The organism is Psychrobacter sp. UBA3068 (assembly GCF_002366815.1).
Classification (GTDB): domain Bacteria; phylum Pseudomonadota; class Gammaproteobacteria; order Pseudomonadales; family Moraxellaceae; genus Psychrobacter; species Psychrobacter namhaensis.
Window position 1 is genome coordinate 1 of sequence record NZ_DFBY01000048.1, and the last position, 88,475, is coordinate 88,475.

69 protein-coding genes and 1 tRNA gene are annotated in these 88,475 nt (G+C 44.8%); 37 read left to right on the top strand and 33 right to left on the bottom strand.

Translation table 11 applies throughout. The annotated features are described in order from the left end of the window. The first annotated feature begins 519 nt into the window (after positions 1 to 519). The 4 genes from thrS to rnr all read left to right on the top strand — a co-directional run bounded on the left by thrS (position 520) and on the right by rnr (position 7,003). Complete coding sequence (gene thrS, locus B2P60_RS11415) at positions 520 to 2,454, top strand: threonine--tRNA ligase (protein ID WP_193006221.1); 1,935 nt, start codon at positions 520 to 522, stop codon at positions 2,452 to 2,454. Positions 2,455 to 2,477: 23 nt separating this feature from the next. Next, positions 2,478 to 2,981: a translation initiation factor IF-3 gene (infC, locus tag B2P60_RS11420; RefSeq protein WP_062845719.1), complete on the top strand. Its 504-nt coding sequence runs from the start codon at positions 2,478 to 2,480 to the stop codon at positions 2,979 to 2,981. Between the two features lie 358 nt (positions 2,982 to 3,339). Continuing rightward, entirely contained in the window at positions 3,340 to 4,584 is a 1,245-nt protein-coding gene (locus B2P60_RS11425) for a toxic anion resistance protein (RefSeq protein WP_286741439.1), read from the top strand. Positions 4,585 to 4,726: 142 nt separating this feature from the next. Next, positions 4,727 to 7,003, top strand: coding sequence for a ribonuclease R (rnr, locus tag B2P60_RS11430; RefSeq protein WP_286741441.1), 2,277 nt, complete (start codon positions 4,727 to 4,729; stop codon positions 7,001 to 7,003). Positions 7,004 to 7,071: 68 nt separating this feature from the next. On the opposite strand, the gene B2P60_RS11435 is transcribed toward rnr, so the two are convergent. From B2P60_RS11435 to hisA, 3 genes are all read right to left on the bottom strand, one after another. Beyond that, entirely contained in the window at positions 7,072 to 7,359 is a 288-nt protein-coding gene (locus B2P60_RS11435) for a hypothetical protein (RefSeq protein WP_198335178.1), read from the bottom strand. 83 nt (positions 7,360 to 7,442) lie between these two features. Continuing rightward, positions 7,443 to 9,068, bottom strand: coding sequence for a mechanosensitive ion channel family protein (locus tag B2P60_RS11440; RefSeq protein WP_286741442.1), 1,626 nt, complete (start codon positions 9,066 to 9,068; stop codon positions 7,443 to 7,445). Between the two features lie 63 nt (positions 9,069 to 9,131). Beyond that, the gene (gene hisA, locus B2P60_RS11445; RefSeq protein WP_286741444.1) at positions 9,132 to 9,869 is read right to left on the bottom strand and encodes a 1-(5-phosphoribosyl)-5-[(5-phosphoribosylamino)methylideneamino]imidazole-4-carboxamide isomerase; all 738 of its coding nucleotides are present in this window, start codon (positions 9,867 to 9,869) and stop codon (positions 9,132 to 9,134) included. Between the two features lie 1,085 nt (positions 9,870 to 10,954). Between hisA and B2P60_RS11450 the strand changes: the two genes are divergently transcribed. From B2P60_RS11450 to B2P60_RS11525, 16 genes are all read left to right on the top strand, one after another. After that, positions 10,955 to 12,307, top strand: a complete 1,353-nt coding sequence (locus B2P60_RS11450) for a Na(+)-translocating NADH-quinone reductase subunit A (RefSeq protein ID WP_286741446.1) — start codon at positions 10,955 to 10,957, stop codon at positions 12,305 to 12,307. 5 nt (positions 12,308 to 12,312) lie between these two features. Next, complete coding sequence (locus tag B2P60_RS11455) at positions 12,313 to 13,548, top strand: NADH:ubiquinone reductase (Na(+)-transporting) subunit B (RefSeq protein ID WP_286741448.1); 1,236 nt, start codon at positions 12,313 to 12,315, stop codon at positions 13,546 to 13,548. Continuing rightward, positions 13,529 to 14,431: a Na(+)-translocating NADH-quinone reductase subunit C gene (locus B2P60_RS11460; RefSeq protein WP_230710960.1), complete on the top strand. Its 903-nt coding sequence runs from the start codon at positions 13,529 to 13,531 to the stop codon at positions 14,429 to 14,431. Before B2P60_RS11455 ends, B2P60_RS11460 begins: the two co-directional genes overlap by 20 nt. Position 14,432: 1 nt before the next feature. Next, on the top strand, positions 14,433 to 15,104 hold the full coding sequence (locus B2P60_RS11465; RefSeq protein WP_193006212.1) for an NADH:ubiquinone reductase (Na(+)-transporting) subunit D: 672 nt from the start codon (positions 14,433 to 14,435) through the stop codon (positions 15,102 to 15,104). After that, positions 15,104 to 15,712, top strand: a complete 609-nt coding sequence (nqrE, locus tag B2P60_RS11470; protein ID WP_193006211.1) for an NADH:ubiquinone reductase (Na(+)-transporting) subunit E — start codon at positions 15,104 to 15,106, stop codon at positions 15,710 to 15,712. The genes B2P60_RS11465 and nqrE overlap by 1 nt, the downstream gene beginning before the upstream one ends. A 124-nt stretch (positions 15,713 to 15,836) precedes the next feature. Then, positions 15,837 to 17,072: an NADH:ubiquinone reductase (Na(+)-transporting) subunit F gene (nqrF, locus tag B2P60_RS11475; protein WP_286741450.1), complete on the top strand. Its 1,236-nt coding sequence runs from the start codon at positions 15,837 to 15,839 to the stop codon at positions 17,070 to 17,072. A 230-nt stretch (positions 17,073 to 17,302) separates the two neighbouring features. After that, positions 17,303 to 18,103, top strand: coding sequence for an SDR family NAD(P)-dependent oxidoreductase (locus B2P60_RS11480; protein WP_286741452.1), 801 nt, complete (start codon positions 17,303 to 17,305; stop codon positions 18,101 to 18,103). Between the two features lie 136 nt (positions 18,104 to 18,239). Further along, positions 18,240 to 19,385, top strand: coding sequence for an FAD:protein FMN transferase (locus B2P60_RS11485; protein ID WP_286741454.1), 1,146 nt, complete (start codon positions 18,240 to 18,242; stop codon positions 19,383 to 19,385). 123 nt (positions 19,386 to 19,508) lie between these two features. Further along, positions 19,509 to 19,754, top strand: a complete 246-nt coding sequence (gene nqrM / locus B2P60_RS11490; protein WP_193006207.1) for a (Na+)-NQR maturation NqrM — start codon at positions 19,509 to 19,511, stop codon at positions 19,752 to 19,754. Between the two features lie 507 nt (positions 19,755 to 20,261). Next, a complete protein-coding gene (locus B2P60_RS11495) occupies positions 20,262 to 21,518 on the top strand; it encodes a CynX/NimT family MFS transporter (RefSeq protein WP_286741457.1) in 1,257 nt (418 codons plus the stop codon). Between the two features lie 101 nt (positions 21,519 to 21,619). After that, positions 21,620 to 22,459 carry an arylesterase gene (locus B2P60_RS11500; RefSeq protein WP_286741459.1) on the top strand — a complete coding sequence of 280 codons (840 nt, stop codon included), beginning with the start codon at positions 21,620 to 21,622 and terminating at the stop codon, positions 22,457 to 22,459. Further along, positions 22,459 to 23,175: an ABC transporter ATP-binding protein gene (locus B2P60_RS11505; protein ID WP_230710971.1), complete on the top strand. Its 717-nt coding sequence runs from the start codon at positions 22,459 to 22,461 to the stop codon at positions 23,173 to 23,175. The genes B2P60_RS11500 and B2P60_RS11505 overlap by 1 nt, the downstream gene beginning before the upstream one ends. Then, positions 23,175 to 25,808 (top strand): ABC transporter permease, encoded by a 2,634-nt coding sequence (locus B2P60_RS11510; RefSeq protein ID WP_286741461.1) that lies wholly within the window; start codon positions 23,175 to 23,177, stop codon positions 25,806 to 25,808. Before B2P60_RS11505 ends, B2P60_RS11510 begins: the two co-directional genes overlap by 1 nt. A 208-nt stretch (positions 25,809 to 26,016) precedes the next feature. Continuing rightward, complete coding sequence (locus B2P60_RS11515; protein ID WP_286741463.1) at positions 26,017 to 27,492, top strand: AAA family ATPase; 1,476 nt, start codon at positions 26,017 to 26,019, stop codon at positions 27,490 to 27,492. After that, positions 27,485 to 28,036: a hypothetical protein gene (locus tag B2P60_RS11520; protein ID WP_286741465.1), complete on the top strand. Its 552-nt coding sequence runs from the start codon at positions 27,485 to 27,487 to the stop codon at positions 28,034 to 28,036. The genes B2P60_RS11515 and B2P60_RS11520 overlap by 8 nt, the downstream gene beginning before the upstream one ends. 319 nt (positions 28,037 to 28,355) lie before the next feature. After that, complete coding sequence (locus B2P60_RS11525) at positions 28,356 to 29,675, top strand: valine--pyruvate transaminase (protein ID WP_286741467.1); 1,320 nt, start codon at positions 28,356 to 28,358, stop codon at positions 29,673 to 29,675. 76 nt (positions 29,676 to 29,751) lie between these two features. On the opposite strand, the gene B2P60_RS11530 is transcribed toward B2P60_RS11525, so the two are convergent. The 4 genes from B2P60_RS11530 to hisB form a co-directional block, all read right to left on the bottom strand. Then, positions 29,752 to 30,663 carry a DJ-1/PfpI family protein gene (locus B2P60_RS11530; protein ID WP_230710353.1) on the bottom strand — a complete coding sequence of 304 codons (912 nt, stop codon included), beginning with the start codon at positions 30,661 to 30,663 and terminating at the stop codon, positions 29,752 to 29,754. Positions 30,664 to 31,014: 351 nt separating this feature from the next. Then, complete coding sequence (locus B2P60_RS11535) at positions 31,015 to 31,362, bottom strand: hypothetical protein (RefSeq protein WP_286741468.1); 348 nt, start codon at positions 31,360 to 31,362, stop codon at positions 31,015 to 31,017. 194 nt (positions 31,363 to 31,556) lie between these two features. Then, on the bottom strand, positions 31,557 to 32,201 hold the full coding sequence (gene hisH, locus B2P60_RS11540) for an imidazole glycerol phosphate synthase subunit HisH (protein WP_230710356.1): 645 nt from the start codon (positions 32,199 to 32,201) through the stop codon (positions 31,557 to 31,559). Then, positions 32,201 to 32,848 carry an imidazoleglycerol-phosphate dehydratase HisB gene (gene hisB / locus B2P60_RS11545; protein WP_226949526.1) on the bottom strand — a complete coding sequence of 216 codons (648 nt, stop codon included), beginning with the start codon at positions 32,846 to 32,848 and terminating at the stop codon, positions 32,201 to 32,203. Before hisB ends, hisH begins: the two co-directional genes overlap by 1 nt. A gap of 341 nt (positions 32,849 to 33,189) precedes the next feature. Here hisB and B2P60_RS11550 point away from each other — a divergent pair, with 341 nt between their 5' ends. The 4 genes from B2P60_RS11550 (at position 33,190) to B2P60_RS11565 (ending at position 35,335) form a co-directional block, all read left to right on the top strand. Beyond that, positions 33,190 to 33,612, top strand: a complete 423-nt coding sequence (locus tag B2P60_RS11550; protein ID WP_230710358.1) for a hypothetical protein — start codon at positions 33,190 to 33,192, stop codon at positions 33,610 to 33,612. A gap of 123 nt (positions 33,613 to 33,735) precedes the next feature. Further along, a tRNA-Phe gene (locus tag B2P60_RS11555) sits at positions 33,736 to 33,811 on the top strand. Positions 33,812 to 34,000: 189 nt separating this feature from the next. Further along, positions 34,001 to 34,501, top strand: coding sequence for a DUF4385 domain-containing protein (locus B2P60_RS11560; protein WP_286741471.1), 501 nt, complete (start codon positions 34,001 to 34,003; stop codon positions 34,499 to 34,501). A gap of 153 nt (positions 34,502 to 34,654) precedes the next feature. After that, positions 34,655 to 35,335, top strand: coding sequence for a phosphoglycolate phosphatase (locus B2P60_RS11565; protein WP_286741473.1), 681 nt, complete (start codon positions 34,655 to 34,657; stop codon positions 35,333 to 35,335). A 51-nt stretch (positions 35,336 to 35,386) separates the two neighbouring features. Here the strand turns inward: B2P60_RS11565 and B2P60_RS11570 are convergent, their stop codons facing one another. Then, entirely contained in the window at positions 35,387 to 36,967 is a 1,581-nt protein-coding gene (locus tag B2P60_RS11570; RefSeq protein WP_286741475.1) for a YifB family Mg chelatase-like AAA ATPase, read from the bottom strand. A 358-nt stretch (positions 36,968 to 37,325) separates the two neighbouring features. Between B2P60_RS11570 and B2P60_RS11575 the strand changes: the two genes are divergently transcribed. Then, positions 37,326 to 39,770 (top strand): penicillin acylase family protein, encoded by a 2,445-nt coding sequence (locus B2P60_RS11575; protein ID WP_286741477.1) that lies wholly within the window; start codon positions 37,326 to 37,328, stop codon positions 39,768 to 39,770. Between the two features lie 281 nt (positions 39,771 to 40,051). Then, on the top strand, positions 40,052 to 41,515 hold the full coding sequence (gene hemN, locus B2P60_RS11580) for an oxygen-independent coproporphyrinogen III oxidase (protein ID WP_414706670.1): 1,464 nt from the start codon (positions 40,052 to 40,054) through the stop codon (positions 41,513 to 41,515). Between the two features lie 105 nt (positions 41,516 to 41,620). Here the strand turns inward: hemN and B2P60_RS11585 are convergent, their stop codons facing one another. From B2P60_RS11585 to B2P60_RS11600, 4 genes are all read right to left on the bottom strand, one after another. After that, positions 41,621 to 43,027: an esterase-like activity of phytase family protein gene (locus B2P60_RS11585; protein ID WP_286741481.1), complete on the bottom strand. Its 1,407-nt coding sequence runs from the start codon at positions 43,025 to 43,027 to the stop codon at positions 41,621 to 41,623. Positions 43,028 to 43,333: 306 nt separating this feature from the next. Beyond that, positions 43,334 to 44,194: an SPFH domain-containing protein gene (locus tag B2P60_RS11590; protein WP_193006446.1), complete on the bottom strand. Its 861-nt coding sequence runs from the start codon at positions 44,192 to 44,194 to the stop codon at positions 43,334 to 43,336. Positions 44,195 to 44,206: 12 nt separating this feature from the next. Next, positions 44,207 to 44,704 (bottom strand): NfeD family protein, encoded by a 498-nt coding sequence (locus tag B2P60_RS11595; protein WP_286741483.1) that lies wholly within the window; start codon positions 44,702 to 44,704, stop codon positions 44,207 to 44,209. 200 nt (positions 44,705 to 44,904) lie between these two features. After that, a complete protein-coding gene (locus B2P60_RS11600) occupies positions 44,905 to 45,444 on the bottom strand; it encodes a porin family protein (RefSeq protein WP_286741485.1) in 540 nt (179 codons plus the stop codon). 288 nt (positions 45,445 to 45,732) lie between these two features. Here B2P60_RS11600 and B2P60_RS11605 point away from each other — a divergent pair, with 288 nt between their 5' ends. Both B2P60_RS11605 and B2P60_RS11610 read left to right on the top strand, forming a co-directional pair. Beyond that, positions 45,733 to 46,983: an 8-amino-7-oxononanoate synthase gene (locus B2P60_RS11605; protein WP_286741487.1), complete on the top strand. Its 1,251-nt coding sequence runs from the start codon at positions 45,733 to 45,735 to the stop codon at positions 46,981 to 46,983. Positions 46,984 to 47,041: 58 nt separating this feature from the next. Beyond that, the gene (locus B2P60_RS11610; protein ID WP_286741489.1) at positions 47,042 to 47,866 is read left to right on the top strand and encodes a methyltransferase domain-containing protein; all 825 of its coding nucleotides are present in this window, start codon (positions 47,042 to 47,044) and stop codon (positions 47,864 to 47,866) included. A gap of 58 nt (positions 47,867 to 47,924) precedes the next feature. Here B2P60_RS11610 and dnaK read toward each other — a convergent pair whose 3' ends face one another. Together dnaK and grpE are read right to left on the bottom strand one after the other, a co-directional pair. After that, the gene (gene dnaK, locus B2P60_RS11615) at positions 47,925 to 49,868 is read right to left on the bottom strand and encodes a molecular chaperone DnaK (protein ID WP_286741490.1); all 1,944 of its coding nucleotides are present in this window, start codon (positions 49,866 to 49,868) and stop codon (positions 47,925 to 47,927) included. A gap of 182 nt (positions 49,869 to 50,050) precedes the next feature. Further along, a complete protein-coding gene (gene grpE / locus B2P60_RS11620) occupies positions 50,051 to 50,650 on the bottom strand; it encodes a nucleotide exchange factor GrpE (protein WP_286741492.1) in 600 nt (199 codons plus the stop codon). 454 nt (positions 50,651 to 51,104) lie between these two features. On the opposite strand from grpE, the gene B2P60_RS11625 reads away from it, so the two are divergent. Then, on the top strand, positions 51,105 to 52,523 hold the full coding sequence (locus tag B2P60_RS11625) for an alpha/beta hydrolase (protein ID WP_286741494.1): 1,419 nt from the start codon (positions 51,105 to 51,107) through the stop codon (positions 52,521 to 52,523). A gap of 112 nt (positions 52,524 to 52,635) precedes the next feature. On the opposite strand, the gene B2P60_RS11630 is transcribed toward B2P60_RS11625, so the two are convergent. The 7 genes from B2P60_RS11630 to fmt all read right to left on the bottom strand — a co-directional run bounded on the left by B2P60_RS11630 (position 52,636) and on the right by fmt (position 61,498). After that, entirely contained in the window at positions 52,636 to 53,643 is a 1,008-nt protein-coding gene (locus B2P60_RS11630; RefSeq protein WP_286741496.1) for an epimerase, read from the bottom strand. A 235-nt stretch (positions 53,644 to 53,878) separates the two neighbouring features. After that, positions 53,879 to 54,508, bottom strand: a complete 630-nt coding sequence (locus B2P60_RS11635) for an L-threonylcarbamoyladenylate synthase (RefSeq protein ID WP_230710386.1) — start codon at positions 54,506 to 54,508, stop codon at positions 53,879 to 53,881. Between the two features lie 117 nt (positions 54,509 to 54,625). Beyond that, a complete protein-coding gene (dprA, locus tag B2P60_RS11640; RefSeq protein ID WP_286741498.1) occupies positions 54,626 to 55,891 on the bottom strand; it encodes a DNA-processing protein DprA in 1,266 nt (421 codons plus the stop codon). Positions 55,892 to 55,960: 69 nt separating this feature from the next. Then, positions 55,961 to 57,058 (bottom strand): LysM peptidoglycan-binding domain-containing protein, encoded by a 1,098-nt coding sequence (locus tag B2P60_RS11645; RefSeq protein ID WP_414706669.1) that lies wholly within the window; start codon positions 57,056 to 57,058, stop codon positions 55,961 to 55,963. 207 nt (positions 57,059 to 57,265) lie between these two features. Then, complete coding sequence (gene thrC / locus B2P60_RS11650; protein ID WP_286741502.1) at positions 57,266 to 58,687, bottom strand: threonine synthase; 1,422 nt, start codon at positions 58,685 to 58,687, stop codon at positions 57,266 to 57,268. Positions 58,688 to 58,733: 46 nt separating this feature from the next. Then, positions 58,734 to 60,284: a transcription antitermination factor NusB gene (locus B2P60_RS11655; RefSeq protein ID WP_286741503.1), complete on the bottom strand. Its 1,551-nt coding sequence runs from the start codon at positions 60,282 to 60,284 to the stop codon at positions 58,734 to 58,736. 143 nt (positions 60,285 to 60,427) lie between these two features. Continuing rightward, positions 60,428 to 61,498, bottom strand: coding sequence for a methionyl-tRNA formyltransferase (fmt, locus tag B2P60_RS11660; protein WP_286741505.1), 1,071 nt, complete (start codon positions 61,496 to 61,498; stop codon positions 60,428 to 60,430). A gap of 283 nt (positions 61,499 to 61,781) precedes the next feature. Between fmt and B2P60_RS11665 the strand changes: the two genes are divergently transcribed. Further along, on the top strand, positions 61,782 to 64,631 hold the full coding sequence (locus B2P60_RS11665; RefSeq protein WP_286741507.1) for a response regulator: 2,850 nt from the start codon (positions 61,782 to 61,784) through the stop codon (positions 64,629 to 64,631). Positions 64,632 to 64,731: 100 nt separating this feature from the next. On the opposite strand, the gene B2P60_RS11670 is transcribed toward B2P60_RS11665, so the two are convergent. The 8 genes from B2P60_RS11670 to rpmH all read right to left on the bottom strand — a co-directional run bounded on the left by B2P60_RS11670 (position 64,732) and on the right by rpmH (position 72,144). Continuing rightward, a complete protein-coding gene (locus B2P60_RS11670; protein ID WP_230710396.1) occupies positions 64,732 to 65,406 on the bottom strand; it encodes a riboflavin synthase in 675 nt (224 codons plus the stop codon). Between the two features lie 429 nt (positions 65,407 to 65,835). Beyond that, a complete protein-coding gene (gene ribD, locus B2P60_RS11675) occupies positions 65,836 to 66,891 on the bottom strand; it encodes a bifunctional diaminohydroxyphosphoribosylaminopyrimidine deaminase/5-amino-6-(5-phosphoribosylamino)uracil reductase RibD (RefSeq protein ID WP_286741510.1) in 1,056 nt (351 codons plus the stop codon). 111 nt (positions 66,892 to 67,002) lie between these two features. Continuing rightward, positions 67,003 to 67,461: a transcriptional regulator NrdR gene (gene nrdR / locus B2P60_RS11680; RefSeq protein ID WP_193006427.1), complete on the bottom strand. Its 459-nt coding sequence runs from the start codon at positions 67,459 to 67,461 to the stop codon at positions 67,003 to 67,005. A gap of 62 nt (positions 67,462 to 67,523) precedes the next feature. Then, a complete protein-coding gene (gene mnmE / locus B2P60_RS11685) occupies positions 67,524 to 68,960 on the bottom strand; it encodes a tRNA uridine-5-carboxymethylaminomethyl(34) synthesis GTPase MnmE (protein ID WP_286741525.1) in 1,437 nt (478 codons plus the stop codon). Positions 68,961 to 69,165: 205 nt separating this feature from the next. Next, positions 69,166 to 70,848: a membrane protein insertase YidC gene (gene yidC, locus B2P60_RS11690; protein WP_286741511.1), complete on the bottom strand. Its 1,683-nt coding sequence runs from the start codon at positions 70,846 to 70,848 to the stop codon at positions 69,166 to 69,168. Positions 70,849 to 71,058: 210 nt separating this feature from the next. Continuing rightward, positions 71,059 to 71,439 (bottom strand): membrane protein insertion efficiency factor YidD, encoded by a 381-nt coding sequence (yidD, locus tag B2P60_RS11695; protein ID WP_286741513.1) that lies wholly within the window; start codon positions 71,437 to 71,439, stop codon positions 71,059 to 71,061. Between the two features lie 4 nt (positions 71,440 to 71,443). Further along, the gene (rnpA, locus tag B2P60_RS11700; RefSeq protein WP_414706671.1) at positions 71,444 to 71,812 is read right to left on the bottom strand and encodes a ribonuclease P protein component; all 369 of its coding nucleotides are present in this window, start codon (positions 71,810 to 71,812) and stop codon (positions 71,444 to 71,446) included. 197 nt (positions 71,813 to 72,009) lie between these two features. After that, positions 72,010 to 72,144: a 50S ribosomal protein L34 gene (gene rpmH, locus B2P60_RS11705; RefSeq protein WP_007394757.1), complete on the bottom strand. Its 135-nt coding sequence runs from the start codon at positions 72,142 to 72,144 to the stop codon at positions 72,010 to 72,012. A 592-nt stretch (positions 72,145 to 72,736) separates the two neighbouring features. Between rpmH and dnaA the strand changes: the two genes are divergently transcribed. From dnaA to B2P60_RS11730, 5 genes are all read left to right on the top strand, one after another. Beyond that, complete coding sequence (dnaA, locus tag B2P60_RS11710) at positions 72,737 to 74,182, top strand: chromosomal replication initiator protein DnaA (RefSeq protein WP_286741516.1); 1,446 nt, start codon at positions 72,737 to 72,739, stop codon at positions 74,180 to 74,182. Positions 74,183 to 74,355: 173 nt separating this feature from the next. Further along, positions 74,356 to 75,531 carry a DNA polymerase III subunit beta gene (dnaN, locus tag B2P60_RS11715; protein ID WP_230710402.1) on the top strand — a complete coding sequence of 392 codons (1,176 nt, stop codon included), beginning with the start codon at positions 74,356 to 74,358 and terminating at the stop codon, positions 75,529 to 75,531. A gap of 161 nt (positions 75,532 to 75,692) precedes the next feature. After that, complete coding sequence (gene recF / locus B2P60_RS11720; protein WP_286741518.1) at positions 75,693 to 76,898, top strand: DNA replication/repair protein RecF; 1,206 nt, start codon at positions 75,693 to 75,695, stop codon at positions 76,896 to 76,898. Between the two features lie 576 nt (positions 76,899 to 77,474). Continuing rightward, positions 77,475 to 80,030, top strand: a complete 2,556-nt coding sequence (gene gyrB / locus B2P60_RS11725) for a DNA topoisomerase (ATP-hydrolyzing) subunit B (RefSeq protein WP_404672100.1) — start codon at positions 77,475 to 77,477, stop codon at positions 80,028 to 80,030. Positions 80,031 to 80,157: 127 nt separating this feature from the next. Continuing rightward, positions 80,158 to 80,754 carry a manganese efflux pump MntP family protein gene (locus B2P60_RS11730; protein WP_230710405.1) on the top strand — a complete coding sequence of 199 codons (597 nt, stop codon included), beginning with the start codon at positions 80,158 to 80,160 and terminating at the stop codon, positions 80,752 to 80,754. Positions 80,755 to 80,859: 105 nt separating this feature from the next. On the opposite strand, the gene rlmF is transcribed toward B2P60_RS11730, so the two are convergent. Further along, positions 80,860 to 81,885 (bottom strand): 23S rRNA (adenine(1618)-N(6))-methyltransferase RlmF, encoded by a 1,026-nt coding sequence (gene rlmF / locus B2P60_RS11735; RefSeq protein WP_230710406.1) that lies wholly within the window; start codon positions 81,883 to 81,885, stop codon positions 80,860 to 80,862. Between the two features lie 65 nt (positions 81,886 to 81,950). After that, a complete protein-coding gene (locus B2P60_RS11740) occupies positions 81,951 to 82,745 on the bottom strand; it encodes a LysE family translocator (protein WP_230710408.1) in 795 nt (264 codons plus the stop codon). 189 nt (positions 82,746 to 82,934) lie between these two features. On the opposite strand from B2P60_RS11740, the gene B2P60_RS11745 reads away from it, so the two are divergent. Further along, a complete protein-coding gene (locus B2P60_RS11745) occupies positions 82,935 to 83,738 on the top strand; it encodes a crotonase/enoyl-CoA hydratase family protein (protein WP_230710410.1) in 804 nt (267 codons plus the stop codon). 103 nt (positions 83,739 to 83,841) lie between these two features. Here the strand turns inward: B2P60_RS11745 and B2P60_RS11750 are convergent, their stop codons facing one another. Next, positions 83,842 to 84,339 carry a cupin domain-containing protein gene (locus B2P60_RS11750; protein WP_286741522.1) on the bottom strand — a complete coding sequence of 166 codons (498 nt, stop codon included), beginning with the start codon at positions 84,337 to 84,339 and terminating at the stop codon, positions 83,842 to 83,844. A gap of 261 nt (positions 84,340 to 84,600) precedes the next feature. Between B2P60_RS11750 and guaA the strand changes: the two genes are divergently transcribed. Continuing rightward, positions 84,601 to 86,205, top strand: a complete 1,605-nt coding sequence (guaA, locus tag B2P60_RS11755; protein WP_193006415.1) for a glutamine-hydrolyzing GMP synthase — start codon at positions 84,601 to 84,603, stop codon at positions 86,203 to 86,205. A gap of 1,135 nt (positions 86,206 to 87,340) precedes the next feature. On the opposite strand, the gene B2P60_RS11760 is transcribed toward guaA, so the two are convergent. Next, entirely contained in the window at positions 87,341 to 88,357 is a 1,017-nt protein-coding gene (locus tag B2P60_RS11760; RefSeq protein ID WP_286741523.1) for a YhdH/YhfP family quinone oxidoreductase, read from the bottom strand. Between the last annotated feature and the right edge of the window lie 118 nt (positions 88,358 to 88,475).

Consider the following 88,475-nt stretch of genomic DNA (forward strand, 5'->3'; position numbering starts at 1 on the left):
ATAGATCTGATCTATGTTTCTTAACGCAGCTCCCTTCCGACTGGGTGGCATTATACGCGCTTTTAGTTGGGGGTCAAGGGGTTATTTAATTAATTATTGATTTACTGCTTATTAACCCTATATAGGTACAAGAACAACGAATCCTACTATCTATTTAAGAGCTTTGGTCGGCTTGTTTTTCGTTTTCCGTCTGGCTGGGGTCTACGGCGGGTGAATCCCTTGCTATCTAGTGTTTATAGACAGTTTTTGCTATAATAGCTGCTTCCATAGCGTGGTTTCTCTGCTCTACTATTGAGTTTCTTCTATATAGGTAAAGTACTGCTCCTTATTGTGAGCCAGTCAGGTATTATCCATGCTTGGTTTTTAAGAGAACATGCAAATTATCTTAGAGCAGAATAGGCACGTATGTAGTTTTATCACGTCTTACAATGATTGAATATAAATGATGTGGTCTCACGGTTATATGATTGATGGTTGCAGTCATCACTGCCAACGGACCCAAAAACAGGTGAATAGATTATGGTAGCGATTACTTTACCCGATGGTAGCGTAAAAAACTTCGAAGGCAATACAACAGTCATGGAAGTGGCGCAGAGTATTGGGGCAGGACTTGCTAAAGCAACGGTCGCTGGACGTGTGGACGGTCATTTGGTAGATGCGCATGACCCTATTGTTGCTGATGCTAACGTTGAAATCGTGACACCAAAAGACACTGATGGCGTGGATATCATTCGTCATTCGTGTGCCCATTTGTTGGGGCATGCCGTCAAACAGCTGTATCCTGATGTAAAAATGGTGATTGGCCCTGTCATTGACGACGGCTTTTATTACGATATTTTTAGTGAGACACCTTTTACCCCTGAGCACATGGAAAAAATCGAAAAACGCATGATGGCGCTGATCAAGCAAGATTATGACGTGATTAAAAAAATGACCCCACGCGATGAAGCGATTGAAATATTTCAGTCACGTGGTGAAGACTATAAGCTTAAATTGATTAATGACATGCCTGGCGAAGAAGCCTTTGGCCTTTATCATCATCAAGAATATGTCGATATGTGCCGTGGCCCACACGTACCAAACACACGGTTTTTAAAAGTATTTAAATTGACCAAAATGTCTGGAGCTTATTGGCGCGGCGATGCCAAAAATGAGCAATTACAACGTATCTATGGTACAGCGTGGGCCGATAAAAAAGATTTAAAAGCTTATATTCAGCGTATTGAAGAAGCAGAGAAACGTGACCACCGTAAGATTGGTAAGGCGCTCAATCTGTTTCACATGCAAGAACAAGCGCCAGGTATGGTGTTTTGGCACGCAAACGGTTGGACGATTTATCAAGTGCTTGAGCAGTATATGCGTAAGGTACAATACGATAATGGCTATGAAGAAATCAAAACGCCACAAATCGTGGATCGCAGCTTGTGGGAGCGTTCTGGCCATTGGGGCAACTATGCAACCAACATGTTCACTACTGCCAGCGAAAACCGTGATTATGCGGTAAAACCGATGAACTGCCCTTGCCACGTGCAAGTGTTCAATCAAGGTCTAAAATCTTATCGTGACTTACCGTTGCGTATGGCGGAATTTGGTTCGTGTCATCGTAACGAACCATCAGGCTCCCTACATGGCTTGATGCGAGTGCGCGGATTTACTCAAGATGATGCCCACATTTTTTGTACTCAATCACAAATTCAGCAGGAAGTGGCAGACTTTATTAAGCTCACCCTTGCGGTTTATGAAGATTTTGGCTTTGATAACATTATTATGAAGCTCTCTACACGTCCTGAAAAGCGTGTCGGCAGCGACGAATCTTGGGATTTTGCTGAAAAAGCACTGGCAGATGCGCTTGATAGCTCAGGGCTTGATTGGGAGTACCTTCCAGGAGAAGGCGCGTTCTATGGCCCGAAGATTGAATTTAGTCTAAAAGACTCTTTAGGACGTGTTTGGCAGTGCGGTACCATTCAAGTTGACCCTAATATGCCTGAACGTCTGGATGCCGAATTTGTGAATGAACAAAATGAGCGCGAAGTGCCTATTATGTTGCACCGTGCGATCTTAGGTTCATTCGAGCGCTTCATCGGTATACTCATTGAAAACTATGCAGGTTGGATGCCAGTATGGCTTGCGCCGCAACAAGTGGCAGTCATGAACATCACTGATAAACAAGGCGATGCCTGCGAAAATGTGGTCAGTGAGTTAAAAAATGCAGGTATTCGCGCGGTTAGTGACTTGCGTAACGAAAAGATTGGATTTAAGATACGAGAGAAAACATTAGAACGTATTCCCTATATGCTAGTATTAGGGGATAAAGAAGTCGAATCGGGCAGTGTCAACGTCCGAACCCGTGAAGGTGAAAACCTTGGCGTGATGAGTGTTTCTGAATTTATTACATTAGTACAGACCGCTGTCAGTAAAAAAGGCCGACAGACCCCAAAAACAGATGAGGAGTAATACCTATTAAACAGTCCAACCGTTTGAACATCAACGAAGATATCAATGTCAAAGAAGTCCGTCTCGTTAAAGAAGACGGTGAGCAAATGGGCGTGGTCGATATCGAAACCGCGATGAAAGCGGCACGTGATGAAAATCTAGATTTGGTCGAATTAGTTCCTGAAGCCAAGCCTCCAGTATGCAAAATCATGGATTATAAACATTTCCTCTATGATCAAAAGCAAAAGGCAAAAGAAGCTAAAAAGAACCAAAAGCAGACTCAGCTCAAAGAGATGAAGCTACGCCCTAGTACCGAAGAAGCCGATTATCAGGTAAAACTGAGAAAAATCGTGAGCTTCTTGGAAGATCAAGACAAAGTTAAAATTAGCATTCGCTTCCGTGGACGTGAAATGGCGCACCAAGATATTGGCCGCAAACAACTTGATCGTATCATTGAAGACACCGCTGATATCTCAAACGTCGAACAGTACCCTAAGATGGAAGGTCGTCAAATGGGTATGCTGCTTGGGCCAACTAAGAAAAAGTAATCTATTGACCAGATTACTCATTAGTTGTGGCTGTTAGTGAGTCGATTTAGATATTCTGTACAGATACTTATAATCTTAACCATCAATATGCTGCGGGATATTGATGGTTTTTTACCATTTAGTGCTGTAAATAGTTATTTTTGAACATAATAAGTCCACGCTAATTTACAAAACCCATCTTCTCAACCTTTTTATTACCCGTTAATCTAAAGGTCTGCTCTGTGACTTTTAAATATAATTTTAATAAAAACAATGAAGTCCATCGTAAGTTTCTACCGTCTGCTAACTTATTTTGCGACTTACTTTTTTAGTCATTGATCCTAAATTTCCGCCCTTTTTAGACAATATAGGAATCTTCATGCAAGCATTGACGCCACCAGAAAACACGAATACGCCCAGTATCTCTTTGACCGCTCCTGAACCTGTGAAAGAAGTACAAAAAAGTGAAGCAGATCAAATGGTCAAGTTGGATGAAAGTCAGATTCCAGAGCTTGATGCCAAAGTTGATGCGTTTGTCGATCATGTGATTACCAACTCTGTGCACAGTCCTGAGTTTCAGCAAAACGTCCAATCTATCCATAACTTAGGAACAAAAGAGATTCGCGAATCGGCGCAGGTCTCTAACCGTATGCTCGATTTGCCCACAAAAAGTCTCAATGATAGCCTGTTTGACAACTCCCCTATTGCTAAGTCTTTAACAGAGCTGCGCGGTATCGTCGAAGACTTAGACCCCAGTAAAAAAGAGCTAACCAGCTCACGTAAACTGTTTGGTCTCATCCCTTTTGGGAATAAAGTCCAAGATTATTTTCGCCAGTACGAGTCTGCCCAATCGCATATCAATGCGGTCGTTACCAGTCTTTATAATGGTAAAGATGAGCTCCTAAAAGACAATGCGATGATTGAACAAGAAAAAGTCAATATGTGGGAGCTCATGCAGTCCATACGCCAGTATGTCTATGTGGGCAAAAAAATTGATGAGCAGTTAGAGCAAAAAGTCTATGCCATAGAAGCGACTGATCCTGAAAAAGCGCGTATTATTAAAGAAGAGATGTTGTTTTATGTACGTCAAAAAAACACTGATTTTTTAACTCAGTTGGCAGTGAACGTACAAGGGTATTTGGCATTGGATACCATTCGCCGTAATAACTTAGAGCTGATCAAAGGGGTGGACCGTGCAACCACGACCACTATTTCTGCCCTACGTACGGCGGTCGTCGTAGCACAGGCCATGACCAATCAAAAACTAGTCTTAGATCAGATTACAGCCTTGAATAAAACCACGAGTAGTTTGATTGAATCAACCTCAGCCATGCTCAAACGCCAATCTGGCGAGATTCATGAACAAGCCACCAGTAGCAGTATTGAGCTTGATAAATTACAAAACGCCTTCAATAATGTATATGATACGATGGATATGATTAGCAACTACAAAATTGAAGCGTTAGAAAATATGAAACAAACGGTCAATACTTTGACCACCGAGGTCGATAAAGCACAGAAATACCTCGATAAGTCTAATCAAACGACAGTGCTAGAAGTATCCAAAGAACTAGACAGTAAAAAGATAAACGATAAATCAAACACGGTCGATATCGATATTTAACTTGTTCTAGACAGATTTTACTTGTGAAAGGTAATAACCCCTTGCTACTGAACACACATAAGACAATTGACGCAAGATATTGTAGCGTCGTTCGTGTTAAGATAGCCCTTATTAATAATTTTAAAAATAGATACGGTAATTTATGAGTTGGAATGATCCAAACGCCTCAAGTGAGGCAAAAAGATATGACAATCCCATCCCTAGTCGTGAGCTGATATTGAGCACGATTAATGAGCATGGTGAAGTCACGCATCAACAATTGGCAAAAGTCTTTAATATTGATGACCCAGACCAGTTTGATGCTTTAGGCAATCGCTTAAAAGCGATGGCGCGTGATGGCCAAGTGAACCGTGAAGGTCGTCCTTATCGCTATCGCACGGTAAGCCAGCAAGACGTGGTCACAGGCACAGTGTCTGCCCACCCAAAAGGCTTTGGCTTTGTCCTATTAAGCGATATGCCAGATTTGTTCTTGCACGAAAAACAAATGCGCTGGGTATTCAATGGCGATACGGTAGATGCAATCGGGACGTCAACCGACAATCGTGGTCGTACAGAAGGCCGTATTGTTGACGTTGTAGAACGCCGGCAAAACAACTTTATCGGGACACTGGCTCGCGATGAAGATGGCTATTGTGTCGAGCTTGGTAGTCCGAATAATCATCAGCCGATTACGGTGACTGATGATAATGTGCAAGCGCTAAATGCTAAGCAGGGCTCTCCTGTTAAGGTTGACATCATTGATTGGCCAAACCAACATGAGTTTGCGACTGGTAAGATCACTGAAGTCTTGTCTGATGACAATGATCGCGAACTCATTATCGAAACCACGCTACTTAATTATGATATTCCGTCAGATTTTAGTGAAGCGGCGCTTGAACAGGCCAATAGCTATCAAGAACCGACTGAAAAAGATCTAAAAGGTCGCAAAGATTTACGGGATTTACCGCTTGTTACGATCGATGGTGAAGATGCACGTGACTTTGATGATGCCGTGTTTGCCGAAAAACGCTCTGGTGGTAACTACCGCGTTTTAGTAGCGATTGCTGATGTGAGTTATTATGTGACGCCAAACTCGCCACTGGACCAAGACGCCTTTGAGCGTGGCACCTCAGTCTACTTCCCGCATCGCGTGATTCCAATGCTGCCTGAAGTACTCTCTAACGGTCTGTGTTCTTTAAATCCTGATCGTGACCGTCTGTGTATGGTTGCTGATATTAAAATATCACGAGCAGGCAAGGTAACCGGTTATGAGTTTTATCCTGCCGTCATGCACTCAAAAGCACGCTTAACCTACAATCAAGTAAATGCTTATCTGGATAATCCAAAAGATAACAGCGTGCCCACCTCATTAACGGGCAATAAAGACGTTAAAAAATCTATCGATACCTTGTATCAATTGTACGAGCTGTTGCTCAAAAAACGTGAAGAGCGTCATGCGATGGAGTTTGAAACCGTCGAGACGTACATCAAGTTTAATGAAAAAGGTGGTATTGACGCTATTTTACCGCGAACTCGTGGGGATTCTCAGAAGCTTATTGAAGAGTGTATGCTACTGGCCAATACCTGTGCGGCAAATTTTGCGCTAAAACATGAGCTACCAGTCTTGTATCGTAATCATGATAAACCTGATGGCGAAAAGTCAATGCGTATTCATGAATATGCAAAAAACTTTGGTTTAACTTTCCCAGAAGAAAACCCAACGCAAGCGGATTATCAGCGGATTATTGAAGCAACCAAAGATCGCCCCGACGCGATTAGTATCCATAGCATGCTGCTGCGTTCAATGATGCAAGCAAATTATGCACCTGACAATATCGGTCACTTCGGCTTAGCTTATGACGAGTACAGCCACTTTACCTCGCCTATTCGCCGTTACCCTGATTTAATGCTACATCGTGCTATCAAAGCGAAAGTGACGAATAACAAGCAGCCAGTGATGGACTTTTCGCTCGAAGGCGCCGGTACTCAAACGTCTGATACAGAGCGCCGTGCAGAAAAAGCATCACGCTATGTAGAGTCTTGGCTCAAGTGTCACTATATGAAAGATCATGTCGGCGAAGAATTCGAAGGCGTTGTGACCACCGTCACTAACTTCGGTCTGTTTGTCACATTGACTGACTTATATATTGATGGCTTAGTGCACATCTCAAACGTTGGCGATGACTTCTTTGTTTATGATGAACAGCAACAACAGCTTATCGGTAAAGACAAAGGCACGCTATTCGGACTTGGCGATTTGGTCAAGGTGAAAGTGGCTGGCGTGAATATGGATCTGCTACAAATTGACTTTGATTTAGTAGCTAAGCTGCAATCTAGTGAAATGAATCAAACGAAAAAAGGCCAAACTAAGAAAACACCCGCTAAAAAAAGCGGTGGTCGTAGTAAAAATACTAGTAAAAACGCTAGCAAAAAAAGTTAATTTTAGCTAAAACCTTAGAATAATAAAAAGGCTAACGTCATCGTTAGCCTTTTTTTATAGGTGCATATTCATTGTATGTTACTACTCATTTGTGCCAAGCGTGCTTGGTCTGTCTGCTCAGCTTGATCGATCTTGCTGGTCGCATCGTCTAATATGGCTTTAGGCTGTTCGCCAAGAGGCTTGCTCGCGATATTTTCTGAGCCACTTACCGCCTTATCTGTATCAAGTCCTGCTGTGCTAGTACGACTGTTGACGATTTCTCTATTTTTGTCATGCTGATAGCCGTTAACAAGGTTAAAGCCAAGTAACGCAACTATGCCGACCAAGGCGAATACAATTAGGTGTTTTATTTGCATAAAAAGTGTCTCATATTTGAATAAGAATCAAAGACACATTTTATTGCATTTTTTATGCCCACTTTTTAGTGGGATTTGGCGTATCACTCTTGCGGACTGTTGTTATTTAATAAATCAGTCTCATCTGAGCTTTCGGCGATTTCTTGTTCGACTTTTTCCATCAGCTTATCATCAGGACGGGCGTTCAAGACGTCCTCAGCATCACGTCCTTGTAAAATATGCTTGGCTCGTGCTTTTGCTTGCTGTTTGTCTTTATCGTCAGTACGACTGCCGTCATCTTGATGGTTGTCAAGTGACTCAGGAAGGGTCGTGGTAACGGTCATGTCTGATTTAGCATTGTCAGTGTTAGCCTGCATATGCTCAAAGGCTTTTTCTAGTTTATTGTTGAAACGGAGACGATAAATGGGTTCTGGCAGACTGAACCCCGCATTTTCTAGGGCGTGCTTGGTCTCGCGAATAGCAATACTGCGCGCTTTGGCAAAGTCTGTTTTTGATTGATCCACCCAAATTTGAAACTCTAGGATGATATTAGAGTCGCCAACGTTGGTAATCACCGCAATGGCTTTAGGCTCATCTAAAACAAACTCTAATGTATATATAGTATCCAAGCCAACTTTTATCGCGGCTAATGGGTCATCGTTGGCATCCACGCCAAGCTCAAAGGTAAAGCGCCGTTCTGGGTTTTTGGTGTAATTTAAAATGGTGCCTTTAAAGACCTCCGCATTTGGAATGCGAAGCTGATTGCCATCTAAGGTCATAAGTATTGTCGCGCGTGAGGTCAAACGTACCACGATGCCTTCTTGTCCATTAATCACGATATGGTCACGCGCGCGAAATGGCTGACGAATACTGAGCATTAAGGAAGCAATGTAGTTTTCGATGGTATCTTTCACCGCAAAACCAACGGCAATACCGATGACACCCGCACCACCAAGCAAGGTGCCTAAAACCGTTTCAGCCCCGATTAAGCTCAGCGCCAAAATCAGACCAAAAACAATGAAAATAACTTTCACCGTCTGTGCCAATAATTCAGCGACAAACGGATTGGGCGTTAGCCGTTGCCACATTTTATTACGGTTAGACAGCCAGCTACCAAACCATGTCACCAATGCAAATATGACAATACCGACCAATAATAATGGCAAGGCTTTGACCAGATTTTTGACTTGCGCTTTAAGACCTTCATAGCCAGTCGTAACATTTTCTTGCACATCAAGGGTGCGATCAATCCGATCTTCTACCGTGACCACATCTGTCAGACGATTGGTTAAATTGATCGCTTGTTGCGCCTTTTTCTCGTTCGGCGTCTCACCAGTTAAGGTAACAACCCCTTGGGTAACGCTGACATTGACGGCTTGTAAGCCTTCTATCTCAGAAAAAATACCATTGATACGTTGACGGATGTCGTTGTCTTTTTGCGGGGTGGGCGTGGTTTCAATCTCGGCATTATTGGTGCTTTCACCACTGATTAACGGTGGCGGGGCGGGCTCAGGCAACGGTGCTGCGGGCTCTAAGGCTTCACCGTCTGAGGTCACAGGGTCATCCGCCACCACATTTTCTGCGCTCTCTAACCCTAAGGCAGTGGTTAGACCTGTCGCTTCTTCAGCAGCATGAGCGGTTAATATGCAAATGACGCTTAATAGCAACATCATCTGACCCCACGCCTTTATACACCTGCGTGCCATTGGATGGTCAAAGTAAGTGGCCATAAGCATCCCTTGCTTGTTACGAATTTTATTGCTGATTTCTTGTCACTACATTTTTAATGACGATTAACTGTCTAAATAAATCTGCGCCTCGCCCAAGTCTAACGTGCCCTCATAAATCGCGCGGCCCGTGATGATGCCTTCGATACAGTCGCCGTAAGGTTTGAGTAGCTCAATATCCTTCATATCTGTCACGCCGCCTGAAGCAATCACGGGCAAACCGCCTTCACGAGCTAAGTTGACCGTTTGCTGAACATTAACGCCTTGCATCATGCCATCACGGGCGATATCGGTATAAACGATAGAAGAGACACCCACATCAGCAAAGCGCTTGGCAAGCTCAGTTGCTTTGGTATCGGTAACATTTGCCCAGCCATGCGTCGCAACCATACCATCTTTGGCATCGATACCAACAATAATATGCCCTGCAAACTCGCGGCACGCTTGGGCGACAAATTTAGGGTCCTCGACTGCTTTTGTGCCGATAATGATATACGTCAGACCGGCAGTAATGTATTGCTCAATGGTGTTCATATTGCGGACACCGCCGCCCAATTGGACAGGTAGGCTCGGATACGCTTTGACAATGTCTTGAACCACTTGTCTGTGTACAGGCACCCCATCGAACGCGCCATTCAAATCAACCAGATGCAGCCTGCGTGCGCCTTCATCGACCCAGCGTGCCGCCATGGCGACTGGATCATCAGAAAACACCGTATCATCCTCCATACGGCCTTGTTTTAAACGTACACATTTACCATCTTTTAAATCAATAGCCGGGATAATGACGGGCACAGCACACATATCGCATTCCTTATAAAACAAATATTAAATAAACTGAGACACTCACGCTTGAACGTTGAACCATCAAACAATGATAGAAAAACATCACTCAAAAAGCGACTGAAAATATAAACAGATTCACAATCACCAATAATAGACTAAAAATCCACTTGGATAAGTACAAATGACAATATAAAACGGATAATCATAACCATAAGTTTTAGCAGATTTAAATACTGGCAACATTCGGTAAATTCAATTACTGACTGGCAATTTTAGGTCAATTTAGCGTATAATCCTAGGTAAATTTTAGTTGTTTCTATGTGATAGTAACCATGCGCTGCGCTTTTTATTAAGTCGTTCATGACATAAAGTCGCCTAGCGGTCAGGATGAATCGAGCAATAGCTAACTGCTTTACTACGATGTTGGCTGACGTATTGCTAAGAAGGGTTATATTAGAAATCTCAACTGGTAGCCTTTGAACAGTCTACTCTGCAGCACCAACCTCTAATTAGATGCCTTTCCTAACGTTTTTGTCGCGTCTCTATCATTAGCTAACTACATTAGAACAGTCATTACTGGCCCTATAGCAGCACAGACTAAGTGAGTTTGTCTTTGTTGCTCAGTCAGTTTGTCTTTCAACCAGTTTATTATCTATCTTAATAGATCAAATTTGGCTGCCCTCTTACTCAATTGAGTATCTGTTTTTGTGATACTGAATCAATAAGGGCTGTCAATCGTACTGGTATTACAAGTTTTAATTTTTAATGAAACGTATGATAGGACTGTTTTCTTAGAGTCGTCACTTTTAGCGCACTGCTTGAGCGGCTGATTTTGATTTGATGGTTTTAGCATGCACCTTGGTAGCCAGTCGCCACTTTGGTAATTCGAATAAGACATTAACGTGTTGTTAAGGAGTCTAAGGTCAGCGTTAATACTCTTACTAGTAGTTATGATCATGCGTTATTTTCAGAGACCCTTTATCCCTATCCTACTATAGGAAGAGATGTGTGGGGACTTTATTGAATGACGCAGATGTTCATGCTATCGATATACCAAACAGGATGTCTGGTATCGTTTTAGACTATGGACTAAGTTTTCGCTTATGATTACCATCAAAAAAGGTTTGGATTTGCCCATCACCGGTGAACCCTCCCGCGAGATATCTGAGCACCAACCGACACATGTAGCACTTGTTGGCTATGACTATGTGGGTATGAAGCCCACAATGAATGTCAAAGAAGGTGACGTCGTAGCAAAAGGACAGCCCGTTTTTGAAGACAAAAAACGGGTTGGTGTGATCTACACTGCCCCTGCTGCTGGTAAAGTCGTCGCGGTTAAACGCGGTGAACGTCGTGTGTTCGAGAGCCTTGTGATTGCGGTCGACCCAAACGGTGAAGAAGTAGACTTTGAGCGCTATGACTCCCAGCAACTTGCTGACCTAGATTCTGAAGTCGTTGAAACCCAACTGCTAGCCTCTGGCGAATGGACCGCGTTTCGCACGCGCCCTTACAGCCGTGCGCCAGAAATCGGTGCTCGCCCTCATGCTATTTTTGTCACTGCTATGGATACCAATCCATTAGCGTTTGACCCAATGCTGCTGATTAATGAGCAGCTGCAAGCATTCAATGATGGCCTTGCAGTCTTATCGACACTCAGCCCCAAGACCTTTGTCTGCCATCATGGTAATGCCCAGTTGACGCCAGTGGCTAAAACGGCTGCTAATAATGTCACTGAGTATCATGCTTTTGCTGGTAAACACCCAGCCGGGCTGGCAGGTACACACATTCACTTCTTACATCCAATCATGCGCGGCGTCACCGTGTGGACGATTGGCTATCAAGATGTGATTGCTATTGGTAAATTATTTACCACTGGTCGCTTGTACACACGCCGTATGCTCAGCTTAGCAGGCCCTGCGGTCAACCAACCCCATTTGGTCATGACAGAGCGCGGCGCAGATATCACTGCACTGACAAAAGGCAAGCTGGCTGCTGGTGAGAACCGCGTTATCTCAGGTTCGGTATTGTCTGGTCGCAAAGTGTTTGACAATATCGCTTATCTGGGTCGCTTCCACAATCAGGTGAGTGTGCTGACTGAAGGCCGTGAGCGTCCTGCGTTCCACTTCTTTACTCCAGGTAAAAACCGCTTCTCAAAACTGCCTATCTATATTTCGCAGTTCTTTGGCGGCAAAAAATACAACTTCACTACCACGAGTAATGGCTCACCGCGTGCGATGGTGCCTATCGGGGTTTATGAAGAAGTCATGCCCCAAGACTATCTGCCCACCCAATTATTACGCGCATTGATTGTCGAAGACATCATTAGCGCAGTAGATTTGGGCGTACTCGAATTGGACGAAGAAGATTTAGCATTATGCACCTTCGTATCTCCTGGCAAATATGAATTCGGTGATATTTTGCGTGACAACTTAATACGCATTGAGCTGGAGGGCTAACCACGATGAAATTTTTACACAATATGTTCGATCGTATGGAGCCGTCTTTCACCAAAGGTGGCAAACACGAAAAATACTATGCCATCTTTGAGATGTTTGATACGTTTTTGCGTCAACCAGGCTCAACGACATACGCGTCATCACACGTGCGTGACGGCATTGATCTTAAGCGGATTATGATTACGGTATGGCTATGTACGTTCCCAGCGATGTTTTGGGGTATGTACAATATCGGTCATCAAGCACTGACTGCTATTGCTCAGTTGGGCTTGCAACCTGAAGGCTGGCGTACGGTCATCACCAGCATGGCAGGCTACAACCCAGACAGTATTTGGGCCAGCTTCGTCTATGGTGCCATGCAGTTTTTACCTATATATATCGTGACATTTGCGGTGGGTATTCTCTGTGAGATTATCTTTGCCGTGGTGCGCGGACATGAGGTCAACGAAGGCTTCTTTGTGACGTCAGTACTGTTTGCGCTATGTTTACCACCAGATATCCCGTTGTGGCAAGTGGCCTTAGGGATCATCTTCGGTGTCGTGGTTGCCAAAGAAGTGTTTGGCGGTACAGGTAAAAACTTCCTAAACCCTGCCCTATCAGGTCGTGCCTTCTTATACTTTGCTTATCCAGCGTACATGTCGGGCGACTCCGTATGGACAGCAGTGGATGGCTTCTCAGGTGCAACGCCTCTTGGCCTTGCCGCACTTGGCGTGGTTCCTCAGGATTTCGTCGATGTCTATGGTAATGCCATCACGTGGAGTGACGCATTCTTAGGCAATATGCAAGGCAGTATCGGTGAAGTATCAACGCTTGCGATCTTACTGGGTGCAGTAGTCCTATTGTGGACACGCATCGCTTCATGGCGCATCATGGCCGGTTGTGTGGTTGGTCTGATTGCCACCTCTCTTGTCTTTAATGTGATCGGCTCTGATGACAATATGATGATGAGCTTGCCATTTTATTGGCATTTAGTGATCGGTGGTTTCGCATTCGGCGCGGTATTTATGGCGACCGACCCTGTCTCAGCTGCTCACACCAATAAAGGCCGCTGGGCATACGGTATCTTGATCGGTTTCATGACCGTACTGATTCGTGTCATTAACCCAGCTTTCCCAGAAGGCATCATGCTGGCCATTCTGTTTGCCAACTTATTTGCTCCATTGTTTGATTACTTTGTGACCCAAGCAAACATCAAACGCCAAACCGCTCGGAGGGTTCGCTATGTCCAAGCCCAAAAGTAATAATGCGAAAACCATTAGTGTGGCATTGACGCTATGCTTGGTGTGTTCAGTACTGGTCTCAGCCGTGGCTGTAGGCCTAAAGCCTTCGCAAATTGAAAACGCTCGCTTAGACCGTAACAAAAACATTTTGGTTGCTGCTGGCATGTATGATGCTGAATCTGATACAGCGAGTGATGTGGCCGAACGTTTTAAAGACTTTGAAGTCAAAATCATTGACTTAAACAACGGCAACTACCTAGATGATGATGCGCTAAAAGCTGCTGGCATCCCTGATCGCAATGCTTATGACGCCAGTCAAGCAACCAAAAACCAAGCGTTAAGTGAAGACTTGGGCGATAACGATCCTGCTGGTATTGGCCGCAAGCCCAAATATGCCAAAGTCTATGTCAAAAGTGATGACGCAGGCCAACCAGAAATGGTTGTACTGCCGATTCAAGGCTACGGGCTATGGGGTACGATTTATGGTTTCTTAACGCTTGAAAGTGACTTGAACACCATTAAAGGTATCAGTTTCTATGAGCATAAAGAAACCCCAGGTCTTGGCGCTCGTATCGAAGAGCCAGAGTGGCGTGCACAGTGGAGCGGTATCGAGTCTTATGACGAAAACGGTAACGTCGCCACTGGTGTGACCAAAGCTGGCACGCCAAAAGAAAACTGGGTCGATGGCATCAGCGGTGCAACACTAACTAGCCGCGGCGTCAGCAACATGGTTCAGTTTTGGTTAGGCGAGCAAGGCTACAAGCCTTATCTGGATACGCTACGTGAACAGAGCGGCCAACCGGTTGAAGGTGCAGACACGCAAGCACATCAAACAAAACCAGCGGCTCAATCTAACACCGAATTGGCAGCCACGCTACCAGTAGCTAACGGCAAGGAGGCATAACATGGCTGATACTAAAAGCATTTTAACCACGCCTATCTTTGATAATAACCCCATTGCCTTACAGATCCTAGGTATCTGTTCGGCACTGGCGGTCACGACAAGCATGTCGAATGCCATGGTCATGTGTGTGGCATTGACCTTGGTGACGGCGTTTTCGAGCTTCTTTATCTCCATCATCCGTAAGCAGATTCCATCAAGCATACGTATCATCGTACAGATGACCATTATTGCTTCATTGGTTATCTTGGTTGATCAGGTGCTAAAAGCCGTGGCTTATGATGTCAGTAAAGGCTTATCAGTCTTTGTTGGCTTAATCATCACCAACTGTATTGTCATGGGCCGAGCCGAAGCATTTGCTATGAGCAACCCGCCCGTACCTAGCTTTTTAGATGGTATTGGTAATGGACTTGGTTACTCAGCAGTCTTGCTGTTCGTTGCCACAATTCGTGAATTGTTAGGCGCTGGTACTTGGTTTGGCATGACTATCCTACAGCCAGTCACTGATGGCGGTTGGTACATACCAAATGGTCTACTCCTGTTACCACCGTCAGCATTCTTTATCATTGGTTTATTCATTGCTATTGTGCGTATCTGGAAACCAGAGCAAGTTGAAGAAGCTGAATTTGTAATGAAGCCGCAGTCTAAAGGCATGGCTCATGGAGGCGGTCACTAATGGGACATTATGTTAGTTTATTTATAACCTCAGTCTTTATTGAGAACATGGCGCTTGCCTACTTCTTAGGCATGTGTACTTTTTTGGCCGTGTCCAAAAAAGTCTCAACCGCTATTGGTCTAGGTGTTGCGGTCATCGTCGTCATGGCCATCACTGTGCCACTAAACAATCTGTTGTTCCAGTTCATCCTAAAAGATGGGGCGCTGGCATGGGCAGGATTCCCTGATATAGATTTAAGCTTCTTAGGCTTGCTCAGTTATATTGGTCTGATTGCGGCCACCGTACAGATTCTAGAGATGTTTTTGGACAAGTTTGTGCCAGCGTTGTATAACGCGCTTGGGGTGTTCTTGCCCCTCATCACCGTAAACTGCGCCATCTTGGGTGGTGTGTTGTTTATGGTTGAGCGCGACTATCAATTCGGTGAATCCGTGGTTTATGGTGTGGGCGCAGGTTTTGGTTGGGCACTTGCTATTACGGCATTGGCAGGTATCCGTGAAAAACTAAAATACTCAGACATTCCAGCGCCGCTGCGTGGTCTTGGTATTACTTTTATCACGGTTGGTCTTATGTCGCTCGGCTTTATGTCGTTCGGTGGTATGTCCATTTAAACCGCAAAGCTTAAGGCTTTATTTAGCTATTTGACCTATTTAATTCATTTATTCGGTAAGCGTGCGGGTACAGCATCACATTTATGCCCTCGCACCCCTACCCCATAGATTAAGGATACCTACCATGGATTACGCTACGGCGATTGGTGGCGTTGCTATGTTTACCTTGATCATCATGGGCCTCGTCGCTATTATTTTGGCGGCGCGCTCAAGACTGGTCAGTTCAGGCGATGTTACCATCCATATCAATGATAATCCCGATAATGACGTAGTGACACCAGCAGGCGGTAAGCTACTGCAAACACTCGCGGGCGAAGGTATATTTTTGTCTTCAGCTTGCGGTGGCGGTGGTACTTGTGCGCAGTGTCGTTGCCGCGTTATTGAAGGTGGCGGCTCTATTCTGCCCACCGAAGAAGGCTATTTTACTCAAGGTGAAATTCGCAATCACATGCGCTTAGCTTGTCAGGTGGCTGTTAAGCAAGACATGAAAATCGAGATTGATCCTGAGTTTTTTGATGTACAAAAGTGGGAATGTGAAGTTATCTCTAATGATAACGTGGCCACTTTTATTAAAGAATTGGTTCTTAAAATTCCAGAAGGCGAAGAAGTTAACTTCCGTGCTGGCGGTTATGTGCAGTTAGAAGCGCCACCACATGAAGTGCATTATAAAAACTTCGACATTGCCGAAGAGTATCGAGAAGATTGGGAAAAGTTTGGCATTTTCAAATACGTCTCAAAAGTTGATGAGCCGGTTATCCGTGCTTATTCAATGGCCAACTATCCTGAAGAAAAAGGCCTGATTAAATTTAACATTCGTATCGCCAGTCCTCCACCGCGTGGACCCGACGGTATCCCGCCAGGAAAAATGTCTTCATGGGTGTTTAGCCTAGTACCAGGTGATAAAGTCACCGTTTCAGGTCCGTACGGGGAATTTTTTGCCAAAGACACTGAAGCTGAGATGATCTTTGTCGGTGGCGGTGCTGGTATGGCACCGATGCGCTCACACATCTTTGATCAGCTTAAGCGCTTGAACTCTGATCGTAAGATTAGCTTTTGGTACGGGGCGCGCTCTATTCGTGAGATGTTCTATGTTGAAGACTATGATCAACTAGAAGAAGAGTTTGATAACTTTGAGTGGCATGTGGCGCTGTCTGACCCATTACCAGAAGACAATTGGGAAGGCCCAACTGGCTTTATCCACAATGTCTTGCTTGAAAACTATCTAAAAGACCATCCAAACCCTGAAGACTGTGAGTACTACATGTGTGGGCCACCGATGATGAATGCGGCCGTAATCGACATGTTACATAGCTTGGGTGTGGAAGACGAAAACATCATGCTTGATGACTTCGGCGGTTAAGTCGGTTGGTTCAGTAAAAAAACATCGTTAAGTGAGTAGAAAAAAGAGTCTCAATTGAGGCTCTTTTTTTATTTGTATCGCCAGTTTTAAGCAAAATTATTACATGAGTAGTTACGTGAATCGACTATGGAAAATGTGCTCAACGGTCAGCACTACCAATTGAAATGGTAGGTGGCCTTGTCTATCCTATATTATTGATTACTGGAACATCACATTAAGAAAGGATTCTTATGAAAACCAAATATAAAGATTTAACCATTTGGATAACTGGGGCGTCTAGCGGTATTGGTGAAGCGTTAGCCATTGCTTTTGCCAAACGCGGTGCTACGATTGTCTTGAGTGGTCGTGACAATGACAAGTTAGAAGCGGTCAAAGAACGTTGCAAACACAGCAAAAAGCATGTCGTCATTCCTTTTGATCTTAGTGACGCTAGTCAAACGAAAGACGCTTATGGCGCTGCTAAAAACCAAACGACTAAAATTGACTGGCTGATTAATAACGCTGGCGTCAGTCAACGCTCGCTCATTATGGACACTGCTGAAGATGTGGAACGGCAGATTATGGAGATAGACTATTTTGCGCAAACGCGTCTGACCAGACTGGTGCTGCCAGATATGATTGCGCAAGGTGGCGGTAAAATAGTGATGGTGTCTAGTGTGGCAGGTTTATTAGGGACGCAGTATCGCGGCGCTTATGGTGCCGCCAAAGCCGCTATCCATATGTGGGCAAACAGTTTACGTGCCGAATTGCACGAACAGGGAATAGAAGTAGCGACCATATTTCCAGGATTTATCCAAACCAATGTCTCTATTAATGCCTTGACGGGTGATGGCAGCAAGCAAGGCACAATGGATGAAGCCACCAATAAAGGTCTAACCGCCCCTGCGTTTGCCAAACAGGTCGTAAAAGCACTGACCAAAGGAGAAGAATACATTATTGTCGCAGGCACTAAAGAAAAGCTTGCGGTCAGGGTAAATCGGCTGTCCCCGCCCAAGCTTTATAAGCTTATCCGAGAATCGCAAGTAAAATAAGCAAACGTGGTCAATTTTTATCGACCCAAGGTACGCTTAACGTTACTGTGATTGGCCTTATTAGTGGCAAGGGGTGTAAAATAGGCAGCGCTTATTATCCAAAGCCTCATTCACCCTCCGCTATAGCAACGAGCTTATGAAAACTATAACTTCTTTCTCTTCAGTGTATGTCTTATCTTCTACCAACACTGTACGCGCCACCCTATATGGCGTCGTCAGTCTTGCTAGTGCCTTGAGTCTCAGCGCTTGCCAGCAAACACCAGATTACAATTATCTGAGCGGTGAGACGATGGGTACCAGCTATCACATTAGTTATCAGCTGCCCGCTGACGCAGATGAAACCGCCATTCAAGCATCGATTGATGAGCGCTTACAGCAGATCAATGACAGCATGTCGACCTATCAAGCCGACTCTACCATCTCCCAGTTTAACCGAGTCAGTAAAAACACCCCCATCGCTATCGATGCAGACTTTGATCGCGTGCTTGATATTTCACGAACTGTCTATCAGCAGTCTGGTGGCGCCTTTGATCCTACCGTGATGCCATTGGTAGATACTTGGGGTTTTGGCAGTACCATGACCGTTGAGCGCCTGCAAAGTCCGCCCACCGTCCTCGAGATTGCCCAAGCGAAAGCGTTAGTAGATTTCGAGAGTATCGTACAAAAAGAGCAAACGTTGTATAAAACCAAAGAGGGTGTCGGTCTAGACTTTTCTGCAGTCGCCAAAGGTTATGGTGTCGACGTTATCGCTGATGTGCTCAAAGACAAGTATCAAATTCGCAACTACATGGTGGAAATTGGCGGTGAAGTGGCGACCTCTGGTGTCAATAATCAGCAGCAGCCCTGGCAAATTGCTATTGATGCGCCTATCCAAGACAGCACCGTCAGCGAGCGCCAAACGATATCAGCCATTCGTCAACCCATCAACACGGGCAACCAAATGCACTTGGCAACCTCTGGCAACTATCGAAATTCAGTTATATTTGATGGTAAACGCTATAGCCACACCATTGATCCTACTACGGGCAGGCCTATCGCTGGTGGCGCCCCTTCAGTGACCGTTGCAGCAGACTCAGTCGCACTAGCTGATGCTTGGGCCACTGCGCTTACGGCCATGCCTTATCAAAAGGCGCTCACGCTGGCTGAAGAAAAAAATCTAGCGGTGCTGTTTGTCGTGCTGGGTGATGGCGCAAAACGAGAGGGGTCAGAGGATAGTACGGACAGCTGGCAAGTGGTACAAACACCTGCGATGCAAGCATTACGGGCTGATAAGAGACCTTAAGCAACAGTCGCAGTACGGTAAACGACACGATAAGCATCCACGTGCCGTGCAAAAATTTGCTATACTATTAAGTAGTTAACATTAAAAGTAACTGCCCTATTCTTGAAAAGTGAGGTTTCCTCTATGCTTAGTCAACTGCTTCCTATGCTTGCTATTACCTTTACCGTGTTTGTCCTGTTCTTTGTCTTTATGGGCATCGGTTATATGGTCAAAAAAAAGCCGCTTAGAGGCTCTTGTGGCGGTGTGGCGAAACTTATGGGGGATGAGAACTGCTCGTTTTGCGGTAATGATCCAAATAAATGTGACTCCCTCATTGCTGAACAGCAAGAAAATGCACTCAAAGCGGCTCAATTAGGCAAATCGGTATAAACGCCTCATTTGTTACCATACGCTGGTAGTGTTTACCTCACATTTGTTCCTATAATAGCGTCTAGTCCTTGGAAAGGGACTGGCGCTATTTTTCGTTTTGCCAACCACCTATTTATTGGTCTCCCTTTCTAACTAAGTAACGTCTTATAGTGTCTCTTTTATATTCACTAATCATATATAGTCACTACTTATATTCTGTATTTATCCTGCTAATAGGATAGCAAGTCTTATGTCTTAAGCGCCACAAGCGTTTTTGGCCACCCTCTAGGTGTGTTTTCTTGGTGTTATAGTCAATACTGAATAAAATGGATACACGATACTATGCTGCGTGACTGGTACAAATTTTTCTTGCTTGCTGTGTCTACGCCGACAGAGGCTACAAAAAATTTATCCCAGCCCCACTGTATCTTTCTTATATTGATCTGACTATATTGCAAGCGTCAATGCTCCGGCGCTTTTTAATGACGTGTGCTTTTTCTTATACTAATAAATAATAGTCGTGTTGCTATGTCTACTCCTTCTAATATGCCATCCCAGCCCCACTCTGACCCCTCGTCATCGTCTAAGCTGTCCTCCTCGCGCTTTATTTTTTGGCTCGTATTATGCGCCATGATTTTACTGGCGACCAATATGCGGGCGCCTATTGTTGCGCTTGGCTCTATTGCACCCGTCGTGCAAGAAGCGCTAAACATCTCTGAGACCCAGATTGGCTGGCTGGGAGCGGTGCCGATGCTAACGTTTGCGGTGGGCGCGCTGATCGCGCCAACCATTGGCAAGCGGTTTGGACTTGAGAACACGCTCATTGCGATGATTGCCTTATTAACGCTAGGTATGATTATTCGCACTGTTGTTTCCACTTGGTTTGGATTTTTAAGTGGGACCTTGTTACTGACGCTGGCCATCGGCTTTGCCAATACCTTGGCTGCCCCCGTTATTAAACAGCGTACTCCCAAACAGATTCCTTTGATCACCGGTCTATTTAGTCTCACCATGACGGTGACGGCGGGTATAGTCGCAGGGGTGGTGTTACCGCTGTCTGAGCAGGTAGGCTGGCAGTGGGCGCTGGGTGGGTGGTCACTGCTAGGCATCTTTGCCATCGTCATTTGGATATTTTTACGCTTACGTCTCGGCTCCTCTAGTCACCAAGCCGCTGTTCTACCTACGCCTGGCTCTTCAGAGATTTCGATGTGGCGTACGCCTTTTGCTTGGCAAATCGCGGTCTTTATGGGTTTGCAATCACTACTGTTTTATACGGTCGCCAGTTTCTTACCCTCTATTTGGGTCAGTAAAGGGCTATCAGCGGTGCAAGCAGGACAGATGGGGTCGGTGTTTCAGTTTATGGCACCGATCTCTATCTTAAGCTTAACTTGGCTTGTGAACCGTGGTCGCCCAATTCAGGCACTGGCGGTGTTTGCTGCTGTTTTAAACGTCATTGGCATTTTGGGCATCAGTTATTTATCGACCAATCTAGCATGGTTGTGGTCAGGGCTTATGGGGATTGGCTGCTCAGCGATTTTTACGTTGAGCATGATGCTGTTCTCTTTGCGGACGTATACCACCAATCAATCCAGCGAGCTGTCTGGTATGGCCCAAGCCGTCGGTTATTTGATTGCGTTTTTTGGCCCACTAGGCACAGGTTGGCTCCATGAAGCCACAGGTACTTGGGATTTGCCACTTTTTATCATGTTGATTTTGATGGTTGTAAACGTCTTGATTGCATGGATGGTCAGTCGACCCGTGATGGTTGATGGCAAAAAAATGTAACGCGTCACAGGAGATAACCCTAATATAAAATAACCTTAGGATAATATTGGTGTCTGTCTTATTTTGCTACACTGGTTTGATTGCATATAGGACAGAATATCATGATGAATGTATCCTCTCGCCTCGCTCATTGTTTGCCAGCAGTGGCTATTTTGGCCGTTGTCTTGGGCATTAGCGGTTGTCAACAAGACCCTGAACCCAGCATAACGGATGACAATCCAAACACGGCCAGTCAGACCGCCAGCGCTCAAATCTCTGAGACCCTACCCAAAACCAAGCAAACCACCCCTGCAGCCGAAGAGCAGCCATCCCAGTTAACGATATTAGCACTTGGCGATTCTCTGACGGAAGGGCTGGGCGTCGCTAGTGATGCCAATTATCCGGCGCAGCTAGAAGCAAGCCTACAAGAGCGGGGCTATAAAAATGCCAAAGTGATTAATTCAGGACTAAGCGGCGAGACCAGTACGGGCTTAGTCAATCGCTTAGATTGGGTGTTGCAGACCAAACCCGATGTCACAATTTTGACGATTGGTGCCAATGATGCCATGCGCGGTATTGATGTGGCGACTATTGAAGCCAATATTCGTACTGCTGTACAGCGTCTACAAGACAACGGCAGTACAGTTATATTAGGCGGCATGCAAATTTATGACAACCTTGGCTCTGACTATGTGCAGTCTTTTGCCGCCATATACCCGCGTGTGGCTAAAGACATGAATGTGACACTCATTCCTTTCTTCTTAGAAGGTGTGGGCGGCGATCCTAAGCTGAACCAAGCCGATGCCATTCATCCAACCAAAGAGGGCTACGCGGTTATCGTGAATGATAATATCTTGCCAGTCCTAGCGCCTACCCTTGAAAAGCTAAAATCAGCCGACGCAAATGGTTCAGTAAATGCTAGTGAACCCGCAGCAAAAAACACGCCTACTGAGACTATGTAATGACCTTATTCAATGCGACGACAACATCAGAACCGACATCAAATTCTAAAAATAAAACCTTACTGACCGCCTCAAAACTCACCAAAACGGTACAAGTCGGTGAGCAAACCTTGTCCATCATCAAAGACGTAGACATCTATGTCAATGCAGGCGAGTTTGTGGTCATCATGGGCAAATCAGGCTCCGGTAAATCGACCTTATTGGGGCTGCTTGCCGCGTTAGATTACCCTGATAGCGGCTCTGTTGAATTGGCCGATCAAACGTTAAGCCAACTTGATGAAGATGCGCTCGCTGTCATTCGTCAGCGTGACATGGGCTTTGTGTTTCAATCGTTTCACTTACTGCCGACATTGACCGTGGCAGAAAATATCGCTTTCCCCTTAGATATCGCAAGACGTCCCAATCAAGCACGCGTGGACGAGCTGATTGATGCCGTGGACTTGGGACACAGACGTGACAGCCTGCCCAATCAATTATCAGGCGGTGAACAGCAGCGTACAGCGGTCGCACGCGCCTTGGTCTCACACCCAAAGATTGTGTTTGCTGATGAGCCAACTGGTAACTTAGATGAGCAAAATGCCAACCAAGTCATGCAGCTCCTATTGGACTTACGCCAACAAGTTGGCTCAGCGCTGGTAGTCGTGACCCATGACCCTGCGCTGGCGGAAATGGCCGATCGCGTCATTACCATGCATGATGGACGGATTGTATCTTAATGACCAAAACCTCAACCGATAAGTCGTCCATGAACAGTACTTCGATAAGCAGTACCTCAACTACTCACTCTGAGTCTCTCATCAGCCGAGTGTTCACGCGCAATTTAGGCGCCAAAGCTTTAAGTCGTAGCTGGTGGCAACGCTGGGTCTATCCGGTTTTGTTTTTATTGACGCTTACGTTATCGCTTGCCACTTATCTGACCCTCGACTCTATCCAGCAGTCGGTCGATACCTATGTCAATGACAATCAGCGGGCGCTCGTTGGTGGTGACTTGATATTGAACAGTCAACAAGACTGGCCAAGTGACGTGTTGGCGCAGGTAGATACGATCGCTGATGCGCAAAAAGTGTTTGATTATCAGTTTAGTGCGATGGTCGTGACCGATACGCAAACCTTGCTTGCCCGCGTCAAAGCCGTCTCACCCAACTACCCGCTTTATGGAAAAGTAGAACTGGCCTCAGGCAAACCGCTTTGGCAACAGCTCAACGCCGATAGTGTGGTGGTCGCGCCTGAAGTCCTTAACGGCTTAAACGCGGATGTCGGTGATCGTATTACCATCGGTGACGGTCAATTTACTATCAGTGACGTGCTGACCAAAGAGCCTGATCGTCCATTGACCGCGTTTGGTTTTGGTGGTCGCGTGTTGATGCAACAAGACGCGCTGGCCGCCACCAACTTGTTGAGCCAGCGTAGCCGCGTCAATTATCGTATCGAGCTGGCGGGTAAGCCTGAACTCATGACTCAGCAGCGCGAACAGCTCACGCAAATATTGACCAATTATCCTGACATCGAGCTCTCTGATGCGGAGTCGGCAGATACCTCTGTCTCGCGTATCTCTGACAATGTACTGATGTTTTTAAAGCTATTGGTCATTGCCGTGCTTTTACTATCAGCGGTTGCCATGTATGGCGTCATCACCGCCTTTGTCACTAAGCAGCAATCTAACAATGCGATTCGCTTGGCACTTGGCGAGCCGCTTGGTTCACTCAAACGCAGCTATTATCAGCTATTGACGATCACCGCTGTCATTGCTTGTGTCGCAGCGACTGTCCTAAGCTTTGGCTTACTGCAAGTGGGTCAGCCGTATCTCATGGCGATCTTGCCGCCAGACGTGGGCCTCGCCATCAATCCTATTAGTGCGGTTAAAACCAGCGTTATCGCCTTAGTGCTGACCTTAGTTATTACCCAGCGCGGTTTAAGTACGCTGACAACCAACAAGCCTGCCACCCTACTCAACCAAGGCGTAAGCACGCAGGCGCAAAACCTGCCTTGGTATCGACTCGTGCCACTATTGTGGTACGGGGTAATGCTCGCAGGTCTGTATGCGTTTTTTGCGTATGAAGTTGGCTCTTGGGTACTCGGCGCGCAGCTATTGCTTGGACTAATCGGCTTTGTGGCGATATTTTGGGCGCTGGCGCGCGGTTGGTTGTGGTTGCTTGCTAAGCTCGCCAAACGCTCTACCATGGGCTGGATGCCGCGCATTGCCATTCATAACCTTGCACGTAAAGGCAATCAATCCGCCCTGTTTTTTGTGACTTTGTCGCTATCGGTAGCGGTCTTAACCCTTATCACCACGCTCAATCATAGTATCAATGCCCAGTTCATCAATGCTTATCCTGAAGATGCGCCCAACCTGTTCTTATTAGACATTCAAAGCGATCAACATGACGAGATCGATAACATCATCGGCGCGCCCGTGAGCTACTATCCGGTCATTCGCTCACGCGTGGTCACCGCCAATGATGTACCGGTACAAGATATCGTGCCTGCGGATGGCTTCGATGATCCCACGCGGGTCTTTAATTTAAGCTATGCCGACACAATCATGGACACCGAATTCATTACTGATGCGGTAGCAGACGATCAACTGTATGCGCCTGTCGATACACAAAACGAGCAAAATCCCGACCAAGCTGTCGTACCTATGTCCGTCTTAGACACCGCCGCTGACCTGCTAAATGTCGGTATGGGTGATCAGGTGCGTTTTAATATCCAAGGGATTGAGATCGTCGGGCAGATTACCAGTATTCGCTCGCGGTTTGAGCAAGGGCCCAGTCCTTTTTTCTACTTCTTATTTGAACCATCTGTATTGGCAGCAGCGCCGCAGATTCAGTTTGCCACCGCGCATGTCCCCGCCGATGAGATTCCAGAAATACAAAGCAAACTGGTACGCGAGTTCCCAGCCGTCACGACCATCAATGGCACGGCCATCGCGCAGCAAATCCAAGAGCTGGTGGTACAAATGAGCCGCTTGGTCTATGTCTTTACCCTACTCGCTCTACTGACTGGCGTCATGGTGCTGATCAGCTCGCTACTGTCTACCTCGCAAGATCGTATGAAGGACAGCGCGTCATTTAGACTGCTCGGTATGCAAAAGCGCGACTTATATATGCTCAATATTTTAGAGCTGAGCGTGCTTGGTATTAGCGCAGCGACATTTGCCGTTGTCATCGCCAGCGTTGGCGCATGGGCGGCTATCACGCAGTGGTTTAATCTACAGTTTAGTGTGCCGTGGACGAGCTTGGCTATTGGCGGCGCGGCGTTAGTTGTCTTGCTGTTTGCCATTGCCATTATTTATGTGAGATTGGTGATTGGACGCGGGATTATGGCACGGGTAAGGGCGATGATTTAGTGGTTGTAGCTAACCCTGCTTTTGCTGCTATTTCGACGTACATGGGGCTAAAAGCATTTCTTATTAGCTAGAATTTTGTAATTGAAAAACTTCACTAAAAAACGAATAGTAAGCTGCACAATTGACTAAAATAGCAGATAATATGTATTGGTGATAATATACTCTATATTTTGAAGTGATGCGCTTTACTAAAAGTAGGAAAGCTATAATGAATTATGATGTTTATATTGAGAATTTAGGTGCTATTAGAGAAGCTAATGTTACTATTACGCCTCTAACAATTCTTGCAGGAGAAAATGGCACGGGTAAAAGCTTTGTTACAAAACTCCTTTACTCTATCTTAAATGTCATTAATACTAATATCTACGCCAAACAAATGACTACTACTATTTCTCAAATAACTAAATTGCTTGAGAAAACTATTAAAAATGAAGACTTAAGTCTTAATGATATTGAATTAATAGAATTGAATTCATTTAAAAATACTTTCAATACATTGAAGAGTATCATAAATGAGGAAGATTTTTTGACATTAGATAATGTTGACTACTCTTCTGTGATAGATATTATCGAGCAATCTTCTTTATTTTTTAAAAAGCACGTAATTCCCAAAGTGATAAATGAAGAAAAAAATTCGAAAGAATCTAGTATCTTTTCGGATACCATGAAAGGAAATATAGGACTTAAAGGGGATTTAAGCAATATAATATTTAGAATCGAAGTTAATACAATAGTTTCAAAGTTAGAAGATTTGGTAACCTATCTTCAAAGCCCAATTAATACCTATATAGAACTTACAAAAGAAGCTCTTCAAAATGAGATCAAAGAAAATTTTCAGATATCAGAATTAAAAGATATCATCAATTTTGGGCAAAGTAGGTGTATTTTTAAAATAAAAGAATTGATTGATATTAGAATAGATATTGATAATGATATATATGTGAAATTTGATCAAAAGTACTTTGAAAAAATAATTCAAATTAATAGACTAGTATTTTTCGAATCTCCGGTTTACTGGCGTTTATTAACATTGATTAATGACAATAATAGACCTTATAAAAGATTACTATCAAAAGAGGTTAATGACGAGAAACTCTCTGGGGTACCAAAACACTTTCTTGACTTAAAAGAACTTTTATTTACTAATTTTAAGGATGGTGAGCGTCCAAGCTTTATTGTCGAAAGTGCTAAGAATTTAAGGGAACAATTAAAAGGCAATTTTGATTCTAGTAATAATGATTTGGTATTTCAAAATCTAGAAGGGCATAGTATATCTAAAAGCTTAGTGTCTTTTGGGATGACAAATATAGGAATTATTCAAGCTGTGCTAAGCAAAAACATTATAAACAAGGGTGCTTTTATTTTCATAGATGAGCCTGAATCTAACCTACATCCTTCTTGGCAAAGCATTCTATCTGAAGTTTTGATAAATCTTTCAACAAATGGCGTGTATGTGATTATTACTACTCATAGCTCGGATATGCTTAAAGCATTAGAGTTTAATATAGACAACAAAGTTCACTTTGAAAATGATAATTTAATTTCGACTAGCTATTTTAATGGGGAAGGAACTCTACTAGAATTAGAAGGTAATAGCTCTATTATGAAAATAGCTTCTGCTAGAGCTGAGTTATTAAAACCTTATAACGCCCTTTCAATTAAAAAGAGTCTTTTTGATGATTGATTTAATGCCTTACAAAAGAATAATTCAGCATGATCCTGATAGAGAAGGTAACATAGAATCGTCAACTAAAAGCGCTATACAATTAGACGGTAATTCTGGGTTAGCTTCAGATTTAGGGTTTAATGCTAATATTCTGAAGAAAGTAGACTACTTTAGATCTGTTGATAATAATGTTTATCTTATAGAGTTAACTAACTTACAAGATGATATTAGAGAATGTATAGAGTGCGATGAGCTCCTTAAAAATTCAGCAGAAGTTAGAAGGATTGTTAAAGAGGTTGATAGTAAAGGATTAAAATCTGTACAGAAAAAATTGTGGATGGAGATATTAGAGGAGTTTAAAGGCAAATGGATGGGTTCAATAGCTGCTTATGAAAGATTATTAAGAAAAAACCCAGTAGATGAAGATCCAGTTTATCATCTAGTAGTGATTCTAAAGGATGATACTGATATCAAGGATAGAGATTTACTGCAAACCACCTTAAATAATAAATTAGTCGGGATGACAGCGACAATTGATGTACGTTTGACAAAAGAAGTTTAGTCTAACTGCTTCGATTAATTAACAATAGTAACCATAGCAAGGCTTTTTAACAGTGATTGAAACGGTAGCTTGGTGGGCTATAGCTTTTACAGCAAGCGTAAAGCAGAATTAGCTACCAAACACTTAATCTCTAAAACCTCAAACCAAAACGCCTTCTATTCATGTAGAGGGCTTTTTTTTACTTCATAAGCTGTATAGACATATAAGTCAATATCTACCCCGCACTTTGCTTATTTTATAGCCCTCATTTGCTATACTAGCCCAACTTTATCGGTTCAATACCCACTTATAACACCCTTCCAAACAGCATGGTAGCCTTATGAAATTCTCAAAGTTCGGTCAAAAATTTACCCAGCCCACTGGCATCTCACAATTAATGGATGATCTGGGCGACGCGCTAAAAAGCGATCAGCCAATTAACATGCTGGGCGGTGGTAACCCTGCCAAAATTGATGCCGTCAATGAGCTGTTTTTGGAGACCTATAAGGCGCTGGGCGTTGATAACGACGCAGGCGTACCCAATAGTAGCGCGATTATTAGCATGGCGAACTACTCCAATCCGCAAGGGGATGCTGGCTTTATCGATGCGTTGGTTGGCTTCTTTAACCGTCATTATGATTGGAACCTCACGGCAGAAAACATCGCCCTGACCAATGGCTCACAGAATGCATTTTTCTATCTGTTTAATCTATTTGGCGGGGCGTTCACAGACGAGCAGAGCGAATCTGTCGACAAGTCCATTCTACTGCCATTGACTCCTGAGTATATTGGCTATAGTGATGTGCATGTGGAAGGGCAACATTTCGCGGCGGTATTGCCACATATCGATGAAGTGACGCATGATGGCGAGGAAGGCTTCTTTAAATATCGCGTGGATTTTGAGGCATTAGAGAACTTGCCAGCGCTCAAGGAAGGTCGTATCGGCGCGATTTGCTGCTCACGCCCGACCAACCCGACGGGCAACGTGCTGACGGATGACGAAATGGCGCATTTGGCTGAGATTGCCAAGCGTTATGACATTCCGCTTATTATCGATAATGCTTATGGCATGCCCTTCCCCAATATTATCTATTCTGATGTTAATTTGCATTGGGATAACAATACGATTCTGTGCTTTAGCTTGTCCAAAATTGGCCTGCCCGGTATGCGTACGGGTATCATCGTGGCCGATGCGAAAGTAATCGAAGCAGTCAGCGCGATGAATGCGGTGGTGAACCTAGCACCGACACGTTTTGGGGCGGCGATTGCCACGCCATTGGTTGCAAACGATCGTATCAAGCAACTATCTGATAATGAGATTAAGCCGTTTTATCAAAAGCAGGCGAAACTTGCGGTGAAGCTGCTAAAAGATGCGTTGGGTGATTATCCGCTCATGATTCACAAGCCTGAAGGCGCGATCTTCTTTTGGTTATGGTTTAAAGACTTGCCGATTACGACCCTTGAGCTGTATGAGCGTTTAAAAGACAAAGGCACATTGATTGTGCCAAGCGAGTACTTCTTCCCCGGTGTCGACGTCAGTGATTATCAGCACGCGCACGAGTGCATTCGTATGAGTATCGCAGCGGACGAGCAGACGCTGACTGATGGTATCAAAGTAATTGGGGAAGTGGTACGCCAACTTTATGATGAAGCCAAGTAAAAACCGTTCGTGATAAACACAAAAAACGGACTTATTAATAGTCCGTTTTTTTGTGCTGTAAGCGCATACCAACCTTTTAGTTAAGCGCTTTTAGTAATTCCTTAGCGCTAAGCTTACCAAACTCATTGGCCGCCAAAGGGCCATCCCCTGAGATGAGCTTTCTATCTTGGTGTGTCTGCCCTGATGCCAGTTTATTATCAATCGTGACGCCTAGCTCTTCGAGTTTATCCCCAAAGTACCAAGGCATAGTACCCGGCAAATAGCCGAGTTTTGGCATTTGCTTATCCATTGCAGTTGGGAACGCGACTATCTCATAACCTTTAAAGATAAACTCGCACTCAGACTTAGCGTCTTTATTTGCCGTATCAAGATCGCCTAAGTTAGCCGCTAATAAAGCCGCAGGTCCATGGCAAATCGCTAACACGAATAAGTCGTTGTCATAACCCCACCGTAGCAATTCGCCAAGACTTTCATCTTCCGGCAAGCCAAGCATTGCGCCATGACCACCTGGGATAAATATGGCCGCATAGTCATCGCTATCGGTCATGTCATTTTTGACAAAGTCAGCGATACTTTTAGGTTTCTCAAGCTTTGACTGGTATTCCGCGTATATTTGTTTGACGTCGTCATCGTCTTCTGGCATCGCCCACTGCTCGACTTTGACAGACTCCCCATTTGGCGTAAAGACGTCCACATTGAAGCCCGCTTTTTTAAAGTGCAACAAAGGCACCATCATCTCAACCGGATGATTGCCAGTCTCAAACTTCTTACCGTTTTCCATGGTCATGTATTGCTGCTCGGTACAGACCATCAGGATTTTTTTATTGCCGGTATAAGGCGTGTCGTACTCGGTATGGTCGTAATTGGTTTTGTTTGGTGCTGCCAATTTTAACGATGACTTCGAAGGAATATACACGCCCGCGTTGGTTTCTTGGGGCTGTAAACCCAACGTATCTTTTGCATTGTCTAGTAGGTCTTGAATATTCATAGTGCTTCCTATTTATTATTATAACCATCCCAAAACGGTCGATTAACTTGGTCAAACTTTTGGAAGGTGTTAGTTATAGTGAACGGATAGCGAGTTAAGTAATAAATAAAGACGATAATTTTAAAAGACACGTCAATGTCGCTACCCTTTGAATTTAAGATAACAAACTGAGGAAGCGTTAAATAGTACAGACTTTTTATATTTCGTAAGCTTTGTAAGTGTGAGTTGCTAAGCGTCTACGTTACGGAGTAGCTAATCTGGCAAATTACAGTAATGACTAGTGAGGCGATCAGTAAAAAGTCTTAAAAACGTGAATTGTAAAAATGTGACACACAGCAACTAAAAAACGGACTAGTAGTCCGTTTTTTTATGGCGTTTAACCTGAGTGACTGACTGAAAAATTTTTGTCCATAAGGTGAGAGCATAGAGCACGTACGGCCACAAGCCAGTATTCACAATATCATGAATGCTGGCCTTTAGCTCAGCACGTCCCATCCCTGAAACGCCCAACTCGGTGATGGTATGGCGGTTATCCAAATACTCACCCAAGAGGGCAATACCCGTCACCAGGATTAAAGCCATAAACGCCCTGACACTGTATTTTTTGAAGAGTGGACGCAGCAGAATTAAACTCAATAGATACACGCTCATACCGACGTAAATATGCAGCGCATCTTTTTCTAGCCCTGTGGCATTCATAATGCCTGTCTTAAAGATATAAAAGTCCACTTTGTTTTCCACATATAAAAGAGTAGGAAATAACTAAAAATAAAAAAGAGTTTGCGACAATGCAAACTCTCTTGCGCGAGGCAAAACCGTGCTTTGCGCCCTCCTCGCTCAGGTTACACACTTACTAACTCATCCTACTGCACCAAGTCTTCAACTCATATTGTCTAAATGTCCCACTCCACAAAGTTCTTTAACAATTGTAAGCCCGCGGTATGGCTTTTTTCGGGATGGAACTGAGTGGCAAACAAGTTATCTTGCACGATACTGGCACAAAACGGCTGACCATAATCACAGATAGCAGCCACTTGTGAGCTATCGCTAGGCTCGCAATAATAGCTGTGCACAAAATAAAAATGCGCGTTGTCTTCGATACCATGCCACAACGGATGATCAAGATCCATGCCGCTGATGGTATTCCAGCCCATGTGCGGCACTTTGATGGTCGCGCCTTGCTCATCCCTCCACGTGGGATCGAACGCTTCTACGCTGCCCTTTAAAATACCAAGACAATTTGTCCCACCATTTTCTGCTGACTGCTCAAACAGTGCTTGCATACCGACACAGATGGCCATGACAGGCTTTTTGAATATCGCCTGCTGTATGACTTCATCGATGCCAGCATCTTTCATGCCAGCGATACAGTCTCGCATCGCACCAACGCCCGGAAATACGATCTTATCCGCAGCCGCGACTACTTTTGGGTCATTAGTGATAGCCACTTCGGCACCGACGAGCGCCAGCGCTTTGCTCACAGAATGCAGATTGCCCATACCATAATCTAATAACGCTACTTTGGTCACTTTGGCCATTAAAACGCCTCTTTTGTCGATGGCAGGGTGTTAAGCGCGCGCTCATCATACTCACAAGCCATACGCAGCGCACGGGCAAACGCTTTAAAGGTTGACTCGATTTGATGATGGCTGTTTTTGCCTTTGAGGTTGTCCAGATGCACCGTCATCCATGAGTGATTGACGAAACCATAAAAGAACTCGCTAAACAAATCGACATCAAAGCGGCCCACATGCGAGCGCGTAAAAGGAATGTCCATGTGCAGGCCTGGGCGACCGGATAGATCAACGACTGCACGGGTCAAAGACTCATCTAGAGGCGCGTAAAAATGCCCGTAACGGCGGATGCCTTTTTTATCACCAAGCGCTTTATTAAACGCTTGGCCTAGCGTAATACCCGTGTCTTCAACGCTATGGTGATCATCGATAAACGTGTCGCCTGTACATTTGATGTCTAAGTCAAACAAGCCGTGACGTTTGATTTGATCGATCATATGATCCAAAAATGGCACACCTGTATCCACCACCCCTTGACCTGTACCATCAAGGTTTACGGTACAAGTGATTTGTGTTTCAGCCGTATTGCGTTCCACAGTCGCAGTACGGGCGGGACGACCATATAGGTTTGCATTTGGCGAAGGGTTTTGCTCAGAAGCATTGGCTGTCATGGCGACTCTCTATCAATAAAAAGCGGTCAATAAAATAGGGCAAAAAAACACCCAGTACATTTTGCTAGCATCTAAATTCGTTAACCATAAAGATGTTCTAAAAATATCTCAAAGAAGGCATAGTGTTTATACAAGATACTAAAGTTTGATTTTTAGCATAGGTGACACTGTCTATTCTCATCATAGCAAACCCTAACATTTACTGCCACGACCAAGCCGTAAACCACGCACAAAATTGCCTCATTCTGCTAAAATAGTGACTTCAGTTTAATCAATCATGACCGACGCTATAACGCCACGCTATATCATATTATAGAAACCGTCTGTTTATAGGAACTCCTATGCCTTTAGAAGCGATTGCCATCCACAGCTTGGATACGCCCCTGATTAAAAAGCCTGCCCGTGAGAATGAGCTATCGGAGCGTCTACACGCCTTGTATGATAGCGATGATACACAGCCTGATGGAGCAGAAGTATTAAGTCTCGTTGAGCAAGGCTTTAAACGGGGTCAATGTCTCTATGTCGGCATGTTCAATGACAAACCTATCGCGGCCGTTGCCTGCTTTGATGATGGGCAAACCAATGCCAAGCGTTTGCAATACCTGACGGTACATCCACAAAATCGCGGCCGTGCCATCGATGCAAAATTCATTAAACTGGTCTATGATGCTGAGGTAAAAAAAGGCGTACGTGAATTTGTTCCTGCTGATGCCGATATTCATCGTATCATGAGCGAGTACGAGCTACTGCGCGTCAAGGACTAAACACAGCTTTAAACCCTTTGATTTTATCAAAATTTGCTTATTTTTGGTCTTTTATCACATATAATGCGAAAATAGCTTGACAGCGACGCGTATATTTAGTTTAATAGCGACCTCAACGAAGACGGCTCGATAGCTCAGTAGGTAGAGCAACGGATTGAAAATCCGTGTGTCGGCAGTTCGATCCTGCCTCGAGCCACCATTCGTTACTAGATTCGAAAAACCCTCAAATAGTGATATTTGAGGGTTTTTTTATGCCTGAAAATAGTGCGATTTTATGGCAATAAAGTCTATCACTCTCAGCCTTTCACAGCTGGACAACATTTTTAGACTGTTTTTTAAACGGCTCGGCTCAGTATACTAAAACTCACTGCCCACAACAGGGGACGTTATGAGAGAGTTTGATTACGATTTGGACTATCAAAACTTGGATTTGCGCGCGCAGCCTGAGTTGTATCGGGTTGGCCGCGGTGAGCAAGGCGTGTTATTGGTCGAGCCTTATAAATCTGAGATACTGCCGCATTGGCGCTTTGCGACGCCTGATATTGCCCGCGAGAGCAGCGAGACGATTTATCAGATGTTTTTGGATTATCTGGCGGCTGATGATTTTGTTGGCGCTGATATGGCGCGTAAATTTATCCAGATGGGCTATACCCGCGCCCGCCGCTATGCCAATCATAAAGGCGGTAAAAAGTACAAAGGCCCAGTCCCAGATGATAAAAAAGGCCAAAGCGGGGCGCACGGACGTGAAGAGCTACCACGGCAAGATGAGGACCCAATTAAAGCAGAATCAGCGCGTATTTTTAAACAAAAATGGGATCTGTGCCGCAAAAACGAGCGTTATTTGATGATGAAAGCTGAACATCGTGAGCGTTATAAAGACGTTGAATAAGCATAAAACGCTTTAATAATCATGCCTCGCATGTCAAATAATAATGGTTTTATCATGGCTAGCGGCAAAACAGTGAGGCTTAACGACTTGCTGTGTTAAGGTAATAAACCCTAGCATCCCTCTTCCAAAATATCTATTACGCGGACACCAATAATGACAATAGACAATAAGAAACTTTTGATTTTTGATTTTGATGGCACATTGATCGACAGCGTCCCAGACTTGGCTGACGCCGCCAATATCATGCTTGGCCAGTTAGGAAAGCCGAGCTATCCTATTGACACCATACAAGAGTGGGTAGGCAACGGCTCACGTATGCTGGTTGAGCGCGCACTCTCTGGTAGCATTGAGGTTGATCCCCATCTGTCAGACGCAGAGATAGAAGCGGCTGAGCGTTTGTTTTTCGATGCGTATGCTGCCCACGACACGAGCAAGACCAGCGCTTATCCTGACGTCGAGACAGGTTTAAAACAGTTAACAGACGCTGGTTTTACCCTAGCATTGGTCACCAATAAACCGATACGCTTTGTGCCCGACATATTAGCAAGCCTAGGCTGGACTTCATATTTCGCCATGGTCTTGGGCGGTGATAGCTTATCTGTCAAAAAACCCGATCCTGCACCCTTATTGCATGTTTGTGAGACACTACAGTTTGATCCCACCCAAGCGCTCATGATTGGGGACTCTATCAATGACATCCAAGCTGGCAAGCGTGCCAATATCGATACGGTTGGCTTATCGTATGGTTATAATTATGGCAAAGATATTCGTGATAGCCAGCCTAACCAAGCCTTTGACAGTTTTAAGGCACTGCTAGATTGGGTACTCAAATAAAAAGGGTAGTCAGCTCACCACAATAGAAATGTGGCTGACATTTGACCTCTGTTATTTACTGCGATAACTGAGGGCCTCAGAGACATGGGCACTAGTGATATCAGCACTATCGGCAAGATCTGCAATGGTACGTGCGACTCGCAATACTCGATGATAGCCACGTGCCGATAAATTTAAGCGTTGCTGAGCGAGCTGCAGTAATTGCTGCTCACTCTCCCCTAGGGGCAGATATTTGTCAATCTCGCTAGGGCTAAGCTCGTTGTTTACTTTTTTCTGCCGTTGTAATTGGCGCTTGTGAGCAGCAGCGACTCGAAGCCGAACCTGCTCGGAGGTTTCGCCAGCCTCCGCATTTTGCAAATCAGCAATCGGTAACGCCGGTACCGTGATGTGCAAATCAATACGATCAAGCAGTGGCCCTGATAGTTTGTCTTGATAGCGTCTAATCTGCTCAGGACGGCAGCGACAACGGCCTGATGTGTCACCATCATAACCACACGGACAGGGATTCATGGCAGCAACTAATTGAAAATTGGCTGGAAAAGTCATTTGAGAGTTGGCGCGGCTAATGGTGATTTGCTTGGCTTCTAATGGCTGGCGTAATACCTCCAGCACACTCCGATCAAACTCTGGCAGTTCATCAAGAAACAAAACGCCTTTATTGGCAAGGGTAATCTCGCCAGGTTTGGGGCGCGAGCCACCACCCACCAACGCCACTGCCGATATGGTGTGGTGAACTTGCCTAAATGGCCGTGTACCATAATCATAATCGCTATCTGCGACAGAATACGTACTGGCGACCTCTAACGCATCCTCAGCGCTCAAATCTGGCAAAATAGTCGGTAGCCGCGATGCCATCAACGTCTTGCCTGAGCCGGGCGGCCCTGTAAATAGTAACGAATGGCCGCCTGCTGCTGCAATCTCAAGCGCGCGCCTAGCATGATGCTGTCCTTTCACATCCGCTAGATCCACTTTATAGCCTACCTGCTTTGGTGCGGGGCTAGGCGGTACCACCTCTAAACGCGTATCAAGCTCACCTGAGTCTGATAATGACTGCAAATGATCACAAACGCTCTTTAAACTTGGTGCGGCTAATATCGTCACACCATCCACACGACTGGCCTCAGCACCGTTCTTGATTGGTACGATGAGTTGCGGTGTCGTCTGCACTGAAGGTGATGCTTCACTGCGCTTTTGGCTACTATCTTCTAACACTTGTGCTAATTTTAATGCCAATCCTTCAGCTTTGATCGCACGTGCGACTGCCAGACTACCTGTCACCTGCCGAAGCTCACCATTGAGCGCTAACTCACCAATAAACTCAAATCCTGATAGCACGTCCGGTTCCAACTGCCCACTTGCCGCCAGTATTCCTATGGCAATGGGTAGATCCAGACGGGCACCATCTTTTGGCAAATCAGCAGGTGCCAGATTAATCGTCAGACGCCGATTGGGAAACTGAAAACCAGAGTTAAGAATCGCAGAACGTACGCGATCCTTACTTTCTCGTACCGCCGCTTCAGGCAAACCGACAATGGTCAGGGCTGGCAGTCCTTGCGATAAATGCACCTCAATAATAACCTTAGGCGCATGCAAACCGACGACCGAACGGGTATAAACTTGAGCAAACGACATCAGTGCTTCCTAATATAGGGAATAATTTATCATAAAGTATTATTTATTAGTGCGCAAATGTCGTCTTTTATTACCTAATTTATTTACTAGCGTAGACAACAAAAACTGTTATATGATAAACCAGTGCTCTTACTTTCAGTCTACTTTGGCTACACTGTTTGATAAATTATCTAAAAGGTCACCTACTAGCAATACCATCAGAACGTTAGATAATCTTAATCTCACTACAGCCTCACTACAAGACACTCAAGATCAGCAAGAGTATTGGCAATAAAAGGACTTTATTGATCATACCAAGTTTGCTGGCCGCGTTTTACCGCAAATTTATACAACACAATTAACCATGGATGGATAATTTATGAGCATCAAATTGCTTAATCAGCGCGTGCCCAAGCTCGCACTCCTCTCAATTGCCGTCTCAATTGGGCTGTCTGGTTGTTTTGGAAATGACAACAATAGCTCGGTAACACCGCAACAGACTTACTCAGTTGACATCCAACGTACTGAATTCGGTATACCTCATATCACTGCCAATGATTATAAAAGTCTAGGCTATGGCGTTGGTTATGCTTTTGCAGAAGATAACTTTTGCTCACTGGCGAAAGAAGTTGTCGTCGCTAGCGGTGAGAGTATGCGATATTTGGGTGATCAAGGTAACCTAGCTAATGATGTATTTTATACGTGGTATAACTCTCCTGAGCGACGTGCTGAATTCTTAGCAGCTCAGGACCCTGAAACTATCGATGCAGTGACGGGTTATGCGGCAGGTTATAGCAGGTATTTGCGCGATACAGGTGTCGCTAATATCGACCCAGCTTGTGCCAACGCTGAGTGGGTTCGAGAGATCACTACTGATGATTTATTGACAGTTTATGGCAAAGCCAATTTACGTGGTGGACTCTCTAACTTCGTGGGCGCTATCGTTGCCGCTACGCCACCAGCACAAGACGTGGTTATGGGCAGCTCAAGAATGAGCAGCGCTGAGACAACTTCAGCAGCCGATTCTGCTCCTGAGTTCGATATGACGACGATTAACGTCTTAAATGGCGGTAGTAATGCTTATGCCTTTGGTAGCGAAGTCACAGGTACTGACAAGGGTATTCTCTATGGTAACCCACATGAACCGTGGAACGGTGTTCAGCGCTTCTATGAGTTTCATTTGACAATACCAGGTGAGCTGGATGTTATGGGTGCAGCCCAACAAGGTCAGCCTTTTATCAACATCGGCTTCAATAAAGATGTCGCATGGAGTCACACGGTTTCTACCGCCAAACGCTTTACCCTTTATCAGCTAAGCTTGGTAAACGGTGATCCTATGAAGTATAACTATCTAAATAGCGATGGTGTGCTTGAGCAGCGTGATATCGAAGAAGTCGAGGTGACAGTTAAGTTGCCAGATGGTGGGGAACGCGTTGAATCTTTGTATCTATCTCAATATGGACCGATGTTGAATGCCAAAGCGCTGAACGGTCAACTGCCTAGTTGGGGTGATGCCAGCAACGTGGCCTATACTATTCGTGATGCGGCTTCTGAAAACCCACGCGCACTCAATCAGTGGCGTAGTATGAACATGGCAACTAGCGTTGAAGACCTGAAGGATAGAATGCAAGGGATTCTAGGTCTAGGATTTGTCAATACCATAGCAACCGACCGTTACGGTAAAGCACTTTATGCAGATATATCAACCGTTCCTAATGTGACAGCAGAAAAACTGGCGGCTTGTAGTGCTAATGCTGGTCCAGCTCTTGGCGCTTTAATAGCATCCAACTTACCTGCACTCAATGGTAGTACTGCTGCTTGTGAATGGGGTAATGATGCAGATTCACCGCAAGCAGGTATCTTCGGTGGTTCAAACTTACCATTTTTGATTCGTGATGACTACGTTCTTAACTCAAATGATTCTTACTGGCTTAGTAATGCAGAGCAGCCGCTAACAGGGTTTTCGCCGCTATTGAGACGTGAGTTGTTACCTTTCTCTGAAGATGCTAAACCCCTCTCTCCCCGTACTCGTATGGCCTTTACCCAAATATTTGATCGATTAAGTAATAAAGATGGTTTAGGCGGTCATACCTTTGATCTTGATAGCCTGCAACAGGTTGTCTACAGTAATCGCAGTTATGCCGCTGAATTGGTACTTGATGATATCTTAGAAGACTGTCGAGCCAATCCGACATTACCACTATCGGGTGGTAGTACTATTGATGCTACTCAAGCTTGTGACATCCTAAGCAACTGGGATCGCCGTAATAATCTTGATAGTAAAGGCGCTCATGTCTTTAGAAAATTCTGGAGCAACTTGGGGTTTAACAGCTATGCAGGATTTAGAGTGCCCTTTGATAAAAACGATCCTCTCAATACCCCGCGTGACTTGATCATTAATGACAAAATGCGTACCGCTTTAGGCGATTCTATTAACTATTACAATAGTAAAAATATTGCGCTTGATGCCAAGCTCGCCGACTTACAATTTGTTATTGATGATAGCGAAAACGGTGAGAAGATTCCTATGCACGGGGGCTTCGGAGGCGAAGGCGTTTTTAATGTTGCAAGCTCAAGCCAAAACAGTGATGGCACTTATGGTCCAATCACCAATGGTCCAACTTATATGCAATCAGTCACATTTGATGACAAAGGCCCTGTTGTTGAAGCCTTATTGGCCTTCTCGCAGTCAGCAGATAGCACTCGTCCCTATCATCGTGACCAAACACGGCGCTACTCAGCAAAAGACTGGATTCGTCTGCCCTTTAATAAGACGGACATCAATGAGCAAGCAGTGGGCAATATCATTCAGTTAAGAGAATAGTAACGGTAAATCAAACGTAGAATAAGAAACCTCAGCTCCGAACTGGGGTTTTTTTGGATCATACGAAATAGGACTTTTTTAAGAAAGAAAAGCACGCCCCGACCACCCCACTGCTAATAAGGATTTGCTATAATAGCGACTATACATGCAGCCATGAATAACCTATCAGCAGCAATATCTAGGATTAAAACGAGGAACACCGCATGACAGACCCTTCAGCACAAAACAATCCGCAGCCTTACAACAATGCGGATGCGCAACCGTCGACCACGCGCCCTGTTATGCAGACAGAAAGTCCTTATGCCAGTACGCGTGGCAGTATCACTAGTAAGCAGCTGCCCGCCTTTGATGAAACCATTATCCATAAGTACAATCGTTCAGGGCCTCGCTACACCTCTTATCCAACGGCGCTTGAATTCTCACCAATCCCTGACGATCTTGAGACAAAAATTCTTCAAAACCGTGAAGCCCGTGCGCCTCTGTCCTTATATTTTCATATCCCATTCTGTCGTCACCTTTGTTATTACTGCGCTTGCAATAAAATTATCACCAAAAAAAATAGCGACTCAGGCGATTATTTGCAGTACTTAATTGCTGAGATTAAGCACAAACGCCGCCTGCTATCGGCGCCAGAAGGCAGCAGCAAGCCTCTGGTTAAGCAACTGCACTTAGGCGGTGGCACGCCCACGTTTTTGCGTGATGAGGAAATGGTTCAGTTGTGGGAATTTTTGCAGACCCAGTTTGAGTTTCTACCTGAAGACCAAGGCGACTACTCTATTGAAATTGACCCACGCGAGTTGAGTGGCGAGACGCTGAAAACGCTACGTAATCTTGGTTTTAATCGGATTAGCTTAGGGGTACAAGATTTAGATGAGACGGTACAAATTGCCGTCAATCGTGTGCATTCAGCAGAGTTGATTGAAAATGTGTTGAACGAAGCACGCGAGTTGGGCTTTCACTCTATCAATATCGATCTGATTTACGGTCTACCGCATCAAACGCCTGTCACCTTAGCTAAAACGGTGCAACGCATTATTGAGATGTCACCAGACCGTCTGTCAGTATTCAACTACGCCCATCTGCCAGAACGTTTTAAAGCCCAGCGTCAAATCAAAGATGAGGACTTGCCAAGCCCAGCCGCTAAGCTGACTATGCTGGGTAATACCATCAATACGCTAACAGAAGCGGGCTATCAATATATCGGTATTGATCATTTTGCCAAGCCTGATGACGAGCTGTCAGTGGCCCAGCGCGCAGGCAAGTTACATCGTAACTTCCAAGGTTACACCATCATGGGCGACTGTGATTTATTGGGTTTCGGGGTCTCATCCATCAGTCAGATTGCCAATGCTAACACGCGCTACATCCTACAAAACGATACCGACTTACAAGGCTATCACGCCAACATTGATGCTGCGCAAACCAATCTGATGACTATGCCTGCGGTAAAGTATATTAAAACGTCTATCAAAGATCGCCTGCGTGAATACGTCATTATGAATTTGTTGTGCCACGACTACATTGACTTCAAAGACGTGAATCAAAAATTCGGTATCGATGCCATTACCTATTTTATTGATGAAATTCAACAATTGGGTGCGATGCAAGAAGACCGTTTAATTGACATGGACGCAGCGGGTATTCGAGTATTACCCAAAGGTCGTCTATTAGGCCGCAATGTCGCCATGGTGTTTGACGAATATCTTGAGAAAAAACACAAAAACCGTTTTTCAAAAGTTATTTAAAAAATGGCTCTATAAGACAATTAGCGGCCATAAAAAAGACCTCAAATGAGGTCTTTTTTTATATTACTGCTCTTCGTACTCTTATTTGTTAATAGTCCACTCATTTTATTCAGTGGGCATAACGATATACAGTCTATTAGCATCTTCTATCGTTTTTTCTCGATCCAAATACTTTTTCTCAACAGTACTTGTTGAATGTATTGTCCCTGAATGCATATTTTTTGAATGCATGGTCTCTGAATCTGTCATTGCAAAATCATCATCATTCAGTAAGCCCAATGAACCATCTTGGCGCAACCACAAACCTTCAAGTTTGTCATGTGGATAATCTAGGGTAGCCAAAACATCAACGACCAAGGTTTTTTCCACTGGCATGATGGACATTCCTTTAAGTGTTTGCCAGTTTTCTTCGTCTGTTGCAATAAGCTGTTCAAGTGTTTGGTCATTGATTGTCAAACCAACAGCCTCGTCTTGTTTGACACTGTTGGTGTTTAAAATGGTTGTAATATCTGTTGCCTGAGAGATATCGATTTTATAAATGAGCTTTTGAGCAGACTTATCCTGTAGCGGGAATTTACGGTCATGCTCAATAAGATAAAACTCATGGTCACTAAGCGCTACTATGCCCGACGTCACGTGCTCCGCTTTATCCAAACGATACAGATATTGTGCTATTTTTCCCGATGTTAAATCAATCGTCACAATGCGTACGACATCAGATATACGCCCTGACTCATCAGGATTATCTAATGAAGACTCTATAACACCTACTAGCGTGGTCTGGTCTGGCGTAATCGTTAATGCCTCCATACCGCGATTGGCACGGCGTTTGGTAAGCTCTGTCGGTAATAAAATCGGCTTGTCATTAATCATCACATTATTACGCTCATCACTGGCAAACGCGTTGATACGTGCAATCTCCACACCTTCTGCATTGTAATGGACGAGGTGCGGACCATACTCATCGCCGATCCAAAAACTACCATCTGTAAGTGCCGCCAGCCCTTCAGGATCCAAACCATTAATATCGGTTTTAATAGGATTGGTCACTTCATCAAACGGTAGATGTGGGTTCATCGTCATTGGTTTCCCATCGACATCATAAGGTACTTCATTGGTACCGCCCAAGGCTTTTGGATTTGGCAGTCCAGAGATAGGGTTGCCGTCTCTATCCTTAAGCAGTATCTCTTTTATCTTAATAATTTTACCATCCGCTTGCAGCTCAAATAATCCGATAGACGGCGTATAGTTTGGCACAAGAAATTGCTTACCTTTTCCAGCACACCCGTCAAAGTCGGCATTGGGACCACGATCAGTCAGTACATAGAATTGATTGGCATTGGTAGGATGGGCGGCCACGTCTGAACCATAGCCACCATTGCGGATCTCTAGTTTTTGATTAGGATAGGCAGCGTTGGTATGCGTGGCATCAAGTATGGTATAAGGCAGTGGACTGCCTTGAGAGAACGCCTTCATCTGTCTCATTTCAGCATGTGCATCTTGCTTCGTCATTTCCGCACTCCTTGCATCATTATTTTTATTAAACCAGTAAAATGGTTGCTGGTAAATCACACTCAAAAAAATAGCCAGCGCGTAAAACGCTTACTGACTATTTTTAGAATGCACTTTAACTATTTAATTACTGCTGTGAACGATAGAGGTTGAAATATAGTCGATTCACTTTAAAAGCGAGTCAGAGCAACTGAAATGACTGTTTCGCAGCCTCTTTATTAGCAGCAAGCAAGAAAAACCTATACCAGACGCACGTGGCTATTAACGTATCGATTTTATTTTAAACTGCCTATATAAATACTGCTACTACACTTTCAGCTTATCCCCAACCATCCCTTTCACTGTGCTTAAAATATCAGCTGGTAAGACCACCATTTTTGAGTTGTCAGATTCCGCCAGCTCACGAATCGCTTTGATATACTGTTCACCCAACAAATAAACAATCGGCATCTCTTCAGTCCCCATCGCATTCGTAATCAGACGAATTGACTCTTCAGAACCACGGGCGAGCACCACCTGTGCTTCAGCATCACGACGTGAGGCTTCCAAGCGGCCATCCGCTTCTAAGATAGCCGCTTGTTTTTGGCCATCAGCACGTGTCACTGTCGCACGGCGTTGACGTTCGGCTGCTGCCTGCTCTTCCATGGCTGTTTGCATGGTAGCAGACGGATTGATGTCTTGGATCTCTACCGTCTTAAGGGTGATGCCCCAATCAGAGATGTCTTCTGAGATGGCATGTTTGAGCTTGGCTTTGATTTCATCACGGCTAGACAACGCGCTATCTAGATCCATCTCACCAACGATTGAGCGCAATGACGTTTGTACTAGATTGCGAATACCGTACTCATAATCTTCGATACCATAAACCGCTTTATCAGGGCGTACAATATTAATATACGCAACTGCATTTGCAATAATAACGACGTTGTCTCGCGTAATGACTTCTTGTGAAGGAATATCAAGCACGATATCTTTAGTCGTTACTTTGTAAGCCACATCATCCACATAAGGGATAATCAAGTTTAGCCCCGGCTCTAGGGTTTGGCTGTATTTGCCCAATCGCTGAATGACCCACTTATACCCTTGCGGTACGATTCGCACTCCTTTGAATATAGTAAACACGACCAGTGCGACCAGTACCACCATGACAATGCTAAAGCTTTCCATAACCCCTCCCTATTATTGTATTTGCCTGTTTTTATTGAGCACAGCTTGCGATTTCATACTGCTCACAATGAGCTCATTGCCAACGATATCCGTCACCACAACCCGATCACCGACAGTGACTATCTCTCCCCTCGTACGGCACATCCATTCTGCCGCCCCCACAATTGGGACACTAAAGCGTACGACGCCCGCTCTATCTGGTTGCGGTTGTAGAACGATCATACCTGTCTCGCCAACGATCACACTACCGCCAAGTCCTGCCTTAGTACGATCCACCGATAAAGGTTTAATAAACTTGAACCATACCACCAAAAAAACTGCAGAAAGTACCAACCAAATAACGATCTGCACAGAGAGCTCAATAGGCAGTAACCATGTCAGCGCAGCAACTATGATGGCAGCTGCACCAAACCACAGGCTTGCAAATGTCGGCACAAACATCTCAACAATGAGCAGCACGAAGCCTAATACCAGCCAATGCCACGGTTCAATCATCCAAAGTGTCTCCATTACGGCTACCCTCCCTATATTTTTTCTGAGGTTCTAGCTTTTAATGTAACACACTTTTAGAGAATACAACTTCTTAAAAATCATCAATCTAGAGGGGATGTCTCTCCATAAACTTATGGAAGCATATAGAAATGAAACACATAAAAAAACGACCGCCGAAGCGATCGTTTTTATTTAATAAGCTGCTACCTAAGAAGTTATTAGAACTTCAATTGGGCACCAACAGTCATTAGGTCGGCATCACTACCTAGCATGTCATACTCAGCTTCAACACTGAAGTCAGGGTTTACAGCATAGCCAAGACCTACACCACCAGCGATACTGGTATCATCGTCTGACACAGATACACGATTAAGACCAACTGTGTAATCGCCCTCTACTTCAGTTTTTGCAATACCTAATTTACCTTTGGCATATAAGCCAGTGTTTGGGAAAGCGTAACGATAAGTACCATAAGCACCGTACGTTTTAGCGTCTATGTCCCCGTTATAGTAATCGGCATCGTCTGAACCGACATACTCGACTTCCATACCGAAGTTAGGATCGAAGTTGTAACCACCGTATACACCGTATGCCGTTGGATCATCAGCGCCATCAACATCTATATCGAACTGACCAACTTTTACACCAGCATAAGGCTGTCCTGTGTAGCCGTTGCCATAACCGATGGCTGCTTGTGCACTTACGGTAAGTAAAGAACCCGTTGCTAGGGCAAGTAGAGTTTTTTGTAGAGTTTTCATTATTAGCTCCTTGAAATAAATTTGGACAAACAAGTTATCAGTTTTATATCGGTCTTTTAGACCCCATCGCCTTGTTTGCTAACGATGAATACATAGTAACAAACTATTTCGAGCACTCTGTCAGTGTTTGATGGTATGCGAGTTAAGATTTGCAAGTATTTATCAGTGCCTGGGTAACAAAGCCAGATATATGAAACTTTCTGTTACATTTATCGATTCTGTGCAATACTTCCCTCTTGTGATGACACCTCCTCCCTAGGTTTAACATACGATAAAGGACAATTCAGTATGGCTACCCCAATTCATGAGCGACTACAAGCTGCCCTTACGCAGCTAAAAAGCGCGCAGCAGTACCGCCACCTACCAGATATTGAGCATCAAGGGCGCTACGTAATCAGCCATGGCAAAGCGCTACTAAACATTGCCAGTAATGACTATCTTGGACTGGGTAGCGACATAGCACTGCAAGACGAATTTTTTGAATACATACAGCAGTTTCCCTCATTACACTTGCCTAAAATGAGTGCCACCTCTTCACGCCTTTTAACAGGCAATGATGCACAACTATCAGCGCTGGAGAGCGAACTACAACAATGGTATCAACTGGCCGCGGGCACAAAAAATAGCGCTGGTGTAAAAAATAAAACCGCTACGAAATCGGCGTTGGTAATAAACAGTGGCTATCACGCCAATATTGGTATTTTGCCTGCCCTCACTGCCTTGCCCGTTAAAACTCTTATTCTGGCAGATAAGCTAGTGCATGCCAGCATTATCGACGGTATCCGCCTGAGCCAAAATAAACTATGTACTTATCGGCGTTATCGACACAATGACTACGCGCACTTGGCCACATTATTAGCCCAAGCTGAGGGTGACGTTGAGCGCATTATTATCATCACCGAAAGTATTTTTAGTATGGATGGCGACCGCGCGGACTTACGTGCCTTAGTACGCTTAAAAGCGTTAGACAGTCGTATTGAGCTATATGTGGATGAGGCCCATGCGGTCGGCGTCTTTGGTGACCACGGCTGCGGTTTGGCAGAAGACACGCAAACGCTGACTGATATCGATTATTTAGTGGGAACGTTTGGCAAAGCATTTGCGTCGATCGGCGCGTATATTTTGTGCGATGACACGGTGAAATCATGGCTGATCAATCACATGCGTCCACTGATCTTTAGTACCGCGTTACCACCGATCAATCATGCTTGGACGCGTTTTATTTTGGCAAAAATGCCTGAGCTACAAGCGCGTAGACAACATTTGGCTCAGATATCTCTCCAACTTAGCCAAGCCATCGCACCCGCGCATCGCGCATCATCAGCGCCGCAAGAGGTTATTTATCAGTCCCCTATCGTGCCTTATATATTGGGTGATAACGCCCAAACGCTTGCCAAAGCCGCGCAGTTACAGGCAGCGGGGTTCTACGCCTTACCCATCAGACCGCCGACCGTTCCTGCCAATACCGCACGCATTCGCTTGGTAATGAATGCCCAAGTAAGTCAAGCGGACTGTCAGCGTTTGATCGAGCACTTATAACCAAAAAATTTATTAAGACTGCCCAAGCAAACACTCATGACATTTTGGATGAATAAACATGACAGAACACCCCAGTACCATACGCGAGCTGAGCGCTCGAAAGCAGATCATTGCTCGTCATTTTGCCCAAGCCAATACCTATGATCAGCACGCTCACATCCAGCAGCATGTCTGTCAACACTTACTGTCTGCCATCACCCATACGCATCAAGATAGCGTGCTGGAAGTGGGTGCTGGTACCGGACAGATGACCCAGTTACTGGCAGCAAGCATGCAAAGCAAACGCTGGATCATCAACGAGCTGTGTGCGCAGCAAGCAACAAACTTACAGGCTATACTGCCGGCGGCACAACTGCGTATTGGCGATGCAGAAACGATGGATCTAGAGACAAATCACAGCTTGATTGTCAGTGCCAATGCCATACAGTGGTTTGATGATCCATTAGGTTTTGTATCACAGTTGACCAAACGCCTCAAAGCAGGTGGCCAGCTACTGCTGAGCACTTTTACACCAAATAACTTTCAGCAGATCAAGACCCTCACTGGTCAAGGTCTAAGTTATCCAGCTATTGAAGCCTGGCGTTTAGCATTAAATAAAGCCAACCTCAAACAGATACAGTTATCGACCCAGCGTTTCGATATACCGTTTAGTCGGCCGTATGACGTGCTAAAACATATGAAAATGACTGGTGTCTCGACGAATCAAACCCAACGACAAACTACCGTAGAGCCGCAAAGCATAGAACCGTTTATTTGGACAAAGACAAGCTTGCAGCAGTTTGAGCAAGCTTACTGGCAGCAGTTCTCAGGGCAAGACGAAAACGGCCAGCCCTGTGTGTATCTCACCTATGAAGTGCTCATCATCAACGCTTATCAGCCATAAAAAAACGCACCTCGAAAGGTGCGTTTTTTATCTTAACTCTAGTGGATGTTAAGAGATATTACTTCTTATCATCGTCTACTTCAGTGAACTCTGCATCAACGACATCGTCATTGGCTTGATTGTTGTCTTCAGCACCGTCCGCCCCTTGTTGGAACTGGCTTGGATCCATGCCCTCGCTACCTGCACCACCATCAGCGTAGATCTTCTGACTGATTGGTAAGAAGGCATTGTCTAACGCTTCAAGCTTGGCTTTAATGTCATCATGATCATCTTCTTTCACCGCTGTTTCAAGCTCAGCAATAGCCGTTTCTACTGTTGATTTTTCTTCATCAGTCACTTTGTCTTCTGCTTCTTTTAGTGCTTTTTGTACGGCATGGATACGACCATCCGCTTCGTTACGCACTTGCGCTAGGTTAGCGAACTTCTCATCTTCTGCCGCATTGGCTTCAGCGTCACGAACCATTTGTTCGACTTCTTCATCCGACAAACCAGAGTCTGCTTTGATTTGGATGCTTTGTGCTTTACCAGTCCCTTTGTCTTTCGCTGAGATGTTCATGATGCCATCAGCGTTGATGTCAAAAGTCACTTCGATCTGCGGTAGACCACGTGGTGCTGGTGGAATGTCAGTCAGATCAAAACGGCCAAGCTGTTTGTTTTGGTTGGCGATTTTACGCTCACCTTGATAAACCTGAATGGTAACTGCTGGCTGGTTGTCTTCAGCCGTTGAGAACACTTGTGATTTCTTAGTAGGAATCATGGTGTTTTTCTCAATGATTGGCGTCATGACCCCGCCCATCGTTTCGATACCAAGCGTCAATGGTGTGACATCAAGTAGCAATACGTCAGTTTTGTCGCCAGACAATACCGCCCCTTGGATCGCCGCCCCTGCTGCTACTGCTTCATCAGGGTTGACATCTTTACGTGGTTCTTGACCGAAGAACTCTTGTACTTTCTGCTGTACAAGTGGCATACGCGTCTGACCACCCACTAAAATCACATCATCGACATCACCCACTTTTAGGCCAGCGTCTTCAAGAGCAATTTTACAAGGGCCCATCGTGCGCTGTACTAAGTCTTCGGTGAGACTTTCTAGTTTTGAGCGACTGATCGTCACAACCAAATGCTTAGGACCACTGCTATCAGCGGTGATGTACGGTAAGTTTACTTCGGTGCTTTGGGCACTTGATAGCTCAATTTTGGCTTTTTCTGCCGCTTCTTTTAGACGCTGCATCGCCAATGAGTCACCTTTTAGGTTAACGTCTTGGTCTTTTTTGAATTCATCAACTAGATAGTCAATCAAAGCAGAATCAAAATCTTCACCACCAAGGAAAGTATCCCCATTGGTTGCTAGTACTTCGAACTGTTGCTCACCATCAACGTCAGCAATTTCGATGATTGAGATATCAAAGGTACCACCGCCCAAGTCATAAACTGCAACGGTGCTATCACCTTGCTTTTTGTCCATACCATAGGCAAGAGCGGCGGCAGTTGGTTCGTTGATGATACGTTTTACATCAAGACCTGCAATTTTACCCGCATCTTTTGTGGCTTGACGCTGTGAGTCATTGAAGTAAGCAGGTACCGTTACAACCGCTTCGGTCACGCTCTCACCAAGATAATCTTCTGCTGTTTTTTTCATTTTTTTCAAGATTTCAGCAGAAACCTGTGGTGGCGCTAACTTTTTGCCGTTAACTTCTACCCATGCATCACCGTTATCAGCTTTGGCAATTTTGTAAGGCACCATACCGATGTCTTTTTGCACAACTTTGTCATCAAAACGACGACCAATCAAACGCTTAATCGCAAACAATGTATTGTTTGGATTGGTGACGGCTTGACGCTTGGCTGACTGACCAACCAAAATTTCGTCATTTTTATAGGCGACAATCGATGGTGTGGTACGTGTACCTTCAGCATTTTCGATGACTTTAACTTTGTCACCTTCCATGACTGCGACACATGAGTTGGTTGTACCTAAATCAATACCAATTACTTTACCCATAATGAATTACTCCTAATTGTTTTAAATATAAATCTTTGTATCTTCAGACCATAGTCGGTCACTTGTTGCTTTATATCGGTTTTCTTATGGCGTTTTTCAAGTCAATAATCAAGCAAAAACTGTGTTTCATGTGACTTTTTGTGAAAAACCTTCATATGAGTAGGGTTTTTCACGCTAAAAACCTATTGGCCGACACGAACCATCGCTGGGCGTAATAAACGACCATTTAAGCTATAGCCCTTTTGCAGCACTGTTCCAACCGTGTCCGCTTCTGCGTCTGCATCAATACCGACCGCTTCATGCAAGTCCGCATTGAATTTTTCACCTTGTGGATCAACGGCTTCTACGCCATTTTTGTTTAGTACAGCTACCAGCGCTTTATGCGTCAATTGTACCCCTTCAGCGACTGGGTCATTGGCATCAGCATTTTCAATGGCACGCTCTAAGTTGTCGACGATCTCTAACAACTCTTTCGCAAATTTTTGCAAGGCAAATTTTTTGCTCTTATCGGCTTCTTGCTCCATGCGTTTTTGCGCATTGTACGCTTCTGCATTGGCACGGGCAGTACCTTCTTTGGCCTGCTTAACTTCGCCTTCTAACTCAGCAATGCGGGCCTTAAAGGTGTCGAGATCGATTTCATTTTCGATCGTCATGTCTTCTTCTGATGCATTTTGTGGATCAAACTCTTGCATGGTTTCTTCTAAAATACTGTCATTGTGATCAACATTATCATGCGCCACATTTTGCTTAGGTGATTCGTGGTTGGTGTTATTCTCGCTCATGATAGCTCCTTGGAATCTTAATAATGACCATTAATGTTAGACACAATAAACTCGCTCACCGCTAGTCACGGCGCTCTTATTTATTGGATGCTTAACCGTTATTACTCATTGTTTTTATTAATGCGCTTTACTAGCTGCTTGATAAAGGTGATGGGGACAAATTTCAAGCCTAAAGCGTAGGAATTTTTCCCATTTACTACAAATACGTTTTAAATGGGCAGTAAAACGTTCGTCAGGCGTTTGTTAAGTGTCAATCCATAGAGGTATTCGCTAACCAAATGAACAAAACCTCCTTTCAATTCCAAAACGTTTACGTTTACTTTCCAAACCATTACCAAACCATACGCAGTTTTTTATTCATTACTTTATGATTGCTACAAATATCGTAAAACTCACGTTAAAGCATACGCGACTGTGAGATTGCAGATACTAACTATTATTGATGAGAAGTGTTATGTCTAATTCGACCGTTTTATCAGTCAATACCTTATTGAACAAAGCGTTGTTTACGTTGAAACTTGCATCGATAGACCAAGTCGATAATGTTGCTAATGTTAATAACAATGTAATCAACGAAAACGCTCAACGAAAACGCCTGACCGTGAAAGAAAAAATGCTCGGCTACGCTTCAATACCCAACCGTCACCCGCATACATTGCACCACGCTATGAAAGCCTTGGGCTACCTACCTACCCCTTTATTAGAGCGCATGGTCGGTTATTTAAAAGGGCCAACGTCAAAACAATATCTCCATGCCGATGCGCATTTACGTTTGATTCTCGCGATAAATAGTCAGCTTAAAACCCCACTAGAGCTCACGCCAATGTGTGAGCTGCGCGAAAAATTTGCCGCTGATGCTGTGGCCATGCAAGCACCAAAAGTATGGAAACAAGCGAGTGGGAGTGTGCTCAGCAATATCAAACGCTTTACCCAAAAAGGTGATACGCCTATCTGCTGGGAAGACAAAATCATTGCCAATGCTGATGATGGCGACATGACGATTCGCTGCTATCAAACGGTATCTCGCTCTAATGGTATTGGCTTTAAAAAACGCCCTATACAAAATCCTGATGAAACGGTGATGATGTTTTTTCATGGGGGCGGTTTTTGTATTGGTGATATCGATACTCATCATGAGTTCTGCCACACCGTTTGCGCGCGCACTGGGTGGCCAGTCGTCAGTGTTGACTATCGCTTGGCTCCTGAGAACCCTGCTCCAGCCGCATTGAGAGACTGTATTACTGCTTATGCTTGGCTGGCTAAGCACTGCCATACCCTAAACGCTTCACCGTCGCATATTGTCCTAGCAGGCGATAGTGCGGGTGGCGGACTATGCACCCTGCTTGCTCAGCAGCTTACCGCGCCAACTGAAAGCGCGTGGCTCGACTTAGGAGCGAATGGTCAAAAGACGTTTGACTTATTAGAGCGCCTACCCAAGTCACTGGCGCAAATGCCTTTATATCCTGTTACGGATATTGAAACGGACTACCCAAGCTGGGAGTTGTATGGTGAAGGTCTACTCTTAGATCATGCTGACGTGGCGGTATTTGACGCAGCTTGTTTCAAAAACAGCTCATTACCACGCCAGCATGTGCTGAACGCGCCAATGCTCGGTGATAACCGTAAAGTGTGCCCCACTTATATCGTTGCTTCTGAGTTAGATGTTTTGCGTGATGAAGCATTTGCTTATGCCAAGCAAATAAAAGCGCATGGCATCCCAGTCCAGACAAGTACAGTACTTGGTGCACCGCATGGTTTTATTCATTTTATGAGCGTTCATGAGGGCCTTGCTCAAGAAACAAGCAACATCATTGATGGCTTTGCTCGCTTCGTACGAGACGCCATTAGCGCACAAAGTCAGTTAGCCGCGTAGTAAAGCGCGCCTCTAGTGACCAATAAAAAACCTCTACTATTTTTTTATGGTAGAGGTTTTCACAAGTGTTACATTCACCTATTATGTTTCACATGAAACAATCCTAACTTCCCTAGTCCTGCTCTTCTAATGCCTGTTTGAGCGTTGGTTGTCTAAACGTATAACCTGAGTCAACGAGCGCTTGCGGTAACACCTTTTGTCCGTCAATCAACAAGGTTGCCATCTCACCAAACATAAGCTTGAGTAAAAACGCTGGTAAGGTAAAAAAGGTGGGGCGATGTAGCCACGCTCCCACTGTTTTGGTAAAGGTATGATTGGTCACTGGATTAGGAGCCGTAAGGTTATATACGGCCGCTGGTGTCTCATTTGCAGTCGGTAAGGTATTGTCAACGGTGGCGGCGCGCTCAACGCTCTCCGTATCCATTTTCCCAGTATCGATTAGCCCACCATCAGCTTCATCATTAAGATGCTGCTCAATGACAAATATCGCAGCCCCCACCCAGTCCTCACGGCTGATCCAACTCATGATTTGTTTGCCGTCGCCTAGCTGCCCACCGACACCCATTTTAAAAGGCGTTAAAAGCTTACCAAGCATACCGCCGTCAGGATGAATGACCACACCCGTACGTAAGATAGCCACAGGGACGCCATAATTGGTTGCTTCTAAGGCTAACTGCTCCCACTCATCACACAATCGATGGGCAAAATCTGGCTCAAAACCACTGTTTTCGTTGAGCGGTTTATCGCCTTGGGTACCATACCAGCCAATGGCTGAGCCGCTGACCAGCAACTTAGGTTTAGTACTCGTGCGAGCGATAAATTCGAGTATGGACTCGGTCGGCTTAATACGGCTGGCGAGCAACTGCTCTTTACGCTCATCACTCCATCGCGCATCAGCAATACCCGCACCCGCTAAATTTAAAATAACATCAAAGCCCAGATCAGTCTGTGCAAGCTCGTCATAAGTCATCATTTGGATATCGTTGGGATGCGCCTGACTATTATCACGTGTTAACCAAGTAATATGTAGGTCTGTATCTGCACTCTGATAGCGTTTTAGGATCTCCTTACTGAACGCGCTTCCCAAAAACCCCGAGCCACCGCTGATTAAAATATTCATGCCCTACTCCCTGCATTGGTTGTTTATCACTCAGTAAGCCTTGAGCCTTTATCACCATCGTCTGCTTTTTTGATGGTGATATCAAAAGGACTTTTACATACTTTTGGTAAAGCCCTACCCTATACAACAGTAGGTTAACTATACCAAAGAACGCTAAGACGAGTATAAAAACCAACGGTATCTTAACCGCAAGCTAAGGTTTGTGCGGCCCTACTGGAGAGATCACCCCCATCCTTTAACGAATGATTAAGCCTGTGGTGGCATCACGAATTTGGCTGGGCAACGTGTAACCGAGCGTCTCGGCTTGCAAGTAGCTGATTTGCTCGCTGAAATAAGCATACGCTTCAGAAAAAGTCTTAGCTGGCGGTTGCCCTGATGGGTTACAACTGGTGGAAACCAGCAAACCAAATGGATTATGAGCGCCGGCTAGCTGTTGGCACAGCTCACGGATTAGAGGGTGGGCGATCACCCTAATTGCCACGGTCTGATGTTGGCCAGTTATCCAAGGCGGAATAGTGGTAGCCAGTGTTTGCGGGATAGGTACCAACCAAGTATGCGCTTGCTTATATTGTAATTCTACATGCTCACTATCCGTTTGCCAGCTCTTGAGCATGGGGTGACGTTGCGCCTCACTTAACGGTGCTAGCAGAGGTGACACACGCTCTACACTGTCAGTAATAACAATCATCCCTTTGGACTGTGGGCGCTGTTTGATGGCTAAAATACGCTCAACCGCTTGTTTGTCATAGGGGTCGCAGCCTATCCCCCACACGCTCTCGGTTGGATAAGCAAGCAGCTGTCCTGCTTTTAGACAGTTAGCCGCTTGAATGGTAGAAGACGTAGTGATGGAAGCAGAGTGGTTCATAGTTTGAATAAATCATCATGATATAAAGATAAGCACCAATAATAACACAACAGACGCACGCCTCAGTTAGCGGCAATGATCTGAGCACCATACTGGTAGAAACACAGAGCTGTCATTCTAAACGCGTAAGTAACGCCCACCTTGTACGTGAATAACGCCTAATAGCTCAAGCTCCATTAACTGTCCTATCAGCTGCGGTGCGATGAGTCCAGTGGCAATGATGAGTGCATCCAAATCTTGTCCATGCCAGTCGAGCTGCTCGTAAACTGCCGTTAGGTGCGCAGGTACGGAGATAGCGCTACGCTGAGATTTGATATTAGATGCCAATAGCTGGCTGTTATCTGTGGCAGCGGCTTTATCTCTACCCACAGCATGAGACGGCTGTTGAACTTCCGATCGAGGATCAGTGGTGCTAGATACAGGGGAATTAGAAAGGTTTTCTGCTTGACGTACAAGGCTACCGTAAGCCAACTGATTATTTACATCTTCGATGACTTGCTGAGGGTGATAAATCAAAGTGGCCCCTTCGCGTATCAGATGATGACAGCCCTCGGCATTGCTGTTGTCAATATGGCTTGGTATCGCAAAGACTTGCTTGCCTTGCTCAGAGGTTAAGCGGGCGGTAATAAGTGAACCACTCTGAATCGTCGCCTCTGTCACGATCGTTGCCAAGCTCAGACCAGCCACCAAACGGTTACGACGTGGGAACGTGTGCTTATGCGGCGGGGTATGGGGCAACAGCTCACTGATAATACAGCCACCTTGCTCGACAATCTGTGCAAATAACTGATCATGGTGATTGGGATAATTCACATCAATGCCTGTCCCCATCACCCCAACCGTGCGACCTTGGTACTCAGAATCCACCTGCGCCAAAGCCCCTAAATGGGCGCGCTTATCGACCCCCATAGCGAGACCACTGGTGATAATATAACCTGCTTGGGCTAAATACTGCGCCATATCAAAAGTGGTTTTTTGTGCATGGGCGGTGGGTTTTCGACTACCAACGATAGCAATTTGTGCTTGCTGTAGACGCGTGCTATTACCACGGTAAAACAATAAGGGCGGTGGGTCATAAATCTGTAGGAGCTGGGCGGGATAGTCGGGCTGATCGGCGAATATTAGGCCATACCGACCGGTGACTAACGCCTGCTGGATTTTATCGATATTGGCGCGTGTTTGCTCAGGCTGTTCATGACGTTTAAGGTGGGTATGATGAATACCTAACTGCCGCCACGCGTCTACTTTGGCTTGCCAAGCAAGCTGTGCGTGACCAAAGGCGGTAAGCAGCTTGTGGTAAGCAGATAATGACGCATTCACCTCATACCACAGCGCCAATATGGCACGCTGATCGTCGGTTAACAAAGAGGAGACTGCTGTCATAGTCATTTCTCTCACACAAGCGGGCTTAAATGGGCTTAGATTGGCTCGTCCAATGAACCAGTGATGTGTTTACAGATAAGGCGGCGGTAGTAATTGATCACCAACGTTGAGGGGTAGCTCAGAATCTAACACATACGCATAGCTAATATGGTCAAAAGTATTGAAGATCATGACCATACCGCTTGGCTCATTTGGCAAACGTACCGGCATATCATTGTCTTTGGTATCGCGTACCAAGGGACCTTTTTGATAAACGGTCAGGACATCACCAGGTTTAGCCCCATGGGTGCTCCCTAGGTTGATGGCGACCACACTACCCTTTGCCGCTGAACTGATTGAGTCCATTACGCGTACAATCAACCCACCACGACTGACCGTCGCTGGGGCTGGATAAAACACTGGCGGGATCGAGTTATTTAGCTCAACAAATACGCGATCACCTTCACGCACTTCTTTACCGTAACTGTCCGTCAGCTGTAAGCTGGTGACACCATTGCTTTCTGTAGAGGTGACCAAGCCTGTTGCCACTTGCGTGACTTCTAGACCGATAACTTCTTGTGTTTTAGGCTCGACATATAGCTCACCTTCACGGTAGATACCATAGCGCTGTCCGACGATCAGCGGCACGCCTTTGGCGTAAACCTTATCACCAGCAGCAGTAATTAAGTTACGGTTCTTAGAAGCTAAAACATAGGGGGTGGTGTTGAAATCTTGTGGATCAACGATGACCGTTTTATCCAACCAGTGTTGAATAGCTGACCATGGGATAGGTGGGATACTATTGGCAGTTGAAGTCACGGCTACCGTGCCCGCGACCACATCACCCGTTAACTGTTTTTCTACCCCAGCACAGCCCTCACCTGTGTCCACCCCAACAAGCGTCTTACCTTGAATCACACACAAGATAAGAATGTCATTCGGATAAATAAGATGTGGGTTTTTGATTTGTTTATTGGTCGCCCAAATCTCTTTCCAGCGCCATGGACTGTCTAAGTAGCGTCCTGAGATATCCCACAACGTATCCCCTTTTTTGACAGTGTAGCGATTGGGCGCATCTGCTTTGATGCTGGGTGGCGGATTGTTAGCGTGAGCGGTGGTCATCAGCATTGCACTGCTAAATGTCGTGATCAACAGGGCCTTTGCTATCTTTTTTACGCGCATCTTCATTATTGTACCCACAGTATGTATCGCTGTTTTGGCTGGTGTTATTCCGAAAAAAGCGCTCAGCGTAATGAACATCCGCCGACGCTATTTCTAATATTACAATCATATCTACGATAACACAATCATAAACAAGTTATTACAATAGTGTAACCTTATGTGGATACTTTCTTTAAGACTTTCTTAGACGCTACGCTTATCCACACCCTTTGTTTAAGCGGGGTTTGGTACGACGTACTGACGGATTTGTTCAGCGACTAGCTCAGCTTTATTGTCTAGTACTACGACGTGCTGTGGCAAGCTCTCCAAGCCTTCTGTGTGTTTAGGACGGTCGATATCTATTTGGCCAACCGCTTCCACGATAGTGTCAGCAAACTTAACGGGCAATGCCGTCTCTGCACAAACGATGATTTCACCCTTTAACTGTAATTCTTTTGCGACCTTGATACCGTCAGCGGTGTGTGGATCAACCAGCTCCCCATACTGCTCATAAATCGCTTTAATGGTTCGCAGGCGACCATCATGAGTAGACTTGCCAGCCGCAAAGCCATAACGGGTGTTAACCGCTTCCATCAATTCAGATAAATCGAAACCTTGGCCTGATTTTACGCCTTCAAACAGTTCATGAACGCGCGTACTGTCTTTGTCTAGCAGTAGATAAACAAATCGCTCAAAGTTAGAGGCTTTAGAGATATCCATGGATGGGCTGGAGGTGACATAGGTTTTTTCAGTGGGGCGCGGCTGATACGCACCTTGATTAAAGAAGTCATTGAGCACATCGTTTTCATTGGTGGCAACGATCAAGCGCTCAATTGGCAACCCCATTTCACGGGCGATGTGACCGGCGCAAATGTTACCAAAGTTGCCTGAGGGCACACTAAAACTGACTTTTTCCTCATTGCTCGTCGTGACGGCAAAGTAAGCTTTAAAGTAATAAACAATCTGCGCGAGGATGCGACCCCAGTTAATGGAGTTGACCGTACCCAAGCTATAAGCGGCTTTAAACGACGCGTCTTGTTGCAGCGCTTTGACGATATCCTGACAGTCATCAAACATGCCATCGATAGCGATGTTGTGGATATTGTCATCGGTCAAGCTATACATCTGCGCACGCTGGAATTCACTCATTTTGCCATGTGGCGATAGCATAAAGACTTCGATATTGTCTTTCCCGCGCAGGGCATACTCTGCCGCACTACCCGTATCACCACTGGTGGCGCCAATAATGGTAATACGCGCGTCTTTTTGTTTGAGCACATATTCAAAGGCATTACCCAAAAACTGCATAGCCACGTCTTTAAATGCCAGCGTTGGACCGTTTGATAAACCTAAAATGTATAAATTGTCTTCAAGCTTGCGGACAGGAACAATCTCATCAGAACCAAACACATCAGCGGTGTAAGTACGCTCAATAATGTCCTGCAAATCAGCGGTAGGAATATCAGTGGCAAAGCGCTGCATAATTGCCATCGCAAGTTGCGGATAGCTAAGCGTACGCCATTCCTCTAGCGTAGCACTGTCGATGTTCGGATAGTGCTCAGGCAGCATCAAACCGCCATCAGGGGCAAGCCCCATCAAAAGCACATCACTAAAATCCATCGGCGCTGTCTGACCACGGGTACTGATATATTTCATTAGATTGTCCTGTCTACAATGATGTTATTCAATATTTAAAAACGATTTATTCAGCAGCTTTATGCAGCAACGCATAATAAAAGCCATCGCCACTGATACCATCAATTGGCAAGCACTGGCGACCAATGGTTTGTGCGATGCCCCAATTGCATTCCTCGGTAAATTCAACCGCGACCGCATCATCATGATGGCTGATAAAGTCCTGCATTTGCAGGGCGTTTTCTTGCTTTAAAATAGAGCATGTTACATAGAGCAGATAACCACCTACTTTGAGCTGTGGCCACAGATTGTGCAAAATATCTGCTTGTAAGACAGCCGTTTGCTCAACGTCTTCCTCAGCCCGTAGGATACTGATATCAGGATGGCGACGGATCACACCTGTTGCAGTACAAGGGGAATCAAGCAATATCGCATCAAATACCGGTTCATTGGTAGCCGCTTTTTTATTTTTTCCATGCTGCCATCTGGTGGCATCAGCACAGACGATATCAAGCGCGACGTTTTTCTCCGCTTGCTCTAGGTTCTCCTGCTTTAAATTGAGACGGTCTAAATTATCATAAATACGCTCGATACGCGGTGCTTCATTATCGATGGCGGTTAGCTTGATTTTAGAAATCCCAGACACCGCTTCAGCATCGCTTTGTTTCACGTGAAACAAGGGCGAGTGTTCCGCCGAGTTTATTAACTCTAACCAATGCGCCAATTTACCGCCAGGTGCGGCGCAAGCATCTAAAATATGGAGATCAGTGACGTCGTTATCATTACCAATTTTATTTATTAATGCTTTATGAATGATAGGTGCCGCAAGTTGCGCATGCATGTCTTGCACACTAACAGCCCCTTCAGCAAATTTTGGCAACGCACTGACTGCGGTGCTTTGATGCAGACGTAGCGCTTGAGTCGATAAAGTCGCCGTGTCTGAAGAATGAGGTAAGTTAAAACCACTCGTTAGCTCAACCAAGTCTGTATCAATTTCAGCGCCGTACAGCTCTTTTTGATAGTCATCGACCGATGTAACCGCCGTATTCACTCGTAAAAACATTGGCGCTGATTGGCGTAAGCCTTGGGTGAGCTCGTTATACTGCTCGCTCCAGTCCTGCTTAAGCTGATAAGCAAGCCAATTGGGCAGACTGTGGTTTTTATTGCACTTTTTACGGAATTTATTTGGATTCTTAGCCACTTTGCGCAAAATAGCGTTAATCAAGCCAGTAGCATGAGCAAACTCGATCTCCTTTGCGGCCTCAACCGTTTCATGGATCGCAGCATGGTCAGCCACTTCCAAGTACAATAATTGCACCAACCCTACTTGAATCGTAGTACGCACTTCAACCTCATCAATAGGGTTGTCTGCTAGGGTATCCAGCAACCGCGAAAGCGCATACCACTGGCGTAATGTCGTCAGCAATAGCGCATGGGCAAAGCCTTTATCCCCATCGTGCAGACTATTCAACAATGGATCAAGCACGCTTGAGAGCGACTGACCATTTTGAATCGCCAACAAGGTGCGAATCACACGCACGCGTACGCTGCCGTTCATGATAAGGTTGCTTGATGGCTTGAGCTTATTGTTTCTTGGCGCAGTAGTGGTTTGTCTCATTAAATTGATTTTCCTTGACGCCTCATGGGTCACGTCTTGTGCAAGTTGGGTGGCTTATATTAAGTGACTTATATTAACTGAGTTGGGGTTAAGTAAATTATACTTCAGTGATCTTTTGCTAAGATAAATGAAACAGTGTGATGTTATTTGGAATCGCCCGTGAGCTGATCACCATCGTTTAACTGGTTGCCATGACAGACTTGTTCAGCTGTCATCGGCTTACCCCCTGCAAACTGTAAGTCCGTAATCGCTAAGGTACTGGCCAGTGGGTCGTTGTGATGGTCTTTACCACAGGCGACCAAAATCGCTTTGCGCCCTACACTGATGATAGTGCCCGCTGGTTTATCGGTTTGCTGCGAGGTATTTACTGGTAAGCTGGCTAAAATTTTGACACGTTGCCCATCTAAGAAAGTGTAAGCGCCAGGCCACGGGGTCAAACCGCGAATTTGTCGCTCGATTGCAGTAGCAGGTTGTGTCCAGTCAATTTCGCCTTCGGTTTTGACCAGCTTTTCGGCATAATTGGCTTGACTGTCTTCTTGAGCCTTGGCCTGCGCCTGATAGCTGGGTAGGTCTTTTAATACGGTAGTGATGGCCGTCGCGCCAAGCGCTGCCAGCTTGTCATGGAGACTCGCTGCTGTGTCTTTTGCTTCGATGGCACAGTTGACTTTATAGAGCATATCGCCGGTATCTAGGCCTTTGTCCATCTGCATAATCGTAATGCCCGTCTCACCATCTCCTGCCAATAACGCACGGTGAATCGGCGCCGCCCCGCGCCAGCGTGGCAATAACGAGGCGTGAATGTTTAGACAGCCATAAGTTGGCGTGGTTAAAACACCAATCGGCAAAATCAGCCCGTAAGCGGCCACGATCATGACATCGGGTTGATACGTACGCAGGGTTTGACGCGCTGTCATACCTGCGGCGTCAGACTTTTTGAAGGTAGCTGGTTGCTCAACCGCAATATCATGAGTTAACGCCACTTGTTTGACTGCAGAAGCCGCCAGTTTTTGACCACGCCCAGCCTTACGATCAGGCTGTGTATATACGGCGACGATATCTATATTTAGTGCCTCTTGCTGCTTGATGAGCATCTCAAGACTAGTTGCGGCAAATTCAGGCGTACCCGCAAACACAACCCTTAAGGGCGTGCCAGATGGGTAGTTGTCAGTAGTAGCGGAAGTCGATAAAGTTGGGGCAGAAGCAATTGTCGTCATAATCATGCATTATATAGGGTCGATTTGCCCATTATAGGTGAGTTTGCCATGTTGTGCCATGATTGTAACAGCGGCAATCGGACGTTACTAATGATGCTGTTTATCTTTATAATAAAAAACAAGCAAAGTACTCTTTTATGTAGGTATGCTTATAAAACAGTACTTTATTAAGCAGCGCTCTACCTCTAATAAAACACCAGAATGGCTTATGCAAATCCACGACTTTGCCAAAATTGTTATAAAACTGCCACGTTTACTCAAGTCAATATAGGGCCACGCTTTCATGCAACAGTTTCAGTCCTTACAGCGCTTACTCACGTTTTATGCAATGACGTTGCTGGTCATGTTAGGACTGTATTATTTCAACATGTTCTATGGGATAAAAAAGCATGGCGAACAACACAGTGTCGACACCTTTTATTTGTTACAACATAAAGTCACGAGCGGTGACGAGCTGTTAAATCGTGATATTAAAGAAATTCTAGATAACCCTGCCTTTAAGGACACGAGCTATCAGCTGATTTTTATAACGCCATCTGGACAGACTTACATTCATCGTCATGCTCGTCCTGGTGAGCCGGCTTTTGCGACCGTGACCTTTCCTACCATTACCCCCTCTTCTGCTAACAGCGGTAGCTATAGTGCGCACACGCTCAATAACAACAACGTTACAGGCACTATTAAGCTTAAAAGTGGTCATCAAATTTATCTTATATTGCGCCACGAACCTTTTGCTATCGACTGGATATCTTATCACTACTGGCTACCGTTGATGATAGCGATCATATTTTTGATTACCGCTTTACTGTACATACTCAGTCGTCAAAACAGTTGGAACCAGCTGCTCGCTTATAGTGATAATTTGAGTGGTCATGCAAAGGACGCTTATACGCCGCCCCCGTTTTCGCCCAAAAAATCGGCGACTGAGTTTTTGCGTTTAGGCCATGCGTTGAGCCGTGTCAGCTATCAATTGCACAGTGATTATCACCGTATTAGAACCTTAACACACCGTCTTGAGCGTTTGGTTGAGCAAGCGCCATTACCGATGCTAATGATTATGCGCCATGGTCAGATCAGCTTTTTTAATCAACGCTTTGAGCAGCTATTCGACTCCTCATCGCAACAGGATGATAGCTATGAGTTAACGGATTTTTTTGCTGGTAAAGATGAGTTTACGCAGCTCCTGTTACAAACCTTATCCAACTTGCGTATCACTCGCACCTTAACCGTCTACAGCCTAGAAAATCAGCAGATATACCAGCTCCACATCACCCCATGGTTTGGTGAACATGGGCAAGTTCACAACTTTACTGTCATTCTCAATAACATCAACGAGTTCACCACCCAAATCGCGCAACTACAGCAGCAAAACCAAAAGCTACAGCAAAAACTTGATGAGTTAGCAACGCTCCGATCGCTTGTCGGTTATCAGCTACGGGTACCATTAGAGACTATGATCGACACCCTAGAACCGATCAACCCTAAAACCTTGTCTTACAAGCAGCACGACATACTAAAAACATTGATTAAAAGCAGTCAAAGTATGTTGACGACGCTCAATGACACGCTAGATATCGGCGAGGTAGAGGTAAGAAAGACTCGCCTTAGTAGTGAGCCTGTCGACATTTACAAACTTAGTCGAGGCGTTAATGATTTGATCTTAGACGATATAAGGCAGCAGGGGCTAGAGTTGATCTATTTTTTTGCGCCCGATTGTCCACGTTGTATTGATACTGACGCGGTGCGTCTACGCCAAATACTTTTAAACCTGTTAAACAATGCCTCAAAATTTACACCCTTGGGCTATATCGCGCTCACTATCGATCGCGTCACCCATGAACAAATCACACAAATAAATAGCGATTATTTGCTCCCTACCAACAAAAATATGAGGGCAAGTCAGTCATCTCACTGGGTACGTTTTAGTATAAAAGACACAGGTGGTGGCATCGCCATCGACAAACAAAACCAGCTACGAACTAACGTGCGTCAAAGTAATCGTCAAACTCATAGTAAAATGGCACAAAACATCGATGCGACAGGCATTGGTTTAAATAATGCCAATAGTTTTGCGCAGTTATTAGGCGGTTTTATTGAGCTGCAAAGCACTATCGGTAACGGAAGCACTTTTAACCTGTACCTACCTTGTCGCCATCCAAACTATCAACCGGTGTATCATCGTAGTCAGCATTTAACTCATATCCACCTGATCGCAGTCGTGAACCAAGCATTGGTTGCCAAACATTTGCAATACTTGTGTGAGTATTTATCGATATCAACGACCATTTACACTTCTGTAGATTTGGCCACTGTACAGCAGCTGGTAAGCCAATTAGTACAGGTCGAGCAGACACTCGCTCCTGTGTTGCTGCTCGATTATGAATATTATGACGCCGTTACTTTTGCGCTATCCAGTCCTTTATTGTCAAAGGATGGAGATTTGAGTCATTCAGAAATGAAAGAGTTAAAACCAGAAAATCAAGTGTTTACGCACCATGAGAGACAGCAAGCGTTAGACAAACTACTCGCTCATTCATCACTACCAAAGATACTGTTTAGTATCAAACCTGAGCGCCGCATACCCTCTGTATTATTAGATAAATATGATGGGTTTTTGACCAAGCCGTTGGACGCTAATTTACTGCTATCTGAGTTGCTGCGCTTGACGTTACCAGCAAGAAAAAAACTTATCCAGACAGCAAGCTTTAGAAATAACGGTAGGCATTTAGCAAAAGAAGCAAATAAACTCGCCAGTGAAGCCCCATCTCCATTGGTCTTAGTAGTAGAAGACAGCCCAACCAATCAAAAAATAACCTGCAAAATACTAAGCAAGCTTGGTTATCGTAGTGTGGTCGCAGAAGATGGGCAGCAAGCGTTAGATAAATTACAAGAACAGCGACAAGATATCTCGCTGATTTTAATGGACTGTCGTATGCCAGTGATGGACGGGCTACAGGCTACCCAGGCTATCCGCGCGCAAGGTGATGCCATTCCTATCGTCGCACTGACGGCAAACAATACTAGCGAGGATCGCGAGGCTTGTATGCTAGTAGGAATGGACGAGTTTTTATCCAAACCTATCAATAAAGAAGCGTTAGAGGCAGTTTTACAGCGCCTTATAAAACTCTCATAAAAGCCTGCACAATCTACCAACCTACTGCCTGTCTATATGTGTGCTACCTTTGGTCTTCACCTTCCTAATGACTTTATAGCTACTTATGCCCTCTTAGACATCACTTCATAAAGCCATTATCTGCCAAGAAGGCTTCTGTAATTTGACTTTGCGGACTGGGGGCAGCCATAGCACTGGCTTGCGATTTATTTATCAGACGCTCTAAGTAGCGAGCAACGATATCTACCTCAATATTGACCTTACTACCAACCAGCCAATGCTTAGCAATATTAGTCACTTGGGCAGTATGAGGAATGATGTTTAAAGAGACAATATTATCCTGTACCAGGTTGGTCGTTAAACTAATACCATCGACCGTAATAGATCCTTTAGTCGCTGTGTAATGCGCCAACTCTTGGGGTATCTCAATCTCAATGTAGATAGAGCGCGCGTCCTGTTGCAGCTTACTAACAACGCCTACACCATCTACGTGGCCTGCAACGATATGACCGCCAAAACGAGTGGTTGGGAGCATCGCTTTTTCCAAATTGACAATGTGCCCTGCTTTTAGGGTTTCTAACGCGGTACGAGCAATCGTTTCACGTGAAACATCCACAGAGTAATGATTGCTCCCGAAATCTACCACCGTTAGACAAATGCCATTTGAGGCAATAGAGTCCCCCAATTTAACATCACTGAAATCTAACTCATCAGACTCTATTGTCAAACGTATATCACCACCTGTTGGTTGCATGGATTTAACTTTTCCAACACTTTCTATAATTCCAGTAAACATATAAACCTCATCTCATTATTGGGTAGACGTGATCAACAATGTATTTCAACGTCTTAATTTTTTGCCAGCAGTTGCCTAACTTAACTAAAATTGATGGTGAAACCTACGCTTATTTCAAGCCTTTCGGGGATAACTTGTGGATAAGTAAAGAAAAACCAAGCCTCATTCCTCTAAAAACCTCTCCAAATATAGAGTTATCCACAGCAAACCTGAATTTCATATAGAATCTAAAAAATAGTGAGTTTGAACGCAAGTAATTGATATATATAGCATTATAAAGGATATTAGATAACAACACGTATTTACTGTTTCATGTGAAACGAAGTTATACACAGTTTCATGTGAAACCTTACGTTTAGGTGATACGTTATCCACACTTATCCCCCTTTAATCACAGGTTGCGGATAAACTGTTTATAAATAACACGTTTTATAAAGGTAATAGCGTTAGTTTAAGGTCAACACCAATCTGTTCATGCTTATAAATATCAAAACGTAACTGCTGCGCCAGAGACAGCGGATTAAACTCAACCATTGGCCGTGCTTTAGCGCCCAATAAGCAAGGCGCTTGATAGACGATCAGTTCATCGACCAGTTGTTGACTTAAAAAGCTGCCTGCCACGCTTGCACCAGCCTCTATCAGTACGTCATAACACTGATGCTCACTGACTAACGTTTTTAACAACGAAGGCAGGTCATCATTGTGCCAGTAAAGCGTCTCTGGGCGACGACATAGTTGATAATTAGCGTGCGGATCGTAGTCTAGACGTTGGCGCCTATCAAGCACGACGACCATAGGCGCAGGCACTTGCTCAGGTGGCACAGCTAGTTGGTTAGAGCGTACATTCAATTGTGGATCATCAGCAATAACTGTTTCACTGCCTGTGATAATCACGCCACTTTGTGCGCGTAGTTTTTGGACATCGTCGCGGGCTGCTGTAGACGTGATCCATTTTGATTCTCCCGATGCCATCGCTGTACGGCCATCAAGGCTGGTGGCAACTTTGAGGCGCACGTAGGGCATTTGCGTGCGCATCGCCTTTAAAAAACCACGGTTCAGCGCTTCTGCTTGTGCGGTCAACACCCCCACCTTGACCTCAATACCTGCCTGTTCTAGTAGCCTTACACCGCGCCCCGCCACTTGTGGATTGGGATCAAGACCTGCAATCACAACTCGTTTCACACCAGCGTTAATAAGGGCAAGTGCGCAGGGCGGCGTGCGTCCTGTGTGACTACAGGGCTCTAGGGTTACGTACGCAGTGGCACCGACTGCGCACGCATCTGCCTCTTTGAGCGCAAACACTTCTGCATGCGGCTCACCTGCTTTAGGGTGAAACCCTTGTCCGACCACTTCTCCCGCGTGGACGATCACACAACCGACTGCCGGATTCGGCCGGGTGGTATATAAACCGTGCTTGGCTTGTTCGATAGCCAGCATCATAAAGTAACGGTCTTGTGCATCTTGCGAGTGGTGATGGGTCAACATAAAGGGACACTTAATCAGAGTTGGATAGTCACGTTATAAAAGCGTATCTATTAAATTGAAAATACTAGGACTGAGAGGTAACTAAGGAGTGAGCGGTTTCTCAACTATTTATTATTTTTCATTGGGTCGGATATTGGCAATTTCTTGATGAAAAGCATCTATGTCTTGAAAATCTCGATAAACACTGGCAAAGCGGACGTAGGCGACATCGTCCAACGCTTTGAGCTCGCTCATAATAATCTCACCCAAAACTTTACTACTAACTTCGCGCTCCCCCATCTGTCTGACGCGTTTTTCCACACGGCTAATCATCGCCTCTTGCTCATCAATGGTGATAGGGCGTTTTTGCAGGGGTAATAAAATAGAGCGACGCAATTTTTCATTGTCATAAGGCTCAATTTTGCCACTCGATTTGATAATTCTAGGCATCACCACCTCTACCATCTCAAAGGTAGTGAAACGCTCTTGGCAACTATTACATGAGCGGCGGCGGCGTACTTGGGCACCTTCCGCTGCAAGACGCGAGTCAATCACCTTCGTGTCTGACGCATTACAATACGGACAGTGCATGACTTTTTCCTTGTGATAGTATTAAAAATAAAAGTAGCCACTTAAAGCACAATGCTTATGGACTATTTACCAATACAAAAGCTGCCAAATATTTTACCTAACAAATCATCCGCACTAAACTCACCCGTAATCTCGCCCAAACTAAGCTGGGCTTGGCGCAAGCTTTCAGCCACCAGCTCTCCTGCTTTAAACACTGTGAGCTGCTCGTGTGCTTCTGTTAAATACTCTGCTGTTCTTCGCAACGCATCTAGATGGCGCGTACGGGCAATCAAGCTATTCTCTGGTGGATGAAAACCCACTTTAGCACATAAGGTGTCGACTAAGGTATCGATGCCGCTGCCTGTTTCACATGAAACATTGACTTGTTCATAGCCTCGGTTTTTTATCTCAATTTGCGAGACAGCAGTGGAACTTTCATCACTAGACTCACTTAACAGATCACTTTTATTTGCAATAATTAGTAAGCGTTTGGCCTCTGGGAGTTCACCAAATAGCTGCTCTGCAAGCTGTAGTGGTGTACTCTCCTCTTCAAGATCTCGGGTCACATCGTAGACCATCAGGAGCATATCAGCCTGAGTGATAGCGGTACGCGCACGCTCGATACCAATGCGCTCAACCGTATCCTCAGTTTCGCGCAGACCTGCGGTATCGGTTAAATGTAGCGTTAAACCATTGAGTACTACTGTCTCTTGTAGCGTATCACGAGTGGTGCCAGCTACGTTAGTAACGATCGCACGCTCCTGTCCTGCAAGACGATTCAGTAAGCTTGATTTCCCAGCATTGGGTCTGCCTGCCAACACCACATGTATGCCATCCCGTAAGAGCTGGCCTTGCTTGGCAGTCGCTAGTACTTGTTGAATCTTGGCCTGTGTTTGCTCAAGCTTATTTTGTATCACCCCATCAGACAAAAAGTCCACGTCTTCTTCATCAGGAAAATCAATCGCCGCTTCAACGTGCAAGCGCAGATGGATCAGTTGTTCTAATAATTGATTGATTTTTTGGGAAAACTCACCGCTTAGTGAACGAATGGCACTGCTAGCGGCGGCGGCACTGGTGGCATCAATCGCATCAGCAATGGCTTCTGCTTGGACCAGATCCAATTTATCATTATCAAAAGCCCGATAAGAAAACTCGCCTGCGCTCGCTTGTTTTGCGCCCAACTCAAAAACGCGGGCTAATAGCTGGTTTTGTAAAATCATGCCGCCATGACCCTGTAGCTCAATCACATCTTCGCCAGTGAATGAGTGCGGACCTTCAAAGTACAGTACCAACCCTTCATCAATGACCGTACCATCTGCCTGATAAAAACGACAAAAACTGGCCATTCGCGGTGTAAAGGCAGACTTACCAGTTAGGGTGCAGGCAATGGCATAAGCACATGCGCCTGACAGACGTATCACGCCGACGCCACCACGGCCAAGTGGCGTGGCAATGGCAGCAATAGTCGCCAACCCAGAAGGGCTAGGATTTTCAGATGAATGAGGGGCAATCAACGCCATCTCCAAGGAATCCACAATAACTCTCAATAGCTAAAAGCACCATTATAGACGGCTGAGCGCAGACTGACAAAGCAAACTTTAAATCGCCCTACTTTGATCTTACTTTAGGCTTTATATTGGCGCGCCATTAACCGTTGCACAAAGCTGTCACGCACAAAAAAACCACCGCTTACGCGATGGTTCCTTTCATAATGCTAACTAATGACTAATCGAGTACCTTAACCGTACGACGTTTTTGCTCTTCTTCAACCTTTCTATTAACAATATATTGTTGCGTCATACTAAACAAGTTATTCACTGTCCAGTACAGTACCAGACCTGCTGGGAAGAATAGCATAAACGCTGTAAAGATAATCGGTAAGAACTTCATCACTTTCGCTTGCATCGGATCAGCTGGCTGCGGATTTAGCTGCTGCTGTACAAACATCGATGCACCCATTAGCAATGGCAAAATAAACCACGGATCCATCGCCGATAAATCCTGAATCCATAAGATCCAAGGCGCATGGCGCAGCTCAACACTTTCAACCAATACCCAATACAGCGCTAAGAAAATCGGCATTTGCATCAAAATAGGCAAGCAGCCTGCCATCGGATTGACTTTCTCTTCTTTATAGATGGCCATCATTTCTTGCGACATTTTCATGCGGTCGTCGCCATGCTCTTCTTTGAGAGCTTTTAGTCTTGGGGCGATAGCTCGCATCTTCGCCATTGAGTAGTAACTCTTATTAGAGAACCACATTAAGGCAATTTTGACCAAAATAGTTAGTATGATGATCGACCAACCCCAGTTACCAACAACCTTATGAACGCCATCCAGGATAGCGAACAAGACTTTTGATATTGGCCACAGCAGTCCATAATCCACGGTCTGATTGAGACCTACAGCGACGTCTTTTAGCTCAGATTGTACTTTTGGGCCAGCATACAAGGTGGCGTCCAACGTCACCTGTTTATTTGGTGCCACATTGACAGGCTGACTGTTAAATCCAATAAAGTAATCATCGCCAGTTTCGCGACTAAAAAACTTACCCGTGAAATTGTTAGGCGTCCATGCAGAGACAAAATAATGCTGTACGATTCCCACCCAACCTTTGTCACTGGTTGTGGTTAACTCACCATCATTAAAATCGCCAAACTTTAGCTTATTGTAAGGATCATCGGGTGTACCCCAAGCGCCGCCCAAATAGGTGGCCATACTCAGCGCGCCTTTATCAGACATACCAGGATCTTTACTATCGTCGCGTTTTAGCTGCGCAAACATTTGACCCTGCCACGCGTTCGTAGAGGCATTTTGGATCTGATAGCTAACATCAATGGGGTATTTGTTTTCTGTAAAGGTGAACGTCTTGGTGATGGTGACACCATCTTTTTGATAAGTAAGCGGAACTGATAACGTTTGCTGCCCTGCTTCCATGACGTAATTATTAGCAGTATGACTGTAGTTAGCGCGGCCTTCTGCGGTATCAGTACCATTTGGACCAATGAGACCAGACTGTGCTACATACACACGATTACTATTATTTTCTAACAATACGAAAGGCTTATCGCTATCGAGCGTCGCATCATACTGCTTGAGCGCAGCATAAACTATATCGCCGCCTTCTGGATTGATTTTTATATCATAGCGATCGGTCGTTACCGTGATAAGACCTGTGTCTTTAGCAGGGGTGGCAGTCACAGTACCATTATCAACAGGCTGTGTCTGTACCGGAATATCACCTGCTGCACCAGTCGTAGAAGGAATGTCCGCACCTACTGAAGTGGTCGTTTCTGGCACCGCATCTACAGCTGGCGCATCGGCATAATCGTCTCGCCATGCCAAAATCAGCAGATAAGCGGTGATTAGCATCGCAATGATGATCATCACCCGAAATATCTTTTGCATAAACCTTTCCTAGATTAAAAAATTAGGGAATGAAAAATTAGGGCATGTGTCATGACCGCCCACTCTGTTTGCCCCAATCTCTGACAACAGTATTGACAGTCATTTACATAAAATGTGCATCATTTTACTAAAAAACCACCTCAAATGATACCAAGAGTGTGGATAACTTGTGGGTAACTCAAAAGGTATGATATTAAAGCGGTATCACCGTTATTTTGACTCAGTCATCATTAACTGATTGAGACGTGAAACATAGCTACTACTATCCCGATAAATACCCAATCCTTGCGCACTTATATTTTCCGTACAAATAGCAGGTACGTAATGATAGCTATAAGAAGCCAAAGGGATCGGTACGAAGTCGATGCCATGTCCCCCTAGTGGATGACACCTACTGATACGTTTTAATAGTAACCAACTGCCTGACCGGACCCCATGCCATGCTAAAGCTTGTTTGCCATAATTCGAACAAGTTGGATAGTAGCGACAACGTGCCGGTAGCATAGGGCTAACTATTTTTTGATAAAAACAAATAATAGATAATATAATTTTATTAAAAATATTATTTTTGTTTTTTAATATAAAATTCATATTATTATTTTTCTATTTTTTTAAATATATTATTTATCTCATTTATTAAATCTTTATTATTTAAATCTTTTATAGATTTTTTAACAATAAAAACAATATCTTTGTTTTCTAATTTAAAAGCCTTTGTACGGAACTGCTCACGTATTTGACGTTTAATAAGATTTCGTGCGACCGCAGTGGGGACTTTACGCTTGGTAATCGCCATACCTACTCGTGGCTTATTTTGAGTGTTATCACGTACAAAAGCCATCAAATGACTCTGATGAAGCTTACGCTCAGGTGCGTCAAACACCTCACGGAATGCTGCTGGTGTGAGTAGGCGCTGCTCTTTAGTGAAGCGGGCGGTAGGTGTGGCTGAGACAGTGTTGGGCATATTACAACCTAGTATGAGAGCGAATGGCAAGTTTAGAACAAGTTTAGGAATAGCCACAAAATACAGAGACAAAAAAAGCGCCTATCTGGGCGCTTTTAATATATGGCTACGTGTCAGTTTTGATGATTGACTATCGTGATCTATAGATACCAGCAACGCAATAAGCATTACTAGGTATGCTTAACGCAATCTACTGATTATACAGTAAGACGATGACGTCCTTTAGCGCGGCGACGAGCTAAGACCTGACGGCCTTTTTTAGTTGCCATACGAGCACGGAAACCGTGAGTACGTTTACGCTTGATCACGCTTGGTTGGAATGTACGTTTCATAACTCACCTATCAAAATAATGGACTAAATTCGTAATAACGGAGGATTATATCATTCCATCTGCTTTTGGTCAATAAACTAATTTGAAATACGTTACTATCGGAGCATTTTGTTGTTTGGCTGTCCTGTTAGAAAAACTCCATTATTCCAAACCATTGTGATTGATAAATTTATTACCTAGTGACTAGAACTTACTGTTAACCCGCTCTTAATTTTGGTAGTTATCCACAGTTTGCCTCGAACTCTATAATAACTAATTGATTAATATATATAGATATTGTTGTTATTGGGACCCATATTTTCTGTGGTTAAGTCCTCCTTTCTTTTAATTATCATAATATTACGCTATGGGTAAGCCTGTGGATAACCTGTGGGTTAAATATGGATAACCTAGGTGATAAACTTATCCCCAAAACTATCCACAGTCTTATCCACAAAAAACAAGGTGTTATCCACAGGGGTATTGTGTTAAATTAGCTCCCTGCACGGCAATTGATTTTGGTTTAGGAATTATGGATGGCATCAGAGGTTAACGAGCCTCTTATACCGTTGAGACATGTCTATTATTTTAGATTATAGGGTTAGCACTTTTCATGATTGACACAGCAAATATTTGGGATAAATGTCTAAACGATTTACGATATAACGTCAAAGACAACGTATTTACCATGTGGTTAAGGCCATTATCAGCTCACCAAGAAGCACAAACACTTATCATACTTGCCCCTAATGATTATTTTGTAACTTACATTAAAAAAAACCATTTGCAAGACATTCAGCAATTGGTTACTAAACACAGCCAAGGGAGTATCGAGGAAGTCGTCGTCCGCGTCGATAACGCTGATCGTAATACGGATGGTGCCAATCAGTTGCAGTCAGGGTCTTTGTTTGTGGCGGATACGCCCTCCCCTACCCCGCCAGATCATAAGTTTGAAACCATCCATCATAACAATGCGAAAGCAGATATTGATGCCAATATGCGACATACAGAATCAATCGATTCTGCTGATGCAAAATCGCTAAGCTATCTAAACCCTGATTTCACTTTTGAGACGTTTGTTACCGGTAAATCTAACAATCTAGCCTACAAGGCCTGTTATGAGCTTGGTAAACGTCAATCAAAGAATCGACACAATCCTCTATTTATATATGGTCCTTCTGGTTTGGGAAAAACACATTTAATGCATTCGGTAGCACACCGATATTTAAAAAATAATCAAAGTTTTTATTATTTCACTTCTGAAAAATTTATTAATCAATTGGTTTATTCATTAAGAAATAATAAAATAGAGGATTTTAAAAAGAAAATTAAAAAAGTAGATTTATTAATTGTAGATGATATTCATGTATTAGCAGGTAAGACCAAAAGTAGTAATGAGTTTTTGACACTATTTGCAGATTTTACAAGCGGTGATAAACAGCTGATTTTAGCGTCTGATCGTCATCCGTCACAAATGACGGAGTTTGACGAACGCTTTCGGTCACGATTTTCTTGGGGGTTAACAGTCGCTGTCGATCCCCCTGAGATTGATACTCGTGTACAAATCTTACAGAAAAAAGCGGCCTCATACGGCATGGTTTTACCTAAAGAGTGTGCCCTATTTATTGCTCAAAACGTGGTGTCTAATGTCAGACGCTTAGAAGGGGCTCTTAATCAAGTGTTTGCAAATGCCAACTTAACTGGGGCACAGATTACCCTTGAGATGGTGCAATATGCGCTAAAAGATATCGTTGCGATGCGTGTCCAAGCAGTGAATATGGATAATATTCGTAAGATGGTCGCAGAGTACTATGACGTGACGGTCAAAGACATTATGGGACGCAAACGCACGCGCAGTATTGCAAGACCACGTCAAATCGCAATGGCACTGTCAAGAGAGCTGACTGGTGATAGCTTTCCTGAGATTGGGCAGTCATTTGGTGGACGCGATCACACGACAGTGATGCACGCTTGCGATAAGGTTAATGAGCTAAGAGCCGCAGATCCAGCGTTTGACAAAGACTACAAAACATTAGCCCTTATGTTGCAAGCTGGTTAGAAGGCCGCGGCGTTCCTATGTTGTAGTAAGATGATATGGTTTATAATATTGCAAATATAAGCACACAGATAGCTAATGGATTCTAGGCAGTAGACAAGGTATTATTGAGATAATATTTTAATATTATAAAAAAATCATTTAACAAGAGTAACTAATAATAAGAGTAACTAAGCATGCAATTATCGATTAATCGAGAGTCGTTACTAAAAGCCATTAACTTGATCGCGAAGGCGGCTGATAAGCGCCACAATATGGTTATTTTGGGCAATATCAAGCTACAGCTGTCTGAGTCGGCGCTTATTTTGACTGCCTCAGATCTAGAGGTAGAGTTAACCTCGACGTTAAAACTGCCTGCTGGTGCTTGTATTGAAGCAGGTACCACAACGTTACCAGCAACAAAGTTAAAAGACATCTGCAAATCGTTGCCTGCTCAAGCACAAGTCAACCTTGCTACTCAGCAAAATGAGCGCTGTTTACTGACCAGCGGCAAGAGTCGCTTTACTTTGGGAACCTTGCCTAGTGAAGATTACCCAAGTTTGGGTAACCCAGAAAACATCACGCCATTGACCATCAGTCGTAGTCGTCTTATTGATTTGATTCATAAGACTCAGTTTGCGATGGCAATCCAAGATGTCCGTTACTATCTAACCGGTATGTTGTTTGACGTCTCACAGCAGCAATTGACGACAGTGGCTACCGATGGCCACCGTTTGGCTTTGGCACGCAGTGTTATCGATGTGAGTGCTGATCTAAATATGCAGGCGATTTTGCCGCGTAAGGCTGTGATTGAGCTTGAGCGTTTGGCTACTGAACTTGGTAAAATGCTTGGTGAGCAAGACAATCAGGTCACCTTAAGCTTTGGCCGTGAGTTTTTACAAGTGAGCTTACCTTTTGGCGACGTCGATAGTGCAGGGCAGGTGAACCAAAACTTGATGGTTACGTTCACAGCGCGTCTGATTGATGGCAAGTTCCCTGATTACCGCCGCGTGATGCCGAGTAATACTGATAAGCTCGCGTTGTTCAATCAAGAAAAAATGGCGGATGTGCTACGCCGTGTCGCCATTTTAAGTAATGAAAAATCGCGCGGTGTGGTGTTCAACTTTGCCAGTGACGGCATGGTAGAAGTCCGCGCAAATAACGCCGAGCAAGATGAAGCGGTCGAGATGATACAAGCCAAGTATCAAGGTGAGCCGATGGAGCTGTCTTTTAATGCCGCCTATTTACAGGATGTGCTAAGTGTCATCCAAGGCGACTTACAGATGCATATGAGTCAATCAAATGCCTCGGTATTGGTCAATCAGCTGAACGATGAGTTCCATCAATATGTCATCATGCCGATGCGTATATAGTGTTTTTTAAATAGTACGTTTTGTTTTTTAAAGACAGGGAGTTAGGCTGTAGAGCAGTTTTTGCAATCCAGATTTAACTTCCAATCTTTGTCTGACTTGTTATTTTTATAAATTTTTGTTCGCTAATTTTTCAGCAACATCCATAGGCGGCTGTCGGTATTATGATTGAACGTCTACAAATCTCCCATCTGCGTAATTTGACGCAAACCAACCTCCAGTCTGCTGCTTGCAACGTCATTATTGGGGAAAATGGCAGTGGTAAAACGTCATTGCTTGAAGCGATATTCTTGTTATCTAGAGGTAAGAGTTTTCGTCACCATCAGCCCAAACGCTACATTCAGCACCATCAAAATTCCGCAACCGTGCATGCAAAACTCAATGATAACCGTACCTTGGCTATCCAAAAGCAAACCGATGCTACAACGGTCCTACGTCTTAATCAAAGCACTGTTTATAACCAAAGCATCCTAACGGAACAACTACCCACGTTATTGGTAGACCCCTCGACAATGGATATGTTGGAGCAGGGGAGTGCCAGTCGTCGGCAACTATTAGATTGGCTAGTGTTTCACATGAAACAAGGGTTTCACCCACAGTGGGTAGCCTATCAGCGCCTACTAAAACAGCGCAATAGTCTGTTAAAAAAGACGCGCCACTTGTCCCAAGTGCAGCTTGCTGAGTTAAAGTCATGGGATAAGGGGCTAAGTAACCATGCTGCGCTTATTCATCATTACCGTGAACGTGTGTTTGCAGCATGGCAGCCTTATTTTGCTGACACTGTCGCTGAGCTATTGCCTGCCTACGCTGAACAATTAAGTTTGAGTTACAATCCGGGTTACGACACCAGTATTTCGCTTGATGTGCAGCTTAACGAGCGCTTAGAGCAGGATCTGCAGCTGGGATACACGCGTATCGGCAATCATCGCGCCGATGTTCATGTTCATTGGCGCTCTAGCGATTCCGTACAAACGAATAGCGAGCATGCAAATACCATCATAGAAACCGATGGGAGTAGCCCGTTGCCCACGCTAAAAGAGCAGGCGGCTAATGTGCTGTCTCGCGGTGAAAAAAAATTGTTAATCACCGCGTTGCGCTTGTCACAGCTGCCCTTGCTACTGCATACGGAAGAAGGCAGCGATTTGTCCAATAGTGGCCTTAACTCCCAAGTAACCCCCGTGGTGTTGCTAGATGATATCACTGCCGAGCTGGATGCGAGAGCTATAGAGATCCTGTTATCAGCGCTGTCTCAGTTACCGTGTCAGGTATTTATGACCAGTTTGACTGATGATGTTTTACCTTTGGTCAGAGCATTATGGTCAAATCCGCACGTGTTTCACGTGAAACAAGGTCAAGTCTCTATGGGGTAAATATGCCCTGTTTTTAAACGTGGTGTTTCTTTTTTTCCGCTCTCCAAAATACCTATATTTATCCTAGTCTGTTTTGCCATTTTCTCCTGAATGTTTACTCTCTTTAGACACGGGTTTAATCGCCATAAAACGCTCAGTAAACAGTGACTTAAAGGCAAAAAAATGCTAAAATGAGGCTTTATTTTTGTCCTGTTTTCAGCAAGTTTTTTGATAGCGTTGTACAGACGTTTTTTATTGCCCATGGATTTGCAAGTGCCTGATAAGTATGTGTTTGATTTATTGTATTTGCTTTAATAATCTTTAAAAAAAAGAAGCGAGTACGGGAATGATAAAGCGCTGACTTGATATTTTTTTAAGTCTTTATCACATTTTATAAAGTTTTGGCGAATCGTGTTAGTCAATGAGACGTATCATTGATTTTGATTATAAAATTGAGTCTAAAATAACGTTATAAGGCGTCATCGTAGTGATGGGGCAATAACAAACGGCTGATTATGGCTAGATTAAGGAATGCACATGAGTGATTCATTACCTACCGACCACGAGCAACTGATGTCAGACAGTGCTACTGAAACCATGGCGTCAACTGTGGTGCCTGAAAGTTTACCTTCTGATTATAGCTCCAAAGATATTCGTGTATTGCGCGGATTAGAAGCGGTACGCGTGCGCCCTGGTATGTACATCGGTGACACGGATGATGGTACCGGATTACATCATATGGTCTTTGAGGTGGTGGACAACTCTATCGATGAGGCGCTTGCTGGTCATTGCGATCAGATTGATATCATCATCCACGAAGATGAATCTGTGAGTGTGATGGACAATGGCCGCGGTGTGCCTGTCGACATTCATCCAGAAGAGGGAGTGTCGGCCGCGCAGGTTATCATGACGGTACTGCATGCAGGCGGTAAGTTCGATGACAATAGCTATAAAGTGTCAGGCGGCCTACATGGTGTCGGGGTTTCGGTCGTCAATGCTTTGTCTAAAAAGCTTGAGATGAATATCTGGCGTGAAGGCCATCACTACCACCAAACCTACACCGATGGCGTGCCTGATGCTGACATTCAGCAGATGGAACCAACGGATAAAACAGGCACACAGATTCGTTTTTATCCAAGTGCTGATGTGTTTACAGGGACTATCTTTGAGTACGATATTTTAGCCAAACGTCTACGTGAACTATCGTTTCTTAACTCTGGCGTGCGTATTGTTTTAACCGATGAGCGTATTGATAAGCGTCACGAGTTTGAGCATAAAGGTGGTTTGTCGGAGTTTGTCAGTTATATCAACGCGGGCAAAGATGGCATCAATGACGTGTTCCACTTCACGAGTGACCAAGATGAGGGTATCAGCGTCGAAGTGGCGTTGCAGTGGACGGACACGTACAACGAAAAAGTCCTGTGTTTTACCAATAACATCCCGCAGCGCGATGGTGGTACGCATCTATCAGGCTTCCGCTCAGCATTAACGCGCGGCTTAAATAGCTATATGGATCGCGAAAACTTATTCAAAAAAGAAAAGATCGCTGCGACTGGTGATGATGCCCGTGAAGGCCTAACGGCAATCGTCTCTGTTAAGGTTCCTGATCCAAAGTTTTCAAGTCAAACCAAAGACAAGCTGGTATCAAGCGAAGTAAAATCTGCGGTTGAATCGGCGATGAGTGATAAGTTTAATGACTATCTACTTGAGAACCCAAGTGCGGGTAAAGCGATTGCCAATAAGATTATCGATGCTGCACGAGCGCGTGATGCGGCTCGTAAAGCACGTGAGATGACCCGCCGTAAGACCACGCTAGATATCGCCGGTTTGCCAGGTAAACTGGCTGATTGCCAAGAAAAAGATCCGTCACTGTCAGAGCTGTACATTGTGGAGGGGGACTCTGCAGGTGGCTCAGCAAAACAGGGTCGTAGCCGTAAAACGCAGGCGATTTTGCCCTTAAAAGGTAAAATCCTTAACGTTGAACGCGCCCGCTTTGACAAAATGCTGTCGTCTGCTGAAGTTGGTAACCTAATTACCGCGCTTGGCTGTGGTATTGGTCCTGATGAGTACAACCCTGATAAAGTACGCTATCATAAAATCATTATCATGACCGATGCGGACGTTGATGGCTCCCACATTCGTACGCTGCTGTTGACCTTCTTTTTCCGTCAAACACCTGAGCTTATCGAACGGGGCTATGTTTATATTGCTCAGCCACCCTTGTATAAGGTGAAAAAAGGGCGTCAAGAGCTGTATCTAAAAGATGATGAGGCACTTAAGGCTTATCTGTTGTCGTCGACGATTGATAACACTAAGCTGCATGTCAGTGCTGATGCACCTGCTATCACTGGTCAAGCGCTTGAAACGCTTCTAAATGACTATAACCAAACGCAGCTGATCAAAGCACGTTTGCAGATCCGTTTTCCGGCCACGATTTTGGATGCCTTAACCCATACGCCAAAACTTAGTACCGACATGACTTATGACAAGGCGGCTATGCAAGGTTGGAGAGAGGCCATGCAAACTCAACTTGACCGTTTAGGCAGTGAGCTAAGTCCTGAGATTGAGTTGGTGAACATCCATGCGCCTCAGCCAAAAAACATGGATGCTGCCGCCGCCGATTTATTGGGTATGACGCCAGCATTAGAGGCTGAAGAAAGGACGGAGTCTGATAGCGATGCGTTGTCGACTAAAGCGCAGTGGCTACCGCGGGTGACTGTATACGTGCATCAGCTGGCACATCATTATTTGCTAGACTCTAGTTTTATTAATTCAGGTGAATACAGCAAGTTACTTCGCTTATCGGCTGAGTGGAACACGTTGTTGGCAGATGATGCCTTTATCCGCCGTGAAGCCAGTGCTGGCACTACCAAAGATATCCCAATACGCGACTTTGACTATTTATGGCAGCAAATGATGCTAGATGCCCGTCGTGGTCTGGCGATTCAGCGCTATAAAGGGCTGGGGGAGATGAACGCCGATCAGCTTTGGGATACGACGATGGATCCTGAAAACCGCCGTATGCTACGGGTCAATATTGAAGATGCCATCGCTGCAGATCATATGTTTACCTGCTTAATGGGGGATCATGTTGAGCCGCGCCGTATCTTTATTGAAGAAAACGCATTGACGGTGTCTAATTTAGACATATAAATACCATGATTAGAAATGCGATCCTTTTTAATTAATGACAGAAAATACCGCTTTGGCCTCCAAAGCGGTATTTTTGTTTCACGTGAAACGCTAAAAAATACGCTACTTATGATAAGAGAAAAATAAAATGATAGAAGTCCTGTTACTCGCTATTGCTTTAGCGATGGATGCGTTTGCTGTTGCAATCGGGCTGGGTGCCAAGTCGCAAAAACATTCCTCTCAATACGTGTTGCGTTTGGCGATGTATGCTGCTTTGTATTTTGGTATTGCGCAGGGCATCATGCCACTTATTGGTTATTTATTAGGAGCAGTGTTATTAGGTTGGCTGGCCGCTGCAGCGCCTTGGATTGGCGGAATTATTCTTATCGTACTCGGTGGCAAAATGCTTTATGAAGTGTTTGCTGGTCATAATGAAGAAGAGATTGATGACATTGCTGAGGAGGTATTAGCAAAAAATAGCGGGTATAAAAGTGTGAATCATAAAACCATGTTTACCCTAGCGATCGCCACTAGTATCGATGCCATGGCCGCAGGTTTTACCCTTAATTTGTTGGCGCTTAATGCGTGGCTGGCCTGTTTAATTATCGCCGTGATCACCGCTTTATTTGGTCTGCTGGGGGTTTATTTAGGCTGGCGCTCTGGTACGTGGTTAGAAGATAAAGCGGAAGCATTAGGTGGGTGGGTACTCATTGCTATCGGCTTAAAAGTGATGTTTTTTAGCTGATTGGCCTGACTACAGTCACTTATTTTTACGATAAAAAATCACCGCTTTGCTAGTAAAGCGGTGATTTTTTGTTTCACGTGAAACTTTATTCCACACTGTGGCTGTTTATGCGTCTTCATCAGTATTAAAACGCCATGCTAAAACACGTGTGTTTTTTTGACCTTGACTCATCTCAATAATGCGCATTTGGGCAACATCAAGCTGCTTTAATAGAAGCTGCAAAGGTTTTACGTTCTCAGACTTGGAGACAAGGGTAGTAAACCAACCAACGTGCTCTGCGAAGCTTTGACTCTCTTTTGCCATCTTAGTCAAAAAGGCAATTTCTCCGCCTTCACTCCACAGCTCTTTATGCTGACCGCCAAAGTTTAGGTTTTGTGCGGCATTGCCTTCTTTTGAGGAATGGCGACTGATCTTTTCGTTTTCATTTTTGCCACGATGTCGTTGCAGGTTATGCTGCTTACGACTGTTGGCTTCCATGGCTTCTTCCAACGAGGCGTGAAAGGGAGGGTTGCAAACGACCACATCAAAGTAATCTTGGCGACCGATGATGTTTTTAAAGATAAATTTGGGTTCTGGTTGCAGCTTTACCTTTACCGCGCTTTTGAGCTTTGGATTAGCGTCACAAATAAGCGCTGCCGTATTGACCGAAACGGGATCGATATCGCTTGCCGTAAAACGCCAACCGTAGCTTTGGCTACCGATAATAGGGTAAATGGCACTGGCCCCCGTGCCAATATCGAGAGCATGGAGCTCTTTGCCTGTTGGTGGGGTGTTGTCGTCATTGACGTGGCTGGTTTGGGCAAGCAAGTCAGCGATATAGTGAATATAATCGGCACGCCCAGGGATAGGCGGACACAAGTAGCCTTCGGGAATGTCCCAAAATTTGACGCCATAATAATGGGCGAGCAGCGCCTTGTTAAGCACACGCACCGCTTGATGATCAGAGAAGTTGATCGTCGGCTCGCCATTAGGATTGGTGATGGTATGGTCAGCGAGCTCAGGCAAAGCGCGGGTCAGTACCGCAAAGTCATAGCGACCTTGATGCGGGTTGCGCGGATGCAGCTGGCCGAGTTTTTTGGCCGTAGATGGCGATCGGTTTCTGTGTTTTTGGTTTGAAGGCTTACTTGTCATAGTGTGGGGCTTTGATATCTGAATATAATCAACCAGTTTAGCAGATTTCACAAGGAACGAACGGCTTATCGGCTACGTAAAATAAGATTTAACCCCAATACGATCATCGCTGATCCCAAGACGCGGTCTATCCAATGCTCAAAACGTTGGAAGCGGCGATGGATCGCTGGGATAGAGAGCAGCATGACGACCGTACTAAACCATGCCATCTGCAAGACCATCATCCATACGCCATAGGTGGCCAACTGCCAAAGGGGTATGTCTGGTGAGAGAACGAGGGTAAATATCGCGACGAAATACACGGGCGCTTTTGGATTAAAGACATTACAAAAAAAGCCACGACGCAAAATAGCGGCAGTTGAGTCGGTATTCTCAGATGGTTTTTTGGTAGAGAGGTTTTTATTAGAAATCGTGGTTGGATGGGTAAGCACATCTTGTGAAACGTTAACAGCTGACCTTGCCGAGTCTGCTGAATTTGCTAAATCTGATGGCTTTTTGGGTTTGGCCCCAATCCCTTGCCAACCCAGATAAATCAGATATCCACCGCCCAGCCATTTAATCGCGGTCAATAGCGGCTGCGAATGGGCGATGATGGTCGCCAGACCCAACACCGAGTAGATAATATGAACAGCCAAGCCCAAAGTAATGCCAAAGCTACAAATTAGACCAGTGCGCCGACCTTTTGCCAAGGTTTGCTGCGATACCAAGACAAAATCAGGGCCAGGTGAGGCGGCAGCAAGCAAGTGAACGCTGGTGATAAGCAAAAAGCCGTGCCAAAATTCCATAAGACCGTGATTCCATTGTTCGATGGTGCCAGCAAGTGAGGATGGCAACGCTATAAAGCTCAATAATAGTTGCATTTATCAAGGGCAAGGTCAACTGATAATGAGGTGCGCTGCTATCCATCATGGGTATGGTGCTGCGCGGTGTTAGTGCTTGTGTTCTAGTGTAAGGATGATTATATTAAAAGCACGTTACTAAAAATAAGTTTATAGCAATTGCCCCTCTAATAACGCTCTTACAACGCCAGTTTCGACAAGGATAACGTCATGACCACGGACCACAATCAACACATCGACAATCGCATCACCTATCAAACCGACGGCTATATTTGTCTGATTGGACTTAATCGCGCGGACAAACGCAACGCCTTTGATAGCCATATGATTAAGCAGTTATCCGAGGCGCTCACTGACTACGAAAACGACGATCATCTACGATGTGCGCTCATCTTCGCCCATGGCGAGCACTTCACTGCCGGTCTGGATCTGATGGAGCTACAAGACAAATGGGACAAAGGCGCGTTTGAGTTTGACGATAGCCAAATCGATCCGTGGGGCATCAGCGGTAAATTACGCTGCAAACCTGTGGTCGTCGCGGTGCAAGGCACATGCTTTACCGCTGGGATTGAGCTGATGCTAAATAGCGACGTGGTCATCGCAAGTGACAACTGCACGTTTGGTCAATTAGAAGTGCAGCGCGGTATCATGCCGTTTGGCGGGGCAACCGTCCGATTTGTACAAGCGGCAGGCTGGCAAAAAGCCATGCCGTATCTGCTCACAGGCAAAGCATTTGACGCACAGACGGCAGATCGACTCAATCTGGTCAGTGAAGTGGTAGAAAACGGCACCGAATATGAGCGAGCGCTCACGATTGCCAAAGAAATCTGCCAAGCGGCTCCGCTTGGTGTAAAAAGCCTACTGTCGTCCGCACAAGATGTCAGCCGTAGTGGCGTCGGCGCGGCGCTGGCAAATATTCATAGTTATCTGCCAGATTTGTTTTATTCAGAAGATGCGCGTGAGGGCGCGATGGCGATGGTGGAGAGACGTGAGGCTGAGTTTAAAGGTAAATAATACTTAGTCGTTCATTTGAAAAAGTAAATCACCTAGTTAGCCCATGTTGGTAGTTGTTTAAAACAACCATTAACACGGGCTTATTTAGCAACTAACACTCTTTTCAAACCTCACCCAAATCCTCAAAACCCACATACTCTTTTTTGCCATGAATGTTATACATCTTACGCTTGATGTCCGGATAAAGCGTCATATCAATCGGTGGCCTATTGCCGCCCATCAGGTAGGTGGCGTCGCTATCGCTATCATTACGCATAGAGTGCGGCGCGCCATGCGCAGGGAAGCCCACAAAGTCACCAGCACTTAATTGATATTGCTCATCGCCATAACGCAGTGATAGCTCACCTGACAACATATAGATGAACTCATCTGACTCTTCATGATAGTGATGCGTCGTCGTCTCATCGCCTGCCTCAACCCGCACAAGGTGCAAACCAAATTTAGTAAGACCGACGATGTCACTTAATGAGACGGTATGGCGAATGGCGTTTTCATTGAATTGATGGATATGTTTGGTCTCGGTGGTATTGTCTATGGCGGACTTCGTTAGAACGTAAGCCTGCGTGTCCTTAGGCGGCTTTTGGTCGGGTGTGGACATCATTTATCTCCATGATTTTATGATAAGCTGCTGTTTATACTAGCGAATAATATCTGGTTGTATTTATTGAATTATGTACAAAAAATATTTGGCAGTTTTCCGCCCTCTTATCGTTCATTCTGCTTGATCTTCTTTTTCCGCGCTTATCTTCCTAAAAATGAAATATTTATACATAACTGTGAATAATTGAACATCTAATAGCCAATAGCGTGTCTAAACTTGTTAAAATAGGGCACCAATTTATCTATTGATGGATATCGATCTATGACCACTGCCACGCCTGCAATCAAAGAAGACCGCATTTTAATTCTCGATTTTGGCTCGCAATACAGCCAGCTGATCGCCCGCCGTGTGCGCGACTCTGGGGTGTTTTGTGAAATGTTCCCTTATGATATCGACAGCCAGCGCATCATCGATTTTGGCGCAAAAGGCGTCATCCTATCGGGTGGCCCTGAGAGTGTGCACGCAGACGACAGCCCACGTATCAACGATGCGGTGTTTGACTTGGGCGTGCCAGTCTTGGGTATTTGCTACGGTATGCAAGCGATGGCGGATCGTTTCGGTGGACAGGTTCATGCCAGTGACATTCATGAGTTTGGTGCCGCGACGATCGAAGTAAATGGTCACTCGCAGCTGACTGAAGGCATTGAAGACAGCAAAACTGACGGTCAGTCAGCCAAGCTAAATGTGTGGATGAGTCATGGCGACAAAGTAATAGAAGCCCCTAAAGGCTTCGACATCGTCGCCAGTACGCCAAGCTGTCCAATTGCGATCATGGCCAATGATGACAAGCAATATTACGGTCTACAGTTCCATCCAGAAGTCACGCATACCTTGCAAGGGCAAGCGTTGCTCAGCCGTTTTGTCCATCAGATCTGCGAGTGTGCAGGTGAGTGGACGCCTGACAACATCATTGATATGCGTGTCGAGCAGTTAAAAGAGCAAATCGGTGACAAACAAGTATTACTAGGACTATCAGGCGGTGTCGACAGTTCAGTGGTCGCAGCAATTTTGCATAAAGCCATTGGCGATCAGCTGACTTGTGTGTTCGTTGATAATGGCCTCTTGCGTCTGCATGAAGGCGATCAAGTCATGCAAGTATTTGCCGAAAACATGGGTGTTAAAGTCATTCGTGTCGATGCCGAAGACTTGTTCTTAGATGCGCTGGCGGGCGAGTCTGATCCAGAGAAAAAACGTAAAATCATTGGTAAAACCTTTATCGACGTATTTGCCAACAGTGCGCGTGAAGTGAGTGAGCAAAGCGATGGCAAAGTCGTTGAGTTCTTGGCGCAGGGTACGATCTATCCTGACGTGATTGAATCTGCCAAGTCGCATCAAGGTAAGGCGCACGTCATTAAGAGCCACCACAACGTAGGCGGTCTGCCGGATGACTTGGCGTTTGAGTTGGTGGAGCCGTTACGTGACCTCTTTAAAGACGAAGTACGCAAATTGGGTATCACTTTGGGTCTGCCAGAAAAAATGATCTATCGTCATCCGTTTCCAGGTCCAGGTTTGGGCGTGCGTATCTTGGGCGAAGTGAAAAAAGAATATGCCGATATCCTACGTTTGGCCGACGCCATCTTTATGCAAGAGCTTGAGCGTTCAGGCTGGTATGACAAGACCGCGCAAGCGTTTGCGGTATTCCAACCGATCAAATCGGTCGGCGTGGTCGGCGATGGCCGCCGCTATGCGTGGGTGATTGCGCTACGTGCGGTTGAGACTGTTGACTTTATGACCGCACGCTTTGCCCATCTGCCGTATGATTTGATTGAGACGGTATCAAATCGCATCATGAATGAAATCAAAGACGTCTCACGCGTGACTTATGATGTATCGAGCAAGCCACCTGCTACTATTGAGTGGGAATAGTATCAAACCAAAAATCTGATTAGCATCGTCAAACTCGTTCAGCCTACTTAACGTAGTGCTATCACTCGTTTTCCTTGCTACTCAGATTTTTTGAATTGATATACAGCTTGTCGAAATAAAAAAACACTCAACTTGGTTGGGTGCTTTTTTTTGTTTTTAGAATAATTATTTCTAGGTATTCTTGGCCCGTCTCGGTTTTGCTGTCGCAAAATGTATCTAATCATTTTTTTATTGTAATTGGCATCAACACAGTCGATTTGTTGTTAATGTATTTGTTGAGTATGCAGACGTATAGCTCTTTTGGCCAGACCAGATTTTTTATAGCGTTGGCTGTACTAACAGGACTTTTAGGCAATTTTTTTTACTTTAAGGACAGTGTCAAAAACATAAAAAATAATACAGTATATTCCGATATTACTGAACAAGAGTTAGTATAAAAAAGCGAGGAAGTTGTGGGTTAGCACCATTATGGCTAGCATATTGGTAGTAGCATTATCCGCAGGTCTGTTCTTGTTTGTTTGCAACTGATTAACTTTGGATGAAGTAAATATTTGATAGATATTATACAAATTTTTTTCTATATAAAAGGAGAACACTACTTAAGAAGTATTCTCCAACCGTTGATTTAAAATAGAGTCTCATTTATCAATTACAATTCCCACTTTTTTGTTTAGATTGACATTGATTGCACAGCTCTCCAGATGTAGGTTTGGTTGAGCTTGTAGATCCAACACTACTAGGATAATTTGAACAATTTTTGCACCAATGCCATGTATCGCTGTTAGGAGACTTAACATAATTTGACATACTGTTACCACCTTTGATTTAGGTTTATTAGAGTTATCAAGAGCATATGTTTGATACTCTCAAAAATAGTGAGTTAAAATAAAATTTAGCTCACTATAAATACTAACATAAGTCTATTTAAATTATCGAACAAAAGTTAATTTATTTGAGGTGATTTTAATTTTCAAACGAACTTTTAATAATACAGTGTATAAAGCGAGCAATCGAATCACTTTCGACTCACAACAGTTTACATTTCAAAGAAAAATTGAAGATGTTGCTAAAAAAAGGCAGCACCCCAAAAGAGTGCTGCCTTGATTTATCTGTATCAAAAGCTCTAAACTAAATCCTAACCCTTCACATTCACCACATAACGCCCCACGGTTTTGCCCGCGATAAATCTATCTAAATACTCTGGCGTCTGCTCAAGCGTAATCTCTTCGCCATAGCTGTCCAGATTGGGCAGTTTCATGTCGGTGGCGACACGTTGCCAGATGGCCTTTTTATCCGTCAACGGAATATAGACCGAGTCGATACCGAGCAGGGATACCGCTCTAGTGATAAAAGGTATTACCGTCATCGAGAGCTCAGGTGATGCTGCCAGCCCGCAACTGGTGACCGCGCCGCCAGCTTTGGTTTGCTTGAGTAAGTTGGCTAAGTAGTCGCCGCCTACCGTATCGATGGCATTGGCCCACAGCTCACGGCCGATAGGTTTGCTACCGATCTCATTGATGGTGTCGCGATGACGCACCTCGCTTGCGCCAAGCTCTTTTAGATGCTCGCTTTGTTCAGGTTTACCTGAGAAGGCGATGACGTCATAGCCCAGCTGCTTTAAAATAGCGATACTAATGCTACCGACGCCGCCCGTTGCACCTGTGACAGCGACCTCACCATCACTTGGTTTTGCGCCCATTTTTTCTAATTTTTGCACGCTTAAGGCTGCCGTTAAGCCGCCTGTACCATAGATCATAGCTTCTTTTAGCGTCAAGGACTCTGGGCATTCTATGGCCCAGTCGGCAGGTATAGAAATCATTTGCCCTAGGCCACCCGGCGTATCCATACCCAGATCATAACCAAATACCACCACCTTTTGACCTTCGGCAAAGGTGCCGGATTTGTCGCTGACAACGACACCAGCGGCATCAATACCGGGCGTGTGCGGATAGTGTTTGGTGATTCTTTTATTACCCGAAGCCGACATCGCATCTTTATAGTTGAGTGATGAGTAGTGCACCTCGATTAGCAGGTCATTGTCTGGCAAATCACTGACACTGCGTTCTTTGATGCTTTTTCCAAACTCACCGTCATTGCTCTCTTCGACGACCAAGGCTTTAAACGTGGTGTTTGATGCTGTGTTCTTAGACATGGTTATATCCTTATTAAACATTATTATTGATAGACATTATTGGCGGTCATTGTTAATGACTTACCTATATCATTAAAACAAAAAAAGCCCACTGTAACCCCACTCTCAACTTCGAAAG

Bases quoted from the DNA above. Each gene is read 5' to 3' on its own strand.
- thrS (WP_193006221.1), top strand. From the start codon at position 520: ATGGTAGCGATTACTTTACCCGATGGTAGCGTAAAAAACTTCGAAGGC.
- B2P60_RS11425 (WP_286741439.1), top strand. From the start codon at position 3,340: ATGCAAGCATTGACGCCACCAGAAAACACGAATACGCCCAGTATCTCT.
- rnr (WP_286741441.1), top strand. From the start codon at position 4,727: ATGAGTTGGAATGATCCAAACGCCTCAAGTGAGGCAAAAAGATATGAC.
- B2P60_RS11435 (WP_198335178.1), bottom strand. From the start codon at position 7,359: ATGCAAATAAAACACCTAATTGTATTCGCCTTGGTCGGCATAGTTGCG.
- B2P60_RS11440 (WP_286741442.1), bottom strand. From the start codon at position 9,068: ATGGCCACTTACTTTGACCATCCAATGGCACGCAGGTGTATAAAGGCG.
- hisA (WP_286741444.1), bottom strand. From the start codon at position 9,869: ATGTGTGCTGTGCCCGTCATTATCCCGGCTATTGATTTAAAAGATGGT.
- B2P60_RS11450 (WP_286741446.1), top strand. From the start codon at position 10,955: ATGATTACCATCAAAAAAGGTTTGGATTTGCCCATCACCGGTGAACCC.
- B2P60_RS11455 (WP_286741448.1), top strand. From the start codon at position 12,313: ATGAAATTTTTACACAATATGTTCGATCGTATGGAGCCGTCTTTCACC.
- B2P60_RS11460 (WP_230710960.1), top strand. From the start codon at position 13,529: ATGTCCAAGCCCAAAAGTAATAATGCGAAAACCATTAGTGTGGCATTG.
- B2P60_RS11465 (WP_193006212.1), top strand. From the start codon at position 14,433: ATGGCTGATACTAAAAGCATTTTAACCACGCCTATCTTTGATAATAAC.
- nqrE (WP_193006211.1), top strand. From the start codon at position 15,104: ATGGGACATTATGTTAGTTTATTTATAACCTCAGTCTTTATTGAGAAC.
- nqrF (WP_286741450.1), top strand. From the start codon at position 15,837: ATGGATTACGCTACGGCGATTGGTGGCGTTGCTATGTTTACCTTGATC.
- B2P60_RS11480 (WP_286741452.1), top strand. From the start codon at position 17,303: ATGAAAACCAAATATAAAGATTTAACCATTTGGATAACTGGGGCGTCT.
- B2P60_RS11485 (WP_286741454.1), top strand. From the start codon at position 18,240: ATGAAAACTATAACTTCTTTCTCTTCAGTGTATGTCTTATCTTCTACC.
- nqrM (WP_193006207.1), top strand. From the start codon at position 19,509: ATGCTTAGTCAACTGCTTCCTATGCTTGCTATTACCTTTACCGTGTTT.
- B2P60_RS11495 (WP_286741457.1), top strand. From the start codon at position 20,262: ATGTCTACTCCTTCTAATATGCCATCCCAGCCCCACTCTGACCCCTCG.
- B2P60_RS11500 (WP_286741459.1), top strand. From the start codon at position 21,620: ATGATGAATGTATCCTCTCGCCTCGCTCATTGTTTGCCAGCAGTGGCT.
- B2P60_RS11505 (WP_230710971.1), top strand. From the start codon at position 22,459: ATGACCTTATTCAATGCGACGACAACATCAGAACCGACATCAAATTCT.
- B2P60_RS11510 (WP_286741461.1), top strand. From the start codon at position 23,175: ATGACCAAAACCTCAACCGATAAGTCGTCCATGAACAGTACTTCGATA.
- B2P60_RS11515 (WP_286741463.1), top strand. From the start codon at position 26,017: ATGAATTATGATGTTTATATTGAGAATTTAGGTGCTATTAGAGAAGCT.
- B2P60_RS11520 (WP_286741465.1), top strand. From the start codon at position 27,485: ATGATTGATTTAATGCCTTACAAAAGAATAATTCAGCATGATCCTGAT.
- B2P60_RS11525 (WP_286741467.1), top strand. From the start codon at position 28,356: ATGAAATTCTCAAAGTTCGGTCAAAAATTTACCCAGCCCACTGGCATC.
- B2P60_RS11530 (WP_230710353.1), bottom strand. From the start codon at position 30,663: ATGAATATTCAAGACCTACTAGACAATGCAAAAGATACGTTGGGTTTA.
- B2P60_RS11535 (WP_286741468.1), bottom strand. From the start codon at position 31,362: ATGAATGCCACAGGGCTAGAAAAAGATGCGCTGCATATTTACGTCGGT.
- hisH (WP_230710356.1), bottom strand. From the start codon at position 32,201: ATGGCCAAAGTGACCAAAGTAGCGTTATTAGATTATGGTATGGGCAAT.
- hisB (WP_226949526.1), bottom strand. From the start codon at position 32,848: ATGACAGCCAATGCTTCTGAGCAAAACCCTTCGCCAAATGCAAACCTA.
- B2P60_RS11550 (WP_230710358.1), top strand. From the start codon at position 33,190: ATGCCTTTAGAAGCGATTGCCATCCACAGCTTGGATACGCCCCTGATT.
- B2P60_RS11560 (WP_286741471.1), top strand. From the start codon at position 34,001: ATGAGAGAGTTTGATTACGATTTGGACTATCAAAACTTGGATTTGCGC.
- B2P60_RS11565 (WP_286741473.1), top strand. From the start codon at position 34,655: ATGACAATAGACAATAAGAAACTTTTGATTTTTGATTTTGATGGCACA.
- B2P60_RS11570 (WP_286741475.1), bottom strand. From the start codon at position 36,967: ATGTCGTTTGCTCAAGTTTATACCCGTTCGGTCGTCGGTTTGCATGCG.
- B2P60_RS11575 (WP_286741477.1), top strand. From the start codon at position 37,326: ATGAGCATCAAATTGCTTAATCAGCGCGTGCCCAAGCTCGCACTCCTC.
- hemN (WP_414706670.1), top strand. From the start codon at position 40,052: ATGCAGACAGAAAGTCCTTATGCCAGTACGCGTGGCAGTATCACTAGT.
- B2P60_RS11585 (WP_286741481.1), bottom strand. From the start codon at position 43,027: ATGACGAAGCAAGATGCACATGCTGAAATGAGACAGATGAAGGCGTTC.
- B2P60_RS11590 (WP_193006446.1), bottom strand. From the start codon at position 44,194: ATGGAAAGCTTTAGCATTGTCATGGTGGTACTGGTCGCACTGGTCGTG.
- B2P60_RS11595 (WP_286741483.1), bottom strand. From the start codon at position 44,704: ATGGAGACACTTTGGATGATTGAACCGTGGCATTGGCTGGTATTAGGC.
- B2P60_RS11600 (WP_286741485.1), bottom strand. From the start codon at position 45,444: ATGAAAACTCTACAAAAAACTCTACTTGCCCTAGCAACGGGTTCTTTA.
- B2P60_RS11605 (WP_286741487.1), top strand. From the start codon at position 45,733: ATGGCTACCCCAATTCATGAGCGACTACAAGCTGCCCTTACGCAGCTA.
- B2P60_RS11610 (WP_286741489.1), top strand. From the start codon at position 47,042: ATGACAGAACACCCCAGTACCATACGCGAGCTGAGCGCTCGAAAGCAG.
- dnaK (WP_286741490.1), bottom strand. From the start codon at position 49,868: ATGGGTAAAGTAATTGGTATTGATTTAGGTACAACCAACTCATGTGTC.
- grpE (WP_286741492.1), bottom strand. From the start codon at position 50,650: ATGAGCGAGAATAACACCAACCACGAATCACCTAAGCAAAATGTGGCG.
- B2P60_RS11625 (WP_286741494.1), top strand. From the start codon at position 51,105: ATGTCTAATTCGACCGTTTTATCAGTCAATACCTTATTGAACAAAGCG.
- B2P60_RS11630 (WP_286741496.1), bottom strand. From the start codon at position 53,643: ATGAATATTTTAATCAGCGGTGGCTCGGGGTTTTTGGGAAGCGCGTTC.
- B2P60_RS11635 (WP_230710386.1), bottom strand. From the start codon at position 54,508: ATGAACCACTCTGCTTCCATCACTACGTCTTCTACCATTCAAGCGGCT.
- dprA (WP_286741498.1), bottom strand. From the start codon at position 55,891: ATGACAGCAGTCTCCTCTTTGTTAACCGACGATCAGCGTGCCATATTG.
- B2P60_RS11645 (WP_414706669.1), bottom strand. From the start codon at position 57,058: ATGAAGATGCGCGTAAAAAAGATAGCAAAGGCCCTGTTGATCACGACA.
- thrC (WP_286741502.1), bottom strand. From the start codon at position 58,687: ATGAAATATATCAGTACCCGTGGTCAGACAGCGCCGATGGATTTTAGT.
- B2P60_RS11655 (WP_286741503.1), bottom strand. From the start codon at position 60,284: ATGAGACAAACCACTACTGCGCCAAGAAACAATAAGCTCAAGCCATCA.
- fmt (WP_286741505.1), bottom strand. From the start codon at position 61,498: ATGACGACAATTGCTTCTGCCCCAACTTTATCGACTTCCGCTACTACT.
- B2P60_RS11665 (WP_286741507.1), top strand. From the start codon at position 61,782: ATGCAACAGTTTCAGTCCTTACAGCGCTTACTCACGTTTTATGCAATG.
- B2P60_RS11670 (WP_230710396.1), bottom strand. From the start codon at position 65,406: ATGTTTACTGGAATTATAGAAAGTGTTGGAAAAGTTAAATCCATGCAA.
- ribD (WP_286741510.1), bottom strand. From the start codon at position 66,891: ATGTTGACCCATCACCACTCGCAAGATGCACAAGACCGTTACTTTATG.
- nrdR (WP_193006427.1), bottom strand. From the start codon at position 67,461: ATGCACTGTCCGTATTGTAATGCGTCAGACACGAAGGTGATTGACTCG.
- mnmE (WP_286741525.1), bottom strand. From the start codon at position 68,960: ATGGCGTTGATTGCCCCTCATTCATCTGAAAATCCTAGCCCTTCTGGG.
- yidC (WP_286741511.1), bottom strand. From the start codon at position 70,848: ATGCAAAAGATATTTCGGGTGATGATCATCATTGCGATGCTAATCACC.
- yidD (WP_286741513.1), bottom strand. From the start codon at position 71,439: ATGAATTTTATATTAAAAAACAAAAATAATATTTTTAATAAAATTATA.
- rnpA (WP_414706671.1), bottom strand. From the start codon at position 71,812: ATGCCCAACACTGTCTCAGCCACACCTACCGCCCGCTTCACTAAAGAG.
- rpmH (WP_007394757.1), bottom strand. From the start codon at position 72,144: ATGAAACGTACATTCCAACCAAGCGTGATCAAGCGTAAACGTACTCAC.
- dnaA (WP_286741516.1), top strand. From the start codon at position 72,737: ATGATTGACACAGCAAATATTTGGGATAAATGTCTAAACGATTTACGA.
- dnaN (WP_230710402.1), top strand. From the start codon at position 74,356: ATGCAATTATCGATTAATCGAGAGTCGTTACTAAAAGCCATTAACTTG.
- recF (WP_286741518.1), top strand. From the start codon at position 75,693: ATGATTGAACGTCTACAAATCTCCCATCTGCGTAATTTGACGCAAACC.
- gyrB (WP_404672100.1), top strand. From the start codon at position 77,475: ATGGCGTCAACTGTGGTGCCTGAAAGTTTACCTTCTGATTATAGCTCC.
- B2P60_RS11730 (WP_230710405.1), top strand. From the start codon at position 80,158: ATGATAGAAGTCCTGTTACTCGCTATTGCTTTAGCGATGGATGCGTTT.
- rlmF (WP_230710406.1), bottom strand. From the start codon at position 81,885: ATGACAAGTAAGCCTTCAAACCAAAAACACAGAAACCGATCGCCATCT.
- B2P60_RS11740 (WP_230710408.1), bottom strand. From the start codon at position 82,745: ATGCAACTATTATTGAGCTTTATAGCGTTGCCATCCTCACTTGCTGGC.
- B2P60_RS11745 (WP_230710410.1), top strand. From the start codon at position 82,935: ATGACCACGGACCACAATCAACACATCGACAATCGCATCACCTATCAA.
- B2P60_RS11750 (WP_286741522.1), bottom strand. From the start codon at position 84,339: ATGATGTCCACACCCGACCAAAAGCCGCCTAAGGACACGCAGGCTTAC.
- guaA (WP_193006415.1), top strand. From the start codon at position 84,601: ATGACCACTGCCACGCCTGCAATCAAAGAAGACCGCATTTTAATTCTC.
- B2P60_RS11760 (WP_286741523.1), bottom strand. From the start codon at position 88,357: ATGTCTAAGAACACAGCATCAAACACCACGTTTAAAGCCTTGGTCGTC.